The organism is Streptomyces shenzhenensis (assembly GCF_021462265.1).
GTDB lineage: Bacteria > Actinomycetota > Actinomycetes > Streptomycetales > Streptomycetaceae > Streptomyces > Streptomyces shenzhenensis.
This window is the reverse complement of the sequence record NZ_JAJONF010000023.1, coordinates 1-113779: the sequence shown is the minus strand read 5'-3', so window position 1 is coordinate 113779 and position 113779 is coordinate 1. Positions and strand designations below refer to the sequence as shown.

100 protein-coding genes and 2 pseudogenes (1 of these 102 cut by a window edge) are annotated in these 113779 nt (G+C 72.2%); 50 read left to right on the top strand and 52 right to left on the bottom strand.

All coding sequences use genetic code 11. From position 1 onward, the window contains the following. Both LQ326_RS27385 and LQ326_RS27380 read left to right on the top strand, forming a co-directional pair. Positions 1-914, top strand: partial view of an amino acid permease gene (locus LQ326_RS27385; protein WP_234540819.1) — the 3' portion only. Its footprint begins 583 nt before the window's first position; the window shows 914 of its 1497 coding nt (coding positions 584-1497); its start codon lies off the left edge, out of view; its stop codon occupies positions 912-914. A gap of 72 nt (positions 915-986) precedes the next feature. Then, positions 987-2438: a glycosyltransferase family 39 protein gene (locus LQ326_RS27380; protein WP_234540816.1), complete on the top strand. Its 1452-nt coding sequence runs from the start codon at positions 987-989 to the stop codon at positions 2436-2438. Positions 2439-2543: 105 nt separating this feature from the next. On the opposite strand, the gene LQ326_RS27375 is transcribed toward LQ326_RS27380, so the two are convergent. Next, positions 2544-2915: a PIN domain-containing protein gene (locus LQ326_RS27375; protein ID WP_234540813.1), complete on the bottom strand. Its 372-nt coding sequence runs from the start codon at positions 2913-2915 to the stop codon at positions 2544-2546. 64 nt (positions 2916-2979) lie between these two features. Here LQ326_RS27375 and LQ326_RS27370 point away from each other — a divergent pair, with 64 nt between their 5' ends. Beyond that, complete coding sequence (locus LQ326_RS27370; RefSeq protein WP_234540811.1) at positions 2980-3996, top strand: DUF8189 domain-containing protein; 1017 nt, start codon at positions 2980-2982, stop codon at positions 3994-3996. Positions 3997-4091: 95 nt separating this feature from the next. On the opposite strand, the gene LQ326_RS27365 is transcribed toward LQ326_RS27370, so the two are convergent. Both LQ326_RS27365 and LQ326_RS27360 read right to left on the bottom strand, forming a co-directional pair. Then, entirely contained in the window at positions 4092-6221 is a 2130-nt protein-coding gene (locus LQ326_RS27365; RefSeq protein ID WP_234540809.1) for a 3-hydroxyacyl-CoA dehydrogenase NAD-binding domain-containing protein, read from the bottom strand. Next, the gene (locus tag LQ326_RS27360) at positions 6218-7459 is read right to left on the bottom strand and encodes a thiolase family protein (protein WP_234540778.1); all 1242 of its coding nucleotides are present in this window, start codon (positions 7457-7459) and stop codon (positions 6218-6220) included. The genes LQ326_RS27365 and LQ326_RS27360 overlap by 4 nt, the downstream gene beginning before the upstream one ends. A 251-nt stretch (positions 7460-7710) precedes the next feature. On the opposite strand from LQ326_RS27360, the pseudogene LQ326_RS27355 reads away from it, so the two are divergent. Then, positions 7711-8073 (top strand): annotated as a pseudogene (locus tag LQ326_RS27355) (ABC transporter permease subunit); the annotation flags it as partial. Positions 8074-8282: 209 nt separating this feature from the next. On the opposite strand, the gene LQ326_RS27350 reads toward LQ326_RS27355, so the two are convergent. Further along, positions 8283-9311 (bottom strand): hypothetical protein, encoded by a 1029-nt coding sequence (locus LQ326_RS27350; RefSeq protein WP_234540776.1) that lies wholly within the window; start codon positions 9309-9311, stop codon positions 8283-8285. Positions 9312-9926: 615 nt separating this feature from the next. Here LQ326_RS27350 and LQ326_RS27345 point away from each other — a divergent pair. After that, positions 9927-10679 (top strand): TetR/AcrR family transcriptional regulator, encoded by a 753-nt coding sequence (locus tag LQ326_RS27345; protein ID WP_234540774.1) that lies wholly within the window; start codon positions 9927-9929, stop codon positions 10677-10679. A gap of 16 nt (positions 10680-10695) precedes the next feature. On the opposite strand, the gene LQ326_RS27340 is transcribed toward LQ326_RS27345, so the two are convergent. The 3 genes from LQ326_RS27340 to LQ326_RS27330 all read right to left on the bottom strand — a co-directional run bounded on the left by LQ326_RS27340 (position 10696) and on the right by LQ326_RS27330 (position 13810). Continuing rightward, complete coding sequence (locus LQ326_RS27340) at positions 10696-11976, bottom strand: ribonuclease D (RefSeq protein WP_234540772.1); 1281 nt, start codon at positions 11974-11976, stop codon at positions 10696-10698. Positions 11977-12169: 193 nt separating this feature from the next. Beyond that, positions 12170-12829: a helix-turn-helix transcriptional regulator gene (locus LQ326_RS27335; RefSeq protein ID WP_055540149.1), complete on the bottom strand. Its 660-nt coding sequence runs from the start codon at positions 12827-12829 to the stop codon at positions 12170-12172. A gap of 294 nt (positions 12830-13123) precedes the next feature. Next, positions 13124-13810, bottom strand: a complete 687-nt coding sequence (locus tag LQ326_RS27330) for a DUF3000 domain-containing protein (protein WP_234540770.1) — start codon at positions 13808-13810, stop codon at positions 13124-13126. A gap of 108 nt (positions 13811-13918) precedes the next feature. On the opposite strand from LQ326_RS27330, the gene hemE reads away from it, so the two are divergent. Next, a complete protein-coding gene (gene hemE / locus LQ326_RS27325; RefSeq protein WP_234540768.1) occupies positions 13919-14986 on the top strand; it encodes a uroporphyrinogen decarboxylase in 1068 nt (355 codons plus the stop codon). 7 nt (positions 14987-14993) lie between these two features. Here the strand turns inward: hemE and LQ326_RS27320 are convergent, their stop codons facing one another. Continuing rightward, on the bottom strand, positions 14994-15818 hold the full coding sequence (locus tag LQ326_RS27320) for a rhomboid family intramembrane serine protease (RefSeq protein WP_234540766.1): 825 nt from the start codon (positions 15816-15818) through the stop codon (positions 14994-14996). 121 nt (positions 15819-15939) lie between these two features. Between LQ326_RS27320 and LQ326_RS27315 the strand changes: the two genes are divergently transcribed. Continuing rightward, positions 15940-16242: a hypothetical protein gene (locus LQ326_RS27315; RefSeq protein ID WP_234540764.1), complete on the top strand. Its 303-nt coding sequence runs from the start codon at positions 15940-15942 to the stop codon at positions 16240-16242. Positions 16243-16370: 128 nt separating this feature from the next. Here the strand turns inward: LQ326_RS27315 and LQ326_RS27310 are convergent, their stop codons facing one another. Next, positions 16371-17759 (bottom strand): FAD-dependent oxidoreductase, encoded by a 1389-nt coding sequence (locus LQ326_RS27310; protein WP_234540754.1) that lies wholly within the window; start codon positions 17757-17759, stop codon positions 16371-16373. 37 nt (positions 17760-17796) lie between these two features. Next, positions 17797-18699, bottom strand: coding sequence for a DUF4349 domain-containing protein (locus LQ326_RS27305; protein WP_234540745.1), 903 nt, complete (start codon positions 18697-18699; stop codon positions 17797-17799). 341 nt (positions 18700-19040) lie between these two features. Here LQ326_RS27305 and hemG point away from each other — a divergent pair, with 341 nt between their 5' ends. Together hemG and hemQ are read left to right on the top strand one after the other, a co-directional pair. Beyond that, entirely contained in the window at positions 19041-20498 is a 1458-nt protein-coding gene (hemG, locus tag LQ326_RS27300; RefSeq protein ID WP_234540742.1) for a protoporphyrinogen oxidase, read from the top strand. 5 nt (positions 20499-20503) lie between these two features. Next, entirely contained in the window at positions 20504-21235 is a 732-nt protein-coding gene (gene hemQ / locus LQ326_RS27295) for a hydrogen peroxide-dependent heme synthase (protein ID WP_234540740.1), read from the top strand. Positions 21236-21329: 94 nt separating this feature from the next. Here hemQ and LQ326_RS27290 read toward each other — a convergent pair whose 3' ends face one another. The 6 genes from LQ326_RS27290 to LQ326_RS27265 form a co-directional block, all read right to left on the bottom strand. After that, entirely contained in the window at positions 21330-22976 is a 1647-nt protein-coding gene (locus LQ326_RS27290) for an alpha/beta hydrolase (RefSeq protein ID WP_234540738.1), read from the bottom strand. Between the two features lie 153 nt (positions 22977-23129). Further along, the gene (locus LQ326_RS27285) at positions 23130-23909 is read right to left on the bottom strand and encodes a TIGR04222 domain-containing membrane protein (protein ID WP_234540736.1); all 780 of its coding nucleotides are present in this window, start codon (positions 23907-23909) and stop codon (positions 23130-23132) included. Positions 23910-24005: 96 nt separating this feature from the next. Next, complete coding sequence (locus LQ326_RS27280; RefSeq protein ID WP_234540726.1) at positions 24006-24797, bottom strand: DUF4142 domain-containing protein; 792 nt, start codon at positions 24795-24797, stop codon at positions 24006-24008. Positions 24798-25056: 259 nt separating this feature from the next. Further along, positions 25057-26331, bottom strand: coding sequence for an MbnB/TglH/ChrH family RiPP precursor modification enzyme (locus tag LQ326_RS27275; RefSeq protein ID WP_372496967.1), 1275 nt, complete (start codon positions 26329-26331; stop codon positions 25057-25059). Between the two features lie 133 nt (positions 26332-26464). After that, on the bottom strand, positions 26465-27232 hold the full coding sequence (locus LQ326_RS27270; protein ID WP_234540714.1) for a DUF4142 domain-containing protein: 768 nt from the start codon (positions 27230-27232) through the stop codon (positions 26465-26467). Positions 27233-27362: 130 nt separating this feature from the next. Beyond that, positions 27363-28055, bottom strand: coding sequence for a peptidyl-tRNA hydrolase (locus LQ326_RS27265; RefSeq protein WP_234540711.1), 693 nt, complete (start codon positions 28053-28055; stop codon positions 27363-27365). A 106-nt stretch (positions 28056-28161) separates the two neighbouring features. On the opposite strand from LQ326_RS27265, the gene LQ326_RS27260 reads away from it, so the two are divergent. Next, positions 28162-29043, top strand: coding sequence for an ABC transporter ATP-binding protein (locus LQ326_RS27260; RefSeq protein WP_234540709.1), 882 nt, complete (start codon positions 28162-28164; stop codon positions 29041-29043). Continuing rightward, a complete protein-coding gene (locus LQ326_RS27255) occupies positions 29040-29711 on the top strand; it encodes an ABC transporter (RefSeq protein WP_234540707.1) in 672 nt (223 codons plus the stop codon). The genes LQ326_RS27260 and LQ326_RS27255 overlap by 4 nt, the downstream gene beginning before the upstream one ends. Positions 29712-29806: 95 nt before the next feature. Here the strand turns inward: LQ326_RS27255 and LQ326_RS27250 are convergent, their stop codons facing one another. The 6 genes from LQ326_RS27250 to zapE all read right to left on the bottom strand — a co-directional run bounded on the left by LQ326_RS27250 (position 29807) and on the right by zapE (position 35533). Continuing rightward, entirely contained in the window at positions 29807-30661 is an 855-nt protein-coding gene (locus LQ326_RS27250; protein ID WP_234540704.1) for a polysaccharide deacetylase family protein, read from the bottom strand. 64 nt (positions 30662-30725) lie between these two features. Further along, positions 30726-31559 carry a slipin family protein gene (locus LQ326_RS27245; RefSeq protein WP_234540982.1) on the bottom strand — a complete coding sequence of 278 codons (834 nt, stop codon included), beginning with the start codon at positions 31557-31559 and terminating at the stop codon, positions 30726-30728. 144 nt (positions 31560-31703) lie between these two features. Beyond that, positions 31704-33158 (bottom strand): SulP family inorganic anion transporter, encoded by a 1455-nt coding sequence (locus tag LQ326_RS27240; RefSeq protein WP_234540698.1) that lies wholly within the window; start codon positions 33156-33158, stop codon positions 31704-31706. Positions 33159-33166: 8 nt separating this feature from the next. Further along, the gene (locus LQ326_RS27235) at positions 33167-33745 is read right to left on the bottom strand and encodes a carbonic anhydrase (protein ID WP_234540692.1); all 579 of its coding nucleotides are present in this window, start codon (positions 33743-33745) and stop codon (positions 33167-33169) included. Between the two features lie 110 nt (positions 33746-33855). Continuing rightward, positions 33856-34254: a hypothetical protein gene (locus LQ326_RS27230; protein WP_234540690.1), complete on the bottom strand. Its 399-nt coding sequence runs from the start codon at positions 34252-34254 to the stop codon at positions 33856-33858. Positions 34255-34426: 172 nt separating this feature from the next. Next, positions 34427-35533 (bottom strand): cell division protein ZapE, encoded by a 1107-nt coding sequence (gene zapE, locus LQ326_RS27225; protein ID WP_234540684.1) that lies wholly within the window; start codon positions 35531-35533, stop codon positions 34427-34429. Positions 35534-35570: 37 nt separating this feature from the next. On the opposite strand from zapE, the gene LQ326_RS27220 reads away from it, so the two are divergent. The 9 genes from LQ326_RS27220 to LQ326_RS27180 all read left to right on the top strand — a co-directional run bounded on the left by LQ326_RS27220 (position 35571) and on the right by LQ326_RS27180 (position 43708). Continuing rightward, positions 35571-36419 (top strand): pyrimidine reductase family protein, encoded by an 849-nt coding sequence (locus tag LQ326_RS27220; protein WP_234540682.1) that lies wholly within the window; start codon positions 35571-35573, stop codon positions 36417-36419. 173 nt (positions 36420-36592) lie between these two features. Further along, positions 36593-37048, top strand: a complete 456-nt coding sequence (locus LQ326_RS27215) for an indole-3-glycerol phosphate synthase (RefSeq protein WP_234540972.1) — start codon at positions 36593-36595, stop codon at positions 37046-37048. A gap of 219 nt (positions 37049-37267) precedes the next feature. Next, complete coding sequence (gene murC, locus LQ326_RS27210; protein WP_234540677.1) at positions 37268-38656, top strand: UDP-N-acetylmuramate--L-alanine ligase; 1389 nt, start codon at positions 37268-37270, stop codon at positions 38654-38656. 13 nt (positions 38657-38669) lie between these two features. Then, complete coding sequence (msrB, locus tag LQ326_RS27205) at positions 38670-39077, top strand: peptide-methionine (R)-S-oxide reductase MsrB (protein ID WP_234540670.1); 408 nt, start codon at positions 38670-38672, stop codon at positions 39075-39077. 207 nt (positions 39078-39284) lie between these two features. Then, entirely contained in the window at positions 39285-40121 is an 837-nt protein-coding gene (locus tag LQ326_RS27200; RefSeq protein ID WP_234540669.1) for a substrate-binding domain-containing protein, read from the top strand. Between the two features lie 166 nt (positions 40122-40287). Further along, positions 40288-41028, top strand: coding sequence for an FAD:protein FMN transferase (locus tag LQ326_RS27195; RefSeq protein ID WP_234540667.1), 741 nt, complete (start codon positions 40288-40290; stop codon positions 41026-41028). 240 nt (positions 41029-41268) lie between these two features. Next, positions 41269-42399, top strand: coding sequence for an ABC transporter ATP-binding protein (locus tag LQ326_RS27190; protein ID WP_234540661.1), 1131 nt, complete (start codon positions 41269-41271; stop codon positions 42397-42399). Further along, positions 42396-43046 (top strand): ABC transporter permease, encoded by a 651-nt coding sequence (locus LQ326_RS27185; RefSeq protein WP_234540658.1) that lies wholly within the window; start codon positions 42396-42398, stop codon positions 43044-43046. Before LQ326_RS27190 ends, LQ326_RS27185 begins: the two co-directional genes overlap by 4 nt. Beyond that, complete coding sequence (locus LQ326_RS27180; RefSeq protein WP_234540652.1) at positions 43043-43708, top strand: ABC transporter permease; 666 nt, start codon at positions 43043-43045, stop codon at positions 43706-43708. Before LQ326_RS27185 ends, LQ326_RS27180 begins: the two co-directional genes overlap by 4 nt. 92 nt (positions 43709-43800) lie before the next feature. Here the strand turns inward: LQ326_RS27180 and LQ326_RS27175 are convergent, their stop codons facing one another. The 4 genes from LQ326_RS27175 to LQ326_RS27160 are packed head-to-tail and all read right to left on the bottom strand — an operon-like array spanning position 43801 to position 47841. Further along, positions 43801-44397, bottom strand: a complete 597-nt coding sequence (locus LQ326_RS27175; RefSeq protein WP_234540651.1) for a GTP-binding protein — start codon at positions 44395-44397, stop codon at positions 43801-43803. Then, entirely contained in the window at positions 44384-44800 is a 417-nt protein-coding gene (locus LQ326_RS27170; RefSeq protein ID WP_234540649.1) for a DUF742 domain-containing protein, read from the bottom strand. The genes LQ326_RS27175 and LQ326_RS27170 overlap by 14 nt, the downstream gene beginning before the upstream one ends. A 51-nt stretch (positions 44801-44851) precedes the next feature. Further along, positions 44852-45328 (bottom strand): roadblock/LC7 domain-containing protein, encoded by a 477-nt coding sequence (locus LQ326_RS27165; RefSeq protein WP_181808013.1) that lies wholly within the window; start codon positions 45326-45328, stop codon positions 44852-44854. Further along, positions 45325-47841, bottom strand: a complete 2517-nt coding sequence (locus tag LQ326_RS27160; RefSeq protein ID WP_234540648.1) for a sensor histidine kinase — start codon at positions 47839-47841, stop codon at positions 45325-45327. Before LQ326_RS27160 ends, LQ326_RS27165 begins: the two co-directional genes overlap by 4 nt. A gap of 318 nt (positions 47842-48159) precedes the next feature. On the opposite strand from LQ326_RS27160, the gene LQ326_RS27155 reads away from it, so the two are divergent. Next, positions 48160-49125: an ABC transporter substrate-binding protein gene (locus LQ326_RS27155; protein WP_234540646.1), complete on the top strand. Its 966-nt coding sequence runs from the start codon at positions 48160-48162 to the stop codon at positions 49123-49125. 57 nt (positions 49126-49182) lie between these two features. Continuing rightward, positions 49183-50628, top strand: a complete 1446-nt coding sequence (locus tag LQ326_RS27150; protein WP_234540645.1) for an aromatic amino acid ammonia-lyase — start codon at positions 49183-49185, stop codon at positions 50626-50628. 83 nt (positions 50629-50711) lie between these two features. Here the strand turns inward: LQ326_RS27150 and LQ326_RS27145 are convergent, their stop codons facing one another. Then, a complete protein-coding gene (locus LQ326_RS27145) occupies positions 50712-51167 on the bottom strand; it encodes a tellurite resistance TerB family protein (protein ID WP_234540643.1) in 456 nt (151 codons plus the stop codon). Between the two features lie 182 nt (positions 51168-51349). On the opposite strand from LQ326_RS27145, the gene LQ326_RS27140 reads away from it, so the two are divergent. The 3 genes from LQ326_RS27140 to tatA all read left to right on the top strand — a co-directional run bounded on the left by LQ326_RS27140 (position 51350) and on the right by tatA (position 54642). Further along, complete coding sequence (locus LQ326_RS27140) at positions 51350-51712, top strand: ArsR/SmtB family transcription factor (protein WP_234540641.1); 363 nt, start codon at positions 51350-51352, stop codon at positions 51710-51712. Next, positions 51702-54242, top strand: a complete 2541-nt coding sequence (mgtA, locus tag LQ326_RS27135; protein ID WP_234540640.1) for a magnesium-translocating P-type ATPase — start codon at positions 51702-51704, stop codon at positions 54240-54242. The genes LQ326_RS27140 and mgtA overlap by 11 nt, the downstream gene beginning before the upstream one ends. A gap of 127 nt (positions 54243-54369) precedes the next feature. Continuing rightward, positions 54370-54642 (top strand): Sec-independent protein translocase subunit TatA, encoded by a 273-nt coding sequence (tatA, locus tag LQ326_RS27130; RefSeq protein WP_234540638.1) that lies wholly within the window; start codon positions 54370-54372, stop codon positions 54640-54642. 454 nt (positions 54643-55096) lie between these two features. Here the strand turns inward: tatA and LQ326_RS27120 are convergent, their stop codons facing one another. Both LQ326_RS27120 and LQ326_RS27115 read right to left on the bottom strand, forming a co-directional pair. Beyond that, positions 55097-55660, bottom strand: a complete 564-nt coding sequence (locus LQ326_RS27120) for a type 1 periplasmic-binding domain-containing protein (RefSeq protein ID WP_234540637.1) — start codon at positions 55658-55660, stop codon at positions 55097-55099. 41 nt (positions 55661-55701) lie between these two features. Continuing rightward, positions 55702-56133 (bottom strand): S8 family serine peptidase, encoded by a 432-nt coding sequence (locus LQ326_RS27115; protein ID WP_268207607.1) that lies wholly within the window; start codon positions 56131-56133, stop codon positions 55702-55704. Between the two features lie 63 nt (positions 56134-56196). On the opposite strand from LQ326_RS27115, the gene LQ326_RS27110 reads away from it, so the two are divergent. After that, positions 56197-57168, top strand: coding sequence for a DUF6531 domain-containing protein (locus LQ326_RS27110; RefSeq protein ID WP_234540633.1), 972 nt, complete (start codon positions 56197-56199; stop codon positions 57166-57168). A gap of 18 nt (positions 57169-57186) precedes the next feature. Then, the gene (locus LQ326_RS27105) at positions 57187-57399 is read left to right on the top strand and encodes a hypothetical protein (protein ID WP_234540631.1); all 213 of its coding nucleotides are present in this window, start codon (positions 57187-57189) and stop codon (positions 57397-57399) included. 114 nt (positions 57400-57513) lie between these two features. Here the strand turns inward: LQ326_RS27105 and LQ326_RS27100 are convergent, their stop codons facing one another. The 4 genes from LQ326_RS27100 to LQ326_RS27085 all read right to left on the bottom strand — a co-directional run bounded on the left by LQ326_RS27100 (position 57514) and on the right by LQ326_RS27085 (position 63029). Then, positions 57514-57717 carry a hypothetical protein gene (locus LQ326_RS27100; RefSeq protein ID WP_234540629.1) on the bottom strand — a complete coding sequence of 68 codons (204 nt, stop codon included), beginning with the start codon at positions 57715-57717 and terminating at the stop codon, positions 57514-57516. Next, positions 57717-58538: a serine hydrolase domain-containing protein gene (locus tag LQ326_RS27095; RefSeq protein ID WP_234540970.1), complete on the bottom strand. Its 822-nt coding sequence runs from the start codon at positions 58536-58538 to the stop codon at positions 57717-57719. The genes LQ326_RS27100 and LQ326_RS27095 overlap by 1 nt, the downstream gene beginning before the upstream one ends. Positions 58539-59067: 529 nt before the next feature. Further along, entirely contained in the window at positions 59068-61635 is a 2568-nt protein-coding gene (locus LQ326_RS27090; protein WP_234540623.1) for an MMPL family transporter, read from the bottom strand. A gap of 92 nt (positions 61636-61727) precedes the next feature. Beyond that, positions 61728-63029, bottom strand: coding sequence for a serine hydrolase domain-containing protein (locus tag LQ326_RS27085; protein ID WP_234540622.1), 1302 nt, complete (start codon positions 63027-63029; stop codon positions 61728-61730). Between the two features lie 417 nt (positions 63030-63446). Between LQ326_RS27085 and LQ326_RS27080 the strand changes: the two genes are divergently transcribed. Both LQ326_RS27080 and LQ326_RS27075 read left to right on the top strand, forming a co-directional pair. After that, entirely contained in the window at positions 63447-64685 is a 1239-nt protein-coding gene (locus tag LQ326_RS27080; RefSeq protein WP_234540620.1) for a sensor histidine kinase, read from the top strand. Then, positions 64670-65314: a response regulator transcription factor gene (locus LQ326_RS27075; protein ID WP_234540618.1), complete on the top strand. Its 645-nt coding sequence runs from the start codon at positions 64670-64672 to the stop codon at positions 65312-65314. The genes LQ326_RS27080 and LQ326_RS27075 overlap by 16 nt, the downstream gene beginning before the upstream one ends. 727 nt (positions 65315-66041) lie before the next feature. On the opposite strand, the gene LQ326_RS27070 is transcribed toward LQ326_RS27075, so the two are convergent. Genes LQ326_RS27070 through LQ326_RS27060 form a run of 3 tightly spaced genes read right to left on the bottom strand, consistent with a single transcriptional unit; the run spans position 66042 to position 69345 of the window. Then, the gene (locus tag LQ326_RS27070) at positions 66042-66569 is read right to left on the bottom strand and encodes a hypothetical protein (RefSeq protein ID WP_234540616.1); all 528 of its coding nucleotides are present in this window, start codon (positions 66567-66569) and stop codon (positions 66042-66044) included. Further along, positions 66566-68749, bottom strand: a complete 2184-nt coding sequence (locus LQ326_RS27065; protein ID WP_234540614.1) for a hypothetical protein — start codon at positions 68747-68749, stop codon at positions 66566-66568. Before LQ326_RS27065 ends, LQ326_RS27070 begins: the two co-directional genes overlap by 4 nt. Continuing rightward, positions 68746-69345 (bottom strand): hypothetical protein, encoded by a 600-nt coding sequence (locus LQ326_RS27060; RefSeq protein WP_234540610.1) that lies wholly within the window; start codon positions 69343-69345, stop codon positions 68746-68748. Before LQ326_RS27060 ends, LQ326_RS27065 begins: the two co-directional genes overlap by 4 nt. Before the next feature lie 167 nt (positions 69346-69512). Here LQ326_RS27060 and LQ326_RS27055 point away from each other — a divergent pair, with 167 nt between their 5' ends. Together LQ326_RS27055 and LQ326_RS27050 are read left to right on the top strand one after the other, a co-directional pair. After that, a complete protein-coding gene (locus tag LQ326_RS27055; protein ID WP_234540609.1) occupies positions 69513-70829 on the top strand; it encodes a DNA/RNA non-specific endonuclease in 1317 nt (438 codons plus the stop codon). 232 nt (positions 70830-71061) lie between these two features. After that, positions 71062-71334 (top strand): hypothetical protein, encoded by a 273-nt coding sequence (locus LQ326_RS27050; protein WP_234540607.1) that lies wholly within the window; start codon positions 71062-71064, stop codon positions 71332-71334. A gap of 150 nt (positions 71335-71484) precedes the next feature. On the opposite strand, the gene LQ326_RS27045 is transcribed toward LQ326_RS27050, so the two are convergent. Both LQ326_RS27045 and LQ326_RS27040 read right to left on the bottom strand, forming a co-directional pair. Next, entirely contained in the window at positions 71485-71952 is a 468-nt protein-coding gene (locus LQ326_RS27045) for a DUF6114 domain-containing protein (RefSeq protein ID WP_234540606.1), read from the bottom strand. Continuing rightward, positions 71952-72650 carry a DUF6230 family protein gene (locus LQ326_RS27040; RefSeq protein WP_234540592.1) on the bottom strand — a complete coding sequence of 233 codons (699 nt, stop codon included), beginning with the start codon at positions 72648-72650 and terminating at the stop codon, positions 71952-71954. Before LQ326_RS27040 ends, LQ326_RS27045 begins: the two co-directional genes overlap by 1 nt. A gap of 607 nt (positions 72651-73257) precedes the next feature. Here LQ326_RS27040 and LQ326_RS27035 point away from each other — a divergent pair. Further along, a complete protein-coding gene (locus tag LQ326_RS27035) occupies positions 73258-73902 on the top strand; it encodes a Tat pathway signal sequence domain protein (RefSeq protein ID WP_234540590.1) in 645 nt (214 codons plus the stop codon). Positions 73903-73919: 17 nt separating this feature from the next. Here the strand turns inward: LQ326_RS27035 and LQ326_RS27030 are convergent, their stop codons facing one another. Then, the gene (locus tag LQ326_RS27030) at positions 73920-74870 is read right to left on the bottom strand and encodes a lytic polysaccharide monooxygenase auxiliary activity family 9 protein (RefSeq protein WP_234540587.1); all 951 of its coding nucleotides are present in this window, start codon (positions 74868-74870) and stop codon (positions 73920-73922) included. A gap of 476 nt (positions 74871-75346) precedes the next feature. Between LQ326_RS27030 and LQ326_RS27025 the strand changes: the two genes are divergently transcribed. Then, positions 75347-75994 (top strand): ScbR family autoregulator-binding transcription factor, encoded by a 648-nt coding sequence (locus LQ326_RS27025; RefSeq protein WP_234540585.1) that lies wholly within the window; start codon positions 75347-75349, stop codon positions 75992-75994. 66 nt (positions 75995-76060) lie between these two features. Next, entirely contained in the window at positions 76061-77215 is a 1155-nt protein-coding gene (locus LQ326_RS27020) for a damage-control phosphatase ARMT1 family protein (protein ID WP_234540584.1), read from the top strand. Here the strand turns inward: LQ326_RS27020 and LQ326_RS27015 are convergent. Next, a pseudogene (locus tag LQ326_RS27015) lies at positions 77187-78491 on the bottom strand (cytochrome P450). The gene LQ326_RS27020 and the pseudogene LQ326_RS27015 sit on opposite strands and share 29 nt — an antisense overlap. A gap of 176 nt (positions 78492-78667) precedes the next feature. Here LQ326_RS27015 and cyc2 point away from each other — a divergent pair. Beyond that, positions 78668-80863, top strand: a complete 2196-nt coding sequence (gene cyc2, locus LQ326_RS27010; protein ID WP_234540576.1) for a germacradienol/geosmin synthase Cyc2 — start codon at positions 78668-78670, stop codon at positions 80861-80863. A gap of 21 nt (positions 80864-80884) precedes the next feature. On the opposite strand, the gene LQ326_RS27005 is transcribed toward cyc2, so the two are convergent. After that, a complete protein-coding gene (locus tag LQ326_RS27005) occupies positions 80885-81718 on the bottom strand; it encodes a hypothetical protein (RefSeq protein WP_234540570.1) in 834 nt (277 codons plus the stop codon). A gap of 151 nt (positions 81719-81869) precedes the next feature. Between LQ326_RS27005 and LQ326_RS27000 the strand changes: the two genes are divergently transcribed. The 3 genes from LQ326_RS27000 (at position 81870) to LQ326_RS26990 (ending at position 84789) form a co-directional block, all read left to right on the top strand. Next, on the top strand, positions 81870-82424 hold the full coding sequence (locus tag LQ326_RS27000; protein ID WP_234540568.1) for a PDZ domain-containing protein: 555 nt from the start codon (positions 81870-81872) through the stop codon (positions 82422-82424). A 215-nt stretch (positions 82425-82639) separates the two neighbouring features. Further along, complete coding sequence (locus tag LQ326_RS26995; protein WP_234540563.1) at positions 82640-83770, top strand: aminopeptidase P family protein; 1131 nt, start codon at positions 82640-82642, stop codon at positions 83768-83770. Between the two features lie 62 nt (positions 83771-83832). Continuing rightward, a complete protein-coding gene (locus tag LQ326_RS26990) occupies positions 83833-84789 on the top strand; it encodes an aminoglycoside phosphotransferase family protein (protein ID WP_234540552.1) in 957 nt (318 codons plus the stop codon). A 49-nt stretch (positions 84790-84838) separates the two neighbouring features. Here LQ326_RS26990 and treZ read toward each other — a convergent pair whose 3' ends face one another. Then, a complete protein-coding gene (treZ, locus tag LQ326_RS26985; RefSeq protein ID WP_234540551.1) occupies positions 84839-86584 on the bottom strand; it encodes a malto-oligosyltrehalose trehalohydrolase in 1746 nt (581 codons plus the stop codon). A gap of 175 nt (positions 86585-86759) precedes the next feature. On the opposite strand from treZ, the gene LQ326_RS26980 reads away from it, so the two are divergent. The 3 genes from LQ326_RS26980 to LQ326_RS26970 all read left to right on the top strand — a co-directional run bounded on the left by LQ326_RS26980 (position 86760) and on the right by LQ326_RS26970 (position 89236). Beyond that, positions 86760-87311, top strand: a complete 552-nt coding sequence (locus LQ326_RS26980; protein WP_234540541.1) for an FHA domain-containing protein — start codon at positions 86760-86762, stop codon at positions 87309-87311. A gap of 144 nt (positions 87312-87455) precedes the next feature. After that, positions 87456-88823 (top strand): M14 family zinc carboxypeptidase, encoded by a 1368-nt coding sequence (locus LQ326_RS26975; protein WP_234540539.1) that lies wholly within the window; start codon positions 87456-87458, stop codon positions 88821-88823. Then, complete coding sequence (locus tag LQ326_RS26970; protein ID WP_234540537.1) at positions 88820-89236, top strand: SSI family serine proteinase inhibitor; 417 nt, start codon at positions 88820-88822, stop codon at positions 89234-89236. Before LQ326_RS26975 ends, LQ326_RS26970 begins: the two co-directional genes overlap by 4 nt. Before the next feature lie 287 nt (positions 89237-89523). On the opposite strand, the gene LQ326_RS26965 is transcribed toward LQ326_RS26970, so the two are convergent. The 3 genes from LQ326_RS26965 to glgX all read right to left on the bottom strand — a co-directional run bounded on the left by LQ326_RS26965 (position 89524) and on the right by glgX (position 95719). Then, complete coding sequence (locus LQ326_RS26965; RefSeq protein ID WP_234540535.1) at positions 89524-90774, bottom strand: M14 family zinc carboxypeptidase; 1251 nt, start codon at positions 90772-90774, stop codon at positions 89524-89526. A 341-nt stretch (positions 90775-91115) separates the two neighbouring features. Then, positions 91116-93467, bottom strand: a complete 2352-nt coding sequence (gene treY, locus LQ326_RS26960) for a malto-oligosyltrehalose synthase (protein WP_234540528.1) — start codon at positions 93465-93467, stop codon at positions 91116-91118. Positions 93468-93610: 143 nt separating this feature from the next. After that, complete coding sequence (gene glgX / locus LQ326_RS26955; protein WP_234540526.1) at positions 93611-95719, bottom strand: glycogen debranching protein GlgX; 2109 nt, start codon at positions 95717-95719, stop codon at positions 93611-93613. 196 nt (positions 95720-95915) lie between these two features. On the opposite strand from glgX, the gene LQ326_RS26950 reads away from it, so the two are divergent. From LQ326_RS26950 to LQ326_RS26935, 4 genes are all read left to right on the top strand, one after another. Then, positions 95916-96728, top strand: coding sequence for a Tat pathway signal sequence domain protein (locus LQ326_RS26950; protein WP_234540525.1), 813 nt, complete (start codon positions 95916-95918; stop codon positions 96726-96728). A 57-nt stretch (positions 96729-96785) separates the two neighbouring features. Continuing rightward, entirely contained in the window at positions 96786-98126 is a 1341-nt protein-coding gene (locus tag LQ326_RS26945; RefSeq protein WP_372496963.1) for a copper amine oxidase, read from the top strand. A 102-nt stretch (positions 98127-98228) separates the two neighbouring features. Then, positions 98229-99470: a DUF5919 domain-containing protein gene (locus LQ326_RS26940; protein WP_234540523.1), complete on the top strand. Its 1242-nt coding sequence runs from the start codon at positions 98229-98231 to the stop codon at positions 99468-99470. 114 nt (positions 99471-99584) lie between these two features. Further along, complete coding sequence (locus LQ326_RS26935) at positions 99585-100304, top strand: 3'-5' exonuclease (RefSeq protein WP_234540522.1); 720 nt, start codon at positions 99585-99587, stop codon at positions 100302-100304. 136 nt (positions 100305-100440) lie between these two features. On the opposite strand, the gene LQ326_RS26930 is transcribed toward LQ326_RS26935, so the two are convergent. Then, complete coding sequence (locus tag LQ326_RS26930; protein WP_234540520.1) at positions 100441-101304, bottom strand: phosphotransferase enzyme family protein; 864 nt, start codon at positions 101302-101304, stop codon at positions 100441-100443. Positions 101305-101500: 196 nt separating this feature from the next. On the opposite strand from LQ326_RS26930, the gene LQ326_RS26925 reads away from it, so the two are divergent. From LQ326_RS26925 to LQ326_RS26915, 3 genes are read left to right on the top strand one after another with little or no spacing between them, the layout of a single operon-like run. Further along, a complete protein-coding gene (locus LQ326_RS26925; protein WP_268207601.1) occupies positions 101501-102415 on the top strand; it encodes a carbohydrate ABC transporter permease in 915 nt (304 codons plus the stop codon). Beyond that, complete coding sequence (locus LQ326_RS26920) at positions 102412-103245, top strand: carbohydrate ABC transporter permease (protein ID WP_234540518.1); 834 nt, start codon at positions 102412-102414, stop codon at positions 103243-103245. The genes LQ326_RS26925 and LQ326_RS26920 overlap by 4 nt, the downstream gene beginning before the upstream one ends. Continuing rightward, entirely contained in the window at positions 103245-104522 is a 1278-nt protein-coding gene (locus tag LQ326_RS26915; RefSeq protein WP_234540511.1) for an ABC transporter substrate-binding protein, read from the top strand. Before LQ326_RS26920 ends, LQ326_RS26915 begins: the two co-directional genes overlap by 1 nt. An 82-nt stretch (positions 104523-104604) precedes the next feature. On the opposite strand, the gene LQ326_RS26910 is transcribed toward LQ326_RS26915, so the two are convergent. Continuing rightward, a complete protein-coding gene (locus LQ326_RS26910) occupies positions 104605-106851 on the bottom strand; it encodes an MMPL family transporter (protein WP_234540510.1) in 2247 nt (748 codons plus the stop codon). A gap of 394 nt (positions 106852-107245) precedes the next feature. Between LQ326_RS26910 and LQ326_RS26905 the strand changes: the two genes are divergently transcribed. Continuing rightward, on the top strand, positions 107246-107797 hold the full coding sequence (locus tag LQ326_RS26905; RefSeq protein ID WP_234540508.1) for a DUF1697 domain-containing protein: 552 nt from the start codon (positions 107246-107248) through the stop codon (positions 107795-107797). Between the two features lie 123 nt (positions 107798-107920). Then, the gene (locus LQ326_RS26900; RefSeq protein ID WP_234540493.1) at positions 107921-108949 is read left to right on the top strand and encodes a ketopantoate reductase family protein; all 1029 of its coding nucleotides are present in this window, start codon (positions 107921-107923) and stop codon (positions 108947-108949) included. Between the two features lie 189 nt (positions 108950-109138). Here the strand turns inward: LQ326_RS26900 and LQ326_RS26895 are convergent, their stop codons facing one another. The 5 genes from LQ326_RS26895 to LQ326_RS26870 all read right to left on the bottom strand — a co-directional run. After that, complete coding sequence (locus tag LQ326_RS26895; RefSeq protein WP_234540491.1) at positions 109139-109888, bottom strand: sirohydrochlorin chelatase; 750 nt, start codon at positions 109886-109888, stop codon at positions 109139-109141. 5 nt (positions 109889-109893) lie between these two features. Further along, positions 109894-110772, bottom strand: coding sequence for an ABC transporter permease (locus LQ326_RS26890; protein WP_234540489.1), 879 nt, complete (start codon positions 110770-110772; stop codon positions 109894-109896). Continuing rightward, entirely contained in the window at positions 110759-111544 is a 786-nt protein-coding gene (locus LQ326_RS26885; protein ID WP_234540487.1) for an ABC transporter ATP-binding protein, read from the bottom strand. The genes LQ326_RS26890 and LQ326_RS26885 overlap by 14 nt, the downstream gene beginning before the upstream one ends. Before the next feature lie 35 nt (positions 111545-111579). Next, positions 111580-112692 (bottom strand): aliphatic sulfonate ABC transporter substrate-binding protein, encoded by a 1113-nt coding sequence (locus LQ326_RS26880; RefSeq protein WP_234540486.1) that lies wholly within the window; start codon positions 112690-112692, stop codon positions 111580-111582. 232 nt (positions 112693-112924) lie between these two features. Next, on the bottom strand, positions 112925-113779 hold an 855-nt coding region (locus tag LQ326_RS26870; RefSeq protein ID WP_434056959.1), incomplete at its 5' end, for an elongation factor 1-alpha C-terminal domain-related protein.

Here is a 113779-nt window from a genome sequence, read left to right as displayed (position 1 = left end):
TCGTCCTGGTCGTCATCGTCGCGGGCGCCTTCTTCGTCCACAGCGGCAACTACAGCCCCTTCGTCCCGGCCAAGGAGCCGGTGCCGGCCGGTGGCAACCTCAAGGCCCCGCTGATCCAGCTGATGTTCGGCTGGGCGCCCTCCAACTTCGGCGTGATGGGCATCTTCACCGCCGCCTCCGTCGTCTTCTTCGCCTTCATCGGCTTCGACGTCGTCGCCACCGCCGCCGAGGAGACCCGCCACCCGCAGCGGGACGTGCCGCGCGGCATCATCGGCTCCCTCATCATCTGCACCGCGCTGTACGTGGCCGTGGCCATCGTGGTGACCGGCATGCAGAAGTACAGCGACCTGTCCGTGGACGCCCCGCTGGCCGACGCGTTCAAGGCCACCGGGCATCCCTGGTTCGCGGGCCTGATCAGTTTCGGCGCGGCCGTCGGCCTGACCACCGTCTGCATGATCCTGCTGCTCGGCCAGTCCCGGGTGTTCTTCGCGATGAGCCGGGACGGCCTGCTGCCCCGCTTCTTCTCGCACACCCACCCGAGGTTCCGCACCCCGTACCGGCCGACCATCCTGCTGGGTGTCGTCATCGCGATCGTCGCCGGCTTCACCAGTCTCAGCGAACTCGCCGAACTGGTGAACATCGGCACGCTCTTCGCGTTCGTCGTCGTCTCGATCAGTGTGATCATCCTGCGCAACACCCGGCCGGATCTGGAGCGGTCCTTCCGCACCCCCTGGGTGCCGGTGCTGCCGATCCTGTCCGTCCTGGCCTCGCTGTGGCTGATGCTCAACCTGCCCGCGGAGACCTGGCTGCGGTTCGCCATCTGGATGATCATCGGCTTCGTCGTCTACTTCCTCTACGGTCGCTCGCACAGCCGCCTCGCCCAGGCCGAACGGGTCCCCGCCGACGCTCCCTGACCGGCAGGCTCGCCGCCGCGGCCCCGTATGTCCCGCCGGGTTGGGACTGCGGGGCCGGATAGCGTGCTCCCCATGCTTCTCGCGCCCCTCGCCCCACCACGGTCCGTAGGCGCAGGGAGGGGGTACTGGGCGCGGCTGCTGCCGCTGCTCGCCGTCCTGGCCTGCGTCACCCGCATGCCGTCCTTCCTCAGGCCGCTGTGGAACCCGGACGAGGGCTACCTGGCCGTCCAGGCACGCCTCCTGGCGGGCGGCGGGCAGCTGTACGAGACGGTCGTGGACCGCAAGCCGCCGCTGCTGCCGTGGCTGTACGAGGGGACGTTCGCGGTCTTCGGGTCCGGGTCGCTCACCCCGGTCCGGGTCCTCGCCGTACTGGCCCAGCTGGCCACCGCCGCACTGCTCGCGTCGATCGCCCGGCGGCGCTGGGGGGACCGCGCGGGCCGTACCGCCGGGGCGCTGTATCTGCTGGTCTCGGTCGGCCTCAACCCCGAGGACGCGCAGGCGGCCACCTTCGAGGTGTTCATGCTGCCCTGCACGGCCGCCGCGGTGTGGTGCGCCGACCGCCGCCGCTGGGGCGCGGCCGGGGCCGCCGTCGCCTGCGCCTTCCTCACCAAGCAGACCGGCGGGGCGGTCCTGCTGCCGGTGCTCTGTCTCCTCGGCCGGCACGGCGGCCCGCGCGCGGGCCTGCTCAGGCTGGCGGCCGGCGCCGCCCTGCCCGTACTCGCCGCGGCCCTGGCCACCGACCCGGCCGGCTTCGCCTTCTGGACGGTCACCGGCTCCGGCGCCTACGCCTCCTTCACCGGCTCCGAACTCCATGTCCTGGCACGGGCGATGACCAACACCGCGATTCTCGGCGCGGCTTCGGCCGGCCTGCTGCCGGTCATCGTGCGGGCCCTGCGCATCGCCCGCACCGGCCCCGGGGACCTGTGGCTGTGGCTGGCCGCGTCGGCGGCCGCCGTCACCCTCGGCTTTCACTTCTTCGGCCACTACTTCCTGCAACTCACGCCGCCGCTCGCGCTGTTGGCCACGGCCGCGCTGCAGATCCTGCCGCGGGAACGGACCCCGGGGGCCGTGCTCGCCTCGGCCTGCGCCTGCGCCCTGTTCCTGACCTGGGGGGTCCTGGCCCCCCGGCCCGAACTGGCGCACGCCCAGCGGCTGGCGCTCACCCTGGACCGCCGTACCGAGCCCGGCGACCGGGTCCTGGTCTGGGGCATACACCCGGAGACGTACTGGCTCGCCGACCGCACCCCGGCCACCCGCTACCTCACCGCCGGCCTCCTCACCAACTTCAGTGGCGGCCGGGACGGCCCGCAGGTCGGCGAGAAGTACGCCGTCGCCGGCACCTGGCCGGTCTTCCGCGCGGAAATGGCCGACCGGGCGCCGGCCCTGGTGATCGACGACTCCCGGGGCAAGCCGTACGGCCCCGACCGCGTCCCCAGCCTGCGCAGGCTGCTCGCGGCAGGGTACGAGCAGGCCGGCCAGGTGGACGGCGCGGTGCTGTACGTCAGGGCACCGAGCGCTCCGTAAGGGGCGCTGGGGGTACCCCGGCCGAAGGCTGGGGGAGGAACTGCGCGACCAGCCACGACGGCGCCACAGCCGGCGTGTCGCGGTACTTCCGGCGGAGTGCCCCGCTCAGTGCAGCAGGGCGCTCGGCCCGATCACCTCGGCGCCCAACTCGGTGACCCTGCCCCGCAGTTCACGGTCGGCGGTGATGACGAGCCGGGGCCGGCCGGGGTCCTCGGCGGCCAGCTCCACGATCCGGTCGTCGCCGCTGCCGGGTGCCGACTCCACCCGTACCCCGGGCACCGACGCCACCCCGCGGGCCGCGCCCTCGACGACGAGCACCAGCTCGACCGGCGTCGGCCGGCCGGGCAGCCCCCGCTCGGCGAGCCGGTCCCGGAGCCGCTCGGCGGCCCCCTTGCGGTCCCGCCACCAGCCGTCCGGCCGTGCCCCGACGACGTTCGCGCCGTCGACGATCACCAGCAGGGGAGCTTCGTCTTCCATGCCCCAAGCCTCGCACGCCCGGGGCCGCTCCACTGCCGCGAACGGCCCCGCTTAGAGTGAAGCGGTGAACGGCGACTGGCTCCTTCGCGGCCGTGACGGCCGGCTCAGTGTCTATCTGCCGTCGGGCGACGCCGTGCTGTGCCGCGCCGAACGCGGACCCGGCGCGCCCTGGGGCGCGCCCCGGAAAGTGGGCGGCGACCAGCGGCTGCATGCCGGCTTCTCGGTGGGGCAGGGGGCCAACGGATACGCCCACCTGGTCGCCTGGCGGCCCACCGTGCGGGGTGAGTCGGGTCTCGTCCACTCCACGCACTACCGGCCGCATCTGGCCGCCCTGGACTGGCAGTCGATCGGCCATCCGAACAAGAAGGGCGACGTCACCGGCGGGCCGGCCGTGGCCGTGGACGCGGAGGGCCGCGCCCATGTCTTCGTCCGCGACCGGGGGCGCGGGGTGAGCATGGTCGCCCAGAAGGAGAAGGGCGGCTGGGAGCCGTGGCGGGACCTGAAGGGGCGGCAGGTCGAGGACGGGCTCGCGGCGGTGACCGGGGAGTCGGGGCGCGTCGAGGTGTACGCGGCCGTGCCCGGCGGCATCGTGCACTGGCGCCAGGAGGAGGCCGGCAAGCCGCCGGTGCTCCTGGAGACGCTTGAGACCCCGGTCCGGCCGGGCACCCTCACCGCCCTCGCCACCTCGGCCGAGAGCACCACCCTCTACTACACCGACGAGTCCGGGGACCTCTGCGCCTGGCGTCCGGGCGGCAAGCCGCACACCCTGCTGCCGTCCGCCGGGCCCGGCCCGGTCGCCGCGGTCCGCTGCGAACTCGACGGGTACGACTGCACCCTGCTCGCCCAGCGCTCGGCGAGCGGCCGGGTGGCCTTCGCCGCGTATCCGACCGAGGACGAGCGGGCGGGCGCCTGGTGGACCGAGTCGGGACCACAACTCCCCGCCGACGCCCGGGTCGCCCTGACCACGGACGCGGAGGGCCGGGTGGCCGCGGCGAGCCTGTCGCCGTCCACCGGCCAGTTCCTGCTCACCCGCCGCAAGGACGAGCCGGGGCTGGCGCTCGCGGCCTGGCGCGCGGTCTGACCTCCGCGCCCGGACCGGCTTCCGGAAACGCACGGGAGAACGGGAAAAGGGGCCCTCCGCGTGGTGCGGAGGGCCCCTTCAGCGTGCTGTGGCCGTTACGCGGGCACCGACGCCACGCCCGGGGCCAGGAACTTCTTGCCGTTCACGCGCTCCGAGACGCCCTCGCGGTCCAGGTACGGCGTGATGCCGCCCAGGTGGAAGGGCCAGCCGGCGCCCGTGATCAGGCAGAGGTCGATGTCCTGGGCCTCGGCGACGACACCCTCGTCGAGCATGAGCCCGATCTCCTGGGCGACGGCGTCCAGGACCCGGTCTCGGACCTGCTCCTCGCTGAGGACCGAGTCACCCTGCTTGAGCAGCGCGGCGACCTCCGGGTCCAGCTCCGGCTTCCCGCTGTCGTACACGTAGAAGCCGCGCTTGCCCGCCTTGACGACGGCCGCGAGGTTCGGGGAGACCGTGAAGCGGTCCGGGAAGGCCCGGTTGAGGGTCTCCGAGACGTGCAGACCGATGGCCGGACCGACCAGTTCGAGGAGGACGAGCGGCGACATCGGCAGACCCAGCGGCTCGACCGCCTTCTCCGCGACCTCGACCGGGGTGCCCTCGTCGATGACGTTCTGGATCTCGCCCATGAAGCGGGTGAGGATGCGGTTCACGACGAACGCCGGGGCGTCCTTGACCAGGACCGCGGTCTTCTTCAGCTTCTTGGCGACGGCGAACGCCGTGGCCAGTGAGGCGTCGTCGGTCTGCTCGCCGCGCACGATCTCCAGGAGCGGGAGGACGGCGACCGGGTTGAAGAAGTGGAAGCCCACGACCCGCTCGGGGTGCCGGAGCTTCGACGCCATCTCGGTCACCGAGAGGGAGGAGGTGTTGGTGGCGAGAATCGCGTGCGCCGGGGCGACCGCCTCGACCTCCGCGAACACCTGCTGCTTGACACCGATCTCCTCGAACACGGCCTCGATGACGAAGTCCGCGTCGGAGAAGCCCTCGGCCTTGTCCAGCACACCGGAGACCAGGGCCTTGAGGCGGTTGGCCTTGTCCTGGTTGACACGGCCCTTGCCGAGCAGCTTGTCGATCTCGGCGTGGACGTAGCCCACGCCCTTGTCGACGCGCTCCTGGTCGATGTCGGTCAGCACGACCGGCACCTCCAGGCGGCGCAGGAAGAGCAGGGCGAGCTGCGAGGCCATGAGCCCCGCGCCCACGACGCCCACCTTGGTGACCGGACGCGCCAGGTTCTTGTCGGGCGCGCCCGCCGGGCGCTTGCCGCGCTTCTGCACCAGGTTGAACGCGTAGATGCCGGCGCGCAGTTCACCGCCCATGATCAGGTCGGCGAGGGCCTGGTCCTCGGCGTCGTAGCCCTGCTGGAGGTCGCCGTTCTTGGCGGTGGCGATGATGTCCAGCGCGCGGTAGGCGGCCGGGGCCGCGCCGTGCACCTTGGAGTCCGCGATGAAGCGGCCGCGGGCGACGGCCTGGTCCCAGGCCTCGCCGCGGTCGATCACCGGACGCTCGACCTCGATGTCGCCCTTGAGCACGGCGGCCGTCCAGATCAGCGACTGCTCCAGGAAGTCGGCGCCCTCGAAGAGGGCGTCGGCGATGCCGAGGTCGAAGACCTGCTGCCCCTTGAGCTGCTTGTTCTGGTTGAGGCTGTTCTCGATGATGACGGAGACGGCTTTGTCGGCGCCGATCAGGTTCGGCAGCAGCGCGCAGCCGCCCCAGCCCGGCACCAGGCCCAGGAAGACCTCGGGCAGCGAGAACGCCGGGATGGCCTTGGACACGGTCCGGTACGTGCAGTGCAGACCGACCTCGACGCCACCGCCCATGGCGGCACCGTTGTAGTACGCGAAGGTCGGCACCGCGAGGCCCGCGAGGCGCTTGAAGACCTCGTGTCCGCCCTTGCCGATGGCCAGCGCGTGCTCGTGCTCCTTGAGGAGCTCGACGCCCTTGAGGTCCGCGCCGACGGCGAAGATGAACGGCTTGCCGGTGATGCCGACACCGACGACGGTGCCCTCGGCAGCCTCCTTCTCCACCTGGTCGATGGCGGTGTTGAGGTTCGCCAGCGAGGCCGGGCCGAAGGTGGTCGGCTTGGTGTGGTCCAGGCCGTTGTCCAGGGTGATCAGCGCGAAGCGGCCGGCCCCGGCCGGCAGGTCGAAGTGGCGTACGTGCGCCGACGTCACGACCTCGTCGGGGAACAGGTCCGAAGCCTGCTTCAGAAGCTCGGCGGTGGTGCTCACTTGTCCCCCTCGAAGTGCGGGTTCTCCCAGATGACCGTCGCGCCCATGCCGAAGCCGACGCACATGGTGGTCAGGCCGTAGCGGACGTTCGGCTGCTCCTCGAACTGGCGGGCCAGCTGCGTCATCAGACGCACGCCGGAGGAGGCCAGCGGGTGACCGAAGGCGATGGCGCCGCCGTACTGGTTGACGCGCTCGTCGTCGTCCGCGATGCCGTAGTGCTCGAGGAAGGCCAGTACCTGCACGGCGAAGGCCTCGTTGATCTCGAACAGACCGATGTCGGAGATGGACAGCCCCGCCTGGGCGAGCGCCTTCTCGGTGGCCGGGATCGGGCCGTAGCCCATGACCTCGGGCTCGACACCCACGAAGGCGTAGGAGACGAGCCGCATCTTCACCGGCAGGTTGTTCTCGCGGGCGAAGTCCTCGGAGGCGATGATCGCGGCGGTCGCACCGTCGTTCAGACCGGCCGCGTTGCCTGCGGTGACCCGCCCGTGCACACGGAACGGCGTCTTGAGCCCCGACAGGTTCTCCAGGGTGGTACCCGGCCGCATCGGCTCGTCGGCGGTGACCAGGCCCCAGCCGGTCTCGCCGCCCGACCCCGCGGCGGAGCCGCCGTCGACTGCAGCGGTCCGGCGCACCGAGATCGGTACCAGGTCCGCCTGGATCTTGCCGTTGGCGTACGCCTTGGCGGCCTTCTCCTGCGAGCGCACCGCGTACTCGTCGGCGCGCAGCTTGGTGATCTGCGGGTAGCGGTCGTGCAGGTTCTCGGCGGTCATGCCCATGAACAGCGCCGACTCGTCGACCAGCTTCTCGCTGACGAACCGCGGGTTCGGGTCCACGCCCTCACCCATCGGGTGCCGGCCCATGTGCTCGACACCGCCGGCGATGGCGACGTCGTACGCGCCGAAGGCGACGGAACCGGCGACCGTGGTGACGGCGGTCAGGGCGCCCGCGCACATGCGGTCGATGGAGTAGCCGGGCACGGAGGTCGGCAGGCCCGCGAGAATGCCCGCGGTACGGCCGATGGTCAGGCCCTGGTCACCGATCTGCGTGGTCGCGGCGACGGCGACCTCGTCGATCTTCTTGGTGTCCAGCCCGGGGTTGCGGCGCAGCAGCTCCCGGATCGCCTTCACGACGAGGTCGTCGGCGCGGGTCTCGTGGTAGATGCCCTTCGGGCCCGCCTTGCCGAACGGGGTACGGACGCCGTCGACGAAGACGACATCCCTGACGGTACGAGGCACGATTGGCTCTCCTCCAGGGTGCGGGATGGCACTGCTGCGATGCGCTGAGCGCGCGCTCAGACCCATGCTACTTATGAGTAACGTGACTGCCCAGTCCTGGCGGGGGGAGCGGCGAAGGTCACATACGAAGGTGCCTCCGCTGGAGCGCCCCTTCAGGGGCGCGGGACTGTATGGACTGTATCGGCATGCGGCTCCGCCGCGGGGGCTGGCCCTCTGCGCGGCGGCTCAGCAACCGACGTAGGAAGCCCGCGCTCTTCCTGCAGTTCGTCCGCTCGATCCCGGTCTCCCCGGACGAATCGGCCCGCCTCGACGGCGCGAACGCGTTCACCATCTGCCTGAGGATCATCCTGCCGCTGCTGAAACCGGCGATCGCGACCGTGGTGATCGTGAAGGGGATCGCCGTCTACAACGACTTCTACATCCCGTTCCTCTACATGCCGTCCCAGAACCTCGGCGTCATCTCGACGACCCTGTTCCGCTTCCGGGGCCGCTACGGAGCGCACTGGGAGATCATCTCGGCGGGCGCGATCCTGGTCATCCTGCCGACACTCGTCGTCTTCCGGTGCCTGCAGCGCTTCATCTGCCACGGCTTCATGCGCGGCGCGACCAGGTGACGTCGGGCACGGCGGTCAACGGCGGTCACGACGTGCTCGCCCGGCCGGCCCGGGCCGGCCGGGCCAGGACCGGTCCGCGGTACGCCCAGCTCCAGGATGCGGGCGTTCCCGGTCAGCAGGCGCCGGGGGCGGGCGGGGCCGGACCGGTGTGCGGGTGACGTGGGCACGGGGGCTCCTCTCGGGTGGTGGGGTGCGTGCGGTGGCCCGGGTCAGGAACGGCCGTGGAAGAAGGGGCCGCCGGGCGTGGTCCGGGGGACCGGCACGCCGTCCGGCCGGTGGCGGTCCGCCGCCGTCCGTGGTGCCTCGTCGGCCGGTGTCATGACCGGCGCCGCGAGCGCGCAGACCAGCCGCGGCCCGTCGCCCGCCGTGCCGTCGCCCGCCGTGCCGTCGTCGCCGTACGCGAGCCGGGTGGTGGCCGGGCCGCACACCACGCCGAGCGCGTCCAGCACCCGGGCCGTGTAGCGCGCGAGGGCCCGGGCCTGCGGGCCGCCCGGCGGGCGCGCGCCGACGGGGGCGTCCACCCGCAGGCCGGTGACGACATGTTCGGGCCGCCCGTCCGGGCCCGGACGGGTGACGGTGTCGACCGTGTACCGGCGGCGGCCGGGCACCTCGGTGAGCACCAGGTGCGGGCTGCCGGAGTGCCGGGCGGCCGCGTGCCACAGCGCCGGCCAGGCCGCGCCGATCCCGCGTTCGTCCGCGCACCCCACCGCGTCGACCGGGGTTCCGGCGGCCGCCGGGGCGAGCAGGTAACCGGCCGTGGGGTACGACCGGGCCCAGGCCACGGCGTCGGCCAGCCGCGCGGTGCGGATGCCCCGCAGTGCCGGGATCCCCACCCGGGCCAGCCGGGCCGCCTGGGCGCCGCGGTCGTACCTCAGCGCCGAGGACGCCGGATCGGCGCCCGGAAGACCGAGCTGCCAGGCGATCCGCTCGGCCAGCTCGATGCCCCCCGCGCCGCCCGCGACGACGGCAGACACCCCCAGCGCCCGCAGCGCCTTGACCGTCTGGCGCAGCCCCCGGTGCACCACCGTGTCGCCGTACCCGGAGGGAGGCGGCGCGTTCCGGTACGCCGGCGGGCGCAGCCGGTGCTCCGGGAGGACGGCCACGGTCCGCCAGCCGTACCGCGCGAAGGCCCGTGGATACGAGCCCTCGCCGTCGTACGGGGCGACCACCGCCACGGCACCGGCGGCGGGATCGGCCCGCAGCACGGCCGCGAGGGCGGAGGGCGGGACGCTGGTCATGGCGCGGAGCTCCTGGGCGGGGTCAGCGGGGTCACCGGGTGCGGACAGGGTGGGGCGGAACCTCGGTCCGGCTCGCCGTGCGGCCGGCGAAACTGTCTGAAACGGCACTGTGGCGCCGGGTCCGGCCGGGTGGGCTCCGGTGGGCATGGGAGCGGCCGGGCACTCGTGCCATCGGGTCTCGGCTGGACCAAGTGGTCTCTTCTGTTCGACTCCCTGCAACCGGTACGACCCGCCTCAAGAGCCGGAGTTCTTCGTGCTGACGGATGACGTCCGCGCCAGAAGGGACCGTTCGGTCTCTTCTGGTGACGACCAGTCTGGAACCCGGGCCGAGGGACGTCAAGCAACCATGGTTAAAGGCCGAAGTTGTCGTGAAGGGTTGCGAGACCGGTCAGTACCGCATGCGGTGACTGGCGCTTACGTCCTGTCGGAGGCCGCGGAGCGGACCTCCGTACTCCCTCGGGCCCCTCGGCCGGTCCGGTCCGCGCGGTAGTATCGGCGGGCTGATCAACGCGTACGCGGTCCGCCCGGAAAGGCGTTCTGACATGCGTACGCGGCTGTCCCGGACAATGCCCATTCGGTCAGGCATCCGTGAATGGGCCTCGAAGGCGAGATCGAATGAGCAACCCGCGCAGGCCGCGACGTCAGCAGCAGCGCGCCATCGACACCAGGCAGCGGATTCTCGACACCGCCGGCGCGCTTTTCGTGAGGGACGGCTACGAAGGGACGTCGGTCGGTGACCTCATCGCCGCCGCGCGGACCAGCAAGGGGGCCTTCTACCGGCATTTCCCGGGTGGAAAGATCGAAGTGGCGACGGCCATCATGCAGAACACGCTGACCATGGACGGCCTGCGAGAACAGCGGTTCATGCTCCAGGAGGCGATCGACATAGGGATGATCCTGGCGTACCGGATCTCCCACGAGAACGCCCTGCAGGCCGCCTTGAAACTCTCGTTCCACAGTAATGCGCCGGAAACCTATGGCACCCCCTGGCCGGACTGGATCGACTTCAACGCGGGACAACTCGCCGAGGCACGGCGACGCGGAGAGCTGAAACCGTTCGTCGATGTGGAGCAGCAGGCCCACCAGATCGCGGGGAACTGGGCCGGAGTGGTGCTCATCTCGAACACCGTCGACCGGCACATGGGAAATGTCGAAGCGCGGATCTCGCGCATGTACCGCAACCTGGTGACCGCGATCGCGGTCCCGGACCTCCTGCCCGAACTCGACCTCTCCGTGGACCGGGGCAGGCATCTCTACACCGCGTTCCTGGAAGGCGGCCCGGCCGACCGGGAAGCACCGGCCGAACCGGCTGAACCGCCTGAACCGGCTGAATCAGCCGATGCGGCCGAAGACGGCGGCCCGGAGTGAGTGAGCGAGCGTCCGACTAGGCGGACAGCGCCGCCACCAGCACCGGGGTCACCTGCTCCACCTGCCAGGGCCGCGCGCCGTACCCCGCCAGCGCCGCCCCCACGGTCTCCGCGTCGACGACATTGGGCGGCTCCCAGCAGATCCGGCGCACGGTGTCCGGCGCGATCAGGTTCTCCTGCGGCATGGTGAGCCGCTCGGCCAGCGCCGACACCGCGGCCCGGGCCCCCGACAGGCGAGCCGCCGCGGCGGGGTCCTTGTCGGCCCACGCCCGGGGTGGCGGCGGCCCCGTCACCGGCTGTCCCGGCTGCGGCAGCGTGGCGTCCGGCAGCGCCTTGGCACGGTCCACCGCCGCCTGCCACTGCTCCAGCTGCCGCCGCCCCATCCGGTGGCCGTAGCCGTTCAGCCCCGCGAGGGCGTGCACGTTGGCCGGGAGCGACAGCGCCGCCTCCACGATCGCCGCGTCACTGAGGACCTTGCCCGGCGAGACGTCCCGCTTCTGCGCGATCCGGTCCCGGGTCTCCCACAGCTCCCGCACCACCGCGAGCTGCCGGCGCCGGCGCACCTTGTGCATCCCCGACGTCCGGCGCCAGGGGTCCTTTCTCGGCTCGGCCGGCGGCGCGGCCGCGATCGCGTCGAACTCCTGCCGTGCCCACTCCAGCTTCCCCTGCCGGTCCAGCTCCTTCTCCAGGGCGTCCCGCAGGTCCACGAGCAGTTCGACGTCCAGCGCCGCGTACCGCAGCCAGGGCTCGGGCAGCGGCCGGGTCGACCAGTCGACCGCGGAGTGGCCCTTCTCCAGCACGAAGCCGAGGACGCCCTCGACCATCGCGCCCAGTCCGACCCGGGGGAACCCGGCGAGCCGTCCGGCCAGCTCGGTGTCGAAGAGGCTGCTGGGCGTCATGCCTATCTCGCGCAGGCAGGGCAGGTCCTGGGTGGCCGCGTGCAGCACCCACTCGACGCCGGCCAGTGCCTCGCCGAGGCCGGACAGGTCGGGGCAGGCGACGGGGTCGATCAGCGCGGTCCCGGCGCCCTCCCGGCGCAGCTGGAGGAGGTAGGCGCGCTGGCCGTAGCGGTAGCCGGAGGCACGCTCGGCGTCGACGGCGACGGGGCCGGAGCCGGCCGCGAAGGCGGCGATCACACGGGCCAGCACGGCCTCGTCCACGACTACCGGCGGAATGCCCTCACGGGGCTCGAGCAAGGGGATCGGCGCCTCCGTCACAGAAGATCCGGCGTCGTCCGGAGGAGTGCCCCCGGTGGTGCGCAGTGAACTGTCTGCTGCGGTGTCTTGGGCGTCGGTCACCTGTCAAGGGTATCTGTGTGGGGACGGCGTCCGTCGACGGAACGTTCCGCCGACGGACGCCGAAGGGTCGTAAACCAGTCAGGCCGGGGAAGGATCAGGTCCACGAACGGGGGACAAGGGGCTACGGCATGACGACGGACCAGCGGCCGGTCCGGTCACACCGGTGAACGCATGTGCAATAGGAGTCGTTCGGTCAGTGGATGATGCCGGTGCGCAGGGCCACGGCGACCATCCCGGCGCGGTCGCCCGTGCCGAGTTTGCGGGCGATGCGGGCGAGGTGGCTCTTGACGGTGAGGGCGGACAGTCCCATCGAGACGCCGATCGCCTTGTTCGACTGGCCCTCCGCGACCAGCCGGAGCACCTCGACCTCACGGCCGGAGAGCTCGCGGTAGCCGCCCGGGTGGCTCGGGGCACCCGGGGGGCGGCGGTGCATACGGGCGGCGGAGCCGAGGGGGGCGGCACCGGGTCGGGTGGGGAGCCCGATGTTGGTGCGGGTACCGGTGACGACGTAGCCCTTGACGCCGCCGGCCAGGGCGTTGCGCACGGCGCCGATGTCGTCGGCGGCGGACAGGGCCAGGCCGTTGGGCCAGCCCGCCGCGCGGGTCTCGGACAGGAGGGTCAGGCCGGAGCCGTCGGGGAGGTGGACGTCGGCGACGCAGATGTCGCGGGGGTTGCCGATGCGGGGACGAGCCTCCGCGATGGACGAGGCCTCGATGACATCGCGCACACCGAGCGCCCACAGATGGCGGGTGACGGTGGAGCGGACGCGCGGGTCGGCCACGACCACCATGGCGGTGGGCTTGTTCGGGCGGTAGGCGACCAGGCTTGCGGGCTGCTCTAGGAGAACGGACACCAGGCCTCCTGGGTGGGGGACGGGGCCGGCTTGTGGGGGAAGAAGCCGGGACGAACCGTACTTTCAAGGTCACAGTCGTCTTCGGCATCAAACCCGTCCGCCTTTAGAGAATGATCACGATCTGGTGAGTAACAATCCGTGCAATTCGGACGCGCGATCGATCATCCGAAGATCGAATCGGTTCGGGCTGTTGCGGTACGGGACAGAAAGTGGCCGTATCGACAAAGAGATGGTCAATGACGGGTGAGTCGACGGGGCCCGGGTGGACGGGTCCCGATCGGCGGCGGTGAGGGTTCAGCGCGCCTGCGGGTCGCGGCGCTGCGGCAGTGTGACCACCGAGGCGTCGCCCGGGGCGGCCGGGGGCAGGCCCGCCACCTGCGCCAGCAGGTCGCACCAGGAGGCGAGGTGGGCGGCGGTGTCCGGGGCGCCGGAGCGGCCCTCGCGGGGCGTCCAGGAGGCCCGGATCTCGATCTGCGAGGCGGCGGGTCGCGCCGACAGCCCGCCGAAGTAGTGCGAACTGGCGCGCGTCACGGTCCCGCTCGGCTCGCCGTACGACAGGCCGCGCGCCTGAAGGGCGCCGGTCAGCCACGCCCAGCAGACGTCCGGCAGCAGCGGATCGGCCGCCATCTCCGGCTCCAGCTCCGCGCGCACCAGCGTGACCAGCCGGAAGGTGCCATGCCAGGCCTCGTGCCCGGCCGGGTCGTGCAACAGCACCAGACGCCCGTCGGCCAGATCCTGGTCGCCGTCGACCACCGCCGCCTCCACGGCGTACGCGAACGGGGCGAGGCGCTGCGGGGCGGGCGTCGGCTCCACCTCGACCTGCGGCCGCAGCCGGGCACCGCGCAACGCGTCGACCGCGGCCCGGAAGGCCGGCGGTACCGGCGGCGCCGTACTCCCGGTATGCCCTTCGTCCTCCCCGGTGTCCTTCCCCTCGCCCATCCCGCCAGCGCCGTCCGACAGTCGTCCCTGAGCCGCAGCCATGCGGGGAAGAGTAAGGGGAACGACGCCTTCGCGCAGGGAGAGACACCACCTAAGGACCACGTAAGGGCGCCGCGCCGCCGGTCTGCGGGGCGTGCGAGACTTGCCGTCGTGAGTGCGAACGGAAGCCCCACGGGCCAGCAGCCGACAGCGACGTACGACAGTGCCTTCCTCAAGGCGTGCAGGCGTGAACCCGTGCCGCACACCCCCGTGTGGTTCATGCGGCAGGCCGGTCGCTCGCTGCCGGAGTACCACAAGGTACGCGAAGGCATCCCGATGCTGGAGTCGTGCGTGCGGCCCGAGCTGGTCACCGAGATCACACTCCAGCCGGTGCGCCGGCACAAGGTGGACGCGGCGGTCTACTTCAGCGACATCGTCGTCCCGCTCAGGGCCATCGGCATCGACCTCGACATCAAGCCGGGCGTCGGCCCGGTCGTCGCGGATCCGGTCCGCACCCGCGCCGACCTCGCCCGGCTCCGGGACCTCACCCCCGAGGACGTCCCGTACGTCACCGAGGCGGTCGGCCTGCTCACCCGCGAGCTCGGCCCGACCCCGCTGATCGGCTTCGCCGGCGCCCCCTTCACCCTCGCCAGCTACCTCGTCGAGGGCGGCCCCTCGCGCACGTACGAGAACGCCAAGGCGATGATGTACGGCGACCCGCAGCTGTGGGCCGACCTGCTCGACCGCCTCGCCGACATCACGGCCGCGTTCCTGAAGGTGCAGATCGAGGCCGGCGCCTCCGCCGTCCAGCTCTTCGACTCCTGGGCCGGGGCGCTGGCCCCCGCCGACTACCGGCACTCGGCGATGCCCGCCTCCGCGAAGGTCTTGGAGGCCGTCGCCGGGTACGGCGTCCCGCGCATCCACTTCGGAGTCGGCACCGGCGAACTGCTCAGGCTCATGGGCGAGGCCGGCGCGGACGTCGTCGGCGTCGACTGGCGGGTCCCGCTCGACGAGGCCGCCCGCCGGGTCGGCCCCGGCAAGGCGCTCCAGGGCAACCTCGACCCGACGGTCCTGTTCGCCGGCAAGGAGGTCGTGGAGGCCAAGACGCGCGAGGTGCTCGACGCGGCCGCCGGCCTCGAAGGCCATGTCTTCAACCTCGGCCACGGCGTGATGCCGTCCACCGACCCCGACGCGCTGACCCGGCTCGCCGAGTTCGTCCACACCGAGACCGTCCGCTGACGCGGCTTCACCACGTGTGCCGGGGCCGGGCCTGCCTGCCGAACAGCAGGCCGCGCGGCTCCGGCGGCGGCGGTGTGCCCGGCTTGAGCGGCCAGGCGAGCACCATGCCCACCAGGAAGCCGACGATATGCGCCGCGTACGCCACCGTCCCGGCGTCGGAGACGCCCTCGCCGGACGAGTACACGGCCTGGAGCACGAACCAGAAGCCCAGCACCAGCCAGGCCGGCAGCCGCAGCGGCAGGAAGACCAGGAACGGGACCAGCACCCAGACCCTGGCCTTCGGGTAGAGGACCAGGTACGCGCCCAGGACCCCGGCGATCGCGCCGGACGCGCCGATCAGCGGATCACCCGACGAGGCGTTGAGGAGCGCGAAGCCGTAACCGGCCGCGTAGCCGCAGACCACGTAGAAGAGGAAGTACCGGATGTGTCCCATCCGGTCCTCGACGTTGTTGCCGAAGATCAGCAGGAACAGCATGTTGCCCAGCAGGTGCAGCCAGCTGCCGTGCAGGAACATCGCGGTGAACACCGACAGCGGCGGCGACTTCTGGTAACCGGGCGCGCCGAGGACACAGCCGGGACCGTCGCGGCCGAGGCCCACCTGACCGGTCGGGACCGCCTGCGGCATCTGATGGTGGATCAGCTCCCGGGGCACCGCCGCGTAGTGGTCCATGAAAGCCTGCAGATGGCACAGCTGCGCCAGGTCGCTGCCGCCGGCCACGGAGTCGGCTATGCCGGGCGTGAACAGGAAGACGAGCACGTTCGCGGCGATCAACGCGTACGTCACGTAAGGCGTGCGACGCGCCGGGTTCACGTCATGAACGGGGATGACCACAGCTGACTAGTGCCCAGACGGGGGGTGCTCGAAGCGCGGGGAGTTCCGGTGAACGCCGGCACGCGCGCGTGCGTATCTCCTTGCGACCGACGTGAGCTTCAGGCGACGTGAGGAACAGGCGATGAACGACCGGGTTACTCCTCAGACATTCCCTCCCATGCAGGCGCTCCCCGACGGTGAGGCGGAGCTCTCCCTCGTCGTGCGGCTTCCCTGGGAGGACGTGGCACGGCTCGGTCAGGAAGCGGGGCGGCTCGCCGCACAGATGCAGCGGCCGGTGACGCTGGACGAGGCGGTGAGCAACCGGCTGCGGTCGACCCGGCCGGCGGCGGCGCATGCGCGGACGGGGGCCGAGCAGCCTGCCGCCGCGGCCGCGCCGGGAGGGGCGGGGGTCACTTCGCTGCCGCGGATCAGCGGGACGGCTTAGCCGCGTTGCGGGGTGCCGGTCCGGTGGGAGCTGGTCGCTCCCCCACTCTCGGCTTCGCTCGAGCGGGGGGACCCCCATCGCGGCGGTAGCCGCATATCGGCTACCGCCCCGCGCCCCTGACGGGTGCTTCAGCGAGCGTCGCGCACCTTGGTCGCCGCCTTCCGTGCCGCCACCAGTACCGGGTCCCACACCGGGGAGAACGGTGGCGCGTAGCCCAGGTCCAGGGCCGTCATCTGTTCCACCGTCATGTTCGCCGTGAGGGCGACCGCCGCGATGTCGACGCGTTTGCCCGCGCCCTCGCGGCCGACGATCTGGACGCCGAGCAGGCGGCCCGTGCGGCGTTCGGCGAGCATCTTGACCGTCATGGGGTTCGCGCCGGGGTAGTAGCCGGCGCGGCTCGTGGACTCGATGGTGACCGTCTCGAACTGGAGGCCCACCCGGAGGGCGTCCTTCTCGCGCAGGCCGGTGCGGGCGATCTCCAGGTCGCAGACCTTGCTCACCGCCGTGCCGACGACCCCCGGGAAGGTGGCGTAGCCGCCGCCCACGTTGGTGCCGATGACCTGGCCGTGCTTGTTGGCGTGGGTGCCCAGCGGTATGTACTGCTCCTGGCCCGAGACCAGGTTCAGGACCTCCACGCAGTCGCCGCCGGCCCAGATGTCCACGTGACCGCGTACCCGCATCGCGAGGTCGGTGAGCAGGCCGCCGTGCCGGCCGACGGGCAGGCCCGCCGCCCGGGCGAGACCGGTCTCCGGGCGCACGCCGATGCCCAGGATCACCACGTCCGCCGGGTACTCGGCGGCCTCCGTCGCCACCGCGCGCACCCGGCCGTCCTGGCCGGTGAGCACCTTGGTGACCTCGGTGTCGTTCACCATGGTGATGCCGAGGCCCTCCATGGCCTCGTGCACCAGGCGGCCCATGTCGGGGTCGAGCGTGGACATCGGCTCGCTGCCGCGGTTGACGACCGTCACCTGGTAGCCCCGGTTGATCAGCGCCTCGGCCATCTCCACGCCGATGTAGCCGGCGCCGACCACCACGGCCCGGCGGCCACCCGTGCGGGCCAGCGTGTCGAGGAGTGCCTGGCCGTCGTCCAGGGTCTGCACACCGTGCACCCCCGGCGCGTCCGCGCCCGGCATGTCGGGGCGGACCGGGCGGGCGCCGGTCCCGATGACGAGTCGGTCGTACGGCGTCCAGGACTCGGCGCCGGAATCGACGTCACGCGCGCGTACCCGCTTCCCGGCCACGTCGATCTCGGTGACCTCGGTACGCATCCGGAGGTCGATCGCGCGGGCGCGGTGCTCCTCGGGCGACCGGGCGACCAACTGGTCCCGTTCGTCGACGTCTCCGCCGACCCAGTACGGGATCCCGCACGCCGAATAGGAGGTGAAGTGGCCGCGCTCGAAGGCCACGATCTCCAGTTCGTCCGGTCCCCGCAGCCGGCGTGCCTGGGACGCTGCGGACATGCCCGCGGCGTCACCGCCGATCACGACCAGTCGTTCCCGCCCACTGTGCATGCTCATGCGAACACGCTACGGGGCGCGGTCCTTTCGGGCTCGCTCAGGTCTCGCCGCGGGGCCGGGCGGTGGCACGGCGCCGGCGGACGCCCTTCCACCACAACAGCGCCAGTACGGCCGCCAGGGCCGCGAACGGCAGGGCCGCGCCCAGGGCCAGGGCGATCCAGCGCAGCATGGTGACGAAGACGTGCCAGCCGCCGGACAAGGCGTCCACGAACCCCGGGCTGTCGTCCTTCTTCGCGGTCTTCGCCACCGGTGTCTGCGTGAGGGACAGCGTGATCGTGGCCATGCTGGTGCGGTCCTTCAGGGACGCCTGCTGGGCGAGCAGGGCCTCCAGGTCGGCCTCCCGGCTGCTCAGCTCACCTTCGAGGGCGACCACGTCACTGAGCTTGGCCGCCCGGTCCATCAGCTCGCGGACCCGGGCCACGCTGGCGCGCTGCGACCTGACCCGGCTGTCCACGTCGACCACCTGGTCGGTGACGTCCTGCGCCTTCGCGGTGCGGGCGATCAGCTTGCCCGCGCCCTGGAGGGCGGTGAGCACCTCGTCGTACTTCCCGGCGGGGACCCGCAGGACCACGCGGGTGTGTTCGTTGCCCGCCGAGTCCCGCGCGGTGGTCTCGTCGCCGACGTAGCCGCCCGCGTCCTCGGCCGTGACCCGGGCCGCGTCGAGGGCCTTGGGAACGTCCTTGACCCGCACGGTCAGGGACGCGGTGCGGATGATCCGGTTCGCGGTGAGGCCGGGCACCGTCCGGGCGGCCCCGCTGCCGCTGTCCTTGGCGCCCGCCGAGCCCACCGCCTCCCGGGCCGCGCTGCCGGCGCCGGCCCGTGCGTCGCTGGCGGAGCTGCCGTCGGAGCCGCCGTTCGCACCGCATCCGGCGAGGACGAGGGCGGCGGCGAGCAGGAGGCCGGTGAGGGCGGGGCGTACGGGTCGTACGGGTTGGCGCATGGTTCCCCCCGGGGGGTCGTGAAGACTGACGCTCCTTCGACGCCGGGACGGGCCGGGACGTTTGACGGCGCCGGTCCCGATGCGGTCACGGTCCGGACGCGTACGGGTCACCGGGCCGGCGTGGGAGTGCCGGCGGGGTTGTGAACAGTCGGCTGTCGATGGCTCTCGAGTGCGTTCTGGCCCGCGTGAGTGAGCCTCGGGACGGCGGGCGCGCTCTCCGGACGCGCAGCGAACGCGGCCGACCAGAAAGCCCAACACCGTCCGGGGCGTTCGGCTGAGCACGAGACCTGGCAACAGGACTCCCCGCTCAGTCTCCAGGAACGGTCTGAGAGAGTGAGGACATGAGCGCAACGGGCACGGGTACGGGTACGGATCGGGTCGTCGTCATCGGAGCCGGGATCGCGGGGCTGGCCGCGGCCCACCGGCTGCTGGAGCGCGGTGCGCACGTGACCGTGCTGGAGGCCTCCGAGAGAGTCGGCGGCAAGCTGCTGCCGGGCGAGATCGCGGGCGTGCGGGTCGACCTGGGCGCCGAGTCGATGCTGGCCCGCCGGCCCGAGGCGGTCGCCCTCGCCCGCGCGGCGGGCCTCTCCGGCCGGCTGCAGCCGCCGGCCACCGCCACCGCCTCGATCTGGACCCGGGGTGCCCTGCGCCCGATGCCCAAGGGCCACGTCATGGGTGTACCCGGCACCGCCGCCGCGCTGTCCGGGGTGCTGTCCCAGGAGGGTCTCGACCGCATCGAGCGCGACGCCGACCTGCCCCGCACCGAGATCGGCGACGACGTGGCGGTGGGGGAGTACGTGGCCGCCCGGCTCGGCCGGGAGGTCGTCGACCGGCTGGTCGAGCCCCTGCTCGGCGGGGTCTACGCGGGCGACGCCTACCGCATCTCGCTGCGCTCGGCGGTCCCGCAGCTCTACCAGGCGGCCAGAACCCACGCCTCGCTCACCGAGGCCGTCCGCGAGATCCAGGCCAAGGCGGCGGCCGACCAGCAGACCGGCCCGGTCTTCATGGGCATCGAGGGCGGCGTGGGCACCCTGCCGCTCGCGGTGGCCGAGTCCGTCCGGGCCCGCGGCGGGGAGATCCTGACCGGGACGCCCGTGACCGGACTGCGCAGGGAACCCCAGGGCTGGCGGATCAGCACGCCCGGCCGGGTGCTGTCCGCCGACGCCGTGGTCGTCGCCGTTCCCGCCCCCGCGGCCGCCGGCCTGCTGCGCGCCGAGGTGCCCGCCGCCGCGGCCGAGCTGGCCGCCGTCGAGTACGCCTCGATGGCCCTGATCACCCTCGCCTACCGCCGCGCCGACGTCGCTCTTCCCGCGGGCAGCGGCTTCCTCGTCCCGCCCGTCGACGGCCACACCATCAAGGCCTCCACCTTCGCCTCCCAGAAGTGGGGCTGGATCGCCGACGAGAACCCGGACACGGTCGTCCTGCGCACCTCGGTCGGCCGGTACGGCGAGACCGCGATCCTCGGCCGCGAGGACGCCGACCTCGTGGAGCTGTCCCGGCACGACCTGCGCGAGGCCACCGGCCTCGACGCGGTCCCCCTCGCCACCCGTGTCACCCGCTGGACCGAGGGCCTGCCCCAGTACCCGGTCGGCCACCACGCGCGCGTGGCCCGCGTCCGCGAGCACGTCGCGGGGCTGCCGGGCCTCGCGGTCTGCGGGGCGCAGTACGACGGTGTGGGCATCCCCGCCTGCATCGCGAGCGCGTACGCGGCGGTGGACCAGCTGGCAGGCGACCTCAGCGGCGTCGCGGAGCTGACGGCCAACCCGGTGCAGAGTCTGCACGGGGGAGCGGGAGAATAGGGACCATGAGTGACGACGCCCCCACCACCGAGTCCGGCAGGATCCCGAACAAGGGCAAGCTGGCCAAGGACCTCAACGAGGTCATCCGCTACACCCTGTGGTCGGTATTCAAGCTGAAGGACGTGCTGCCCGAGGACCGCGCGGGCTACGCCGACGAGGTCCAGGAGCTGTTCGACCAGCTCGCCGCCAAGGACGTGACGGTCCGCGGCACCTACGACGTCTCCGGTCTGCGCGCCGACGCCGACCTGATGATCTGGTGGCACGCCGAGACCAGCGACCAGCTCCAGGAGGCCTACAACCTCTTCCGCCGCACCAGGCTCGGCCGCGCCCTCGCACCGGTGTGGTCGAACATGGCGCTGCACCGCCCCGCCGAGTTCAACCGCTCGCACATCCCGGCGTTCCTCGCCGACGAGACGCCGCGCAACTACATCAGCGTCTACCCGTTCGTGCGGTCCTACGAGTGGTACCTGCTGCCCGACGAGGACCGCCGCCGGATGCTCGCCGACCACGGCAAGATGGCCCGCGGCTTCCCGGACGTGCGCGCCAACACGGTCGCCTCGTTCTCGCTCGGCGACTACGAGTGGGTGCTGGCCTTCGAGGCGGACGAGCTGTACCGCATCGTCGACCTCATGCGCCACCTGCGCGGTTCCGAGGCCCGCCGGCACGTCCGCGAGGAGATCCCGTTCTACACCGGGCGCCGTAAGTCGGTGGCGGAGCTGGTCGCGGGGCTCGCCTGACGGTTCTGCGGTGCCCGGGTGCGGCCGGGGGTCCGGGGGTCCCCCGGGAGACGCGGCACCGGGCGCCGTAAGGGCATCGCGGTCGTGACGGTCGTCAGCGTCGGCCGGCCTCCCCCGTCAGGGAGACCCGGGGGTTCTTCCGCCGGGTGTGGTCGGCCGGCACCGACGCCTTCGGCTCCGGGTGCCCCGCGCAGGAGGCGCGCCGCTCGGGGAGCCGGCCCTCCAGCAGGTAGGCCTCCAGGTAGCCGTTCACGCACTGGTTGGGGCCGCCGCCGATGCCGTGCGTGCCCGCGTCCCGCTCGGTCACCAGGACCGAGCCGGACAGGCGCCGGTTCATCTCCAGCGCGCCCGTGTACGGCGTGGCCGCGTCCCGCTCGGCCTGCAGGATGAGCGTCGGCGGCAGCTCACCGGGGCCCGTGCGCACGTCGAGTGCCTGCTGCCGGGGCACCGGCCAGTAGGCGCACGGCAGATTCATGAAGGCGTTGCCCCAGGTCTCGAAGGGTGCCACCCGCGCCAGCCGGGTGTTGTCCTGGTCCCAGGTCTTCCAGTCCGTGGGCCAGGGCGCGTCGTTGCACTCGACGGCGGTGTAGACCGCGTTGGAGTTCTCCGCCTCGGCGGCCGTCTCCGCCGTCGGCGCCGCCAGCCGGACCAGCGGCCCGGCGTCCCCCTTCAGGAACCTCGACAGCGCGTCGGCACGGCTCGGCCAGAAGTCGTCGTAGTACCCGGCCGACAGGAATGCGCCCTGCAACTGTCCCGGCCCGACCTTCCCGGCGGCCGCCTTCCTGGCCAGCCGCCTGCTCGCCCTGTCGTAACTCGCCTGCACCTTCGCGGCCGTGTCGCCGAGCCCGTACACGTCGTCGTGCCGGGCGATCCACTCCCGGAAGTCCGCCCACCGGCCCTCGAACGCGGCCGACTGCTCCAGGTTGTTCCGGTACCAGATCCGCTCGGGGTCCGGGTTCACCGCCGAGTCCAGCACCATCCGCCGTACGTGCGAGGGGAAGAGGGTCGCGTACAGCGCCCCGAAGTAGGTACCGTACGAGGCACCCATGAAGGTCAGCCGGTCCTCACCGAGCGCCGCGCGCAGCACGTCCAGGTCACGGGCGTTGTTGAGCGAGGTGTAGTGACGCAGCCCGCTGCCGGAGCGCTTGAGGCAGCCCTGCGCGTACGCCTTCGCCTCCGTGATCCGGGCCTCCTTGTACGACTCGGAAGGGTGCGTCGGTGCCTGCGACGGCGCCTTGAAGAAGTGCCCGGGGTCGACGCAGGACAGCGGGGCGGAGCGGCCGACGCCGCGCGGGGCGTAGCCGACCAGGTCGTAGGAGGCGGCGATGCGCTTCCACTCGGGCAGCGCGCCGATCATCGGGAAGAGCATCCCGGAGGCGCCGGGGCCGCCCGGGTTGTAGACCAGGACGCCCTGCCGGGGCACCCTGCGTTTGCTGTTGTGCGGGTCCGTGTGGGTCGCGGCCACCCGGCTGACGGTCAGTCTGATCTGTTTGCCGTCCGGGTGCGCGTAGTCCAGCGGGACGCTCACCGTGCCGCACCGGAAGGTGGCCGGCGCCTCCAGGTCGGCGGCGCACCGGCCGAAGCCGATGCCCGCCGCGCGCGCCCGCGCCGCGGCCACGGCGGTGCCGCGCAGTTCGGCCGCCGCCGTGTCCGGGACGCGGGGGACGCTCCCGGCCGGGGCGGCGGCCAGGGTGGTGAGGATCAGGGACCCGGCTGCCGAGTACAGGGCGGGGGCTCTCATGGCGTATCCCTTCGGTGCAACGGCTGCGGTGGCATGGCGGCAACGGCACCGCAGCGACTGCACGGCAGCATGAAAGGGATATTTCGACCGGTTGCGGGCGAAGGCAAGCACCACCGGGCCGGTGTCGGCGCAATGCCCCCGATGCGCCCCGGCTCACGGCCGCGGCAGCTGGTCCCGGTGTGCGAAGGCCGCACGCAGCTCCGGTTCGCCGATCGCGCGGATGCCGCGCACGGCGACGGAGGCCAGCAGCGACTGGTCGTCGGCCGCCCGGTTCGCCCGCCGGTGCAGCACGCCGAGGAGCCGCTGCCCGGCCGGGGAGGCCCAGCGCGAGTACGGGTGCACCTCGATCCGGGCGATGGCCAGACAGCTCAGCGTCAGGGTGAGGGGCAGCGCGAACCACACGGCGACCAGGTCGCGGGGCATCCCGGTCGGAGCGGGCAGCGTGAGCGCGGCGGCGCCGAGCCCGAGGACCGCCAGCGCGGCGGCCCGCACCTGCCGGACACCGGACGCGACCGTGGTCCGCGCCGCCGCGTCGGGCACCGCGAGCCCCGCCCGCACCAGTTCCTCGCCGAGACTGCGCACGGCGTCCGTGTCGGCCGCCGCCGAGCGCACCGGTGCTATCCGCGACTGTCCGTCGGGCCCGATGGCCCCTATCACCGACCGCTCCATCTCGTCCCGCCCGCGCGGGTCCACGACGGTCGCCCAGCCGGTGTGGGCGAGCAGCAGCCGCCGTTGCCGGGCCATGGACACCAGCGTCAGATCCGCGACCCGCGCGGGCCCGCCGGACAGGAACGCGGCCTCGTACAGCGTCAGATCGTGCCCTCGGCCCGCGTCCGCGTCGGCGGCCGCCGTCCGCACGGCGGCCAGGCACAGCCGGGTGCAGGCGGTGCCGGCGACGGCCCAGGCCAGGAGCAGGAGAAGGACCCAGAACATGACATGTTTCTATGCCAGGGGCTTGGCCGCCACCATGCCCTGTTCACATTCCGGACCGAGTGTTGTCGGTATGTGACGTTCCGTTTGCCGCGCGGGTCAGGGGGTCGGGGAGGTCTGCGGCGGGCTGGCGGTGGCGGGCGGCAGCGGGTACGTCGAGGACGGCGAGGGGGCCGATGCCGGCTCCGGTGCGACCGGGGTCGCGTCCGCCGGGGCGACGACGGGCGGTGAGGTCACGGGGGCGGGTGTGGTCGCCAACTGCTGTGCCAGCGTGGCGAAGTCGACGTAGCCCGTCGCCTCCAGGACCTTGATGTGGTCCAGGACGGTGGTGTCGGCGTCGTCGGCGAGGTCGCGGACCAGGGTGTTCTGGGTGGCGGCGCGGACCTGGGCGGCCAGGGAGAAGACCCGGCCGTGGGCCAGCCGCACGATGTTCGCGAACTCCCGGTCGAAGTCCTGCCCCTGTGCGGCGCTCAGTGTGGCGAGCCACTGCTGCTGCTGGGCGTTCGGCGCGTTCGGGATCGGCACGCCGAGCTGGGTGGCGACGGTGCGGAGGTGGGCGTCGAGGGAGATGTGCCCGTCGACGAGGTGCTGCCCGGCCGTCCGTACGGCCGGCGTGGTGCCCTTCTCCTCCGCCATCTCCCCGGCGGGCAGCTCCCAGAGCCCGGCGAGGCGGACCTTGACGATGAGGTCCCGGTCCTGCGCGGACAGCGGGCCGTAGTCCGTCGGCACGGTCCGGGCGCTGAGCACGTTCACCGACCCGGTGGGGTCGGAACGGTCGGCGTACGACCAGATCGGGAACACCAGGGCGGCGAGGGTCGCCGCGAGACAGACGATGATCAGCCCGGTACCGCTGAATATGCCTCGTCCCTGGACGGGGGGTCGGGGTCGCATAGTGCCTCCAGCACCGCACGCCGGTTGGGTGCGGGGTTGGCATATTACCGACGGGTGAGGAATACGGTCGGATTGTGTGACGGACGAAGCAGGGGTGGGGGCGGAAGCAGGGGCGGGGGCGTGGGGGCCGTGTGTCGGCTGCGGGCCGGTGGGGGCTGGTCGCGCAGTTCCCCGCGCCCCTGACGGGGCGCTGCCCAGCCGTGTCTTATAAGCCGCGCCCTCCGGCAAGCGCCGGTAAGCGTCCTCACCCCCCGGGCCCCTATCCCCGCAGCAGTACCCTCCGCGCAAGCGACCGGCGAGGTGCCGCCCCCGCCCGCTCCAGCCACCACCGCTCCAACCGCCGGTAAGAGACCCCGTCCCCCGGCCGCCCCGCCCGCAGCAGCTCCGCCGCGAACTCCAGCGCGTCCCGCCGGTAACCCCCCGCCATCGGCCGCTCCTGCGCATACGCCAGGAACGCCGCCCGATACCCCTCCCCGAGAATCTCCGGCAGCTCCGGCGCCACCTTCGCCACCACGTCCGCCCGCTTCGCGGCCAGCGCCCGTGCCTGCACCCCCATCCGCACCCCGTCGAATCCCTCCGGCACCGGCGTCCCGGCGACCAGCGACGACAGCACCGAGGCCTGCGCGAGCCCCAGCCGCTGCCGGACGGCCTCCGGGACCTCGGGCGCCGGAGCCGCCGACGGGGGCTCCCACCGGCCGCCGGCCCCCGCACCGCCCGCCGCGACCGCCGCCCGGATCGCCGCCACCTCCCGCTCCAGTTCGGCCGGTTCCGGGAAGTTCTCGTCACGCTCCAGCAGCACACCCGGCGGCGAGACCCGGGACGCCAGGCCGGTCAGGAGCTCCAGGACCGCCGGGGGCACCGGGTGGGCGTGGCTGTCGTGCCAGACGCCGTCCCGCTCGAAGCCGCCCGCGACATGGACGTACGCGATCGCCTCGACGGGCAGCTCGGCGAGCGCCTCGGCCGGGTCCTCACCCCGGTTGACGTGGTTGGTGTGCAGGTTCGCCACGTCGATCAGCAGCCGTACCCCGGTGCGGTCCACCAGGTCGTACAGGAACTGCCCCTCGGTCATCTCCTCGCCCGGCCACGAGATGAGCGCGGCGATGTTCTCGACCGCGAGCGGCACCGGCAGCGCGGCCTGGGCGATGCGGACGTTCTCGCAGAGCACGTCGAGGGTGTCCCGGGTGCGGGGGACCGGGAGCAGGTGACCGGCTTCCAGGGCGGGCGAAGCCGTGCGCGGGCCGCCCGCGCGGACGAACGCGATGTGCTCGGTGACCAGCGGCGAGCCCAGCGCCGCCACCCGCTCGGCGAGCGCCCCGAGCCGGTCCTCGTCCGGACGGTCCGCGCCGCCGAGACCCAGCGAGACGCCGTGCGGTACGACGGTGACCCCGCGCTCGCGCAGCCGTCGCAGTGACTCGGGGAGGTGGCCCGGACAGGTGTTCTCGGCCACGACCTCGACCCAGTCGATGCCCGGCATGCGCTCCACGATGTCCGCGATCTCCGGCCGCCAGCCGATGCCCGTCCCCAGCCGCTCCAAGGTCATGGCCGTCCCCCTCCTGCTTCGAATGACGGGGGTATGACCCCGGAGCGCGGCCGCGAACCGTGTCGTCCGCCGCTTCAGAGCAACATTTGAGGTTCGCGCCCGCGCTCCGGGAGCTGTCCGGTGCCGGCTATCCGCCGAGCACGCCGAGGGAGTCCACCGGGTCCGGGCGCGCGGTGTTCACCGTGCCCGGCGCGCCGGGGGAGGGCCGGGACGTGGTGCGCACGTCGCCGTCGGCCCGCGCGGCCGGCGCCGAGGGCACCGCCGCTCCGGGCGCCGGCACCGCGGGCCCGGTCGGGCTGGCCGTGGTCGAGCCCGCGACCTCGTTGGCGATGGCCTCGAAGTCGACCTTGCCGGTCTTCTCCAGGATCGTGATGTGGTCGAGGACGGTCTGGTTGGTGTCGGAGGCCAGCTGCCGCACCAGGCTGTTGCGGGTGGAGTTCCGCACCGCGCCGATCGCCGGGAAGATCTTGCCGTGCGCGGCCCGCAACAGGTTCACGAACTTGTACTCGTACTCCGCGCCGGTCGCCCCGGACATCTCCCGGAGCCAGCCCTGCTGCTGCTCGTTCGGCACGTTGGGCAGCTCCACGCCCAGCTGTGCCGCGACGATCCGGACCCGCCTGTCGAGGTCGGTGTGGCCGACGACGAGATGGTCGCCGGCTTCCTTGATCGCCGCGCTCGGCGCCCGTTCGACCGCCTGCTGCCCGGCCGGCAGCTCCCACAGCCCGGCCAGCCGGACCCGGACGATCAGATCACGGTCGGCGGCGGACAGCGGGCCCCACTGGGTGGCCACGGTCCCCGCCGCCAGGTTCGCCTGTCCGGTGCCGGAGCGGTCGGCGTACGACCACACGGGATAGGCGAGCGCGCACAGCGTGGTGGCGAGGACCGCCATGATCATGGCCGTACCGTTGAAACGCCGCAAAGGAAGCCTCCCCGTGTCACTGGTTCAGTACCAGGACGTACGGGTGGCACCGCAGCGGTGTTCAAACAAACGGCAAAGTTCGTCAGGATAGTCAAAAAACCCCAGCTCAGCGCAGTGCGGGATGGTCCGCGACCACCGTGCAGCTGCCCGGCGCGATCTCGGTGAACCCGGCGTCCCGGACCAACGGCAGCCCGCTGTCCGTCAGTTCACGCCACTCAGCCGGATCGGCGGTCCGCACGGCGAGCGGGAACCCGGCCTCGCGCCACGCCTGCCGCTCCTCCTCCGGCAGCGCCCACCACGCCAGTTGGGCCCCGTGCCCGGCCTGGGCCATCGCCTTGCCCGCCGACATCTCCAGCTCCGGGTTCAGCCACAGCACAGGCGCGGACCGGTCGGCGTCCACGGGCGGCTCCGGATCGTCCAACTCGGTGCCGGACACCTGCAACTTGGCCAGTTCCCTGGGCCACCCGTCCAGCGGAACCGGCGGAAACACCCGTACCTCGGCCGACTTCCCGGTGAGAGTGATCCCGGGCAACTCCCCGGCCCGCCGCCACTCGGCGCCCCGCGCCCGCCGCACGACCTTGCGGATCCGCGCGTCCTCCCAGTCCCGCACGGCCTGCGCCCACTCGCCGTCGCCGAGGGCCCGCGGGTCACTGAGCATGGTCAGGACGGCCCGAGCGGCCGTTTCGAGTGCGTCGGTGCGGGCGGGGGGAGCCGACTTCTCTATCCGCACGACAAGAGGCAGCACGAACTGGGGTGCTTCGTCCCGGCTGTTCGCCGAGACCTGGAAGGGAGCGCTCACCGCACCAACCTACAAGGGGCGCGAGGAACCGCGCGACCAGCCGCATACGACCCGCCCCCCGCGGTGACGCGCACCACCCACCACCGTTCCGCACGACAATGTCCCCATGCATCGTGATCTTGAACTGGCCCGCGTAGGCCGCCGCTACGGCATACGCGGCCCCTGGGTGTTAAGAGGCGTCGACCTCACCGTCACCCCCGGCTCCCTCATCCGGGTGGAAGGTGCCAACGGCACCGGCAAGTCCACCCTGCTCCGCCTCGTCGCCGGCATAGAGACCCCCACCGAGGGCCGTGTCACGGGCCGTCCCCGCACCGCGTACGTGCCCGAGCGCTTCCCCGCGGCCCTCCCCTTCACCCCCTCCGGCTACCTCACCCGGCTCGGCGCCGTCCACGGCCTCTCCCGCCGCTCGGCCGCCGCCCGCGCGGCGACCTGGCTGGAGCGGTTCGGCGCGGCGGCCTACGCGGACACCCCCATGGCCCAGCTCTCCAAGGGCACCAGCCAGAAGATCGCGGTGGCCCAGGCGCTGCTCGCCGACCCGGAACTCCTCGTCCTCGACGAGGCCTGGACCGGCCTGGACGCCGAGGCCCGCGCCGAACTGGAGCGGGCCGTCGCCGAGCGGACCGCCGCCGGGGGCGCCGTCGTGTTCGTCGATCACGATCCGCGGCGCCTGGCGGGCGTGCCCGACGCGGTCCACCAGCTCGTCGGCGGCACCCTCGAACGCCGTACGGCGCCGGCCCCCTCACCCGCCGGCGCGCTCACCGTCGTCACCGCCAGGGGCCCGGCCAGCGGCCGGCTGCCCGCGGACGCCGCCCGTACCGCGGTCTCGGCCGAGGAACCGGCCCCCGGTACCTACCGTCTTATGGTTCCCGCGTCCCACTCGGACGTGGTGCTGCGTGCCCTGCTCGCGGCCCAGCCGCCCTGGCACGTGGTCTCCGTCACCCCCTCGGAGCCCTCGGACGTCCCACCGGACCGGAAAGACCGCCCATGACCGCACTCCTGCGCTACCAGACCGCACTCCTCCTGCGCTCCCAGCGCTGGCTGCCCCCGGTGATCCTGTACGCCGCGTTCCTGGGCGTGGGCGTGCAGAGCGGGCAGCCGGTACTGGACTCGCTCGGCTACACGGCCGCCGCGCTGCTGCCGGTGGCCGCCTGGCTGGTACGGATCTGTGTCACGGGCGAACCGGCGGCCGCCCGCGCCTGTGTCACCGCGGCCCGCGGTCCGGCCAGGTCCCACCTGGCCGCCCTGCTCACCGCCCTCGCCGCCGCGGCCCTGCTCGGCACGGTGGCCACCCTGATCGTCACGGTGATCAGTCACCACGCCACCAACGACCACCGGCTCCCCGTGTCACCCGTCCGGGCCGGAACCGCCGGTCTCCTCGCCACCCTCGCCTGCGCGCTGCTCGGCAGCGCCGTCGGCGCGCTCACCAACCGGCCGCTGCTGCGCTCGCCGGGCCGGGCGGTGCCCACGATGCTGCTGGCCACGCTGCTCGCGGTGGTGGTCGGGGGCTCCCCGGCGCACGCGGCGGTCAGCGGCCTGGTCAGCGGCTCGGAGTCCGGCCGGATCCCGGTGTCGCCGCTGCCCCTGGCCGCGGCGGCGCTGCTCACCGCCGCGGCCTTCACCACGGCCTGTGCCCTCAACGGCCGCCGCTCGTCCTGAACAGGCGCTCCCGCCGCCCTCGTGCCCGGCTTCGCTCGCGCGGGGGGACCCCGTGCGCGGCGGACACATCGTGAGCCCTTGGTACGGCTCCGGGGTCACCGGTGACCGGGCGTCTGCCCGATCAGCTCGGACACCTTCACGAACCGGTAGCCCCGCTTGCGCAGCTCCGGTACGACGGTCCGGACCACCTGCTCGGTGGTCGGGGCGGCGCTGCGGGTGCAGTGCATGACGACCACCGAACCGGGCTTCACCCCGTCCAGCACCTGCTTGGTCACCGCGTCGGCGTCCGTCGCGAACGCGTCCCCGCTCACCACGTCCCACTGCACCGCGGTGACCCCGAGCGTGCCGACCGCGCGCAGCGCCTGCTTGTCGTAACAGCCGCCAGGGAAGCGGAAGTACGGCATCGGGTGCGGCACCCCGGCGCGGAGCAGGGCGGCGTAGGCGCGCTCCACGTCCGACTTCATGTTCGCGGCGGCGACGGTCGGCAGGCCGTAGCAGTCGCCGGTGAACGCGTAGTGGCTGTAGGAGTGGTTGGCGACCTCGAACTGGGGGTCGCGGCCCAGGGCGCGGGCCTGGTCCGGGTACTGGTCGGCCCAGCGGCCGGTCATGAAGATCGTGGCCGGCACCTTCAGCCTGCGCAGGGTCGCGATCAGCGCCGGGTTGTCGAAGTGCTCGCCCGCGGCCGCGCGCGGCCCCTGGTCGGCGGTCATGTCGGCGTCGAAGGTGAAGGCGACGGTCCTGCCCAGGGTGCGCGGTCCGTTCATGAACACAGGTGCCGCTCCGCCGGGGCCCCGGGGGAGCGTGGGCGGCGGGGTGGCGGAGGAGGAGGGCCTGGTGGGGGCCGGCGGGCCCGGGTGGGGGGCTTCGACGGTGCCACAGGCGGCGAGCGCGGCGCCGAGGGCGACGCATACGGTGGTCGTACCGGTCAGACGGCGTGCTAGTCGGATCACCGTATGAAAAATAGTGTGGTATGTCCGATTTTCTGGATGGCGCGACGGGTGGCGCGGTGCCGGGTCACCCGGGCGGCGGCCCTTCCCGCGCCGTGCTCTCGGTGATCCCGGCCGGCGCCTCGCCGTTCGGCGCCGGCGGCTGGCCCGCCCGCTCCAGGAACCGCAGCAGCTCCACCGGGAACGGCAGGACCAGCGTGGAGTTCTTCTCGGCGGCCACCGCGACGATCGTCTGCAGCAGCCGCAGTTGCAGGGCCGACGGGGTGTCCGCCATCTGCTGGGCCGCCTCGGCGAGCTTCCTGGAGGCCTGGAGCTCGGCGTCGGCGTTGATGATCCGGGCCCGGCGCTCCCGGTCGGCCTCGGCCTGGCGGGCCATCGAGCGCTTCATGGTGTCCGGCAGGGACACGTCCTTGATCTCGACCCGGTCCACCTGCACACCCCAGCCCACGGCCGGGCTGTCGATCATCAGCTCCAGGCCCTGGTTGAGCTTCTCCCGGTTGGAGAGCAGGTCGTCCAGGTCGCTCTTGCCGATGATGGAGCGCAGCGAGGTCTGGGCCATCTGGGAGACGGCGAACTTGTAGTCCTCGACCTTGACCAGCGCGCTCACCGCGTCGACCACCCGGAAGTAGACGACCGCGTCCACGCGCACGGTGACGTTGTCGCGGGTGATGCCCTCCTGGGCGGGGATCGGCATCGTGACGATCTGCAAGTTGACCTTGTACAGCCGGTCCACGAACGGGATCACCAGATTGAAGCCGGGTGTCCGTACGTCACCGGTGACCCGCCCGAGCCGGAACAGCACGCCGTGTTCGTACTGCTTGACGACCCGCGCGCCGGCGGCCAGGTACAGCGCGCCGAAGCACAGCGCCGCCACCACCGCGACCAGCAGCTCCTGAACCATCACGACCCCCAGGCGGAGAGGCCCGATATGTCTGTTCCTGTAACGATATGCCCGGCGGGAGGGTCGGGGCCACGGCTTCTAGGAAGCAGGTCCGGGCCGGGGTGCCGAGGGGCGTCGGCACCCCGGCCCGGGGCGGCCGCCGGTTCAGGCGGCCGTGACCTTCACCAGCTCGGTGCCCGCGGCGCTGTGCCGCTCGGCCCAGCTCTCCAGCGCGGTCCGGCAGGCGTGATCGAGGTGGTGCAGCCCGGAGAGGTCCACCCGGACCGGACGGTCCCGGGGCAGCGCCTCCAGGCTGTCGAGGATCTTCGGCAGCCGCAGGAAGGTCGCGTTGCCCGACAGGCGGGCGTCGATCGGTCCCGAGCCCTTGTCGACGACCTCCAGCTTCAGGTGCGAGGCGTCCCAGGCCGTCTTGACGATCGACAGGGCGAGCCCGATCAGCACGCCCTCGAACATGCTCACCGCGACGATCGACACCGCCGTGACGACGAGGACGAAGGCCTCGCCCCGGTACTCACGCCACAGCACGGCCAGCGCGCGCACCGGGATCAGCTTGGCGCCCGAGTAGACCAGGAGCCCGGCGAGCGCCGGGATCGGTATACAGCCCAGCGCTCCCGGCAGCAGCGCCGCGAACAGCAGCAGCCAGACGCCGTGCAGCACCCGGGACGCCTTGGTGCGGGCGCCCGCCTGGACGTTGGCCGCGCTGCGCACGATCACCGCGGTCATCGGCAGCGCGCCGAGCACCCCGCACAGCGCGTTGCCCGCGCCCTGGGCGACCAGTTCCCGGTCGTACTCGGTGCGCGGGCCGTCGTGCAGGCGGTCCACGGCCGCCGCGCTGAACAGTGACTCCGCGGACGCGATCAGCGTGAACGCGACGACCGTGCCGATCAGCCCGACGCTCGCCAGTTCACCGAAGGCGGCGAGCGGCGGCGGCTGGACGGACTCCAGCAGCCCGTGCACCTCGACGGTGGCCACCGGGAGGTCCAGGAAGAACGCGGCCAGGGTGGCGAGGACCACGGCGGCCAGCGGTCCGGGGACCGTCCGCACCTTCGCCGGGGCCGTCTTCCACAGCACCAGGACCGCGATCGTGCCCGCGCCCAGGTCGAGCGAGGCCAGCGCCTCGCCGTCCCCGAGGGCGTTCAGGAACGCCCCGGGCAGTCCGGCTATCCTGCCGGGGCCCGACTCGGGGGCCGTGGCGGCGAGCGCCGGATACAGCTGGCCGGCGATCAGCACCAGACCGATACCGGCCAGCATGCCCTCGACGACCGAGACCGAGATCGCCCGGAAGTAACGCCCCAGCCCCAGGACGCCCATGGTGATCTGCAGGACGCCGGTGGCCAGCACGATCACCCCGAGCACCGGCAGTCCGAACTCCCGTACCGCCTCGAAGACGAGCACGGTCAGGCCGGCGGCCGGCCCCGACACCTGAAGGCTGCTGCCCCGCAGCATCCCGGTGACGAGACCGCCCACGATGCCGGTGAGCAGGCCGAGTTCGGCCGGGACGCCGGAGGCCACGGCCACGCCCACGCAGAGCGGGAGCGCGACCAGGAACACCACGAGAGAGGCGGCGAAGTCCTGGCGTATGTAGGGGAACTTGGTCATCGCGGCGGTCACAGGGCCTCGAAGGTGTCGGTGTCCGTGCGGTGTTCGCGCACGGCACCGGTGTGGACCTCGTAGTACCAGCCGCGCAGGGTCAGTTCGCCCTGTGCCAGCCTCCTGTCGATGAAGGGGTACGAGCGCAGCCGCAGCAGCTGGGCGAGCACGTGGTTCTGCACGCCCTCGGCGACGGCCGGGTCCTCGGCCGCCCCGCTGGGGCGCGGCTCGGCGCCGGCCAGCCAGTCCCGTACGGCGGGTACGGCGGTCAGGTCGTCGCCACGCACGAGGGCGCCGACGGCACCGCAGTGCGAGTGTCCGCAGACGACGATGTCGCGGACGCCGAGCACCTCCACGGCGTACTCGATGGTGGCCGCCTCGCCGGTGGGGTGAGCAGAGGCGTACGGCGGGACGATGTTGCCCGCGGTGCGCAGCTCGAAGAGCTCGCCCGGGCGGGCGCCGGTGATCAGGGCGGGGACGACCCGGGAGTCGGAGCAGGTGATGAAGAGCACCTGCGGGGACTGGCCTTCGGCGAGTCCGGCGAACTCCTCAGGGCGCTGTCCGAACGTACGGGCGTTGTCGATGAGGGGCTGCATGGTGTGTGAACTCCTCCTGGCGCGCTACAGCGGCGCGTCGGGCTTGCACGACGGTGGTGGGGGGATGCGGGGGATGTGGGGGAGGCGGCACCGGGGCGGAGCCGGTCCGGTCAGCGGCGGAAGACCTGCAGCGTGGCCGGTGCGTGGGCTCTGGACGCTCTTGACGCGTGGTGGTGCCCGGCTGCGGGAGGCGCCGGGGTGCGTATGGCCTCGGTGTGCCGCGCGGCGGGCGGACGGTCGTCGGCCCAGCCGGCGGCGGCGCTGCGATGGCGGTCCACGCTCCGTGGCGTCGGAGGGCTGGGTGGCTCACCGCAGCGGCCGTGGTCGCCGAGGGCGTGCGCGACGTCGCGCACGGCCTTCGCCGGGGCCTTCGGGCCCAGGGCTTTGGCCTCTGCATGACTGAAGGTATGCGCGACTGCGAAGGTTGCGGCAGGTGCGAAGAACTGGACGGCGAGCAGGGCGGCAGCGAGGAGCGAGAGCACGGTCCGGGTCGTCGTACCTCGGAACATGAGCCCCCCTTGTGACGTTTCACGCCTCTCATGTGCGCCAAGCGCGGGTCAACGGCTGGTCAAGAAACACGTTAACCCTGCAAAGTAGTTTGCAGGGTCACATCGGTGCCGCAAGCCGAAGACAGCGTGAAAAGTGCCGGTGGGTGGCCTGATCGAGCTCTTGACCCGGCGCCTACCCGGCGGCCACGAGTTCCTTCGCGTCCCTGGCCAGGGCGGTGAGCCGGGATATCGCGCGGAAGTACTTCTTCCGGTAGCCGCCGTTCAGCATCTCCTCGCTGAACAGCCTGTCGAAGGGCAGTCCGGAGGCCAGCACCGGGACCTCGCGGTCGTAGAGCCGGTCCGCGAGGACCACGAGCCGCAGCGCGGTCGACTGATCGGGCACCGGCTGCACGCCGGTCAGGCAGACGGCCTTCAGGCCGTCGGTCAGCGCGCCGTACCGGCTGGGGTGCACCTTGGCCAGGTGGTCGAGCAGCTGCGGGAAGGCGTCGAGGGAGGCACCCGGGGTGGCGTACGCCGCCTTGGTCACCTGCTCCTCGGAGTACGGCGCCGGCGCCGCGGGCAGGCCCCGGTGGCGGTAGTCCTCGCCGTCGATGCGCAGGGCGCGGAAGTGGGCCGACAGGCCCTGGATCTCGCGCAGGAAGTCGGCGGCGGCGAACCGGCCCTCACCGAGCTTGCCGGGCAGGGTGTTCGAGGTGGCGGCGAGCGCGACACCGGCGTCCACCAGCCGGCCCAGCAGCGTCGACACCAGGACGGTGTCGCCCGGATCGTCCAGTTCGAACTCGTCGATGCACAGCAGACGGTGACCGGAGAGGGTCTGCACGGTCTGCTGGAAGCCGAGAGCGCCGACCAGGTTGGTCAGCTCCACGAAGGTGCCGAACGCCTTCAGCGCGGGCTCGGCCGGGGTGGCGTGCCAGAGCGAGGCCAGCAGGTGGGTCTTGCCGACGCCGTACCCGCCGTCGAGATAGACGCCGCGGGGACCGGCCGGCGCCTTGGGTGCCCGCGCCTTCCCGAAGCCGAGGAAGCCGCGCCTGCCGCCGGCCACCGCGTGTGCCCCGCCGAGACCGCCAGCGAAGCCCTCCAGCACCCGCACCGCCTCGGTCTGGCTCGGCTGGTTCGGATCCGGGATGTAGGTCGCGAAGCGGACCGAGTCGAACCGGGGTGGCGGCACCATCTCGGCGACCAGCCGCTCCGCGGGGACGTGCGGCGAACGGGCGCACAGTGACAGCGGGGCCACGTCGGTTACGGGGCTGACCTCGGATACGGCGGGAGAAGACGACACGGTCACCCATGCTAGTTGCCGTGCCACACTGCACGACATGCGACGCCTGTTCCCTGTGACCGAACGAACAACAGCCCGGGTCGCCGACGGTTCAACCGAGGCGGAGAACGGCACGGCCGCGGCGCCGGGCGCCTCCCCCGCCGCCCGGCGGGAGCCGGCGGACGGGGAGTGGAGCCTCGCCGACCTCGCCCTCGCCTATGCCTATCCCGAGTCCGCCGGGCAGGAGGCCTGGCTGCGGGCCAACATGGTGTCCACGCTCGACGGGGCCGGTCAGCACGACGGGCGGTCGCAGCCCATCTCCGGCGCGGCCGACATGCGGATCTTCGGCACCCTGCGAGGGCTCGCGGACGTCGTCGTGGTGGGCGCGGAAACGGTACGCCAGGAGGGGTACCGGCCGGCCCGCGAGCGTGCGGAGTTCGCCGGGGCCCGGACCGCGGCGGGCCAGGCCCTGGTCGCCGCGGTCGCCGTCGTCACCGCGAGCCTCGACCTGGACTTCTCGCTCCCGCTGTTCACCTCGCCGCTCGTCCCCACGCTGATCCTCACCGGCGCGGCCGCCGCCCCCGACCGGATGGCCGCCGCCGAGAAGGCCGGCGCCCGGCTGGTGATCGCCGGTGACGGCGTCGGCGTCGACCCCGCCCGCGCGGTCCGCGCCCTCGCCGGCCTCGGCCACACCCGGCTGCTCACCGAGGGCGGTCCCCGGCTGCTCGGGCAGTTCATCGCCGGCGGTGTCCTCGACGAGCTGTGCCTGACCGTCTCTCCGGTGCTCACGGCGGGGAGTGCGCAGCGGATCGCGGGGGGACCCGGTGTCGCCGTGCCCCGCCGCTTCGAACTAGTGTCCCTCCTGGAAGAGGACGGATTCCTGTTCGGCCGCTACCGCCGCTCCTGAAAGCGGCGGAACCTGATGTTCCGCTTGACTTTCGACGCGCGCACAAAATCCGGCAGTACCTGTGCGATCACGGGGCAGGATGGTTTCGGCAGGGGTGCTGGGCCCCCACGGAGGACAGAGGGTCGCAGTGACCCTCTAAGGAGAAGAGGCGCCTGGTGTTCACAAGCGTTCTGATGATCGAGAAGGCCCTGACGTCCGCCGACGTGGAGTTCGTCACCACCTTGCACGGGGACGAGCAGGTCGCCTTCCACGTCCTGCTCCAGCCGCGCGGCGACCAGGCGGACCGCCTGCTGCGGGCCATCGACGACATCGCACTCGGTGAACTCGACGAGGCCGCGCGCGAGCGGGAGACCCCGGAGGGGGATGCGGCGAAGGCCCCGGCCGAGCAGGCGCTGGACGTCTCCCTGACGGCCCTGCGGGCGGCGGGGAGCACGGCGCAGGGGCGGATGGTCGAGGACCACCCGCTGGACGCGCTGCGCAAGCTGGTGGAAGAGGTCGGCGCGGACGAGGTGATCGTGCTGACCGATCCGCACTACGTGGAGGAGTTCTTCCACCGGGACTGGGCGTCCCGGGCGCGGCACAAGGTGGGAGTGCCGGTGCTGAAGCTGTTCTCGCACAGCAAGGCGTAGACGCCGCGGAGGGGATGCGACGCGGGGGCGGGCGCGGGTGGGCCGCGGCCTGTCGCGCGGTTCCCCGCGCCTGCGGGGCCGGCCGCTCTTCCGTCGGCCCGGATGTACCGCCGGCCGCCCCTGCGCGGCGGCGGCCGCACACGCACCTTGCGGAGCCGCGCGGGTTCGAGCGCATAGGCTAGGGCTGCTTTCGCACGTCACCGTCTCTGGGAGAAACACATGGCACCCGGCCTTCCTTCCGCCATGGAGCGTCCGCACTTCATCGGGATCGGCGGCGCCGGGATGTCGGGAATCGCCAAGATCCTCGCTCAACGCGGGGCCGAGGTGGCCGGGAGCGACGCCAAGGAGTCGGAGACCGCCGAGGCGCTGCGGGCCCTCGGTGTCACCGTGCACATCGGGCACGCGGCCGGGCACCTCGCCGACGACGCCAGCTGTGTCGTCGTGTCGTCGGCGATCCGCGAGGACAACCCCGAGCTGGCCCGCGCGGCCGAGCTGGGCGTCCCGGTGGTGCACCGCTCGGACGCCCTCGCCGCCCTGATGGACGGCCTGCGTCCGATCGCGGTCGCCGGCACGCACGGCAAGACCACCACCACCTCCATGCTCGCGGTCTCCCTGACCGCGCTGGGGCTGAACCCCTCGTACGCCATCGGCGGCGATCTCGACGCCCCCGGCTCCAACGCCCTGCACGGCACGGGCGAGATCTTCGTCGCCGAGGCGGACGAATCGGACCGCAGCTTCCACAAGTACGCGCCCGAGGTCGCCATCGTCCTCAACGTGGAGCTGGACCACCACGCCAACTACGCCTCGATGGACGAGATCTACGAGTCCTTCGAGACCTTCGCCGGCCGGATCGTGCCCGGCGGCACGCTGGTGGTCAACGCGGACCACGAGGGCGCGCGCGAGCTCACCCGGCGGGTGGCGGGAAAGGTACGGACGGTGACGTACGGCGAGGCCGCGGACGCCGACGTCCGGGTGCTGTCCGTCGTACCGCAGGGCCTCAAGAGCGAGGTCACCGTCGCGCTGGACGGGGCCGAGCTGACGTTCACGGTGTCCGTGCCCGGCCGGCACTACGCGCACAACGCGGTCGCCGCGCTCGCCGCCGGCGTGGCCCTGGGCGTCCCGGCCGCCCGGCTCGCCCCCGCCCTGGCCGCGTACACCGGGGTCAAGCGGCGCCTCCAGCTCAAGGGCGAGGCGGCCGGCGTCCAGGTCGTCGACTCCTACGCCCACCACCCGACCGAGATGACCGCCGACCTGGAGGCCATGCGCGCCGCCGCCGGGGACGCCCGGATCCTGGTCGTCTTCCAGCCGCACCTCTTCTCCCGGACCCAGGAGCTGGGCAAGGAGATGGGCGACGCGCTGGCCCTCGCGGACGCGTCCGTGGTCCTCGACATCTACCCGGCCCGTGAGGACCCGATCCCCGGGGTCACCAGCGAGCTGATCATCCAGGCGGCGCGGGCCGCGGGCGCCGACGTCACGGCCGTGCACGACAAGGACGAGGTCCCCGCGGTGGTCGCGGGAATGACCAAGCCCGGTGATCTGGTTCTCACCATGGGCGCGGGCGATGTGACCGACCTGGGCCCGAGGATCCTGGAACGCCTGGTGAAGTAAGGGGCTGAGAGTCATGTCGTACGACGTCGAGAAGCCGGACGAGCAGTGGCGGGCGGAGCTGTCGCCGGCCGAGTACGCCGTGCTGCGTCAGGCGGCGACCGAGCCGGCCTTCAGGGGTGAGTACACCGACACCAAGACCAAGGGCGTCTACTCCTGTCGCGCCTGTGGTGCCGAACTGTTCACCTCCGGCACGAAGTTCGAGTCCCACTGCGGGTGGCCGAGCTTCTACGACCCCAAGGACACCGACGCGGTCGAACTGGTGGAGGACCGCACGCACGGAATGGTGCGTACCGAGGTGCGCTGCGCACGCTGCGGCTCGCACCTCGGGCACGTGTTCGAGGGCGAGGGGTATGCGACCCCGACCGACCAGCGGTACTGCATCAACTCGATCTCGCTCCGGCTGGAGCCGGACGCGAGCTGACCGCGGCCCGCTGACGACGGACCGGATGATGCCGCGACAGCGAGTCCCGCGCGGGCGTCATCACCAGTCACCGGGCCCGGGTACGGCAACGTGCCCGGAGCGGGCCGGGCGCCGCAGACCGTGAAAGTGGCGTCTGCCGCGCGACGCCCGGCACGCTCCCCCAGAGGGGGTACCGGATGGCGCGCGGCAGACGCCGTCCTTCGGCCGATGCCGCCGCTTTCGCGACAGGCCCTCCGGGCGCTCAGCTCACGACGGGCGCCGGGGCGGCGCCGACTGCTGGACCGCCACCGTTCGGGAGCCCGCACCAGCGATGCCGGCCGCGAGCTGCTGCCGCACATCGCCGCGGTTCTGGAGGCCGTGGACCGGCTGCGTCAGGCCGCCGACCACCAGCACCAGGTCAGCCGGACGGTCAGGCTGGGCACGGTGCATGCCGCGACCGTCCCGCTGCTCGTCCCCGCCGTCCAGGACTTCCGCGCCGCACACCCGCGGACCCAGGTCGAAATCGTCACCGCCCAGCAGACCGACATCCACCGGATGCTCGCCGAGGGCGGCCTCGACCTGGGGCCTGTCAACTACCTCACCGGCGACGACCTGCCGCCCGACCTGGACTGCACCGAGCTGCTGCGCGGCCGCCCCGTCGTCTGCCTGCGCCCCGACAGCCCACTGGCCGCGCACTCCGCCGTCAGCACCGACGCTCTGCTGCGCGAGCCCTTGATCGTCATGCGAGCCGGTTATGTGATGCACCGCTACATCCACCGGCTGCTGCGCGGCCGCACCCCGGCCTTCTCCTACTCCACCGACGGTGCCGAGATGGGCAAGCTCATGGTCGCCGAGGGGCTGGGTGCCACCGTGCTGCCCGACTTCAGCGTCATCGGCGACCCGCTGGAACGCAACGGCGTGATCACCTGGCGTCCGCTCGCCGACGCGGAGCAGGACACGGAGGTGGTGATGGTCACGGAGCGCCGCCGCTCCGGTTCGTACGCCGAGGCCGTCCGCGATCTGCACGACATCCTGCTGGAGCGGTCGCGGCTGTACCGGCACTGATTCCCTGCCCTCCCGGGCTTTCGGATCGGCGTTGCGCATTCCGCCTGCTCGGAGACACTGAAGGCACAGAGCGCCGGCACCGGCACGGTGTCCGGCGCGACGATCACCAGCGACGCCCGCCGGGAGTCCGGTCCCTGCGGGCCGCTGTCGACGCGAAGGGCCGAGCGTGCACCGAGTCGAACACGTCATGGGTTTCCCGGTCTCCCTCCGTGTCGACGACGCGGGGGACTTCGAGGGGGCCGCGGACGCCGTCTTCGCCTGGCTGCGCGAGGTGGACGAGCGGTTCAGCCCGTTCCGGCCGGACAGCGAGGTCTCCCGTATGGACCGGGGCGAACTCGCCGAGTCCGAGACGAGCCCCGACCTCGCCGAGGTGCTCGCGCTGTGCGAGGAGTACCGGCTGGCGACCGGGGGCGCGTTCGACGCACGGCTGCCGGGGCGGGGCCTCGACCCGTGCGCGGTGGTCAAGGGCTGGTCGGTGCAGCGGGCCGCGGGACTGCTGGCGGTGGCCGGGGCGAAGCGGTTCGTGCTGAACGCCGGCGGTGACGTGGTCGCCGCCGGCGGACCCTGGCGGGTGGGGGTACGCCATCCCGACCATGCCGACCAGCTGTGCACGGTCCTCGAACTCACCGACGGGGCGGTCGCCACCTCCGCCCGCTACGAGCGCGGCGACCACATCATCGACGGCCGCACCGGGCGCCCGGCGACCGGGCTGCTCAGCCTGACGGTCGTGGCCTCCTCGCTGACCGAGGCGGACTCGGTGGCCACGGCCGCCTTCGCGATGGGCGCCGAGGGCGTCGGGTGGGCGGCCGCGCGGCCGGGCTGCGAGGTGTTCGCCGTGGACGCGCGGCGGCAGGTGCTGCGGACGGCGGGCTTCCCGGTCGCGGACGAGCCGCCGGCGACCGCCTGACCGGACGCCTCTTGCCTTCGGCTCGTTCCTGACCCCGGCGATCGGAGCGCGCTGTCCGGCGCGGCCGGTTCCCCGGTGTCGCGCGGTGTGCTGTCGGCAGGTCACAAACTGAAGAGGATCAGTCAGCGGCCAAAGTGCTGAAACAGTTCCGGTTTAGACTCTGTCCACAACGGCCTGCGCCACGGCGACCGTGGTCGATTACTGGGCACTTTCTGCCAAACCCGAAGGGCATTCGGCGTTTTGATACGGATAGATTCAGTCACCAAGCGGTACCCGGACGGAACGGTCGCCGTCGATCGGCTCTCCCTGGAGATACCGGACCGCTCGATCACCGTCCTCGTCGGTCCCTCCGGCTGCGGCAAGACGACGACCCTGCGGATGATCAACCGGATGGTGGAACCCAGCGAGGGCCGGATCCTCCTCGACGGCGCCGACATCCAGGCGCAGCCCGTCAACACCCTGCGCCGGTCGATGGGTTACGTCATCCAGAACGCCGGCCTCTTCCAGCACCGCACCGTCATCGACAACATCGCCACGGTGCCCCGGCTGCTCGGCTGGAGCAAGCAGCGGGCGCGGGTCCGGGCGGCCGAGCTGATGGAGCGGGTGGGGCTGGACTCGGCGTTCGCCAAGCGCTACCCGTACCAGCTCTCCGGCGGCCAGCAGCAGCGTGTCGGCGTGGCCCGGGCGCTCGCCGCCGACCCGCCCGTGCTGCTCATGGACGAGCCGTTCTCCGCCGTCGACCCCGTGGTCCGCAAGGGACTGCAGGACGAACTCCTGCGCATTCAGGACGAGTTGGGCAAGACCATCGTCTTCGTCACCCATGACATCGACGAGGCGATCAAGCTCGGCACGATGGTCGCCGTGATGCGCACGGGCGGCCACCTCGCCCAGTTCGCCCCGCCGGCCGAACTGCTCACCGACCCGGCGGACGCCTTCGTCGAGGACTTCCTCGGTGCCGACCGGGGCATCAGGCGGCTGTCCTTCTTCCCGTCCGCGGGCCTCGAACTGCAGCAGGCCCCGATCGTCGCGATCGACGCCGATGCCGGCAGACTCACCGCGCGCACCTCTGCGGACACCCCCTATCTCCTCGTGACGGACCTGGACGGCAGGCCGCTCGGCTGGGGCGAGCCGCGGGCCCTGACCGCCGGCTCGATCCGGCCGGAGCAACTGATCCCCTACGGGCGGCCGTTCGTGCCCGGCAGGGACTCGCTGCGGGCCGCCCTCGACGGTTCCGTCCTCTCGCCGACCGGCTGGGCCGTGGCCGTGGACGGCGAGGGACGCGCCGTCGGCGTCGTCTCCCAGCAGGTCATCGGCGCCGCGATCCGCACCGCCCACGCCGAGGGCCGCGACGACGCGAAGGCCGGTGGATGAGCGGCTTCTTCGACATCCCGAGCGACCTCCAGAACACCTACTTCGGCCTGATCGGCCTGCATCTGCGCGAGGCCCTGATCCCGGTTCTGGCCGGTCTGCTGGTCTCCCTCCCCGTCGCCCAGCTCTGCGTGCGCCTGCGCTGGCTGTACCCGCCGGTGCTGGGCGTGACGACCATCCTGTACGCCATCCCCTCCCTGGCCTTCTTCGTCGTCCTCATCGACTACACGGGCCAGACCGAGACGACGGTGATGATCCCGCTCTCGGTGTACAGCCTGGTGGTCCTGGTCCCGGCCATCGTGGACGGCGTCCGCTCGGTCCCGGAGGAGACCCTGGCCGCCGCGACCGCGATGGGTCTGGGCCCGGTACGCCGCTACTTCCAGGTGCAGTTGCCGATCGCCGTCCCCGCGATCATCGCGGGCCTGCGCGTCGCCACCGTCTCCAGCATCTCCCTCGTCAGCGTCGGCATGCTGATCGGCAACCAGGGCGCCCTCGGCAACCTGCTCAACGACGCGAACATCTACCACCGCCCCGAACTGGCGGTGAACTCGGTCGTGACCACGGCCGTGCTGGCCATCCTGGCCGACGCCGCACTCGTCCTCGTACGCCGTGTGCTGACGCCCTGGATGCCGAAGGAGAGCACCCGGTGAACGTCCTCAACTTCGTCCACGCCTTCTTCAGCGACAGCTCGCACTGGCACGGCTACGACGGCATCCCCACCCGCGTCTGGGAGCACGTCCAGTACTCCCTGGAGGCCCTCGCCTACGCGGCGGTCATCGGCCTGCCCATCGGACTGCTCACCGGCCACTACGGCCGCGGCGGCAACGCCCTCGCCCTGATCGCCACGGCCGGCCGGGCGCTGCCCAGCTTCGGCCTGCTGGTCCTGATGTTCATCTGGCTCGGCTTCGGCATGCTGCCGGTGATGATCCCGCTGGTGATCCTCGCCGTACCGCCGATCCTGGTCACGACGTACGAGGCGATGCGCTCGGTCGACCCGTCCCCGGTGGACGCGGCCCGGGGCATGGGGATGCCGGAGACCCGCGTCCTCTTCCAGGTCGAACTCCCGGTCGCCCTCCCGCTGATCCTCAGCGGCCTGCGCTCGGCGGCCATCCAGATCGTCTCGACAGCGACCATCGCGGCGTACGTCAGTCTGGGCGGCCTAGGCCGCTACATCATCGACGGCCTCTACCAGAAGAACTACGAGAAGGTCGTGGGCGGCGCCACGCTGGTGGCGGCCATGGCCCTGGCCACACTGGGCATTTTCTGGGCGGTGCAGAGACTGACGGTCTCACCCGGCGTACGGCGGGGTTAGCGCCCCGCAGGGGCGCGGGACTGTATCAATATGCGGCTCCGCCGCGTGGGCGCGACCAGCCCCACGCGGCGGACAGTTCCCCACGCACCGCCCTACCCCCCACTCCGTGCCAGCGCCAGCTCCAGGACGACAAGCAGCGCATCCCGCACAGAACCCCGTTCACGCGCGTCGAAGACGACCAGCGGCGTACCGTCGGCGACATCCAGCGCCCACCGGACCTCGTCCAGCGTGTGCTCGACGCGCCCGTCGAACGCGTTGATCGCGACGGCGAACGGAATCCCCTTGTGCTCGAAGTAGTCGACCGCGGCATAGCAGTCGTCGAGGCGACGCGTGTCAACGATGACGAGCCCGCCGAGCGCGCCCTCCACGATGTCGTCCCACATGAAGCCGAAGCGTTCCTGCCCGGGCGTGCCGAACAGGTACAGCTTCAGCGTCGGGTCGATGGTGATGCAGCCGAAGTCCATCGCCACGGTCGTGGTCGTCTTGCGCGGGGTGAGCGTGAGGTCGTCCACACCCGCCGCGACCTCGGTGATCGACGCCTCGGTGGTCAGCGGCTCGATCTCCGAGATCGAGCCGACGGCGGTGGTCTTGCCCACGCCGAAACCGCCCGCGATGACCATTTTCACCGGCAGCGGCGGCCGTACGGCCGTACGCCCGGTGCCCCGGGTCAGCGAGTCAGTCGGTGTCACGGAGTACCCCTCGGGAGTCGGGGATGGCCCGCAGGCCATCGATAACCCTGCGCAGGACGGACGAGTCGTGGGTGGCCTCGAAGTCGGGCACGTGCACCGTCAGCTGCCCGGCCTCGCGCAGGTCTTCGGCCAGCACCCGGACCACGTTCAGGTGCAGCCGCAGCCGCGCCGCCAGTTCCGCGAGCGACTGCGGAATCCGGCACGCGGCGACGATGTCGTGCTGCTCGAAGGAGAGCCGGTCCAGCACGGCGAGCCCGGCGACGGTGGCCACCACCTGGGTCTCGACGGGCATCGCCGGTCCGGAGGCGCTGTCCGCCACCCGGCCGGCGGTGACCAGGAACGGCCGTACGGCGGGGGCGGGGCCGACCGGGTCCGGGCCCGGGGGCGAGGTGCCGTCCGCCATGGCTGTGTCTTCCTCTCTCGGCCTTCTCGGCGTGCCGACCGGCGGTGCCGGTCAGCGCGTCTGTGGGACGCCGACGCTGTTCTTGAGTTCCAGGACGAGCTGCGGACTGAGCGCCGCACCCGCGCGGTTCGCGAACAGGGTCATCTCGTAGGCGATGTTGCCGAGCTTGGCCTCCTTGTCGGCGACCACGCCGAGCACGGCGCCGTTGCCGATCGCGGAGACGATCACATGGCCGCCCTCCAGGTCGATGATGACCTTGTTGAGGCCGCCCAGGCCGTAGTTGCCGGAGGCACCGGCGGCCAGGCTGGTGATGCCGGAGACGATCGCGGCCAGCCGTTCGGAATGGGCGCGCTCACGCAGTTCCGAGACCGCGATCAGCAGTCCGTCGGAGGACACGGCGATCGCGTCGACCACGCCTGCGGTCTCGGTGGCGAAGCGGTTCAGCAGCCAGGTGAAGTCGGCTGCGGCCGCCTGCAGGTCGGTCGGCGTGGTGCCGCCCGTCGGGGTGTCACCTGTCGACGTGCTCACTGCTCGGCTCCTTCCGGAAGGTGGTTCTGGTGCTGCGGGGGGTACGTGGGGTCGGTGTGCGGCAGGGGCCGCTCGTGGCTGCCGGTGTCGCTGTCGCGTCGGGCGCGTTCCACCGCTGCCTCGAACTCGTCCAGCTCGTTCCTCTCGGCCTCGGCGTCGCGGGTGCGTGGCGCCTGGGCGAGGCTCTGGGCGGCGCCGACGGTGGTGCGCAGGGTCGCGCCGCGTACCCGGCGGCGCAGCGGGCGGGTCGCGTCGCCGGAGTAGGGCTCGGAGCCGGGGTCGGCCGGGGGCTCGCCGGAGCGGGCGGCCGGGATGAGCGGGGCCTGCGCGGCGGCGGGTTCGGCGGCCGGCTCGCGGCGCGGCAGCCGGCGGGGGAGCAGGCTCTCCGGCTCGGCGGCGGCCGGCGCCATGGCGGCCGGGGTCGGGCCGGTCGCCTCGGTGGCCGCCACCGGTGCCACCGGTGCTGCCGGTACCGGTGGCACCGCCGGTACCGCCGGTACCGGTCGTGCCGCCGCTTCCCCGGCGAACGGGGTGCCGGGGACGTCCCCCACCGCGCTCATCGTCAGCAACAGACGGGCGGGCAGCGTCACTTCGGCGGTGACACCGCCGCCCGGGGTCCGGGTCAGCTCGACGCCGATCTCCCAGCGCCGGGCCAGCGCACCCACCACGAAGAGGCCGAGCACCTTGGTCGGCACCAGGTCGAGACGCTCACGGCGGATCAGCCGCTGGTTCTCCTCGGCCAGCCGCTCGGCGCTCATGCCGAGGCCGTGGTCGGTGACGACGATGTGGGCGCCCGCGTCACTGGAGCGGACGGTCACCTCGACGGGGCTGCCGGCCGGCGAGAACGACACCGCGTTCTCCAGGAGTTCGGCCACCATCAGCGTGAGGTCGCCGATGATGTCCGGCTCGATCATGGCGTCCGTGCCCGCGTACAGCCGTACCCGCTGGTAGCCCTCGATCTGGCCGAGCGCGGCCCGGACGACGTTGGACACCGGGGTCGGGCCCGCGGCCAGCACGGTCTCACGGATGCCGGCCAGCAGCATCAGGCTGTCGGCGTTGCGGCGCAGGCGGACCGCGATGTGGTCGATGGAGTAGAGGCGTTCGAGGAGGGCCGGGTCGGTCTCGGCCCGCTCCACCGCGTCGATGAAGGCGAGCTGGCGGGTGGTCAGGTTGCTGACGCGGCGGCCGACGTTGCCGAACATCTCGGCGGTGTTGCGGCGGCTGAGCACCTGGCGTTCGAGCAGGGCCGCGGCCGTGGTCTGCACCTGGTTGAACGCCTCGGCCAGGTCACCGATCTCGTCGCGGGCGGTGACCGGCATGTCCCGCAGCCGGGGCGGGCCGGAGTCCTCGGCGTCGTCGTCGGCGACGCGGGCGAGTTCACGGCCCGCCACCTCGGCGACCTCGTGCGCGACCCCGGTCAGCGCCTGCACCGGGCGGATGATCGAGCGACGCACCAGCGCCGCGAGGGCGATCCACAGGACGAAGCCGAGCAGCGAGCCGTTCAGCAGCCAGATCGCGTGCCATCGCGCGGAGCTGGCGGTGGCGTCGGCCCGGTCGGCGATCTGGCCGATGAGCGAGGTGGCGATGGTCAGCCGGGCGGCGGCCTGGTCGTGGTAGGCCGGGTAGTCGGAGAGCGCGTCCTTGACGGCCCGCCGGATCTGCTCCTGGTTGCCGGACACCAGCTTGGTCGGGTCGATCTGCAGCTCGGCGAAGGACTCGGCGATGGTGCTCTGGGCCTTGGTGTGCTCGACGTCGGTCAGCTGCCGGGCCTGGCCCTCGGTGGCGAACCGGGCGAACCGGTCGGCCTGGTGCTGGTAGAGGTCGTAGGCGCCGACCGCGTTGGTGAACTCGATCAGGGCATTGGTGTCACCGGTGGTCGCCGCCAGCACGTTGGTCTCGAAGGCGCCGTGGGCGGCGTCCGCGCGCAGCAGGGAGTCCAGCAGGTTGCCGGTGAAGGTGGAGGCGAGGTCGGTGTCGCGGTCCAGACCGAGGCCGTCGATCAGGCCGTTGGACGCGTTGGCGTACGCCGGGTCGATGTTGTCGGCCGGCAGGTAAGCCTGCTCGACCGACTCCCGCAGACTGGACAGGCCCTCGACCTGCCGCAGGGCGTCCGCCTCGGTGTCCGGCAGCCGGTCGCCGAAGGTCTCACGGACCTTCGTGACCTGGGAGTTCACCGCGTCCTGGGCCGCGAGGTAGGCGGCGGCCGAGGGCTTGGCGTCGCCGGACTCGTACCGCGCGGAGAGCAGGATCGCCTGCTGGTGCTCCGCCTCGACCTTGTCCACGAGGCGTGCCACCTGCGCGCTGTCCAGGACCGTCCGCGCGGCGTCCTCCGCGCTGTTGGACTGCCGCACCAGGTCGGTGAAGACGTACGCCAGCAGTACGGCGATGACGGCGAGCGGCACACCGACCAGCAGGTTGAGCTTGCGCCGGAAGGGCCAGCGGTCGGCGAAACCCCGTGCCCCGCCCCGCGACTGGGCGGGCCGGACGGGCGCGTCCACCTGGTTCGTGGACACCGGGCCTCCTTCATGAGGGTGTCTGGTCTGGGGGCGTCTTCACCCCGAACTGCTGCGGAACGACACCGAGTAGCGGGCCCCGTGCACCGCTGTGACCGATATCAACTGCCGTGAGACTACAGCGTTCTGGAAGCCGGGTTCCGCTTGCTGTCTATCAAGAATCCGTTACAAAGAGACCGCGCCGCGTCCACAACTGGCCACGGATCGAAGCCAATCGGTGACCCGGAGATACTTGACTGACCGAGAACCGGCTGGATTGGATCGTGCGGAGAGGTTCGCAACACCCCCACCCTTCCCACAGCTCCCGGAACGGCAACCGTGACTTCCAACACCCTTCCCAGCAGGTCAATCCGGACATACCGAGGCGTGGCGACCGTCGCGCTCGCGGCGACGACGGCCCTGCTGGCGGGCTGCTCCTCTTCCTCCGACGACAGCAAGTCCGACCCGCTGTCGGACAGCAAGGCGAGCGGGGACACCGTCGTCGTCGGCTCCAACAACTTCTCCGAGAGCAACCTGATCGCCGACATCTACGGCGAGGCGCTCAAGGCCAAGGGCATCAAGGTCACCTACAAGCCGAACATCGGCAGCCGCGAGACCACCTACGGCCTGCTCAAGAACGGTTCGATCTCGGTCCTGCCCGAGTACAACGGCGCCCTGCTCGCCTACCTGGACCCGAAGGCGGCCCCGAAGACCGTCGACGAGACCACCAAGGCCGTCGAGGCCAAGCTCGACTCCAAGCTGACGCTGCTGAACCCGGCCGACGCGCAGGACAAGGACACGGTGACGCTCAACGCGGCGACCGCCGCCAAGTACAACCTCACCGAGAAGTCCTCGATAGCCGACCTCAAGAGCATCGCCAAGGACCTGGTCCTCGGCGCCTCGCCGGAGTTCCAGACCCGCCAGCAGGGCCTGGTCGGCCTGAAGTCCGTGTACGGCCTGGAGTTCAAGTCCTTCAAGGCGCTCGACGCGGGCGGCGCGCTGACCGAGGCCGCCCTGAAGAAGAACGCGGTGCAGGCCGGCGACATCTTCAGCACGGACCCGACCATCACCAAGGAGAAGTTCGTCGTCCTCCAGGACCCGGAGAACCTCTTCGGCTTCGAGAACGTCCAGCCCCTGGTCTACAAGAGCGCCCTGAACCAGACGGCCGTCGACGCCCTCAACGCCGTCTCCGCCAAGCTCGACACCGCGACCCTGCTGGACCTGGACACCCAGGTGCAGTCGGGCAACAAGGACCCGCTGGACGTCGCCCAGGCCTGGCTGAAGAAGGTCGGCCTCACCAGCTGACCCCCTGAGGCCCTCCTCGGCTCTCCCCGGCCCTCCTCGGCTCTCCCTGGACCTTCCTTGGACCGTGTCGTACTCGACGGCAACGGCCTCGGCCTGACCGGACTCGTCCGGCTCGCCGACGCCGTTGCCGGTCCCGTCGTGCCGCCCGAGGCGCTCGAGAGGGTCCGCCGTGCCCACGAGAGTGCCGACCGCCTCGCCGCACAGGGGCGTTGGTACGGCCGCGGCACCGGCGTGGGCGCCCACCGCTCCGTCACCGTCGACCCGTCCGACGCGGCCGGTCACACCCTGCGCCTGCTGCGCAGCCACGCCGGCGGCGCCGGACCGCTGCTGCCGGCCCGTCAGACCCGCGCGCTGATGGCCGTCCGCGCCAACCAGCTGCTCGCCGCCGGCTCCGGCATCCACCCTTCCTTCGTCACCGCGCTGACCGACGCCCTGCGTCTCGGCGTGCATCCCGCCGTCAACGAGTACGGCGGTGTCGGCACCGGCGACCTCACCGCCCTGGCCCAGACCGGCCTGACCCTGATCGGTGAACGCCCCTGGCTCACGGCGTCCCCCGACGCCGAACTGCCCGCCCCGGTCACCCTGCACCCGGGCGACTCGCTCGCCCTGCTCAGCAGCAACGCCCTCGCCCTGGGCCGGGCCGCCCTGGTCTGCCACGACCTGGACGTCCTGCTGCGGGCCACCCACGCGGTGGCCGCCCTCTCCCTGGCCGCCGTCTCCGGCTCCCCGGAGGCCTACGCCCCCGAGGTGCACGCCCTGCGTCCCTACCCCGGCCCGGCCAGGGCGGCGGCGGAGATACGACGCCTGCTGGCGATGCCCGACCGCCCGGTCACCACCGGCCGCCGCATCCAGGACCCCTACGGCTTCCGTGCCTTCCCGCAGGTGCACGGCGCGGCCCTGGAGGCCGCCGACGCCCTCCGCCGCATCATCGAGACGGAGATCAACTGCGCCACCGAGAACCCCGTCCTGGCCCCCGACGGCAACCTCTACCACCACGGCGGCTTCTTCGCGGCCCCGCTCGCCCTGGCCCTGGACGGCCTCGACCTCGCCCTCCTCCAGACCGCCCAGCTCTCCGCCGCGCGCCTCCAGGCCCTGACCCGCGCCGACCTCACGGGCCTGCCCGCCTTCCTGACCGCGGGCCCGGAGAGCAGCTCCGGCACGATGATCCTGGAGTACACCGCCAACTCGGCCCTCGCGGAACTCCGTTCCAGCGCCACCCCCGCGTCGGCCGGCCACACCGTGCTCTCCCACGGTCTGGAGGAGGCGGCGAGCTTCGCGGGCCAGGCGGCGAAACAGGCCGAACGGGCGGCGGAGGCCTACGCGGTGGTCCTGGCCTGCGAACTGGTGGTGGCGGTCCGGGCGTTGCGGCTGGGCCCGGTGGAGCCGGCGGTGCCCGCTTTCACAGTGGCCGCGGCAGCTCTGCCCAGGGACATGGAGGACCGCACGCTGACGGCAGACGTGACGGCGGCGACGGCGCTACTGCCCCTCCTGGCCGACGTCTGAGCAGTCCCGCTCGGCCGGGCCACGGGCCGGCGGGGGTGAGCCGTCTCAGCCCCCGCTCCCGCCGGCCCCGGCTCCCGCTCCGGTCAGAGGTCGAACTCGTGCGGCGGCAGGTCCAGGGTGTAGCACGCCTCGCGGACCACGGCCTGCTCGGTCTTGTCGAAGTCGCCGTCGGCGCCGCCGATCACGATGCCGATCTGGATGACGGCACGCGCCTCGGCCGGCTTCTTCTTCGCCTTGGCGACCTCCTGGAGCACGCTCACCTTGCCGAAGGCGAAGTCGGTGGTCAGCTTGTTCAGGTTCTCCTCGAAGCGGCGGCGCAGGTCGTCCGCCGGGAAGTTCTGCAGCACCTCGTTGGTCGAGATGAGCTGGGCGACCCGCTGGCGCTCGGCCGGGTCGATCGTGCCGTCGGCGGCGGCCACGAGCGCGCACATCGCCATGCTCGCGTCGCGGAACGCACCGCTCTTCAGGTCGTTCTTCTTCGAAACGAGCTGGGTCTGCATCTGCGTCGCGGACTCCTTGACGCGGTCCCACAGGGCCATGCGCACTCACTCCTCGGTCGGTACGAGACCTGCTTGCCAGGAAATTACTTCTACAACACCGTAGAAACCTGCGCGGCGGCCGATAAGTTCCCGCGTCCTAAACTGTCCCTCCGGCCCGCGACGGGCCGCTTCGACCCGATCCGCGACGGGCCCCCGCCGCGGTGGACAGGAGGACCACGACGGTGGCGACGGTGCCCGGCAGCGGCCGCGAGGACCCCACCGCGGACGTGCTCACGGAGGCGGCCGCGGCCTTCGGGCTGCTCGCCTCGCCCGCCCGGCTGCACATCGTCTGGGCGCTGGCCCAGGGCGAGAGCGATGTCACGGGCCTCGCCGAGCGGGTCGGCGGCGCGCTGCCCGCCGTCAGCCAGCACCTCACCAAGCTGAAGCTCGCCGGCCTCGTCCGCTCCCGCCGGGAGGGCCGCCGCCAGGTGTACCTGGTCGACGACCCCGACGTCGTCGACGTGGTACGCCTGCTCGTCGGCCGCCTCACCGCACGCACCACCGACGCCGGGCTCCCGGCCCCCCGACGGCTCCATGGGCTGTGACGGCGAGGCCGCCACCTCGCTGCAGGTGCTGCGCCGACTGGACACCGGACCGCGCGGGCTGACCGAGGCCGAGGCCGCGTCCCGCCTCACCGACCTCGGCGAGAACACCCCGCCCCGCCCGCACACCGTCTCCTGGCCGCTGCGCTGCGCCCGCGCCCTGCGCGACCCCTTCACCGCCGTCCTCCTCACCCTCGGCCTGGTCTCCGCCCTCGTCGCCTCCTGGGGCACGGCCGTCGTGATCCTCGCCCTGGTGGCGGTCAGCGCCGCGCTCCGCGCCCTCGGCGAACACCGGGCCGACCGGGCCCTGGCCGGTCTGCGCGCGCTCGTCGCCGGCACCGCGACCGTGCTGCGCCGCAGCGGCGAGGACGCACCGCCGCGAGCCCGGGAGGTGCCGGTCGCCGAACTGGTGCCCGGCGACGTCGTCCGGCTCGGACCCGGCGACCTGGTCCCGGCCGACGTACGACTGCTGCGCGCCCGTGGGCTGACCGTGCACCAGGCCGTGCTCACCGGCGAGTCGGAGCCCGTCGCCAAGACGGCGGTCGACGTCCCCGGGAGCGCCGCCGACGGTCCCTTCCAGGAGCCGTACCTCTGTTTCCAGGGCAGCGCGGTCGCCTCGGGCAGTGCCACGGCGGTGGTCGTGGAGACGGGGCGGCGGACCCGGTTCGCCGTCGCGCAGGGCGCGGCCGCGCCGCGGGAGGCGAGCGCCTTCGACCGGTCCGTGCACGGCATCTCCTGGGTGCTCATCCGGTTCATGCTGCTCACTCCGCCGCTGGTCCTCATGGCCAACGCCGCCCTGCGCGGCCGCGGACTGGAGACGCTGCCCTTCGCGGTCGCGGTGGCCGTCGGGCTCACCCCCGAGATGCTTCCGGTGATCGTCACCACCTGCCTGGCCCGGGGCGCCGCACTGCTGGCCCGCGCCCACCGGGTCGTCGTACGGCGGCTGCCCGCGCTGCACGACCTCGGCGCGGTCGACGTGCTCTGCATCGACAAGACCGGCACCCTCACCCAGGACCGGCCCGTCGTCGACCGCGCCCTCGGACCCGACGGCGCCGACGACCCCGAGGTGCTGCGCTGGGCGGCCGTCGGCGCCTGGTGGACCCTGCAACTCGCCGAGCTGCCCGCCCCCGACGCCCTCGACGAAGCCCTGCTCACGGCCGCCGGACCGGTGGGGGAGGAGTACGACGGCGTCGGCGCCGTCCCCTTCGACCCCGAGCGGCGCGCCGCCACCGCCGTCGTGGCCGGCACCCTCGGCACCCATGTCCTCGTCACCAAGGGCGCCGCCGAGGACGTACTGCGCCGCTGCGACCTCGGCCCCGCCGAACGCGGCCGTCTCCTCGCCCTCGCCGCCGGTGAGGCCGAGGCCGGGCTGCGCGTGCTGGCCGTGGCCACCGCCCGGCTCCCGGCCCGCACCCGCCCCTACACGGCCGCCGACGAACACGGCCTCGTCTTCCGCGGCCTGGTCACCTTCCGCGACGCCCTCGCCCCCGGCGCCGCCGAGGCGCTGCGCGGCCTGGCCGACCTCGGCGTCTCGATCCGGATCCTGACCGGCGACCACCCGGCCACCGCCGTGCGGGCCTGCCGGGACCTGGGACTGCCGACCGCCGAGGCGGGAACGGCGGCGGACGGGCCGCGTTCGGCGGACGGGCCGGCTCCGGAGGGCGCCGGTCCGGTTCGCGAGTCCGTCGTCGTCGCCCGCTGCACCCCCGAGGACAAGGCGCGGATCGTCGCCGGGCTGCGCGCCGCCGGTCACACCGTCGGGTTCCTCGGGGACGGGGTCAACGACATCCCGGCCCTGCGCGCGGCCGACGTCGGGATCGCGCCCCGCACCGCCGTGGACCTCGCCCGGGAGACCGCCGACGTGGTGCTGGCCGAGAAGGACCTCGGCGCGATCGGGCACGCCGTCACCGCCGGCCGGCACAGCAGCGCCAACATCGCCGCGTATCTACGGGTCACCCTCTCCTCCAACCTCGGCAACGTCATCGCGATGCTCTGCGCCGGTCTGCTCCTGCCCTTCCTGCCGATGCTCCCGGTCCAAGTGCTCGCCCAGAACCTCTGCTTCGACGCCGCCCAGCTCGCCTTCGCGTACGACCGCCCCGGCCCCGCGGCACTGCGCCGCCCGACCGTGCTGCGGCCACGTGCCTTCCTGCGGTTCATCACCGGCTTCGGGATGCTCAACGCGATCGCCGACCTCGCCACCTTCGGCGTTCTCGCGCTCGCCCTGCGCGGCCCCGACGCCCTCGACGACCAGGCGGTCTTCCACTCCGCCTGGTTCACCGAGAACCTGCTCACCCAGGCCCTGGTGATGTTCCTGCTGCGCGGCGGCACCCGCCCCGGGCCCGTCGGCCGGGCCGCCGCCGCCCTCGCCGCCGTCGGCCTGCTGCTCCCGTCCGGCCCGGTGGGCGCGGCCCTGGGCATGACCGGGCTGCCGCCCGCCTACCACGCGCTGCTGGCCGCCGTCCTCGGGCTGTACGCCCTGGCGCTGCGGGCGGTGCGGGCCCGCCATGACCGGTGGCGGCCGGGCCGGTCGTAGCGCCGGTCACGGCCACCTTTCCCCGTGGGTTGTACAGTTGCGCAACGTAGCAATCGTCACTGCCGGGCCGGGGCGCGTGAAGCACCCTCCGTCGGCACGGAAAAACGTGAGAGAGGGAGGGGCGGTCATGCTCCGCAACGGACTCGAACCCTGGCACCTGCTGGTCGTCGCGATCGTCTTCATCGTGCTCTTCGGTTCCCGGAAACTGCCCGACACCGCCCGTGCCCTGGGCAAGTCGATGCGCATCCTCAAGAGCGAGGCGAAGGCCATGAAGGCCGACGACACGGTGGCGGCGGCGCCGGTGGAGCCGACGTCGGTGCAGATGGCGGCGGAGCCGGCCGCGGCCACCGTGCAGCCGGAGCCCAAGCCGGCCGCCGAGCCGACCGTCGCGACGAGCTGACGCCAACCGGTCGGGTACCCCGCGGGGCCGTGGTGCGTACGGCGTGACCGGTCCGGGGGTGTCCCGGGCTGGTCGCGTGGGACGGCGGTGCGTCACGTGGCGTTTGGCAGGGCGCGTCGGCGGCTGCCCGGCTCCGCGACCGCCCGCTGATCAGCCTGCCGCGCGGCACCGGCCGACGCGGCGTACTCGAACGGGCCTGTGCCGAAGCCCGGGTTCCGGCCCCGGGCCGCCTTCGAGACGGCGGCCCGGACGTGCTGATCCGGTCCGCCGTCCGCCGTCCGCCGCCCGGGTGCGGCGTTGGCCGCGGTGCTGCCGCCGGGCACGGTTCCGGCCCTTCGGCCCGCGGGTCTGAAGACCACCGATCCCACGGACCGGCGGCCACATCACTCCGCCCCGGCGCACGGACGGCGCCGCCGGGCCGGCTCCGGCGCGTCGCCGGACCGGCTCCGGGCCGTCAGCTCCGGGCCGTGATGAACGCGCTGACCCTGTCGGCCAGTTCCTTCCCGGCCTGTTCCTTCGCGGGGTCGTCGGGCGCGGTGATGGCCGAGATGTGCGGGCGTGCCGAGCCGGCGCCGACGATCACGAACTCCTGGTGCGGGTTGGCGCGTGCCGCGGCCTCGGTCGCGGGTCTCATGCCGGTGCCGACGGTGACGATGAGCTCGCAGTGGTGCTGCACGGCGCCGTTGAAGTACGGCAGCGCGGCCTTGGCGTCGATGGTGGGGGTCGGGAAACGCTGGGCGTTGACCCCGCCGGAGCGCGCCGCGTCCTGCATGCCCTGCCAGGACGCCTGGCTGAGCCGGGTGTCCGTGGCGCCCGCGGGCGAGACGAGCAGGCAGGCCCGGAAGTTGCGGGAGACGTTGGCGGCCCGGGGCCGGGCGCTCCGGTCTCCGGCGAGCAGCACGGTGAGCGACAGGACCGCCACGAGGACGGCGGCCGTGGCCGCCGCGATGACCGGGTGGCCGCGCGCCAGAGTGGCGAAGCGGCGGAGAAGGCGTGCGGTGGGAGCCGGGAGCCGCATGCTGATCGGGTTCCTCCTGGGGATCGCGTGGGACCTGGGGATCACGTACGACGACGGAAGCGGCGGCGGACGAGGAGGCCGCCCGCCCCGGCGGCGGCCACGACCGCCACGGCGCTGATCACCGCGACGGTCACGCCGGAAGTGCCGCCCGTCGCGCCGGCCGCCTTCGGGGTGCCGTCCCCGGCGGCGGTGAGCAGCGGATTCGCGGTGGCCGCCGGAACCGGTGCGCCCAGGGCCTTGAGGGGATCGACGATGCCGTAGCCGAAGCGGTCGTCACGGCCGGAACCCCCGCCGGGGCGGTCGGCGGTGCCGATGAGCCGGGAGATGATCTGCCCGGCGCTTTCCGACGGGTGGGCGGCGCGCAGCAGGGCGGCAGCGGCGGACACATAGGGAGCGGAATAGCTGGTTCCGTCCTTGGTGAGGTAGCCGCCGCTGTTCCGCGTGGAGAAGATGTCCACTGCCGGGGCGGCCAGCGCGACATAGGAACCCGACTCACCGGAGGACCAGAACCCGCCGTCGCGGGTGCTGCCGGAGACGTGGGTTCGCTGACCACGCCGCTGTGGACCGTCCCGGCCGGCAAGCTCGCCTACGGCAGGACGTTCTACTGGACCGCCCAGGTCAGGGACGGCAACGCCGCCTCGCTGTGGTCCGCGCCCGACTACTTCACCATCCCGGCCGCGCGCCAGCCGCTGGTCACCGCGCACCTCGGCGCGGCCCCGTACGACGCGACCGTCAAGGGTGTCGACCCGCAACTCGGCGACTACTCGACGCAGACCACCGACGCGACCATCCCTGGCCCGTCCGACGGCCCGACGCTCAGCGTCCAGCGCACCTACAACAGCCTCGACCCCGGCGTCTTCAAGGCGTTCGGCGCGGGCTGGTCGTCATTGCTGGACATGCGCGCCACCGAGGACGCGGACGGTTCCGGCAACGTCGTGATCACCCTGGCCGACGGCCGACAGAAACGGTTCGGCGCGAACGGCGACGGCACCTACAGCCCACCGGCCGGCGACTACGCCGTCCTGTCCGCGCCGGCGTCCGGGTACGGCACCTCCGGCTTCATGCTGACGGAGAAGTCGGGCACGCGGTACTTCTTCCAGGACCAGAACACCGATCCGGTCACCGGCCAGACCTACTGGGGTCTGACCCAGTACGGCAACCGCAATGGTCACGGCCCGGACGTCCAATGGCTGTCCGTCACCCTCACCCTTCCGGACGGCAGCATCGTCAAACCCGAGGAGCCGACCAGGACAACGGCTACAACAACGGTGACTTCACCCCGGGCAACATGGGCGTCACGCTCCAGCTCACCTGGGGCGTCCAGCAGGTCACCGCCTCGGACGGCACCGTCAAGAACGTCCCGCACGTTGACAAGGTCACCTCCAAGCCTGGCCTGTTCGCCGCCACCCGCAACCCGTGGACGTACGGCTTCTTTGCCGACTTGGCCGAGACCCCTACCGCCTCCGCCTGGTGCAGCGATGGAACGGCCGACGGCATTTCTTCTGTGACGCCTTGAGGCGGGGTCGATGCCCGGGGGTACGCAGTCGAGATGCTGCCACCGCACCCGCGTCACCGAAAACTCCACCCACATCGCCTTCGTCCTGGAACCCCTGCACGCCGCTCGCGGCGGACACCTCGTGAAGGCCGCCGTCGGCGAACTGCAGGACCTGCTCACCGGGCACTGTGCCCACAGCACCGTCCACTACCGCAACCCCGCGCGTCCGCAGGTCACCAGCTGAGGGCCGCAGTCTTCGCGTCCGGCCTGGAGAGCAACCGCTGCGCAGTCTGTCCCGGCTGCGCGGCTTGCGACATTCTGGTTCCAGCCGCGCAGCCGGACGGTTTCGAGCCTGCTGCTACTTCCGGTTGGAGGCGCAGAGTTCTTGGGCGATCAGGGTGTTCCGTGCCTGTTCGGTGGAGAGGTCGGCCGCGTCATCACCGGTTGTGTGCACGACTACGACGCGTCGCCCGTCGGCGCTGCTTGCGTCGCGGGTGTGGTAGCCGGTGAGGTCGCCCGCGTGGCTGTAGTACGCGCCCCCGCAGGGCAGGGGTATCCGCATCAGACCCAGGCCGTAACTGGCGCCGGCCCCAAAATGTCCAGGTCCGGAGCCCGTACGGTCGTCTTCATTTCGGCCAGCTGCGCCGAACGCAGCAGCCTGCCGCCCAGAAAGCGGGCCGTTACCTCCTGCTGCCAGCTGCGTCCTGTGGCCTTCTTGATGATCATTCCGGTGAGGATGTAGTTGGTGTTGGAGTACTCCGATTTGGCGCCGGGGGAGAAGTTCGGCTTGTGCCGCATCGCGATCTTCACGAGCTGCTCCTGCTTCCAGGTGGTGTGCCGGTAGGCCTGGAAGCCGTCCACGCTGCTGATCTCGGGGAAGTCGGAGAGGTAGTCGAACAACCCGCTGGTGTGCTGCAGCAACTGCCGTACGGTGATCCTGCTGCCGTCGTTGCCGTTGCCGGACACCACCCCTGGCAGCCAGTGCTCGACACTGTCGTCCAGCGACAGGCGGCCCTCGCCGACGAGCTGCAGCACCACCGTGGCGACGAACGTCTTGGTGACGCTGCCGGCACGGAAGCGGTCGCCCGGGCGCACGGCGACCCCCGTCGTCCTGTCGGCCGTTCCGGCAGTGGCGTAACTGCTCCCTCGCGGACCGGTCGACTGAGCCAGGACGCCGACCGACCCGGTCTTGAGGATCGTCTGCACGTTCTCCCGTAGCGTGTCCTGTCCCGGCTTCGAGGTACTCGCTGCCTGGCTCGCGGCGCCGGATGCCGCCTGCTTCGTGGAGGCCGCCTCGGCGGGCATGGCAAGTCCTACGCCGGTCAGGGCGGCCACGACTGCCGCGGCAGTAACGCGAGAGATGGTCTTGGCGCTGAGTGTCACGAGGTACAAGTTCCCTTCCTCTGGGATGAGCGAAAATCTGACGCCGCTCCTGCGGTGTTGTTCGCGACGTCAGGTAGAAGCGGCCGCGTCCCACGGTGTGGCCGACAGTTCGGTTATCGGGGGTATCCCACCCGGGTGCACGTGTGGTTTGGCATTGCCGCCTGGTTACCGGCCTTCGCCAACGCGGCCGAGGCCACTGCGCGTAACCACCGGGAGGCCCTGGCCTGCTGGACTGAACTGCGAAACATGCTGCCGTTGCCCACCAGGGCATAGCCGGTCATTTCTTGGTCGCAATGCGTGCCGCGCTCTTCGAGATGGCGGCGGACGGATTGTCTGTCCGCGGCGCTGTCTTTCTGAATGCGATGGCCTCAGGTGTGCGGCGGGGGTCGGCCCATTTCATACGCGGACCGGATCAGTGGGCAGGTGGCCGTGTGCGGGTGTGATCCTCGGCGTCGAGGACGAGCAGGGTTTTCCGGTCATCCTGCGGCGGGCGACTCGCATCGGTAGTGCTTGTCCTCGAACATCGGGCTTACACTCGTTCGCTCGTGACGTTTGTACCGGTCAAGTCCCGTTCTGGGGACACCTGCGGTCCGTTACCGGCATTGGCGCGGTGGGTCTGGCGGGGCAGAGTGACCATGTCGGCGAGCCAGCCCAGGCCGCACAGGCCGAGGGTGAACAGGTAGAGCAGTCCGAGGGCGGTCCGGCCGAGGTAGAAGTGGTGGCCGCCGAACAAGCCGAGGAAGAACCACCACAGATATGCGACGCCGACCGACTTCGGGGCGCGTGGTTCGGTTGCCTTGCGTGATGCCCGTGTCACGTGGACTCGGTCCGGTGCCGATGGCTGCGCCGCGGTCTGCGTCGCCAAACGATGCAGTGCCGCCTCGGCAGCTGAAGGCGCGATCACCGGTACGGGCACGGGAGCCGTAGGGGCCGTGGCGCTCTCGATGGACAGTTTCGGCAGGATCCGGTCCAGCCAGCCGGGCAGCCACCAGTTCGCCGGGCCCAGCAGGTGCATCAGTGCGGGGACCAGGACGGTGCGCAGGACGAACGCATCAATGGCGACCGCTGCGGCCAGTCCCACCCCGTACTCGGCGATGACCCGCTCGCCGCCGAAGACGAAGGCGCTGAACACGCAGATCATGATCAGCGCGGCCGCGTTGATCAGCCGGCCGGTCTCGGCCTGGCCGATCCGGATCGCCCGGTGATTGTCGCGACTGTGCTCCCACTCCTCGTGCATGCGGCTGACCAGGAAGACCTGGTAGTCCATGGAGAGGCCGAAGAGGATCGCGAGCATGATCAGGGGCAGTTCGGCCTCGACCGGTCCGGCCTTGCCCAGGCCGAGGAACTCCGAGCCCCATCCCCACTGGAACACGGCCACGACGACTCCGAAGGACGCGGCCGAGGCGAGCAGGTTCATCACGGCGGCGGTCAGCGGCACCAGGATGCTGCGGAACGCGATCATGAGGAGCAGGAAGCCGAGTCCGACGATCACGGCGAGGAACAGCGGCAGTTTGCCGGTCACGATGGTGGCGAGGTCGGCGGAGGCGGCTGTCGGGCCGCCCACGTGGACGGTCAGGTCGGTGCCGTGTTCCGCGGCCGGAATGACGTTGTCGCGCAGGTGGGTGACCAGGGTGCTGGTCGCTTTGTCCTGGGGCGCGCTGGCCGGAATCACGTCGATGACGGACAGGCCGTCTTTCGCGCTGGTCTGCTCGACGTTCACTGACGCCACGCCGGGGGTGTGTCGTACGGATCGGACCAGGGCGTTCAGAGTGGAGGTGTCGCCGGGGGAGTTCTGCTGTGCCACCAAGACCAGTGGACCGTTGGAGCCGGGTCCGAAGCCGTCGGCGAGCAGGTCGTAGGCGGCCCTGGTGGTACTGGATTTCGGGTCGTTTCCGGCATCGGAGGCGCCCAGGCGCAGGGAGAAGGCAGGCACAGACAGGGTGGCGATGACCAGGAGCGCACCGAGGGTGTACAGCGTCTTGCGGCGTTCGACCCGCTCGGCCCACCGGCCCTGGTGCCGGCGCGTAGCGCGCGAGGGCTCCGCGTGCGGATGACCGTCGCTTGGGGTGTGGGAAGCGAGGGCGCGGCGCTGGCGCCGGTTGAGCAGTCTGGTGCCGAAGAGGGCGAGCAGGGCCGGCACCAGGGTCACTGCCGCGGCGACGGTGAACAGGACGGCGGTGGCGGCGCTGACCCCCATGCCGGTCAGGGGGCCGATGCCCAGCACGAGCAGGCCCAGCAGCGCGGCCACCACGGTCAGGCCAGCGAAGACCACCGCTCGCCCGGAGGTGTTGAGCGCGCGGGCGGCGGCCTCCTCGGGCGGCAGCCCCTCCTGCAGGCCGGTCCGGTGGCGGCTGACGATGAACAACGCGTAGTCGATGCCGACGCCGAGCCCGATGAGGGCCGCGACCGTGGGGGCGATGCTGCCCAACGTCATCAGGTGTGAGGTCAGCCCGATGGTGATCAGCCCGGCGCCGAGTGCGCCGATCGCGACGAGGAGAGGCACGAGCATGCTCAGGAGGGAGCCGAAGGCGACGAACAGGATGAGGGCGGCGGCGGCGACGCCGATGGCCTCGGTGCTCTGTGCCTGTCCCTCGGCCACGGCGCTGACGGCCTCGCCGCCGAGCTCCACCTGCAGGTCCGCGTCACCTGCGGCTTTCGCGGTGTCGACAACGCGGGTGATGTCGTCGACGGGTATGCGGTCGGCCGGCGCATCGAAGGTCACCGTCGCGTAGGCGGTGTGGCCGTCCTTGCTGATCTGCGCTGCTCCGGCGGAGCCGTACATGCTGGTCACCGAGGTGACCGAAGGCAGTTTCGCGACCTGGGCCAGCATCGGGGTGACCTTCTCGTGCACGGCGCCGTCCCGGACCGAGCCGTCCCGCACGTGTACGACGATCTGGTCGCTGTCCCCGGCCTGCTGGGGTGCGGACGACTCGAGCAGTACCTGTGCCTTGGCGGACTCGGCCCCGGGCAGAGTGAAGGCGTTGGAGTAGCTCGTGCCGAGCATCGCGTACGGCACGGCGAGCGCGACCAGCAGCGCGGCCCACAGGGCGATGACGACAAGGCGGTGGCGGAAGCACCATCTGGCCAGTGCGGACATGGCTGAACAACCCTTTTTCTCTTCGGGAAGCGGGAAGCGGGAAGCGGGAAAGGACGGCTCGGCCGACGGGCGAGCCGTGGGCGGAGCCGGGGTCAGTTGGCCGGGGACGCGGGCTTGGCGGGGATGGGCTTGTCGAGCGTGGTGCACACGGCGGCGTTCACCAGGGCCTGGTTGGCGGCGGCGGCCTTCGGCGAGGCGAGGCCAAAGATCGTGGAGGTGAGGACCGAGGCTGTGCGCCGGCCGGTGGCGTCGGTGTAGTTCTCGCTGGAGTAGCCCGGGACCTGGCCGTTGTGGCCCCAGACGGTGCCGCACGGGGTGACCACCTTCTCCAGGCCGAGCCCGTAGCGGCGGTTGGGGAATTCGGACTCCTCGGCGACGGTGGTCTTCATCTCCTTGAGCAGGGCAGCCGGCAGGAGCTTGCCGGACAGCAGCGCACGGTCGAAGCGGGCCCAGTCCCGTGCGGTGGAGACCATGGCTCCGGCAGCCCACTCCGTGCTGGCGTTGATCCAGGTGGTGTCGACGTAGTCAGCAGACCGGGCCGGGCCGGCGAACGCGGTGCCGGCCGGCGCGTACGGGGGGAGCAGCGGAGCCAGGCGTTCGGCGTCCGGTTCGTAACCGTGGGCGAGGGCAGCAGACTTGTCGGTGTCCGTGCCGGTGACCAGGTAGGTGTTCTTCAGGTGGAGCGGACGGGCGATGCGCTGCTGGATCAGATCGCCCAGGGTGTGCCCGGCCGCCTTCTCGGCGATCAGGCCGAGCGCGACGTAGTTGGTGTTGCTGTAGGAGTAGTCCGTACCCGGTGCGAACAGCGGGTCGTGGCGGACCGCGGTGGCGATCAGTTCCCGGGGCGTCCAGACCCTGGTGTCCTGGCCGGTGAACGCCGGGAACACATCGGCGTCGGTGGTGTAGTTGAACAGGCCGCTGGTGTGGTTCAGCAGCATCCGGATGGTGATCGCGTCCCCGTTCGGGACCAGGCCGGGCAGCCACTTGTCGACCGGGTCGCTCAGCTTGAGCCGGTCTTCAGCGACCAGTTGCAGGACGACGGTGGCGACCATCGTCTTAGTGTTCGAGCCCATCCGGAACCTGTCACTCGGGGTGAGGGTGTGGTCGGCCCTGCTCCAGGACGCCTGCCGGGCGATCTCGATCGGCCGTCCCTGCCCCTTGTCGACGCGGACGATCACCCCTGGAGCTCCGGCGGCCACGTCCTTGCGGGCCAGCTCGGTCAGCCGGGCCTGTTGCGCAGCGACCGCGCCGGTGTTCGCGGCCGCTGCCGAAACGGGCGGCCGCTGGGCCGCCTCCGCGCCGCACGCGCTGAGAGTGCCGGTCAACATCACGGCCGCGAGGAGCGTCAGGCCCGCCTGGCGACGGTGACGGGGGGACAGCGTTTCTCCGGTCATGAGAGGTCCTTCCAGGACGAGAGGGGGCCGGCCTCGGGCTCGTCCGGCACCGGCGTATGAATGCAGGCCATCGATGGGCGGCGGTGCTTCCCGGCGACGTCCTGTCTGCCCCTCCAGCCTTTCTCGGCAGACGCAGCTGATCACTGGGGCTGAGCCCCCCAGGGGGTAGAGATAACCCCACTGTGCAGGCCCCCGGCCGACGGTCATGATCGAGGTCCGGCCGTTGCTTACGGCACACGACCCGACGGTGACCAGTGCGCTGGTCACCCCGCCACTGGTGCACGATCATGGAGCGTGATGACCGATCCCAGCGCGACTCGCCTCCCCACCGGGGCCCCGCCCCCAGGGACCCGCCCGGATGCCCTCGGCCCCGGCCGACGCCACCGTCGCGCAACGCGCTCCGGACCGGCTTTGCGGGTGGGTCTGCTGGGCTGGTCGCTGGTGCTGCTGCTGGGCGCGGCCCTGGGCTTCGGCCTGGCCACACTCTGGATCACCTCGGTGGCGCTCGTCGCGCTCGGCGTCACCATCCCACTGACCCTGCTGGCGACCGTCCTGGTGCGCTGGTTCGCCGACCTGCACCGCCAGTGGGCCGCCGACCGCCTCGGCGAACCGGTGGCCCGGCCCTACGCGCCTGCTCCCGAAGGCCGCTGGCCCATGCGGTTCTGGGCCGTCCTGCGCGACCCGGCGACCTGGCGGGACTGGGCCTGGCTGGTGGTCAACTCGGTCACCGGGTGGTTCACCTACGGACTGTCGCTCCTCCTCTTCCTCTGTGGCATCTTCTACCTGATCTATCCCCTGCTCTATGAACTGACCCCGCCACAGGTCCTGCGAACCCCCTTGGGCAACGGCTTCCGCCTGCGCAGCGTCCAGCAGTCGTTCGCACTGGTCCCGCTCGGCCCGGTGCTCCTCGCGCTCTGGTACACCACCGCCGTGCGTCTGGCGAACCTCAACGCGCTGCTGATCCGCTCCCTGCTCGGCCCGACCGAGCAGGCACGGCTTCGGGCTCGTGTGCAGCAGTTGGCAACCTCGCGAGCCGAGACGGTCGACACCCAGGCAGGGGAACTGCGCCGGATCGAACGGGATCTGCACGACGGCGCGCAGGCGCGTCTGGTGTCCCTGGGGATGAGCCTGGGCCTGGCCGAGCAGATGCTGCACGACGATCCGCAAGCCGTCCAGCGGATGCTGGCCGAAGCCCGCGAGGCGACCACCGACGCCCTGGCGGAACTGCGCGACCTGGTGCGCGGTATCCATCCGCCGGTCCTGGCGGACCGCGGCCTGGACGGTGCGCTACGAGCCCTGGCTCTGGTCAACCCCACTCCGACCACCGTGGTGACCCGCCTGCCCGGACGGCTGCCCGCACCAGTGGAGGCCGCAGCCTACTTCGCCGTCACCGAGGCCCTGTCCAACGCCATCAAACACGCCGGGGCCCGCAGCATCCACATCGAGGTGGAGTTCACCCCCCACCCGGGCGGCAGCGCCGGAATACTGACGATGCGGGTGTCCGACGACGGCCACGGGGGCGCCGACGTCGACGCCGGCACCGGTCTGCGCGGCATCGCCCGCCGCCTCGCCGCCTTCGACGGCAACCTGACCGTCGACAGCCCGCCCGGCGGCCCCACCGAGATAAGGATGTCCTTGCCGTGCGCATCGTCGTAGCCGAGGATCTCGCCCTGCTCCGCGAGGGCCTGATCAAGATCCTCCAGGCCAACGCCTTCGACGTCGTGGCGGCCGTCGACAACGGCCCCTCACTCATCCAGGCGCTGACCACCCACCGGCCCGACGTCGCCATCGTCGACGTACGCCTGCCCCCGACCTTCACCGACGAGGGCCTGCGCGCCGCGATCCACGCACGAAAACAGCTCCCCGGCCTGCCCATCGTGGTGCTCTCCCAGTACGTCGAGCAGCTCTACGCCAGAGAGCTGATCTCCGACCGTGCCGGAGCGGTCGGCTACCTGCTGAAAGACCGGGTCATGGCCGTCGGCCAATTCGTCGACACCGTCCGGCAGGTCGCCGCAGGCAACACGATCATGGACCCCGACGTGGTCGCCGCCCTCCTGACCCACCGCTCGGCCGACCCTCAGCTACTGGCACTGACCCCGCGCGAGCACGAGGTCCTCTCACTGATGGCCCAGGGCCGCTCCAACGCCGCCATCGCCGCCCAGATGTTCGTCTCCGAAAAAGCCGTCAGTAAGCACAGCTATAAAATCTTCACCAAACTCGGGCTCGAACCCTCCGAGAACGACAACCGCCGGATCCTCGCCGTCCTCGCGTACCTCGAAGGCTGAGCCCAATACAACTGACCTGACTCACAGTCGGCCAGCCGCCAAGCTCTGGGCTGACCAGATCCGGAAGCCGACGGGTTGACTTCATCTTGTTGGCTGCCCGGTGTCTGTGAATGAGAAGCCCGGGACGGGAGTCAGGCCGCGTGCCACACGGCCGATCAAAGCCCAGGCGACGAATGAAGTCCTCGGCGGCTGCCCTGCCCCCAGCGCCGCCGGGGGCTCGTCTTCGGAGCGTTCGGCGGCCGCCGGCGCGACGGCAAGTTCGGTGTCGCCGCGCTTGATGGCGGCGGCCTCGACGGTCAGGGACAGCTTTCGGTAAGGCTGAAGCCGGCGCCACCCCGGTGACGTTCGGCGGCCCGGGTCGCGTTCGAGCAGCTGGGGGATCTGCACCCCTCCGTCGGCCACCGACCCGGCCCCGGCGGCGCGCCGTACTGATGGAGCGCCGGACGCCGCCGGACGGCCACCGCCGCGCGCTCGAGGCGCGCCGTCTGGCCGCACGTTCGGCGAGCGGCACGGAGGAACGGAGCGGTGGCACCGCCGCCGTCGCAGCCGACTCAACCGGCGTCCACGCCGATCTGTCGGGTCCGGCGCCCGCGGAAGCGTGCAGGCCGAACTGCAGCTGCACCACAACCATCGTGGCCGGAACGTTGGAGCGTTCGGCGAGCTGCGATCGGTCGTCACGCCGCCGACGGTAGACCGTCGACCCGGCTCGAAGGTCAAGGCCGGTCTCTCACGACCGGCGGCGCCGGGTGAGGTCCGGTACTCCCGCGCGGTCGGCCAGCTGCCTCTCCAGGTCCCTGGTGGTCTGCTTGAGCTGGTGCTTCTCGATCTCCAGAACTTGGACGATCCGGGCCAGGAGCTGTGCCTGTCCGCGCAGATCGTCGCGTTCGGCGCGGACGCGGGCCAGGTCCTGCTGCTGCTTGACCGCGCGGGCCCTCGCCGCGTCGGGCGGCGTCTCGGGGACGGGAGTGCGGGCCTTGACCAGGGCGTAGAACAGGTCTTTGAGGCCGGTGTGCTTGTGGGTGAGCTTGTTGCGGCGCAGGCCGGCTTCGGTGGCCAGGGAGACGATGGTCAGCTTGCCGTCGGAGTGCAGCAGGGCTCCGATCAGCAGGCGCACCATGGCGTCGGTGATGGCCCTCACCTCTGTGGCGTCGTCGGTGTCGGCGTGGCCTTGGGCGTGGGTGAAGGCCTCGCCGACGAGCTGGGCCAGCGCCGCGCCGTCGCGCGGGCCGGGGGCGGTCGCGGTGGGGGTGTTCATCGGCGCTTCTCGTCGTCGGTGTCGGCTGGTTGCTGGGCCTCGTGGCGCCGGATGAGGGCGGTGAGGTGGTCCTTGCGCTGCTGTTCGCGGGCGGCGATGGGGTAGGGGTCGAGGCCGGCAATGGCGTCCGCTTCGATCCGCGCGACCTCGGCCCGCAGAGCGGCGATCTGGCTGTCGGTGCGGCTGATGTTCGCGCATGCCGGGTGGCAGCGGGAGTGGTCGGGGGTGCTGCGGCCGCCGTGGCCCGCCCGGTCGCGTTCGGGGTTGCACAGCGCGGTGAACGCGTCATGGTTGCAGGTCAGGAACGCCTTGGGGTCCTCATGGACTTGGAGGCGGGGGTTGGCGACCAGCGCGCGCAGTTCACGTTTGCCGAGGTAGGTGCCGGCGTAGCGGGCGGAGAACTCGGCGGCGGCGCGGTAGCGGTGGGCGGCCGGGCCGCTGACCTTCTCGCCGGCGTCGATTCGTTCGCCGGCCTCGGTGAGGGTCTCGGCCAGGGCCAGGCCCTTCTCCTGGTCCAGAACCTCGAGCATGTCGGCTTTCGAGCGGCCGGCGTAGGACTCCGACATGGTGGTGGCCGCGTGGCCGTACTGCACCGCGAGCGCGATCCGGCCGCCGGGCTGGCGGTAGATGAACCAGGCGATGGTGCGGCGAAAGCGGCGCAGGGCGACGGCGCCGTCGGGATCGGGCGGGATCAGCTCGTGGGGCCGGTTGTGGGCGGTGGCGAGCTGGTTGGCCCAGGTGGTGAAGGCCCGGATCCGTTCCACGGCGGTGTCGGAGGACAGGCCGGTGCGGGGCATGCAGGTGCCCTTGGCGTACCGGTAGAGGGTGCGGGTGAACAGCTGCTCGCCGGCTTCGAGTTCCTCGACGACGGCGATGGCGCGTGCGACGGGCTCCAGCACGATCCACGGGTCCGCTCGCTCCTCTCCTTCTCCGATCGCGTTGCCGTCCTCGTCCAGCACCCCCTTGAAGTGTCGGCCGCGGACCTCGTACCGTACGGTGCCGTCCTCGCGCTGCACGCGGGTGCAGCAGCCGCGGCGCAGGGCCAGGACCTCCTCGGGCCGCATGCCGGAAAGGTAGGCGCAGCAGATCAGGGCAGCGGTGGACAGGTGCAGCATCAGGCTGTCCACGTCGTCGAATCCGATCGACTGCCGCCACGGGACGGCACCGATCCGGGCGGCGAGCGGAACGTCGAGGGCTGGGGCGGGGCCGAAGGTGGCCGGGGTGAGCTCGTCGGACAGGATGCCTCGGGCGCGGGCGGCTTGGGAGGTGGTGACGCCGAGGGTGCCAGCCAGAAAGGTGTTGGCCATCGGCGGCAATGCACCGCCGTAGCGGGCGCGCACGGCGGTGGCGCCGGACGCACCGCTGGAGGGCAGCTTCTCGCCGGCCGCGAGCAGGCCACGCAGATGTGCCACCACTGCCTCGGTGCCGCCGGGTGCGGCTCGGCCGGGGATGGCGGCGAGCAGCCGGCGGTGCTCCCTAGCAACCGCCAGGATGTCCGGGGACAGGTCCAGGACCGTGCGCAGCGCCCACACCAGCAGCGGGGCCATGACGGCCGGGTGCACGATCGTGACGTTGTTCTCACCATTGGGGGTGTCGTCGTTGGTGCCGAGGAAGTCGGACAAGACCGCGGCCGGGTCCTCCCACGGCGGCATGACTAGTCGGTCGCGCTCGGGCAGGTAGGGGGCGTAGGCCCACAGCCGCGAGATCACCCATAGGACCTTGGCGTCGGTGCGCCACCGGCGGCAGAGGGCGCGCAGGTACTCGGCGTAGGACTCCAGGTCACCGGTGGTGACCTGGGAGAGCTCGGTGATGCCGCGTCCATCGAGCCAGACGGCGAAGCGGATCCAGATCTGGAAGTAGTAACGCAGCGTGCCCGGTTGCGTGGTGGAGCGCGAGGCCCGCTGCTGGAGCAGCACCGCCGGGGTCGGGATGTTCAGCTCGGCGAAGGCCGCGCGCATCACGCCGGGCCGCAGCCCGGCGGGACAGCGGCTCCAGTCGATGACCAGCGAACGGTTCGACTCCTTGGGGCAGATCAGCGCCAGGCGCCAGGCCAGATCACGGAACCGCGGCAGCTGCTCCGAGTCGAAGCCAGGCCGCAGCCGGTTGAAGGGGAGGACGAAGGTGTCCGGGGTAGGGTCGATCACTTCCGGGCCGGCGGGGACGGGCGAGGACACACTCACGGGTCGAGCCTCCGTTCCAGCATCGCGTGGATCAGCTCCCGCTCGCTGTCGACCACGGCGGCGACCAGTTGGGGCCGCGCGTCGGTGGTGGTGTAGGTGATCAGGAAGTCGCCGATTCGCGCGTGGTGTCTCGCCCAGTCCGCGGCCCACACCGCCGGGGTCACGGCCGACCGCAGGGACTCCAGTGCCTGGTGCAGGTAGGCGATGCGGGGCAGGTCGCGGCCGGTGGCCACGGCGTTGCGGCAGGCGAAGCACAGCAGGAACGACACCGCGCACGGCATTCCGGCCGTGCTGTGGTCGGAGTTGAGGAAGTCCGCGCACGAGGCGACCGGGGTGCGCAGCCGGCCGGCCACGATGCGGCGCGCCACTTCCACGTCGATCCCAGCGTCCTTGGCCACCAGGTCGGCACTCACCTCGCCCTCGGCGTCGACCCCTTCGACCAGGCGCATGGCGACCGTCTGCCGGGCGGAGGCCAGAGCCTGGGCCAGCCCGAGTTCCACCGCGCCACGCGAAGCAGCCCGGACGCCCTCATCCCGCAGCTGGTAGTCCCGCTCGTGGGTGGCCTGGGTGTTGTTGCGCGCCCGGCCGTGGTGCACCTGCGCGCTGTGGCGCAGCGCCTGGGCGTGTACCCGGGCGGGCAGGTCCGCGCCGCCGGCGCGGACCTGCTGCTGCCAGCGCCTGATCGCCCCGTCCAGGGCGTTACGTCAACGCCGCCGCCCGCTGGTACAACCCGGCCAACGGCGACTTCACCAGCGCCGACACGGTGAGCAACCCGCCCACCCCCGCCGTCAACGCCAACCCGTACGCGTACGGCAACGACGATCCGCTCGACGCCACGGACACCTCCGGCCACGACGCCTGCACCAGCGACGACATCAAGGCCCAGGAGGAGGCGTACGAGGCGCAGCAGGCCTGGCTCAAGCAGTGGCAGGCGGGCGCCTGGGACCGGATGGAGAAGTACTCCCAGGACCAGCACAAGGCATGGGAGCGCGAGCACGCCCGGGAGGTGGCCCGCAACGAGGCCGACGAACGGGCCCTGCAGCAGCAGATCGCCGACCAGGAGCGGCAGTTCGAGAACGAGTTCAACGACGCCATGAACTGGCAGCCGTCAGGTCACTCGGGCGGCCGCGGTTCGGGCTCGGACAGCGTCTCCTACGGCAACTCGTACGGTTCCTACGGCTCGCACGGCTCGTCCGGGAGCAACTACTCGTCCCTGTACTACGGAGTCGCCGCCGGAGGGGCGCTGACCTACGGCTACGGCGCCGCGAGCTCCGCGAGTGGCGGGGCCGCCGCCGAGGGCCTGGAGGCGGTCGGCGACGTCATCTGGGAGGAACTCGCCTCCGCCAGCGCCGAGGAACTCCTCTTCGGCCTCGCCCTGGCCGCCTCGGCGGACGACGACTGCGGCGCCCACGGCATCCCGACCCGCCCCAAGAACCAGAACCTCGGCGGCGTCAACACCACCCCGGTCATCGGCACCACCCCGGACGAGGACCCGGCCGCGGCCGCGGCGCACGACGCGACCAGTTCGTCCGCCGCGGCGGACACCGGCGTCGCGACGGCCGACAGTGGTGGACTGGGCGGCGGAGCCGGGAGCGGCCGGCGCGACGACCGCTGCGACACGGGGGCGGGGTTCAACAGCAAGGGCAACATCGTCTACCTGCCGCGCCATCTGCAGGCGGGTGAGTGCGTGGCCACGGGGGCGTTCGCCAGCCTCGACAAGTCCGACTACACACCACCACCGAGGCCGAACCTGAGGTTCGGCCTGCCAGGGCTGACGACCCTGCCGTCCGACAACCGCGCGCGAGGGCACCTCATCGGGTACGCGTTCGGTGGTTCCAACAAGGACACCCGGAACTTCGTCCCCATGTACCAGGTCGCCAACCAGGACATGTTCGACTACGCGGAGGCGCCGGTCCTGAAGGCCATCCAGGGCGGCGGGCACGAGTTCATCGAGGTGACCCCCGTGTACGGTGATCCGTCCTCGCCGATTCCGACCGAGGTGCACTTCGTCGCCTTCGGCACCACCGACCTGGAGTGTGTCATCGAGAACACGCCCACGGGAGGTGCCCATTGCACGTAGACAGAGAAAGGCCGTTGCCGTGTCAGCCGCAAATGTCCTCACCCCCGTTCTCGGTCCGCCCCCGCAGCGGGCAGCGGGTACCTTCGAAGCTCTGGAGAGGGTATGGGGGGTTGCCCTTCCCGGGGAATACGCGGACTTCGGCCGTGCCTACGGGGACGCGACGATCTCGGACTTCATCTTCGTCTGCGGCCCCCGGACGCTTGAGTCGTACGCAGCGAGGATGGGGCCGAGGATGGAGCGCAGCCCCTTCGTGCCGGGGGAGGTGCTTCCCACCAAGGGCGGCATGCTGCTGTGGGGGAACACGGTCGAGGGCGACCAGCTGTTCCTGGTCGACCGGGGCGACGGTCGCTGGACCGTCGCGGCCTTCCGGCGCAACTGGGCGGACTGGTACGAGTCGGACCTGACGCTGCTGGACTGGCTGCGCCAGGCCCTCACCGGACAGATCGCCACGGACTGGCTGCCGGTCTGGCCGGGGCGTCACACCCTCGTGCCGGCACAGGAGTGATCGCGGCGCATGTGCCCGGGCGCCGGACCGGTCCCGGCTTCCCGGCCACCGGCGGCACATGACATCGCCCGTCCTCCGGTCAGCCGCGCCGGCCCCCGCACACACGGAAGAGGCGGACCGGAACTCATCGGTCCGCCTCCTCCGGTTGCTTCAGGCGGGTTCTCCCGCACCTCCCCCGAAGCCCTGCGCCTGCTGCGCGGCGGCAGCCCGCGCGGCCTTCCTGCGCTTGCGCCGGCTCACCCGCGGCTCCTGGTCCGGCAGCCAGCCGAAGATCAGGCAGCTGCCGACGACCCCGAGGATGAGGCCGACGAAGAAGCCGCCCAGGTTGGAGGTGACCCAGCTGGCCAGGGAGCACAGCAAGCCGAGGACCGAGTAGAAGAGGCGCTGCGAGGGGCTGAAGAGGGTCAGCAGGCCGCACAGCACCATGACCGCCGGCAGCAGATAGCCCGCCACCCCCTGCACGCCGACGTGGATGACGACCTTCAACGAGGCCTTGACGGTGAGCAGGATCCACCCGCCGCCCAGGGTCAGCAGCAGCCCGCCCAAAAACGGCCGACGGGCCCGCCAACCGCGGAAGGCGGGCCGCCACCCCTGATGTGGAGTGTCTGCGCCGGACATCAGCAACCCGTGTCGCTGAAGCTGAGTTTCAGGCCGGGAAGCGTGAACGTCCCAGCGGTGGTCTTGTAGTTGGTCTGCCGAAGGTTGTCGATGTGCACGGTGTCGGACTGCTGGCTGAAGACGCCCAGCGGTCCCTTCACCCCGGCCTTGGTGAGCTCGCTCGCGTCGTTGCCGATCTCGATGTTGTTGAAGGACGCGTCGCCCGACAGCAGGGTTGAGTCGGTGGTCAGATCGGTCGCCTGCACCTTCGACGAGCCGCTGCCCGCCTTGATGAGCAGGTTGGTGCCGCCGAGGTCGACGCTCTGGCACAGACTGTCCAGGGTCGCCTTCTTGATCGCGGAGGTGACGACCAGCACCTGGCCGCCGGTGTCACCGGCGTTCGGGCTGCCGTCGGCCATGTTGTCGAGCGCGCCGAACTGCTCGAAGCCGGTGCCGTCGAGTGACTTGGCGGTGACCGTGAAGGGCATGCCGGAGATGTAGAGCGTCACCCCCAGCGCCCCCTGCGCGGTCAGGACCGCGAGGCCGGCGACGGCCAGCGTGGCCGGGACGGCCATCACGGCGGCCCGGCGCCCCCGGACCCGTCCCCGTCTCTGTTGCCCCCCGGTGGTCTGGGTGGTCTCTGATGTGTCTGAAAGAGAACCGCTTCCCGGGTTCTCAGGCGTGTTGTCGGCGGACGGAACGTCCGGGGACGAGGCCATGTCTGCTCCCATGCATTAGTCACGCGGGTTGGGCTTCAGCGGCCCGTTGTCCTGGCGCGGACAGCGGCTGCCGCGCCCCCTCCTCGCAACTCCCGGCGGGAGCAAGGACGTTCTGGTTACGCGGCAGTAGCCAAGCTGAAAGTTACCGGCGGTTACTTTTCAGGGTCAAGACAGTTGTGAAAAAAGAGTGTTGAATTCACGTCAGTTCTGTCCCGACCATGCATTTCCTTGATCGAATGCCCAACTCGCATGATCGGCCTTGACGTTGACGGGCAATCAGGTCTAGAACTCTCCCTGTTTCCTTCGGGTCCGTGGCGCCGGATCCGCCGAGCGGCGTCGACCGCTTCCCGGCCTCTTCGATCACCGCTCCGATCAGTGGCGTTGGCACGGTCGCTTCCCCCCAGGGACCGTGCCCGCACGCCTGTGACCGGCCCGGCCGGAGGCCTAACCCCCCCAGGCTTTCGGCCGGTGTCCGGCCTGACCGCTGTTGCCGGCCCGTCACGTACGGAGAAGGCGTGACGAGCCGGCAACGGCCGGCGCCGCATTCGCGCCCCTTCGCGCAAGTCCCCCCAATCAACGCAAGTCCCCCAAGAAAGAGGCAACCCGCATGCGTACGCGATCCCTCCTCGCCCTCGCCGGTACCGTCGTCGCCCTCTCGGTCGCCGCCACCGTTCCGGCCTCCGCCGACGGCGCCGTGCTGACCACGGGCAGCGCCGGCGGCACCGCCGTCGCGGTCGGCGACACCCTCAGCGCCTCGCTGGCCAGCGGCACCACCGCCACCCTCTACTCCAGCGCCACCAGCACCAGCGGCATCACCTGTGCGGCCTCGACCTTCACCGCGACGGTCACCGACAACCCGGCCGCCCCCGGCACCGCCACCGAGTCGGCCACCGCGCAGACCTTCGGCAGCTGCACCAGCAACGTGACCGGTGTGACCGGCGTCTCCAGCATCACGGTCGACAACATGCCGTACACCACCACGGTCGCCTCCGACGGCTCGGTCACGGTCACCCCGCCGAGCGGCTCGGCCATCCAGACCACCGTCAAGCTGAAGACCCTGCTGGGCAGCGTCACCTGTGTCTACCAGGCCCCCAGCCTGACCGGCACCAGCTCCAACACCGACAACAGCCTCGCCTTCAGCAACCAGGCGTTCACGAAGACCTCCGGCTCGATCCTCTGCCCCTCCGCCGGCTCCTTCACCGCCAAGTACGCCCCGGTCACCGACAACGGCGCCGCCGTCTTCGTCAACTGACCTCGTAACAAAGGCCGTCAGCGTCGACGCAGACGCGAGGCCAGGGCGGCGCCGCCGGTGAGCACCAGCACCGCGGCGGCGCCGCCCGCCAGCAGTGGCGCCGACGGGCCCGCACCGGGGTCCGTGTCGGAGGCCACGGGAGTGCCGTCGGCGGCGGCGGTCCCGGTCTTTGGGGAGACCGGGGGTGCCGCCGCCGTCCGCTGTGCGCGGGCGGCGGCGCTCGCCGAGGTGCCGGGATCCGGCGTTCCGGCCGGCCGCGGCTTCGCGCTCGCCGTCGCCGTGCCGTCCTGCCGCCCGTCCTTCCCCTTCCCCGCGCTCTTCCCGGCGGCCTTCTTCGTGAACACCACGTCGGAGCACGAGTAGTAGGTGTCCGGCGTGCTGCTGGTCTGCCAGATCGTGTACAGCACCTGCCGGCCCGTCCGGTCGGCGGGCAGCGTCGCGCCGAAGTGGTACGCCCCGTTCGTCAGCGGCGGGTCCTTGAACTCCGCGAAGGGCTGCGCGGGCAGTGCGGACCACGTCAGCGGTTTCGCCGGGTCGTAGCCCTGCTTGGTCAGATACAGCTTGAACGTGCCGGAGTGCGCGATCGTCGCGGCGTACGTCATCGTGACCCGGCCGCCCGGAGCCAGTTGGGTCGCGGGCCAGTCCGCGCGCGCCAGGTCGAGCCCCTTGTACGCCGGCAGACCGCCGCCGCACAACCTGCCGTCCGGAATCACCTGCCGGTCCCGGCCGTCGACGCCCGCGACCCGCACGTCGTCCCACGCGACGAAGTCCTGCCCGCTCGCCGCGGTCGCCGCCTTGCAGGCCGCCGTCGAGGCGCTGCCGCCGCTGGGGGAGCAGGCATAGGCCCGGCTGGCGGGATAGGTGGGCGCGCCGTGCGCCTGGGCGGACCCCGCCGCCCACGACAGGAGCAGCACCGGGGCCGTCGCGGCGGCTGCCGTGATTCTCAGGCGGGCGGTCGTCCGAGTCATCGGGAGGTCTCCTCGGCGGGCGCGGGTAGGGGGACTGCCGGGGTGAGTACGGGAATCGGGGCCGCACTGTTCAGTGCGGTTGATCACAGGGCCGGTCGAAGTGTGCTGCACCGAGCGGCTCGTCCGTTTTGCTGGCCTTCCAGGCGTCGTTGAGAACCGACCGTCCGGCTCGTATCGTGGTGATCACCGATGGCCGTCCGGCCGCCCGCGTCGCTTCCGGAAGGCGGCGCGAGCACAAGGGAGGCGCGTGTTCTGATCTCGTCCGTTCGCGCGCCGCGGGCCTTGTTCGCGTGGTCGCACGCGTGAGTGGCACGAGTGCGTCATCAAGCTCCGCACAGTCGCCTCCCGCTGCCGCACCGTGAGTTATCGTGTGCACGGGGTAAAAAACAAACCGCATGCCCCGTCGGTTTGGGAACCGTGAAGCAGTGCAGCCGTGAAGTCATGAAGTCGTGGAGCCGTGAAGGAGCGTCGAGGCGATGGCGAGGCAGTTACGCGCGGAGCAGACCCGCGCCACGATCATCACCGCCGCCGCCGACCTCTTCGACCGGCACGGCTATGAATCCACCAGCCTGAGCGAGATCGTCGAGCACGCGAAGGTCACCAAGGGGGCGCTCTACTTCCACTTCGCCGCCAAGGAGGACCTGGCGCACGCCATCATGGAGCTCCAGTCCCGTACCTCCAGCCAGTTGGTGCGGGAGATGGACAGCCGCGGCTACTCCTCGTTGGAAGCCCTGATGCGCACCACGTTCGCGATCGCCCGGCTCGCCGTCGACGGCCCGATCCCGCGCGCCGGCCTGCGCCTCGCCACCGCGGACGTCACCGTACGGCCGCCGCTCAGGCACCCGTTCACCGAGTGGCTGGAGTTCGCCACCCGCAAACTCATGGGCGCCGTCAAGGAGTCCGACGTCCACCCGGACATCGACGTCGGCGCGGTCGCGCACTCCCTGATCTGCTTCTTCGTCGGGACCCGGGTCGCCGGCCGCCACCTGGAGCCGGCGGGGCGGCTCCCGCGCAGGGTCGCCGAGATGTGGTACCTGATGATCCGCGGCCTGGTCCCGGTGCACCGGCGCGCCCGCTATCTGACCCTCGCCACCCAGCTGGAGCGCGAGATCAGAACGGCGTGACGGACGGCGTGACAGGTGTTCCGCGGTCCGGCGGAGCCGGGCGGCCCGCGCGATAGCGTGGCGCCCATGCCCGACTCCGCCGAACCGCCCGTGATCCTCGGTACCACCGGCCCCTTCCCGCACAGCGTGCTGGCCGAACGGCACCCCGCGATCATCCGCCAGGTGCGGGACGCCTTCCCGTACGGCCCCGCACAGCACCGCGCCCTCGACGCGCTGCTGCACAACTGCACCGAGGGCGTGATCGAACCCCTGGCCGGTGACACCGGCGGCTGGCGCGACTGGGGTCTGGGCACCTACGTCGGCCGGTCCTGGTTCGACGTGCCGTGGCTGTGGTCCGAGAGCTACTTCTACCGCCGGCTCCTGGACGCCGTCGGTTACTTCGCCCCCGGCCCCTGGCACGGCATCGACCCGTTCCGCCCGTTCAAGCTCGCCGAACTCGACGCCAAGGAGACCGACGAGGAACTGGCCGCGCTCGACGACCTCGGCGACGACCCGGACCGCGCCCTGCTGCACGGCTCGCTCTGGGGCAACCGCGCCGACCTCGGCTTCCGGCTCTCCGCCGCCGAGTCGGGCGAGGCCGTCGACGCCCTGGTCGCCGACGACAGCGCCGCCCTGTGGCCACTGCTCCACGGCGGCACCCTGTGCCTGGTCGCCGACAACGCGGGCCGCGAACTCGTCCCCGACCTGCTGCTGATCGCCCACCTCCTGGACACCGGCCGCGTCGGACGCGCCGTCCTGCACGTCAAGCCCGGTCCGTACTACGTCTCCGACGCCACGACCGCCGACGTGCTCGACGCCCTGCGCAGGCTCACCGCCGCCCCTGGCGCCGTCGCCGGGTACGGCCGTACCCTCTGGTCGGCGATGGCCGACGGGCGCCTCACCGTGCGCGCCCACCCCTTCTCCTGTGCCCCGCTGCCGTACGCCGAGATGCCCGGCGACCTGCGCGCCGAGTTCGCCGCGGCCACGTTGACGATCTTCAAGGGCGACCTCAACTACCGTCGTCTGGTGGGCGACCGGCTCTGGCCGCCGACCACTCCCTTCGCCGACGTCACCGCCTGGTTCCCGGGCCCCGTGGCCGCGCTGCGCACCCTCAAGTCCGATGTGGTCACCGGGCTCTCCGCCGGCACCGAGGCGGCCCTGGACGCGGCCGAGGAGCACTGGCGCACGGCCGGCACCCATGCCCTGATCCAGGTCAACCCAGGTGGACCGGCAGCGTCTTGAGCCCGTTGATGAAGTTCGAGACGAGTCGCACGGCGGGACCGGCGGGCTTCAGGACGGGCGGCGCCTGCGCATAGAGCGCGCGCAGCTGGAGCCGGGCGAAGTGGGCGCCCAGGCAGACGTGCGGTCCGTCCCCGAAGGACACGTGCGGGTTCGGCGTCCGGGTGAGGTCGAGCCGGTCGGGCTCGGCGAAGGCCCGCTCGTCACGGTTGGCCGAGGCGTGCAGGACGACCACCTTGTCGCCCTTCGCGATGCGCCGCCCGCCCAGCTCGGTGTCCCGGGCGGCGGTGCGGCGGAAGGTCAGCACCGGGGGATGCCAGCGCAGCAACTCCTCCACGGCACTGTCCGCTCCGGCCTCGCCGGTGCGCAACAGGCGGTACGACTCAGGGTGTCCGGCCAGCGCCAGCAGTCCGCCGGGGGCGGCCGAGCGCACCGTGTCGTTGCCCGCGACCGTCAGCAGGAAGAAGAACATCTCCAGTTCACCGTCGGCGAGTTCGGCGGTGGGGGCACCTCCCGGTTCGAGCGAAGCCGAGAACTGGGGGAGGGCGAGGGCCGTCATGACGTCGTCGGCCGGGTTGCGGCGTTTGTGGGCGGCGAGTTGCCGGGCGTAGCCGAACATGTCCCGCAGCATCGCGGGCGACCGCGGATTCACCGGCCGGCCCTCGCCGTCGAGCATCCCGGGTCCGGCCTCGTCCGGGTCCTGGTAGCCGATCACCCGCCGGGTCCAGTGCAGCAGCAGTCCCCGGTCGCTCTCCGGGACCCCCAGCAGATCGGCGAGGTTCAGCAGCGCGTACTCGTCGGTGACGGCGGCGACCAGGTCCACCGTGCCGTCCCCCGCCCGGGCCGACTCCAGGGCCCGGGCGAACAGGGTGCGCGCCCGCTCCCGTACCACCGTCCCGAACCGCTCGACCCGCCCGGGTGTGAAGGCGCGGCTCACCGTCCGGCGCAACCGCCCGTGGTCCGGCGGATCCTGGTTGAGCATCATGCGCCGGATGAACGGCAGGTCCTCCGGATCAGGATCCCGGATCTGGGTCGCGCCGAGACACGACGAGTACGTTCCCGGGTCCTTGAGCACGCGCACCACGTCCACATGCCGTGCCACCGCCCAGAACCCCGGCCCCGCCGGCCATCCCAGCACCTCCGGCTCGCGCTGTCAGGCCACCGGATGGTGGTCGCGCAGGACGCGGTAGTCCGCGTACGGCACGGCGGCCGCGTAGCGGCGCGGATCGAAGACATCGGGGACGGGCGGGGCCGCACCGCCATCGGCAGAGGTGGTCATGCGACCACGGTGGCCCGTGCTGCGGGACCGGGCAAGACGGCCTGACGACGGCGCAGGCGAGGGCCGAACGCCACGCCGGCCGGGCGGAGTTCCCGGATCGGGCCGCTGTTCACGCGATGGTGTGATCATGTGTTGCGCGGTGGATGGCGTCCGCGACGTGCGGGTAGGGCCCGGCCATGACGCAGCCGTTCGAACTCCCGCACTTCTACATGCCGTATCCCGCGCGGCTCAACCCGCATCTGGAGGAGGCCCGGGCCCATTCCACCGAGTGGGCCCGCGCGATGGGCATGCTGGAGGGTTCCGGGATCTGGACCCGGGCAGACCTGGAGGCACACGACTACGGCCTGCTGTGCGGCTACACCCACCCCGACTGCGACGGCCCGGCCCTCTCGTTGATCACCGACTGGTACGTGTGGGTGTTCTTCTTCGACGACCACTTCCTCGACAGGTACAAGCGCACCCAGGACCGCGCCGCCGGCAAGGCCCATCTCGACCGCCTCCCGCTGTTCATGCCGCTCGATCCCGCGACGCCCGTGCCTCGGCCGCGGAACCCGGTCGAGGCGGGCCTCGCCGACCTGTGGGCGCGCACCGTGCCCTCGATGTCGGCCGACTGGCGGCGCCGCTTCGCGGTCGCCACCGAGAACCTGCTGAACGAGTCGATGTGGGAGCTGTCCAACATCAACGAGGGGCGGATCGCCAACCCCGTCGAGTACATCGAGATGCGCCGCAAGGTCGGCGGCGCCCCCTGGTCCGCGGGGCTGGTCGAGTACGCGACGGCCGAGGTGCCCGCGACCGTGGCCGGCTCGCGGCCGCTGAGGGTGCTGATGGAGACCTTCGCCGACGCCGTCCACCTGCGCAACGACCTGTTCTCCTACCAGCGCGAGGTCGAGGAGGAGGGCGAGAACAGCAACGGCGTGCTGGTCCTGGAGACGTTCTTCGACTGCACCACCCAGGAGGCCGCCGACACGGTCAACGACATCCTCACCTCCCGCCTCCACCAGTTCGAGCACACCGCCCTCACCGAAGTCCCGGCCCTCGCCGCCGAGAAGGGCCTCGCCCCCGGCCAGGCCGCCGCGATCGCCGCCTACACCAAGGGCCTGCAGGACTGGCAGTCCGGCGGCCACGAATGGCATCTGCGCTCCAGCCGCTACATGAACCAGGGCGCCGTCCCCTCCTCCCCCTGGCAGCACCTCACCGGCCCCGGCACCTCCGCCGCGGACGTCGGCGCCCTGCTGGCCACGCCCGCCGCGGTGGGGGCACCCCCCACGTCCTTCAGACGGCAGGGGAGGCTGAGCGCCTACTCCCATGTGCCTTTCCAGCAGGTCGGCCCCTCCCTCCTGCCCGACTTCCACATGCCGTACGAGGTCGAGGTCAGCCCGCACCTCGACGCCGCCCGGCCCCGGCTGACCGCCTGGATGCACGGCACCGGCATGCTGTCCGAGGGCGTCTGGGACGAGGACCGGCTGGCCGCGTGTGACCTGGTGCTCTGCTCCGCGGGACTCGACCCCGACGCCACCCCCGAGGAACTCGACCTCAGCGCCCGGTGGCTGGCCTGGGGCACCTATGCCGACGACTACTACCCCCTCTGCTTCGGTACCCGGCGTGACCTGGCCGGCGCCCGGCTCGCCACCGCCCGCCTCTCGGCCTGCATGCCCCTCGCCGGCGAGCCCGTGCCGGTGCCGGCCACCGGTATGGAACGCGGCCTGACCGACCTGTGGGCCCGCACCACCACCGGGATGAGCCCCGAGGACCGGCTCGCCCTCAAGCAGTCCGTCGACAGGATGACCGAGAGCTGGCTCTGGGAGATGTCCAACCAGCTCCAGCACCGCATCCCCGACCCGGTCGACTACCTGGAGATGCGCAGGGCCACCTTCGGCTCCGACCTCACCCTGAGCCTGGCCCGCCGCGGCCGCGGCCCCGCGATCCCGCCCGAGGTGTACCGCAGCGGCCCGGTGCGCTCCCTGGAGAACGCCGCCATCGACTACGGCATGCTCGTCAACGACGTCTTCTCCTACCAGAAGGAGATCCAGTACGAGGGCGAGCTGCACAACGCCGTCCTCGTCGTCCAGAACTTCTTCGGCGTCGACTACCCGACCGCACTCCACGTCGTCCACGACCTGATGACCCAGCGGATGCGGCAGTTCGAACACGTCGTGGCGAGTGAACTCCCGGTGGTGTACGACGACTTCGAGCTGACCGCCGAGGCGCGCAAGGCCATGGACGCCTACGTGCGCGACCTGCAGAACTGGATGGCCGGCATCCTGAACTGGCATCGGCGCGTCGACCGCTACCAGGCGGACCACCTCGCCCGCCGGGTCCACGGCTTCCTTCCCGACCGCCCGCCGCTCGCGCCGTCGCTGCCGGTCCGCTGACGGCGCTCATCGCGCGGGTTCCTACCGGAGGGAGGTGTGCAGAGCCCGGGCCCGCTCGGCCTGGGGCAGGTCGCCCAGCCGCTCGAACTCCGCGGCCAGCCAGAGCAGCGGCGACAGGTCGAGGTCCTTTCCGCCGCCGGGCCGGAGCAGCATGCCCTGGTCCATGTATATCTCGTCCAGCCGGCGGAGCAGCGCCACCCGGGCGAGCTCGGTCATCCCCTGCTCGGCCGCCAGCCGGGTCCAGGTCGACAGCGGCTCGTCGGCCGGGTCGCCGGGCACCTCGTGCCGCACCGACTCCCACAGGGGCGGCCGGGGGTGCGGATCGAGCAGGTCGTAGGCGCAGCCCTCGTCCGCGTTCAGCAGGAGGAAGTCGGGCTCGGTGCGCAGCAGGGCGGCGTGCAGCATGCCGAGCAGTTCGACGGGGGAGCGGTCGGGCAGGCCCAGGGCGGCGCGGAGTTCGGCGCGCTCGGCGTCGATGCCGTGGTACTCGCGGATCTCGTCCTCGATCCCGGCCACGCGCGCGAGGATCGCCGCCTCGCCGTCCGCCGGCGTCAGGTCCAGACAGTCGCGCCAGCCCGGCAGGCCGATCATGATCTCCAGCGCCTCGTCGACGGACGACCCAGTGATCCCGGCCGAGCCCTCCGAGTCCGCGTACAGCAACGAGCCGTCCCCGCACACGAAGTACGTGCCGCCGGTGTCGCAGCCCGCCACCGCCGCCAGAGAACCACCGGAGGCGAGGCGGACCGGCTCCACGTGGCCGTCGGCGGCCCGGTCCAGGTCGAAGCCGAAGGGAAACGCCGCCAGTTCGGCCAGACGGCGGTGCTGCCGGAGCAGCCGCAGGCAGTGATCGGTCATGTCACAGAACGTAACAGCCGCCACTGACAACGACCCCCGGCCGGGACGAGTGAGGGTGAAGGATTCCCGCCGCTGCCCCAGGGCCAGTCTCACTCGTTCGTGGCTCGTCGCGCCCGCGCGCGCCGGGTAGGGCTCGGGGTGGAGGCGAACCATGGAACAGACCGCATTGCGTCCCAAGCCCATCCCAGGTCAGGACCGCCGGAACGGCCCCCCAGCCGATCCCGCCCGGCGCCCGCGCGCCGCGCGTCGCCGCGCCGGCCGTATCAGCACCCTGCTGTTCGTGACGTTCGTCGGCACGGTCCTGGTGCTGTCCGGGGTGGGGCTGGGCACGGTGGGCGCGACCGTGATCGGCATGAGCAGACTGGCGGACCTGCGGCACCAGGCCCCGCCGACGGCACCGAGCCCCGCGCCCCCGGCCACCCCCGCCCCGTCGCCGACGGCAGCCGCGGCCCTGGGCGTGGAGGCGGTGGACGCCGAGAAGGCGGGCGCGCTGGTGGTGGGGGTCCACGTACCGGGCCCCGGCTACTCGGCGGGGCTGGTGCGCGGCGACATCCTGCTCCAGTTCGGAGCCCGCCGGATCGACGGCGCCGCCGACCTGGCCCGAGCGGTCGCCGACGCCCGGCCGGGGAACGCTGCGAAGCTGACGGTGCGGCACGCGAGCGGGGGGTACCAGCAGCTGACCGTGGTGCCGGGCGTCGTCACTTGAGAACATCCGCAGGGACGCGCCCCGGAGGGGCGCGGGGCGGTACCGACGTGCGGCTCCGCCGCGTGGGCGCGACCGGCCACGCCCCCGAACCGGCAACACCGCCGGGCCCCACGGCGGCGGCTCTGCCCAAACCGGCTCGCGCGGCCCCGCCGCACCCGGCAGGATGCATGCCGAGGCGCGGAACCAGCCCCGTCACCCGCGCAAGGAGGCCCTGGATGACCGGCACCACCCCCGCCGCCCCCTTCACCGCCGGCGACTACCGGTCCCGCATGACGCGCGCGGCGCGCACCGCCGCGGACGCCGGCCTCGCCGGTCTCCTCGTCGCCCCCGGCCCCGACATGGTGTGGCTCACCGGCTACACCCCCACCGCGGTCACCGAACGGCTCACCCTGCTCGTCCTGGCCCCCGGCAGGGACCCCGTGCTGGTCGTCCCCACCCTGGAAGCCCCCGACGCCGAGAAGGCCGCAGGCGCGGCCGTGCTGACCCTGCGGGACTGGACCGACGGCACGGACCCCTACGCCATGACCGCGGACCTCCTCGCCGAGGACGGCCGGTTCGGTATCAGCGACAACGCCTGGGCCATGCACCTGCTGGGCCTGCAGAAGACACTCCCCGGCACCTCCTACGCCTCCCTCACCGACGCGCTGCCCATGCTCCGCGCCGTGAAGGACCCGGCCGAACTCGAACTCCTCGCCGCCGCCGGCGCGGCCGCCGACGCGACGTTCGAGGAGATCCGCAAGGTTCCCTTCGCCGGCCGCCGCGAGTCCGACGTCGGCCACGACCTCGCCGACCTGCTGCGCCGCTTCGGCCACGAGCAGGTCGACTTCACCATCGTCGGCTCCGGGCCGAACGGCGCCAACCCGCACCACGAGGTCGGCGACCGGGTCCTCCAGGACGGCGACATGGTCGTGCTCGACTTCGGCGGCCTCAAGGACGGCTACGGCTCCGACACCACCCGCACCGTGCACGTGGGCCCGCCGACCGCCGAGGAGCGCGAGGTGCACGACATCGTGCGCGCCGCCCAGGAGGCCGGCTTCCGGGCGGTGCGCCCCGGCGCCGCCTGCCAGGAGGTCGACCGGGCCGCCCGCGCGGTCATCACCGACGCCGGGTACGGCGAGTTCTTCATCCACCGCACCGGGCACGGCATCGGCGTCACCACGCACGAGCCGCCGTACATGATCGAGGGTGAGGAACAGCCGCTCGTGCCCGGGATGTGCTTCTCCGTGGAGCCCGGCATCTACCTGCCCGGCCGCTTCGGAGTGCGGATCGAGGACATCGTCACGGTGACCGGGGACGGCGGCCGTCGTTTCAACAACACCACCCGCGAGATGGTCATCGTGAGCTGACCGACCCGGCCCGCCACCACCTGCCCGCCCCTATCCCACCCCGAACGGCAACGGCGCGATCCATGACCAAGCCACCGACTCCCACCGCGGACACCGTCCGCCGACTGGTCCGCTCGCTGCTCAAGGAGGGCGCGGGCGACACCTCGGGCCCCGAGGCGCGGCCCGTCACGGCGGGCGGTGAGCACTCCACCTGGTGGGTCGGCACCCGCCATGTGCTGCGCCTCGCCCCCGACCGGGACGCCGCCGTCCGCCAGCGCCGCGAACTGCGCCTGCGCGACCTGACGCGGCCGCACCTGCCGGTCGCCGTCCCGGCCAGCGTGGCGCACGGCGAGTGGGCACCGGGGCTGACGTACACGCTGGACACCGTGATCCCCGGCGGTACGGCCGAGGAGCACGACGTCTCCGCGGTCGGCGAGGCGGACCTGGCCGGGCTGCTCACCGGACTGCGCGAAGTGCCCGTACGGCAGGCCGAGACACTCGGCGTGCCGCGCACCCCGCCGCGTTCCCTGGAGGCGCTGCGCCGCATGGCGGTGCCCGCCGCCGAACGCCTCGCCGCCGCCGACGAGTTCGATCCCGCACGCCTGCTCCAGCTGACCCATCCGGTCGCCGCCCAGCTCGCCGCCCAGCCCGGTACCGCCGTGCTGACCCACCACGACCTCAAGGGCGAGCACCTGGTGGTCAGCGCCGACGGCAGGGTGCGCGGCGTTCTCGACTGGACCGACGCGGTGGTGGGCGACCCCGCGGAGGACATCGCCGGGCTCGCCCTCGCGGTCGGCTCCGGCGCGGCCGTCCGCGCGGCCACGCTGGCCGGCTACGGCCCCCGTCCCTGCCTGCGCGGCCTGTGGCTGGCCCGCTGCGACACCGTCATCCGCCTCACCGACCGCCTCGAAGGCCGTGACGACAGCCCCCTGCCGCTGCTGCGCACGCAGCTCCGGCGCGCCTGGGAGACGATCCTGCTGGAGCGGGTGACGGAGCTGCGCGAGGCCCCTGAGGACACCCAGGACACCGACGAGCAGTAGCCGGACGCCCGGTGCCCGACCCGGCCTGGGCGAGCCAGGTCAGGACTGGTCAGGCCTGGGTCAGCACCACGCACGACTCGCCGGGCACCCGCAGCACCCCGTCCGCGTCCGGTGCCCCCACGGTGTCCCACGCGGCCAGGACCTCCACCCGCCCGGTGCCGAGCGGGATCGCGGCCGGTGCCGCGCCCAGGTTCACCGCCACCCGCACATCGCCGCGCCGGAACGCCAGCCAGCGTGCCGTCTCGTCGTAGGCCACCTTGGTGTCGGCGAGATCGGGATCGGTGAGGTCCGGCTGCTCCCGGCGCAGCGCGAGCAGCCTGCGGTACCAGGCCAGCACGCGCGCGTGCGGCTCGCGTTCCGGCTCCGACCAGTCCAGGCAGGACCGCTCCCGGGTCGCCGGGTCCTGCGGATCGGGCACGTCCTCCTCGGCCCACCCGTGCGCCGCGAACTCCCGGCGCCTGCCCCGCCGTACGGCCTCCGCGAGGTCCGGGTCCGTGTGGTCGGTGAAGAACTGCCAGGGGGTGCCGGCCGCCCACTCCTCGCCCATGAACAGCATCGGCGTGAAGGGCGCGGTCAGGGCCAGGGTGGCGGCGCAGGCCAGCAGGCCGGGGGAGAGGGCCGCCGAGAGCCGGTCGCCCTGGGCGCGGTTGCCGACCTGGTCGTGGGTCTGGGTGTAGCCGAGCAGCCGGTGTCCGGCCACCCGCGCGCGGTCCAGCGGGCGGCCGTGCCGGCGGCCGCGGAAGCTGGAGTAGGTGCCGTCGTGGAAGTAGCCGCCGGAGAGCGTCTTGGCGACGGCGGCGAGCGGGGCGCGGGCGAAGTCGGCGTAGTAGCCCTGGGACTCGCCGGTCAGCGCGGCGTGCAGAGCGTGGTGGAAGTCGTCGTTCCACTGCGCGTCCAGGCCCAGCCCGTGCTCCGCGCGCGGGGTGACGACCCGCGGATCGTTCAGGTCGGACTCGCCGATCAGGAACAGCGGACGGCCCGACTCGGCCGCCAGCCCGGCCACGGCCGACGACAGCTCCTCCAGGAAGTGGCACGCGCGCGTGTCGCACAACGCGTGCACCGCGTCCAGGCGCAGCCCGTCGATCCGGTAGTCGCGCAGCCACGCCAGCGCGCTGCCCAGCAGATACGCGCGCACCTCGTCCGACCCGGGCGCGTCCAGGTTGACGGCGGAGCCCCAGGGCGTCTGGTGTGCGTCGGTGAAGTACGGCCCGAACGCGGGCAGGTGGTTGCCGGACGGGCCGAGGTGGTTGTGCACGACGTCCAGGACGACGCCGAGACCGAGTTCGTGCGCCTGGTCGACAAACCGTTTCAGCGCCTCGGGGCCGCCGTACGGCTCGTGCACCGCCCACAGCGAGACCCCCTCGTACCCCCACCCGTGCCGGCCGGGGAACGGGCACAGCGGCATCAGCTCCACGTGCGTGACGCCCAGTTCGCGCAGGTGGCCGAGGCGGGCGGCGGCCGCGTCCAGGGTGCCCTCGGGGGTGTACGTGCCCACGTGCAGCTCGTAGAGCACCGCCCCGGGCAGCGCGCGTCCGGGCCAGGCGGCACGCCACTCGTGGCGGGTGTGGTCGACGACCGCGCTGAGCCCGTCCGGGCCGTCCGGCTGGCGGCGCGAGCGAGGGTCGGGCAGCACAGGACCGTCGCCCAGGGCGAACCCGTACCGCGTGCCGTCCTCGGCGTCCGCCTCCCCGGTCCACCAGCCGGGCCGCTCCGGGTCGCGCCCCAACGCGCGCGTGGCGCCGTCGCAATGGAGCGTCACACGGTCTGCCTGCGGTGCCCACACCTCGAACTGCACGGACGGTCCCCTTCGTCTGGCTCATCGTGAGGTAGTGCGTCCATCGTGCCGCGAAAGCGATCAGTCCGCTTTTGAATCACGGCTTTCCCGGCGGGTGTCGCCGTACGTACGCGCGCGTGGCAGCCGTTTTCCCGTTTTCTGGACACCCGGGGTTCACTCGCTCAGAATCGGCAGCGTGACGTCGTCCTTCGAGTTCCACACCTACCCCGCGCGGCTGTCCGACGCGGAGCGTGACAAGGCGCTGAGTGTGCTGCGTGACGGCGTCGCCATGGGACGTCTGTCGCACGACACGTTCGTGCGCCGCATGGAGCTGGCGCTCGCCGCCCGCCGGGCCGAGGAACTCGCCGCCCTCACCGCCGACCTGCCCCAGGAGAGCCGCTTCGCGCGCGTGCTCTTCGGCACCGTCGAGGCCGTCTCCGGCTTCACCGTACGGCTGCGCCGGGCCTGGCAGGCCGAGCGGCTGCCCAAGCTGCTGCTGCCGCACCCGGGCAACGGCCACCCGCTGCGCATCGGCCGCGACCCCGCCAACGGGCTGCGGCTCAACCACGAGACGGTCTCCCGGGTGCACGCCGAACTCCGCCACCAGGGCGGCCTGTGGGTCCTCAGGGATCTCGGCTCCACCAACGGCACCACCGTGAACGGCCGCCGGGTGACCGGCGCCGCCGTCGTCCGCGAGGGAGACCAGGTCGCCTTCGGCCGGATGGCCTTCCGGCTCGCGGGCGCCTGACCCCCGGGCCGGTCCGTCCCGGCCTGCTGGACAGCTCCCGCGCGGTGGCCGAAAAGTGTTTGTCCGCCGTGGTGTTGACGTACCTCTCAAGTCGTGACTGACTGTGCGTACGCCATGCACACCATGTGAAGCGACGGCACCGCATTGTGGAGGTGTGATCTGCCGCCCCTCCTCCGCTATCCGTCCGTGGACGAGCTGGCCTCGTGGGCGGCCGCGCTGGTCGCCGACCGCCCCCGGGACGCCCGGCTGCGCAGGGCCGGGGTCTCCCGTGCGGGCACCCCGATGTGGCTGCTTTCCATCGGTCACGGCACCCGTCACGTCCTCGTCGTCGCGGGCCCGCACGCCAACGAACCCGTCGGCGGTGCCACCGTGCTGCGCCTCGCCGACCGGGTCCTCGCCGACCCGCGGCTCACCGAGGACGCCGACGTCACCTGGAACCTGCTGCTGTGCCTGGACCCCGACGGCTCCCGCCGCAACGAGGGCTGGCTGGCCGGCCCGTACACCCTGGGCCACTACTTCCGGAACTTCTTCCGGCCCGGCTTCCTGGAGCAGCCCGAGTGGCTTCCCGGCGGGGCGGAGGCCGTCGCGCTGCCCGAGACCCGGGCACTGCTCGGCCTCCAGGACGAGCTGCGGCCCTTCCTGCAGTGCTCGCTGCACGGCGTGGACGTCGGCGGCGGCTTCGTCGAGCTGACCCGCGACCTGCCGGGCCTCGACCGGCGCCTCGCGCACATCGCGACCGGGCTCGGCATCCCCCGCGAACTCGGCGCGTACGACACCCTGTACTGGCCCACCCTGGGCCCGGCCGTCTACCGCGTCCCGCCGCCCCGCCGCGGCGACCTGGCGGCCGCCCTCACCGAGGCCGCCGTCGAGTCCACCTGGTTCCACCCGTACCGGTACGGCACCGTCACCGCGATCGTCGAGGCGCCCATGTGGGGTGTGGCCGCCGTCCAGGACGGCACCCCGCCCGCCGACCGGGACGCGGCGCTGCGCGCGGTCAGCCGGACCCTGCGGCACGACACGGACCTCTTGGACGATGTCCTGACCCGGGTCCGGCCGCAGCTGGCGGCGGCGCCGGACGCGGCCCGGCTGTTCGCGCCGGTCGACGACTACCTGCTGGTCTGCCCCGGCCTGGCCGACGCCTGGGACCCCGACAAGGACGCCGGCAGCGCCCGCCCGCTGCCCCCGCTCAGCTCCGCCCGGCTGGCCGCCCTGCGCATCGCCGGGCGCCGGCTGGTCCTGCGCGCCGCCGGGCTGCTGCACCAGCTCCTGCGCAGCACCGGGCACGACCCGGCCGCCGCCCTGCCCGACCTGGACCGGCTGATCGACGCCTGGTGCGCGGACTACCGCGACGCCCTCGGCGCGCGATGGATCCCGGTCGCACGCCAGGCCGAGTACCAGACACGCGTGGTCCTGAGCGCGTTCGAACTCGCGCACCGCCAGGCGCGCGCACGTGCCCGATCGGGTGAGCCGGGCTGGGGAACCGAGCCCGTCGTGCCGATGCACGGGGAATGACGCATCTCAGCAAGGCCGCAGCGGCCGCCGGGGTCCTGCTGGCGGCCGCCGCCCTGCTCACGTCCGGCCCGGCCCAGGCCGCGCCGGACGTGACGCGCGACGGCGACTACCTGTACCTGACCGTCACCACGGGCGACGGCCACTTTGACGACACACGCGTCACGTTGCTGCTGTGCGACCCGCCCCAGGGGCACTCCCGCGCGGCCGAGGCCTGCGCCCGGCTCGACGCGGTGGGCGGTGACATCGCCCGCATCCCCCCGGCCAGGGGCGCGATGTGCCCGATGATCTACGCCCCGGTGACCGCTCAGGCACGCGGGCAGTGGAACGGCCGGCCGATCGAGTACCGCGAGACGTTCGCGAACTCCTGCCAACTGGCGGCCCGGACCGGCCCGGTCTTCGCCCTCGACGGCTGAGCCGGGGGCGGCGGGCGGGCACCGGGCAGCCCCAGGACCGCACGGCGCCTTCGCCTGCACGGCGCCTTCGCCTGCAGGGCGGCTTGGCCTGCACGGCGCCTTCGCCTGCACGGCGCCTTCGCCTGCACGGCGCCTTCGCCTGCACGGCGCCTTCGCCTGCAGGGCGGCTTGGCCTGCACGGCGCCCTCGCCCGCACGCCGCCATTGCCCTCACGCGGCTCGCTCACGCGGCTCGCTCACGCGGCTCGTTCACGCGGCTCGTTCACGCGGCTCGTTCACGCGGCTCGTTCACGCGGCTCGTTCACGCGCGTGCCGCGCCGCCGCCAGTACGGTCCGGGACTGATGCTCCACCTGGCGCTCCAGGGGCACCCAACGGGCCTGGAAGCGTCGGCCGTAGGCCTCGCACCAGGAGGCCACCAGCTCCTCCAGCCGCGGCGCCGCGCGGTCGTCCGCCTCCCGCAGCACCCGCAGCAGCATCGACGCGGCCCGCAACGGCAGCCGCCGCCCGAAGGCGTCCACGCTGCCGATGTACGCCATCGTCGTGTCGACCGGCGGCCGCTGGATCCAGTCCTCGGCCAGCCCCGGGATCAGTCCCAGCGCCCACCGGGCCGCCCGCAGCAGCGGCCCGTCCAGGCCGTCCAGCCGGGGCAGCGCCTCGGCCAGCACCCACTCCACCTCCCGCGAGTCCCGCAGCAGCCGATGCGCGAGCCGGCGCATCGCCGCCGCCGGCGCCGGGTGCGGGGCCGGGTCGTCGACCAGGTCGCTCGCCCACATCGGCACCTCGACCACCGCCGTCAGACCGCCGTAACGGTGCGCGTGGTACCAGGTGCTGTGCCGCGCGTCGTCCGGCATGCTCGGGTACGCCACCCCCGTCTCCGGACCGGGCATCACCCGCACCCCGGGCCCGGAGCGCGGCCAGCCGGCGGCGTCCGAGGCGCCCGTCTCCACCGGGATGTGCAGCTCCGCCGCCGACTTCGCGAACGGCTCGGCCAGCCCCGGCACGTCCTTCGTCAACTGCACCCAGCTGCCGCCCAGATCGGTGCCGTGCAGGGTCACCTGGAGGTAGGGGCGCAGCTCGTCGATCACCCCGAGCAGGGCCAGGGTCTCGGGCGGCAGCCGGTCCGGCGGCAGCACCGATGGCGACCACTCCGGCTGCTCCGGGCCCGCCGGCCGGTAGAAGCCGAGATGGTAGTCGAACAGGCTGCGCGGAGCCGGGGTGACGTGCAGGCTCGCCCCGTCCGGGTCCGCGCACAGCAGGAAGTGCCAGGAGGTCTCCGCCCGCAGGTCCCGCTCGTGCAGCACCCGTTCGGCCAGCGCCTGGAGGGTGCCGCCCCCGGCCGGCTCGTTGGCGTGGGCGCCCGCGACCACCAGCACCGCCCGCGGGGCGTGCCCGACGGACAGCAGGTGCAGCGGCCTGCCCCCGCGGGAGCGGCCGATCTGCCGCAGCGTGCACAGGCCGGGCCGGTGAGCGGCCAGCGCCCGGGCGGTCGAGACGAGTTCGGGAACACTGGGGTAACGCAGCTCCGGCAGGAGACTCACCCCCGATTTGTCCGCCCGGCTTCGCATTCCCCAGTCCCGCACGGCATAGGTGAACTGTCAAGAACCTGCCGGGGGAGGCTCCAGGGGGCGCCCCGAGGCATGTGCTGTCGTCCGGCGGGGCGGTTGGCGCGGCGGGGAGTGCGAAGCCACTACGGGGCGCGGAACCGCTCCGCGCGCCGATAACCGACGCGGCCCGCGCCCGGCGAGTTCCGGCAACTCCCAGAATCAGTCACGCATTCACTCGTACGAGTGAATTCTGCCGGCGGTTCCCGTCAGCCCCCCGTCAGTCTCGGCCGGGCCGCTCAGCTTCCGTCAGTCCCCGTCAGCCCGCTCAGCTCCCATCAGTCCCCCTCGTCCACCCGCTCCAGCAGCGCCACCGGCAGCCCTTCGAAAAGCTCGCCCACGCGCACCTGCCCCGTGAACTCCCGCCCCGGCGTCAGCACGTCGGCCCACCGACCCGGCGGCAGCGCCAGGACCGTCTCCCGCCAGCCGCCCGCCGCGGCCAGCCGCAGCGACAGCCGGGTCACCGCCGTGACCACCCGTCCGGAGCGCGCGAACGCCAGGCAGTGCGCCGCGGCCGGTCCCCCCGCGGTCAGCGGCGCGTACGTCGCCGCCTCGCCGAAGACGTCCGGGCGCCGCGCCCGCAGCCGCAGCGCCGCCGCCGTCACCGCGTCCTTCTCGCCCGGCTGCCGCGGCGGGAAGGAGACCGGCCGCCGGTTGTCCGGGTCCACCAGTGCCCGGTACTCGCCCTCCGTGCCCTGGTAGACGTCCGGCACCCCCGGCATCGTCAGATGGACCAGTGCCGTCCCCAGCACGTTCGCCCGGACGTGCGGCCCCAGCGAGTCCCGGAAGGCCGCCACGCGTTCTCCTGGCACCCCGCACGGCCCCGCCGCGACGAACGAGACCACCGCCTCCTCGTACGGCGGCTCCTGCTCCGTCCAGCTCGTGTACAGGCCCGCCTCCCGCACGTGCTTCACCAGCGCCTCCCGTACCCGCTCCGGGGCCGCCGGGCCGAGCCCGAACACCGTCTGCCAGGCCGCCCAGGCCAGTTGCGCGTCCGGCACTCCCTCCTCCTCCCGGGTCACCTCGGCCAGCACGTCGGCCCAGCGCTCCGGGCACTCGGTCAGCACCGCCAGCGCGGCCCGCACGTCGGCGCTGCGCTTGGTGTCGTGGGTCGTCACCACCGTCCCGGTGAGCGGCCAGTCGCGCTGCACGCGCGCGCAGTACGCGTGAAAGGCGTCCGGGGAGATCCCCGGGCTGCCCGGGTCCCCGCCCACCTCGGTCGCCGCCAGCAGCGGCACATAGCGGTAGAACGCCGTGTCCTCCACGGACTTGGCCCGCAGCGCCGAGGCGGTCTGGGCGAACCGCGTCCGGAACTCCTCGGCCCCCGGGCCGTCCCCCGCGAGGAGCAGCCCGCGCACCACGTCCACCGCCCCGCCCTCCTCGGGCACCACGAAGGCCCGCCGGGCCTCTTCGGCGGCCTCCTCGGTGACCACGGCGGCGACGTCACCGGAGGTGTACGGCCGGTACACCCGCATCCGCACCAGCAGTTCCTCCAGCGCGGTGCGCAGCGCCCAGGGCGCCCGGTCGCGCAGGACGGGATCGGGCGACGTCGCGCACGCGCGCGTGGCCGCCCGGGTCAGCCGGTCCGTCTCGGCCGCCAGCTCGTGCGTGATCACCTTGTACGCGGCCCGCCGCACCGTCGCCGCCCAGTCGCCGCCCCGGTCCGTCTGCGGGGCCGCGAACGCGCGGTACTGGCCGAGCAGTTCACCGGCGCCCGCGGGATCGGTGAACAGACCGTCCACGTACCGCAGGGCGTCGTAGCCCGTGGTCCCCGCGACCGGCCAGCCGGCCGGCAGGTGCTCGCCGTCGGCCAGGATCTTCTCCACGACCGTCCAGCGCCCGCCGGTCGCCTCGTGCAGCCGCGCGAGGTAGCCGTCGGGGTCGGCGAGGCCGTCGGGGTGGTCGACGCGCAGCCCGTCCACCACGCCCTCGTGCAGCAGCTGCAGGATCTTGGCGTGGGTGGCCTCGAACACCTCCGGATCCTCCACCCGCACCCCGATCAGCTCCGAGATGCTGAAGAACCGCCGGTAGTTCAGCTCGGTGCGGGCCAGCCGCCACCACACCGGGCGGTACCACTGCGCGTCCAGCAGCTCCGGCAGCGGCAGGCCCGCGGTGCCGTCCCGGAGCGGGAAGGTGTGCTCGTGATAGCGCAGCACGTCACCGTCGACCTTCAGCTGCCCGAGCACCTCGCCGACCGGGCCGCCCAGCACCGGCACCAGCAACTGCCCGCCCTGCGCCTCCCAGTCGACGTCGAACCAGCGCGCGTACGGCGACTTCGGGCCCTCCCGCAGCACCTCCCACAGGGCGTGGTTGTGCCGGGGGGACATCGCCATGTGGTTCGGCACGATGTCCATGACCAGACCGAGACCGTGCGCCCGCGCGGTGCGCGACAGCGCGCGCAGCCCGTCCTCGCCGCCGAGTTCCTCGCGTACGCGCGCGTGGTCGACGACGTCGTAGCCGTGCGTGGAGCCCGGGACGGCTTCCAGGACGGGGGAGAGGTGGAGGTGGGAGACGCCGAGCGCGGCGAGATACGGCACGGCGGCTTCGGCGGCCGGGAAGGGGAAGCCGGGCTGGAGCTGGAGTCGGTAGGTGGCCGTCGGGACGGTGGGGGCGGTTCGCTCGGCTGTCATGCGGACCTATGTACCCGTCCGGTCGGCTTCTGTGCCACCGCGTGCGGTACAGCGCCCCGAAGGGGCGCGAGGAACTGCGCGACCGGCCCCCACCGGCCCCCACCGGCCCGCACTTGCCCAACAGCCCGTCGGAACGCGCATCCCTACGCCGGCCTCTGCAATACGGCCAGGCTCCGGCCCACCAAGGTGAGCCGTGCCCCCGCGTCCACCTTCGGCCCCGGTGGCACCCCCTCGGCCTGTGCCGTGTCGACCACCACCTCCCACTGCCGGCCGTGGTTGACCGGCACCACGAAGTCCAGCGGCTCCGGTGACGCGTTGAACATCAGCAGGAACGAGTCGTCGGCGATCCGCTGCCCCCGGGTGTCCGGTTCCGAGATCGCGTTGCCGTTGAGGAACACCGTGAGGGCCGAGGCCTGGGCGGAGTCCCAGTCCCGCTGGGCCATCTCGTGGCCCTCCGGGGTGAACCAGGCGATGTCGGAGAGCTCGTCGTGGGTGCCCTCCACCGGGCGGCCGTGGAAGAAGCGGCGGCGCCTGAAGACCGGGTGCTCCTTGCGCAGCCGCGCCATCGCGCGCGTGAAGGCCGGCAGCCCGCCGTCGTCCCCGGGATCCGGCCAGTCCACCCAGGACACCTCGTTGTCCTGGCAGTAAGCGTTGTTGTTGCCCTGCTGGGTGCGCGCGAACTCGTCGCCGTGGCTGATCATCGGCACGCCCTGGGACAGCATCAGCGTGGCGACGAAGTTCCGCATCTGGCGCTCGCGCAGTTCCAGGACACCGGGGTCGTCGGTGTGCCCCTCCACCCCGCAGTTCCACGAGCGGTTGTGACTCTCGCCGTCCCGGTTGTCCTCGCCGTTGGCCTCGTTGTGCTTCTCGTTGTAGGCCACCAGGTCGTGCAGCGTGAAGCCGTCGTGACAGGTGACGAAGTTGATGGAGGCCAGCGGGCGGCGGCCGTCGTCCTGGTACAGGTCGGAGGAGCCGGTCAGCCGGGACGCGAACTCCGCCAGCGTGCGCGGCTCGCCGCGCCACAGGTCGCGCACGGTGTCGCGGTACTTGCCGTTCCACTCGGTCCACAGCGGCGGGAAGTTGCCCACCTGGTAGCCGCCCTCGCCGACGTCCCACGGCTCGGCGATCAGCTTCACCTGGGAGACGACCGGGTCCTGCTGCACCAGGTCGAAGAACGACGACAGCCGGTCCACCTCGTGGAACTGCCGGGCGAGAGTCGCCGCGAGGTCGAAACGGAAGCCGTCGACATGCATCTCGGTGACCCAGTACCGCAGCGAGTCCATGATCATCTGGAGGACGTGCGGAGACCGCATCAGCAGCGAGTTGCCGGTGCCGGTGGTGTCCATGTAGTAGCGCGGGTCGTCGGTCAGCCGGTAGTAGGACGGGTTGTCCAGGCCGCGGAAGGACAGCGTCGGGCCCAGGTGGTTGCCCTCGGCGGTGTGGTTGTAGACCACGTCGAGGATCACCTCGATACCGGCCTCGTGCAGTGCCCGTACCGCCGACTTGAACTCCAGGACCTGCTGGCCGCGGTCGCCCCAGGAGGCGTACGTGTTGTGCGGGGCGAAGAAGCCGATGGTGTTGTAGCCCCAGTAGTTGTTCAGGCCCATGTCGACCAGCCGGTGGTCGTTCACGAACTGGTGGACCGGCATCAGCTCCAGGGCCGTGACGCCCAGCGCCGTCAGGTGCTCGACGACGGCCGGGTGGGCCAGGCCCGCGTAGGTGCCGCGCAGCTCCTCCGGCAGGCCCGGGTGGCGCATGGTCAGACCCTTCACATGGGCCTCGTAGATCACCGTGTGGTGGTACTCCGTGCGCGGCCGCCGGTCGTCGCCCCAGTCGAAGTACGGGTTGATCACCACCGACGTCATGGTGTGCGGCGCCGAGTCCAGGTCGTTGCGCTCGTCGGGGTCGCCGAAGTGGTAGCCGTACACCTCCTCGCCCCAGCGCACCGACCCGCTGACCGCCTTCGCGTACGGGTCGAGCAGCAGCTTCGCCGAGTTGCAGCGCAGCCCGCGACCGGGGTCGTACGGGCCGTGCACCCTGAAGCCGTACCGCTGCCCCGGCATCACGCCCGGCAGGTACGCGTGCCGCACGAAGGCGTCGCTCTCGCGCAGTTCCACCGCCGTCTCGGAGCCGTCGTCGTGCAGCAGACACAGCTCCACTCGGTCCGCGGCCTCCGTGAAGACCGCGAAGTTGGTCCCGGCGCCGTCGTACGTGGCGCCGAGCGGATATGCCTCTCCAGGCCAGACCTGCATGAAGTCGACTCTTCCAGGTGGGTCCCGCGCCCGGGGGCGCCTTGGTCATGAGTCTGCCCGAAAGTAATGGAACCCCTCCTGACTTACGCCCCTCTTACCCGGCGACCAGTGCACACAGCGGCCCATGTGGCGAAGTGTGCCGAATCAGTGGGGCATATACGTACTCCCTGTGACCGAGGGGGAGTAGGGGGATGATGTGCGCAAGACAGTGCACCGGCATCTGGGCAAGATGGTGGCGGGTGCGGGACTGGCGGTGGCGGGAACCGCCGTGATGGTCGGGATCACCCTGCCCGGCACGGCGGGGGCGGACGAGCCGGGCGGCGGCGGAAACGGTGCGGTCGCCGCGCAGCAGGCCGGCCAGGGGCGGGACGCCGTCAGGCCGGGCGTCGTGGAACAGGCGCCGGCCGAGGGCAAGAAGGGCACCGGCAGCGACCCGCTGACCGACGACGAGACCCGGCGCGTCGAACAACTCGCCCTCACCAAGCAGATGTTCAGCGCCGGGGAGAACGTCGAGGGCCGGCGCGGCCCGGAGCGGCTCAGTGTCGACCTCGCCGAGCCGGACGCGGACGAACTGGACGCGGCGCACGCGCCGCGCCGCGCGGACGTGACGTTCTACGACTACCGGGACGACACCCTCGTCACCCGGACCGTCAACCTCGACACCGGCAAGGTCGAGCAGACCACCAGCCGCAAGGGCGTCCAGCCGCCGCTCAGCCACGACGAGAACGTCGAGGCCCTCAAGCTGCTCGCCGCCGATCCGCTCGGCGCCGGCCTGAAGGCGGACTTCAAGGACGCCACCGGCACCGAACTGACCGACCCGGAGCAGCAGTTGCTGCTCAACAGCGCGGTCTACCGCGCCACCGAGGGCGCCCAGCCCGCCGCGCTCGACGCGTGCGGGGAACACCGCTGTGCGCGGCTCTTCCCCAAGGTGAAGAACGGGCCGTGGATCGACGCCAGGTCGCTCGTCGTCGACCTGAGCGCGCGCAAGGTCGTGAAGCTCGGCGGCTGAGCCGGGCCCCTCCGCTCATCTTCCACCCGAATCTCCCGTACCAGGAGTCACTTCGTCATGCACGTGAACATGCGCGCGAGTACGCGCGTGCCCGGAATTCGCCATGCCCGCAGGACGGCAGCCGTGGGCCTCGCCGTGGCCGCGCTGGCCGCCGGCGCGACCACGGCGGCCGGACCCGCCGCCGCACAGCCGGGGCGGGCCGCCGCGGCCGCCGCCGACTGCTCCGCCGCGTACCGGATCGAGCAGAAGCTGTCCACCGGCACCACCTGGCGGATGTGCTGGCGCTACGACAGCAAGGCCGGACTGGTCCTGGAGCACATCTCCTACCAGCCAAAGGGCGAACCGGCCCCCATCAAGGTGCTCTCCAGCGCCCGCCTCGCCCAGATCGACGTCCCCTATGACGACGGCAGCGTCGAGTACGACGACCTGACCGGTTTCGGTTTCGCCCAGGGCCTGGTGCCGCTCGCCTCGGCCGAGTGCCCCGGCGGCACCATCAAGACCGTCAAGGTCCCCGACGCCTGGGACCCGGCGCACCCCAACGTCAACGGCCTGTGCACCACCACCCGTTCGCGCGGCCACGCGTACCGGATGCAGGCCGACACCGGCAACCGGGTGTACCAGCAGCAGGGCAAGGACCTGCTGGTCTACACCGTCAACAAGGTCGGCTGGTACGAGTACATGACCGAGTGGCGGTTCCAGGACGACGGCACGATCAACATGAACGTCGGCGCCACCGGCAGCCTCTCGCCGATCGACTACGACGCCGGGGACGGCCGCGGCTGGCCGATCGGCAAGGGCGCCCACGCCTACGCCACCAGCCACGCGCACAACGTCTTCTGGAAGCTCGACTTCGACCTCGACGGCTCCTCCAAGAGCCGCATCGAGCAGTACGACTCGAAGGTCAGCGCTCCCGTGCACGGCCAGGAGGCGCCCACCAACAGGACCACCCGCACCGGCGTCACCAAGGAACTCGCCGGCGACGCCAAGAACATGCGCTGGTGGCGCGTGGTCAGCACGGCCGGCAAGAACAAGGACGGGCACGCGCGGTCCTACGAGATCGTCCGGGGCGCCAGCAACACGTACCCGGGCCACGCCTTCACCTCGCACGACGTCTACTTCACCCAGTACGACAAGTGCGAGCAGTTCGCCAGCAACAACCCGGGCTGCGCGACCGGTCACCCCAGGAGCGTCGACAAGTTCGTCAACGGGCAGACCCTCACCAACCCCGTGGTCTGGGTGAACGTCGGCTTCCACCACATCGCCCGCGACGAGGACCAGCAGCCGATGCCGGTCCACTGGCAGGGCTTCTCCATCGCCCCCCGGGACGTCACGGCTATGAATCCGCTCACGCCGGCCGCCCTCGCTGATCAGAACGGACGGCCCGGAAACGGTAGTTGAGAAACGACCTGTCCATCCGGCTGCACCGCCGACCACTCCCGGAGTACCCTTCCTTGATCGTTGGCATGGGGAGAGCTCGGGGGAACGGAAGGCGGTGCACGGGTGGGCTCGGGAGGCCTGGAGCTGCCCCCTGGTGACGAGGGTCACGAGGGGAACTCCACAGACGTCCCGCCCGGCGCGGTGTCCCTGGCCCGGCCGATGGACGCCACGGGCTCCATCGGGCCGGAGCTGGAGTGGGACGCCGACGCCTGGCTCGAGGTGCGTACGCGCGCCCAGCGGGCCGGCCGGGCCTACATCTGGCTGAACCTCGTCGAACAGCGGATGCGCGCGGTCGTGGCCGCCGTGCTGCGGCCCATCTACGAACCCGTCCACGGCGACGAGTGGGTGGTCGCCGCGGCCGGTCCGGCCGGCCAGGAGTGGGTCCAGCGGGCGGTCGCGGTCCGCGAGGTCAGCCGCCGCAAGGGCTACCTGCTCGACCCCGCCGACGACAACGTGCTCAGCTTCCTCACCCTGCCCCAGCTGCGCGAGCTGATGGTGCAGCACTGGCCGTGCTTCGAGCCGTACCTCGACGAGCGCCGGGACGTCGAACTCGCCCTGGACGAGCTGGAGGTGACCCGCAACGTCGTCTCCCGCAACCGGGCGCTGTCCGGGGCCGTCCTCGACCAGGCCGAGCGCGCCTCCGCCCGGCTCCTGGAGATGCTCGGCGCGGGCGGCGACGTGCCCTCGGCGCGCCGGCTCCCGGTGGACGCCGTCGAGGACCTGGTCGGCGACCGGTACGCGGACGTCGTCGCCGTCCACCCCGACCGGGTCCGCCTCATGCGCCAGTTCCCGGCCGAGGACTTCTTCGGCGGCGCCCGCCGCCTGGACGCCATCGGCATCGGCCTCAACCTGCTCGTGCAGAACTTCTCCGGCCGCCGGCTGGTCCGCCTCGCCGAGACCGGCTGCCGGGTCCGGCTCCTCTTCCTCAACCCCGCCTCCAGCGCGGTCAAGCGCCGAGAACGCGAGCTCGGGATGAAACGGGGCGAACTGGCCCGCTCGGTCGAGATGAACATCCTCCACATGCGCCGGGTCCGCTCCCGGCTGCGCGACCCGGGCGCCTTCGAGATCCAGGTCTACGACGACACCCCCCGCTTCTCCGCCTACCTGGTGGACGGCGACGGCGCGGACGGTGTCGCCGTCGTCCAGTCCTATCTGCGCGGGGCGCGCGGGATGGAGTCGCCCGTGCTGGTGCTCCGCAACGGCGGCAAGGTCGTCAAGTCGGACGACGTCCTGGAAACCGGGCTTTTCCCGACGTATCGCGAGGAGTTCGAGACGGCCTGGGCGGATTCGCGCCCGGTGTCCTGAGGCGTGCGCGGCGCTCACGCGGCGCCAAGCGGAACGCGGTCCTCTGATTGTCAGTGGCGCATGCGAGGGTGGAGACCACTGGGGGAAAGCACCACCAATGAAGGGGGGCCGCCCATGGGCTGGCACCAGGAGCTCCTGATCGGCTTCGACCTGGAGACGACGGGTACGGATCCGCACGAGGCGCGGATCGTCACGGGGGCCGTGATCGAGGTCAGGGCCGGGCAGGAACTGGGCCGCCGCGAGTGGCTGGCGGATCCGGGCGTGGAGATCCCGGCCGACGCGGTGGCGGTGCACGGCATCAGCAACGAGCGGGCGGCGGCGGAGGGCGGACCGGCCGACCAGGTCGCCGACGCCCTCGCGGACGTCCTCACCGGCTACTGGAGGACCGGCGTCCCGGTCGTCGCCTACAACGCGGCCTTCGACCTCACCCTGCTCTCGGCGGAACTGCGCCGCCACCGCCTGCCGTCCCTCTCCGACCGCCTCGGCGGCCTCGACCCGGCGCCGGTCATCGACCCGTACACCATCGACCGCTGGGTCGACCGCTACCGCCGTGGCAAGCGCAACCTGGAAGCGGTCTGCGCCGAGTACGGCATCACCCTCGCCGCCGCCCACAACGCCTCGGCCGACGCCCTCGCCGCGGCCCGCCTGGCCCGCGCGATAGCCGACCGGCACCCGAAGATCGCGGCCCTGGGCCCGGCGGAACTGCACCGGCGCCAGGTGGAGTGGTACGCGCAATGGGCGGCGGACTTCCAGCAGTTCCTGCGCCGCAAGGGAGAGGCGGACGCGGTGGTGGACGGGACCTGGCCGCTGCGGGAGCCGGCCGAAGCGGCCTGAGCGTTCCGCTCGGACCCAAACGCCGTCATGCGCCGTCGTTCGTCCGCGGCGCCGTCGTGGCCGGTGGCGCCCACGCGGCGGCAGCCGCACCTCCCCTGCGGCCCCGCGCCTCCGGGCGCTCCTCGGCGGCCGCGGCTCAGAACGGATACCACCGCACCGACTCGTCGCCCTCCCGCAGCGACGCCACCCGCCGTTCGAACTCGGCCAGCGCCTCGGGGCTGCCCGGCGCGTGCTGCGCCACCCACGCACAGCTGGCCGTCTCCCGGGCGCCGCGCAGCACACCGCACCCCTCCCACTCGCGCACGTCCCACCCGTACGCCTCGGTGAACGAGTCGTAGGCCTCGGCCGGCAGGCCGTACCGGTCCCGGGACAGCGCCATCACCACCAGGTCGTGCTCGCGCAGGTCGGACGAGAAGGTCTCCAGGTCGACCAGCACCGGGCCGTCCGGTCCGACGTGCACATTGCGGGGCAGCGCGTCCCCGTGGATCGGCCCGGGCGTCAGCCGGGGCGTCAGCGCGGCCGCGGCCGCCGCGAAGCCGTCCCGGCGCTCCCGCAGATACGCCGCGTCGGCGGGGTCGATCGCGTCCCCGGCCAGCCGCAGCCAGCGCTCCACACCGCCCAGCAGCTCGCGGGGCGGCAACCCGAAGGAAGGAGAGGGCAGTGCGTGCACGATCCGCAGCAGTCCGGCCAGATCCCGCGGCTCGGCCGGCCGGACCGGATCCGGCAGCCGGTGCCACACGGTCACCGGGTGCCCCTCGACGAGCAGTGCCTTCGGCTCGGCGGCCCGTACGGCCGGCACACCGGCCTCCGCCAGCCACCCGGCGATCTCCAGCTCGCGCCGGGCCCGGTCGAGGAGCTCGCGGTCCCGGCCCACCTTCACCACCAGCTCCCCGGCGGCGAACACCGCGTTCTCGCCCAGCGCGAGCAGCGAGGCGCCCTCCGCCGCACCGGGCAGCACACCCGCCGCGGCCAGTACGTCCCGCGCCCTTGCCTCGTCCATCGCCCGCCTCCGTGTCGTCCCCGGCGTCCGCACGCCCTCGACTGCGCGGGCGCACACGGCGTCGTCCTCTCGCCGTCCGGCGGTCAGTCTCGCATCCACCGAGGCCGGACCGGGTGCGCGGTGCCTTGACGGGACAACCCGCCTTCACGAACATGGCCAGGCCCGACCGGGCCGCGCAGAGGGGGATGACGTGGCATTGGTTACCGACGTGGCGAGCACGGGGCGGCCGGCCGCCGTACGGGTCACCGACCGCGGCGCCTGGCTCCTGGTCCTGCCCGCGCTGATCCCGATCCTCGTGCTGAGCGTCGGCCCGCTCCTCTACGGGATCCTGCTGGCGTTCACCGACGCCCAGTCGGGCCGGACCGCCGCCACCCGGTGGATCGGCGGCCTCAACTTCCGGGACCTGCTGCACGACACCCTCTTCTGGGAGTCGTTCCGGATCGGCCTGGTCTGGGCGGCCGGGGTGACCGTGCCCCAGTTCCTGCTCGCCCTCGGCCTCGCCCTGCTGCTCAACCAGGACTTACGACTGCGCTGGCTGGCCCGCGCCCTCGCGATCGTCCCCTGGGCGATGCCCGAGGTCGTGGTCGGCATCATGTGGCGGCTGGTCTACAACCCCGACGCCGGCATCCTCAACGAGACCCTGCACGGCCTCGGCCTCGGCGACGGCAGGGACTGGCTGAGCGGCCTCGCCACCGCCCTGCCCGCGGTGATCGTCGTCGGCGTCTGGGCCGGGATGCCGCAGACCACGGTCGCCCTGCTCGCCGGACTCCAGAACACCCCGCGCGAACTGCACGAGGCGGCGGCGGTGGACGGCGCGGGCGCCTGGCGCCGCTTCCGGACGGTCACCTGGCCCGCGCTCAGACCCATCGCCCTGGCCGTCACCGCGCTCAACCTGATCTGGAACTTCAACTCCTTCGCCCTGGTCTACGTCCTGACCAACGGCGGCCCCGGCGGCAAGACCCGGCTGCCGATGCTCTTCGCCTACGAAGAGGCGTTCCGTTACGGCCAGTTCGGGTACGCGGCGGCGATGGGGTGCGTGATGGTCGCGGTGATCGCGGTACTGCTGGCCGTGTTCCTGGCGGGCCGGCTGCGGGGAGGCGAGGACGCGTGAAGACCCGTACCGCGGCCCGCGCCGGCCAGTACGCGGCCCTGCTGGCCTACCTCGTCTTCCTGGCCTTCCCGCTCCTGTGGCTGCTCTCCGTCGCCTTCAAGTCCCCGCAGGAGCTGGGCAGTCTGCATCCCACCTGGATCCCACGGCACCCCACCCTGGCCAACTTCCGCCAGGCCTTCGACGAACAGCCCCTGCTGCGCGCCGGCCTCAACTCCCTGCTCGCCGCGCTCGGCGCGGCGCTGATCGCGGTACTCCTCGCGACCCCGATGGCATACGTCGCGGGACGGCGCCGCACCGCGCTCTCCCGAGCGGTCACCGGGTGGGTGGTGGTGAGCCAGGCGTTCCCGTTCGTCCTGCTGATCATCCCGCTGTTCCTGGTGCTGAAGAACCTGCGGTTGATCGACTCCCTGCCGGGGCTGGTGATGGTGTACGCGGTGTGGGCGCTGCCCTTCGCGCTCTGGATGCTCGTCGGATACGTCCGCGCGGTGCCCGTCGAACTGGAGGAGGCGGCGGCCGTCGACGGGGCCGGACGGCTGCGGACGCTGATGTCGGTGACGGCGCCGCTGCTGGCGCCCGGCATCGTGGCGACCGGGCTGTTCGCCTTCGTCACCGCGTGGAACGAGTTCTTCTTCGCGCTGGTGCTCCTGAAGACACCGCAGAAGCAGACCCTGCCCGTCGTCCTCACCCATTTCATCGGAGCCGAGGGCGTGGCCGACCTGGGCCCGCTGGCCGCGGCCGCGTTCCTCGCCACGCTGCCCTCGCTGGCCGTCTTCGCGCTCGTGCAGCGGCGGATCACCGGCGGGATGCTCACCGGGGCGGTGAAGAGCTGATGCGCACCAGGCTCACCACGGCGGTCGTCGTTCTCCTGGTGCTGCTCGCGGGCTGCACCTCCGCGTCCCGCGCCGGCGGCCCGATCACCCTCCGGTTCCAGTCCCTGGCCTGGCAGGACGAGTCGGTCGCCGCCAACAAGGAACTGGTGAAGGAGTGGAACGCCACGCACGCGGACGTCAAGGTCGAGTACGTCCAGGGCAGCTGGGACAGTGTCCACGACCAACTGCTCACCTCCTTCGAGGGCGGTGAAGCCCCCGACATCGTCCACGACGCCTCCGACGACCTCGCGGACTTCGCCTACGGCGGCTACCTCGCCGACCTGACCGACCTGGTGTCCACCCGCCTCAAATCGGACATACCGCAGCGCAGTTGGGAGACGGCGACCTTCGGGAACGGCGTCTACGGCGTGCCCTTCCTCCAGGAACCGCGGGTACTGATCGCCGACAGGGCCTGGCTCGCCAAGGCGGGCGTGCGCACCCCCACCCCCGAACACCCGTGGACATGGGCCGAGTTCCGGCGGATCACCAAAGAGCTCAGCGGCGACGGCCGGTACGGCGTCGCCTGGCCGCTGAGGGAACCGGTGTCCGCCACGCTCAACCTGTCGCTGTCGGCGGGCGGCCGGCTCTTCCACCGCGGCGCCGACGGCAAGGTGACCGTGCGTTTCCAGGCCGCCGACCAGGTCGTGCCGCGCACCGTCCACGACCAGGTCGACGTCGACCACAGCGCACCCGGCTCCACCCTCGGCAGCGGTGGTTCGGACACCCTGCCGGGCTTCTTCGGCGGCAAGTACGCGATGGTCCCGCTCGGCTTCTCCTACCGTCAGCAGATCGTCCAGCAGGCGCCCAAGGGCTTCGACTGGGAGGTGCTGCCCGCCCCGGCCGGCGCCGACGGCCTCGCCCAGGGCGTCAGCCCGCAGACGCTGTCCATCGCTGCGGACAGTCCGCACAAGAAGGAGGCGGCCGAGTTCATCGACTTCCTGCTCCGTCCGCGGAACATGGTCCGGCTCGCCCTCGGCGACTGGATGCTGCCCACCGGCACCCAGGCGCTGAAGGACCCCGCCCTGCACACCGCGAAGTACGGCTGGGCCACCGGCACCGCCCTGGCCGCCCACCTCAGCCCGGCCCCCGCCCAGACCGTGCGCGGCTACCCCGAGTGGAAGGACAAGGTGGCCACCCCCGCCCTCCAGGAGTACTACAGCGGCGCCATCGGCCTCACCGACCTCCGCCACCGGCTGGAGCAGGACGGAAATCTGGTGCTGGCCCGCTACCAGCGCTGACGCGGGTCGAACGGGGGCCGGGGCCCGTCGGCCCCCGGAGGGAGACCGACGGACCCTGCGCCGAGCGGCGTTGCGGGCGGGCTCAGACCTTGAGCCGCTCCGGCTCGCTGCGCACCGCCGGTGCCCCCGCCTCCGGCGACTCGTCGTGCGTCAGGTCCGGCAGCCACCGCAGCCGGCTGGGCAGGTACCAGTTCCGCTCGCCCAGCAGTGCCATGACCGCCGGGAGCAGGACGCCCCGGATGACGGTCGCGTCGATGAGGACGGCGGCCGCCAGGCCCACGCCCATCTGCTTCATGGACTGCATGGACAGCGTGCCGAAGATCGCGAACACCGCGACCATGATGACGGCGGCGCTGGTGACGACCCCGGCCGTGGTGACCACACCGTGCTGGATGGCGTCCCGGGTGGACCGGCCGCGCAGGTGGGCCTCACGGATCCGGGAGACGACGAACACGTGGTAGTCCATGGACAGGCCGAACAGGATCACGAAGAGGAACAGCGGCAGCCAGGTGACGATCGCGCCGACCCCCTCCGCGCCCACCAGCGAGGCGCCCCAGCCGTGCTGGAAGACGGCGACGAGGATGCCGTAGGCGGCGCCGACCGAGAGCAGATTGAGCAGGATCGAGGTGATCGCGACCGTCAGCGAGCGGAAGGACAGCAGCATCAGGAGGAAGGCGAAGACGACGACGAAGGCGAAGACCGGGACGACCGAGCCGAGGAGCTGGTCGTTGAAGTCCTCGTTGCCCGCGACGTTGCCGGTCACCGGCGCCTGTACGCCGTCGACCCTGCCGAGCGTGGCCGGCCGTACCTCGTCGCGGAGCTTTCGCAGGCTCTTGCCGGCCTTGTCCAGGTCGGAGCCGCCGACCAGCGGCACGGAGATCAGGGCGACGTTCTGGGCGTCGTGCAGTTTGATCTCGACCGGGCCGCGCGAGGCACCCGAGCTGATCGCCCGCTCCTTGAAGTCGGTCAGGGCCTGCCTGACCTCGGGCGCGTTGATGTCCTTCGCCCTGACGACCACCTCGGCCGGCTCGGAGCCGCCCGGGAAGGCCTGGTTGAGGCGGTCGTAGGTCTGCACGATCGGCAGCGAGTTCCCGAACTCCTGGTCCAGGGTGAGCTGTGAGGTCTTCATGCCGAGGGCGGGCGCGGCCACCGCGAGCAGGGCGCCCACCGCGACCACCACGGAGAACAGCGGCTTGGCGAGCACGCCCCGCAGCACGGCCGTCCACAGGCGGCTCTCGGACGGTCCGTGGCCCCGCTCGCGGCGGCGCAGGAAGGGGATACGGCCCTTCTCGACCCGCCGGCCCAGCAGCGAGAGCAGCGCGGGCAGGACGGTCACGGAGCCGACCATGGCGACCGCGACGACCATCAGGGAGGCCAGGCCCATCGCCTCGAACTCGGCGAGACCGGTGAAGAGCATGCCCGCCATCGCCACGCACACCGTGACCCCGGAGACGATGATCGCCCGGCCGCTGGTGGCGGCGGCGATCCGGAGCGCGGCGCCCGCGTCCCGGCCGGCCTCCCGCTCCTCGCGCTCCCGGCGCAGGTAGAACAGGCAGTAGTCGACGCCGACCGCCATGCCGACCAGCAGCATCACCGAGTTGGCGGTGTCGCTCATCGGCTGCAGATGGCTGACCAGGCCCATCAGACCCATCGTCGCCATGATCGCGGTGATCGCGAGGCCCACCGGCAGCAGCGCGGCCACCAGCGCGCCGAACGCGATCAGCAGGATGCCGAAGGCCACCGGCACGGCGGAGTACTCGGCCCGCTGGAAGTCCTTGCCGAAGGCGTCGTCGTACTGCTTGTTTATGCTGGCGCCGCCGATCTCCTCGATCCGCAGCGTGCCGTGCGCCTTCTGCACCCCGGCCACCGCGTCCAGCACCGGCCCGACCCGGTCGCCGGCGGTGTCGGAGTCGCCGCGCATGTCGAACCGGACGAGCGCGCTGCGGCCGTCCTTCGAGATGGTCCCGGTGACGTACGGCGAGGTGACGTCCGTGACCTTGCCGGTGCCGTCGACGGCCTTCATGACGTCCGCGACGGCGGCCCTGAAGGCGGGGTCCGTGGCCTTGACCGACCCGTTTGCGGACTGGATCAGGACCGTCTCGCCCGCCGGTTCCCTGATGCCCGCGTCGTCGATGATCTTCGCCGCGGTGTGGGTCTCACCCTTGAGCTGGTCGCTCTCTGCGACGTCGACCCGGCCGGCCGCCGAGCCGAGGCCCATCGCCAGGACGACGAACAGCACCCATATGCCGACGGCGGCCCAGCGGTGCCGGGCGCTCCAGCCGCCGGCCCGGGCGGCCAGCCCCCGCACCCGCGTCTCTCCGTTCCCCATGACGGGATCCATGACGGGAATTCCCCCTCGTGTGCGGTGACGGCCCCGGCCGCCACGGTCTGTTCACGACTTCCTTCGTTCGATTCGAAGGTATGGGCCGGATAAGACCGACTCCTCGTGCTGTCCGGTGAAGTCCGGCGGTCGCCTCTCGTCGCCCAGGAGGATGTCGGGCCCCTACATCTATCCACCCATCTCGGGGGTGATGATCAGGGGTGTCCCTTCCGACGACGCGGATCCTCTTTGTGATTGCGAAACCTTGTTGAACAAGTCACAGGTGCGTGTAGGAGTTGATCCGGACCCGTCCGATCGGCCAAAGTTTCCGGCAGTCCGGCTCGCCCGGCGCGGCCGTCGTGCCGGCCCCCACGAGGCACGACGGCCGTTCTAAGGTGTTCGAATGACGACGTTTGCGGCGCTGCTGCGCGGGATCAACGTGGGCGGCAACAAGAGACTCCCGATGGCCGAACTGCGTACGCTGATGACCGGCCTGGGGTACGGCTCCGTGGCGACCTACCTGCAGAGCGGCCAGGCCGTCTTCACCGCCGCCCAGGGGGACGCGGAGTCCCTGGCGGCGGAGCTGACCGAGGCGATCGAGGAGCGGTTCGGCTTCGTGGCCGGCGTGCTCGTCCGCGACCACGCCTACCTGAAGGCGATCGTGGACGCCTGCCCGTTCCCGGCCGCCGACCTGGCGGCCAGGCAGTTGCACGTCACCTATCTCTCCGAGCCGGTGGCCCCGGAGCGCTACACCGACATCGACCCCGCCGCCCACCTTCCCGAGGAGTTCCGCCTGGGCGACCGCGCGCTGTACCTCTACGCCCCGGACGGTCTCGGCCGCTCCAGGCTCGCGGAGGCGCTGTCCCGGCCCCGGATCCACAAGGGGCTGATCGCCACGACCCGGAACTGGAACACGGTCCTCAAGCTGGTGGAGCTGACGGCCCCGGGAACCTGACCCTCCGCGGACCGGGGAAGGCAGGAGGAAGGCGGACCGAGGAAGGGGCGCGGACAGTCGGCCATGCCGTGCTCCCTGCCCCTGCCCCGGGGGCAGGGACAACGCCTGTGCGAGGCTCGTCGCATGCGCTACATCATCATCGGAGCAGGGGCCGTCGGCGGTGCGATCGGCGGGCGGCTGGCCGGCGCGGGACACGAGGTCGTCCTGGTGGCACGGGGCGCGCACCACGCGGCGCTGCGGGACGGCGGACTGCGGCTGAAGGTGCCGGACGGCGAGTACACGTACCGGCTGCGGACCGTCACCGGACCCGGGGAGCTGGGCGAGCTGGGCGCGGACGACGTACTCGTCCTCGCCGTCAAGACCCAGGACACCGTGACCGCCCTGCAGACCTGGGGACCGGCCCCGGTCGCGGGCGGCGGCACCGCGGCGCGGCGGCTGCCCCTGTTCTGCGCCCAGAACGGCGTGGAGGGCCAGCGTCTCGCCCTGCGCGTCTTCCGGCACGTCTACGGCGTCTGCGTCTGGCTGCCGTCGACCTTCGTCGAACCGGGCGTCGTCTCCGCCGGCGGTGCCCCGCTCACCGGCATGCTGCACCTGGGCCGCCATCCGCACGGCACCGACGGGACCGCACACCTGGTCGCCGCCGACCTGGAGAAGTCGCACTTCGAGGCGCCGGTCGTACCCGACGTGGCGCGCTGGCAGTACGCCAAGCTGCTGTCCAACCTCGGCAACGCGCTGGAGGCCGTCGCCGGGCCCATCGCCGGCGGCGAGGCCATGGCTCTCTTCCAGAGGGTGCGCGCCGAGGGCGAGGCCGTGCTCGACGCCGCCGGGATCGCGTACGCGAGCGTCGAGGAGCAGCGGGCGCTGCGCGGCCACAAGGTGGACCTGGTCCCGCTGGCGGGCGCCCCGCGCGGCGGCGGCTCGTCCTGGCAGTCCCTCAGCCGGGGCACCGGCACCATCGAGGCCGACTACCTCAACGGTGAGATCGCCCTACTGGGCCGCCTGCACGGCGTGCCGACCCCGCTCAACGACCTCCTGCAGCAGCTCGCCAACGCCTTCGCACGCGAGCGCCGGGCGCCCGGCTCGCTGCCGGCCGGTGAACTCGCCGGCCTCGCCCGCCTCGCCGAGGAGGCCGCCGCGACCGGGGCTCCCTGATCAACTACCCAATAAGGACAAGTGGGTTGAGAACTGAAGCGGTAATGCCGCTGGTGTGACACGTTCGCCGGACGGGACGCTGAAGGAAGTACCGGCCACGGCGTGGCGCTCACGAGAGCCCGCCGCGGGCCGGTTGTTCGCGGTCCGACGGACAGGGGAGCGCCGGACCGCGAACACCCAGCCCGCCGCTCAGGCCCCCAGGGCCGCCAGGGCCGGGGTGCGCGCCGCGTCGTACCGCTCCAGCAGCACCCGTGCCACCTCCGGTGCCGGTCCGAGCACCTCGGCCAGCACGTCCGCCTGAGCCGCGCCCCGGGCGATCCGGTCGGGCAGGTGGCCGGGGGCGAGGACGTAGGGGGCCACGGCCACCCGGGCACAGCCCAGCTCCCGCAGTTCCCGTACCGCGTCCTCGGTGCGGGGCAGGGACGCGGAGGCGAACGCGGGCCGCACGGCGCACCAGCCGGTGCCCCGCCACTCCCGCGCGAGACGCGTGATCACCGCGATCGCCTCCGGGTCGGAGGACCCCGCCGAGGCCAGTACGACCCCGGTCGACGACTTGTCGGCGGGCGCCACCCCTGCCTCGTACAGCCGGCGTTCCAGGGCCGCCAGGAGCAGCGGGGACGGCCCCAGCACCTCCGCCTGCCGGACGCGCAGCACCCCGGGCGCCTCCCGCAGTACGGCGGGGATGTCCGCCTTCGCGTGGAAGGCGCGGGTGAGCAGCAGGGGGAGGGCGACGACATCGCGCACGCCCTCCGCCGCGAGCGACTCCAGCACCCCGTGCACGGACGGGACGTTGAAGTCCAGGAAGCCGGTCTCCACGCGCAGCCCCGGCCGCAGCGACCGTACCCGCCGTACCAGGGCGTGCACGGTCGCGGCATGCCGCGGATCACGGCTGCCGTGGGCGATCACCACGAGGACGGGGCGGACCGGCTTGCGGTACATGGGCCTCAGCTCTTCACCAGCAGACCGCGGCTGCGCAGCACCCACCGCTCCAGCGGACTGAAGATCAGCAGGTCGATCGCGATGCCGACGAACAGGATCAGGATGATGGCCTCGAACACCATCGCCATGTCGCTGGCTGTGCGGGCGTTCTCCAGGAGCTGGCCGAGGCCCACCCCCAGATCCGGGAAGCTCGCGATGATCTCCGCCGCCATCAGCGAGCGCCACGAGAACGCCCAGCCCTGCTTCAGGCCCGCCACATAGCCGGGCAGGGCCGCCGGCAGCACCACGTGCCAGATGCCCTTGACGCCGGTCGCGCCCATGGTGCGTCCGGCCCGCAGGAACAGCGGCGGCACCTGGTCGACGCCGGACACCAGGCCGTTGGCTATGGAGGGGACCGCGCCGAGCAGGATCACGGCGTACATCATCGAGTTGTTCAGCCCGAGCCAGATCACGGCCGGCGGCACCCATGCCACCGACGGCAGCGACTGCAGGCCGGACAGGACCGGTCCGATCGCGGCGCGCACGAACCTGACCCGCGCCACCAGCAGACCCAGCGGGGTGCCGATGACGAGCGCGAAGAGGAAGCCCAGCAGACCGCGTGAGACGCTGGTCCAGATGTAGCCGAGCAGCTCGCCCTTGAGCCAGGCGTCCTTGAACGCGTCGCCCACCGCGGCCGGCGAGGGCAGCTTGGACGGGTCGTCGACAGTCGGGACCAGGAGCGTCCAGACCACGAGGACCACGGCGAGCGCGATGACCGGCGGCAGGATCTTGCCGGTGAAGGTCTGGCGGAGGGTCGGGCGGCTGGTGGCCGTCGTCTCCAGGGCGTCGAGGCCGGCCTCGACACCTGCGGCGTCCTTGGCCGGCGTCGTCTCAGTGCTGGCCATGGCGGCGGATCTCCCCACGCAGTACATCGGTGATCTCGAGGGACAGTTCGGCGACGGGCGCGTCCTCGATGCGGCGCGGCTGCGGGATGCCGACCTCCCACTCGCGGGCGATCCGGCCCGGCCGGGACGACAGCAGGATCACCCGCTGGGCGAGCCGTACCGCCTCGCGCACGTTGTGCGTGACGAAGAGGACGGAGAGCCCGGTCTCCTCCCAGATCCGGGTCAGCTCGTCGTGCAGCACGTCCCGGGTGATGGCGTCCAGGGCCGAGAACGGCTCGTCCATCAGCAGCAGTCTGCTCTCCTGGGCGAGCGAGCGGGCCAGGGCGGCCCGCTGGCGCATACCGCCGGACAGTTCGTGGACGCGCTTGCCGTACGCGCCCTTCAGCCGGACCAGTTCGAGCAGTTCCTCGGCCCTGTCCCGGCGGTCGCTCTTGGCGACTCCCCTGAGCTTGAGGGCGAGTTCGATGTTCTTGCCCGCGGTCAGCCACGGGAAGAGGGCGTGTTCCTGGAACATCAGGGCGGGCCGCCCGTCCGTCGCGATGGAGCCCGAGGTGGGCCGGTCCAGCCCGGCCACCAGGTTCAGCAGCGTGGACTTGCCGCAGCCCGAGGCCCCCAGGAGGGTGACGAACTCGCCCGGCGCGACATCGAGGGTGATGTCGTCCAGGACGAGCTGCCGCCCGCCCGGAGTCGCGAAGGACTTCGAGACGTGCTCAATACGTGCCGCGTACCCGACCGACTGGTCGGCCTCGGCGAGTGTCGTGGTCGTGGCCATGGTCGTCACCTCCTGGGATCTCGTCGGGACCTGGGTCAGCTGCTGCCGAGACTCGCGGCGCCGACCGTGCTCTCGCCCTCGGCCTTCAGCACCTTGTTGAGGATCGTCAGGTCGTAGATGTTCTTGAGCAGCGGGTCGGTGAGCAGGCCGGCCTTGACGGCGTGCCGGGCCTCGGTGTCGAGGGTGGCGGCCAGCGGGTCGTCGGTGAACGCGATGGACGGCCAGGCCGAGTTCAGGACGTCCTCGGACAGCGCCTTGCCGGAGTCGACCGCCAGCTGCTTGTTGGCCGAGGCCTTCGCCGCGTCCGGGTTGGCGTTGATCCACCTGTTGGTCTCGACCGAGCCCTTGAGGACGGCCTCGACGACCTTCGGGTGCTCCTTGAGGAACTTCTGCGACACGACGATGTTCGTGATCACGAACTTCTTCCCGGGCCACAGCGAGGACTCGTCGAGCAGTACCTTCGCACCCTCGGCGACCAGCTTGGACGCGGTCGGCTCCGGCACCCAGGCGCCGTCCACGGAGCCCGCCTTGTAGGCGTCCGGGGTGATCTTGTTGTCGGTGCGGACGACCGTGACGTCACCCTTGCCGCTCTGCGCGTCGACCTTCCAGCCCCGGCCGGCGATCCAGTTGAGGAACGCCACGTCCTGCGTGTTGCCCAGCTGCGGGGTCGCGATCTTCTTGCCCCTGACGTCCGCCGGCGTCTTGATCTTCTTCGGGTCGACGACCAGCTTCACGCCGCCGGACGCCGAACCGCCGATGATCCTCAGGTCCGTGCCGTTGGACTTGGTGTAGCCGTTGATGGCCGGCGAGGGGCCGATCCAGCCGATGTCGATGGAGCCCGAGTTGAGCGCCTCGATCTCCGAGGGGCCGGCGTTGAAGACGGCGTACTCGGCCTTGGTGGCACCGAGCTCCTTCTGGAAGAAGCCCTTCTGGTTGCCGACCAGGGCGGTCGCGTGGGTCAGGTTGCCGAAGTAGCCGATCTTGACGGTGCCGAGGCCGTCGATCTTCTCGGCCCCGGCGGCGACCTCGGCGGTGTCGCTCTTGGCGGAGTCCGACCCGTACCCGCAGGCGGCGAGCGTGAGCAGCGGGAGCGCGGCGAGCACGGCCGTACCGCGGCGAAGTCGGGCAGGGGACAGACTGGCAGGCACGGGAGGCGTTCCTCTCGTTGGCCCGGCGGTCACGGCCCTCTCAGGTCGTGGCCGGGAGATCGGCGGGTCTTCGTCGCATCCGGGACGTCGGGTGGGGGGACAGGGCGCGCGGGCAGTGCGCGTACGTCATCGCGCACATCGCGCCACCCCGCCCTGCCCGCTCCCGAGAGCGCCGCTGCCGACGCGGCCGCCCTCCTTCGCGAACGTCGAGTAGACGTCGGTCGTCGTCATCTCAGAAGTCCCAGCCGTCGTCTTCGGTCTCGTCCTTGACCGGGTCGGGGGACGCGAACGACTCGCCGACCATGCCCGCGGTGAGCGTGGTGCCGTCGGCGGGGTCGATCAGGATGAACGAGCCGGTGCGCCGTGAGTCGGCGTAGGAGTCGACCGGCAGCGGCTCGGCGGTACGGATCTTCACCCGGCCGATGTCGTTGGCGACGAGCTGTCCCGGGTGCGGGTGCAGGGACAGGTCGTCGAGGGTGAGCCGGGACGGGATGTCCTTGACGACCGCCTTGACCGTGCGGGTGCCGTGCTTGAGGAGCACCCGGTGGCCGACGGTCAGCGGCTGGTCGGCCACGTGGCAGACGGTCGCCTCGACGTCCTGGGTGGTCGCCGGGGCGTCCTTCGTCGGGACGATCAGGTCGCCGCGCGAGACGTCGATGTCGTCCGTGAGCAGGATGGTCACCGACTGGGTGGTCCAGGCCGCGTCGACCGGCTCACCGAGCAGGTCGATGCCGGAGATCGTCGTGGTCCGGCCGGACGGCAGGACCGTGACCGCCTCGCCGACGTGGAACGTGCCGGCCGCGATCTGGCCGGCGTAGCCCCGGTAGTCCGGGTGCTCGGCGGTCTGCGGGCGGATCACGTACTGCACGGGCAGCCGGGCGTGGCAGTGCGCCAGGTCGTGGCTGACCGGGACGGTCTCCAGGTGCTCCAGGACGGTCGGGCCGCCGTACCAGTCCATGTGCGCGGACGGCTCCACGACGTTGTCGCCGACGAGCGCCGAGATCGGGATCGCGGTGACCTCGGGGACGCCCAGCTCGGTCGCGTACGCCGTGAACTCCTCGGCGATCCCCGCGAAGATCGGCTCCTG

What these genes read in the sequence shown, in the direction of transcription:
- LQ326_RS27315 (WP_234540764.1), top strand. Translation starts at nt 15,940, where the DNA reads ATGAACGACCGGGTTACTCCTCAGACATTCCCTCCCATGCAGGCGCTC.
- glgX (WP_234540526.1), bottom strand. Translation starts at nt 95,719, where the DNA reads ATGCAGGTCTGGCCTGGAGAGGCATATCCGCTCGGCGCCACGTACGAC.
- LQ326_RS27085 (WP_234540622.1), bottom strand. Translation starts at nt 63,029, where the DNA reads ATGACCGGAGAAACGCTGTCCCCCCGTCACCGTCGCCAGGCGGGCCTG.
- tatA (WP_234540638.1), top strand. Translation starts at nt 54,370, where the DNA reads ATGCTCCGCAACGGACTCGAACCCTGGCACCTGCTGGTCGTCGCGATC.
- hemG (WP_234540742.1), top strand. Translation starts at nt 19,041, where the DNA reads ATGAGCGCAACGGGCACGGGTACGGGTACGGATCGGGTCGTCGTCATC.
- LQ326_RS27260 (WP_234540709.1), top strand. Translation starts at nt 28,162, where the DNA reads ATGCATCGTGATCTTGAACTGGCCCGCGTAGGCCGCCGCTACGGCATA.
- LQ326_RS27000 (WP_234540568.1), top strand. Translation starts at nt 81,870, where the DNA reads ATGGAACAGACCGCATTGCGTCCCAAGCCCATCCCAGGTCAGGACCGC.
- LQ326_RS27090 (WP_234540623.1), bottom strand. Translation starts at nt 61,635, where the DNA reads ATGTCCGCACTGGCCAGATGGTGCTTCCGCCACCGCCTTGTCGTCATC.
- LQ326_RS27350 (WP_234540776.1), bottom strand. Translation starts at nt 9,311, where the DNA reads ATGACCAGCGTCCCGCCCTCCGCCCTCGCGGCCGTGCTGCGGGCCGAT.
- mgtA (WP_234540640.1), top strand. Translation starts at nt 51,702, where the DNA reads ATGGGCTGTGACGGCGAGGCCGCCACCTCGCTGCAGGTGCTGCGCCGA.
- LQ326_RS27070 (WP_234540616.1), bottom strand. Translation starts at nt 66,569, where the DNA reads ATGAACACCCCCACCGCGACCGCCCCCGGCCCGCGCGACGGCGCGGCG.
- LQ326_RS27330 (WP_234540770.1), bottom strand. Translation starts at nt 13,810, where the DNA reads ATGGCTGCGGCTCAGGGACGACTGTCGGACGGCGCTGGCGGGATGGGC.
- LQ326_RS26890 (WP_234540489.1), bottom strand. Translation starts at nt 110,772, where the DNA reads ATGGCCAGCACTGAGACGACGCCGGCCAAGGACGCCGCAGGTGTCGAG.
- LQ326_RS27230 (WP_234540690.1), bottom strand. Translation starts at nt 34,254, where the DNA reads ATGTTCCGAGGTACGACGACCCGGACCGTGCTCTCGCTCCTCGCTGCC.
- LQ326_RS26895 (WP_234540491.1), bottom strand. Translation starts at nt 109,888, where the DNA reads ATGTACCGCAAGCCGGTCCGCCCCGTCCTCGTGGTGATCGCCCACGGC.
- LQ326_RS27040 (WP_234540592.1), bottom strand. Translation starts at nt 72,650, where the DNA reads ATGGCCTCGTCCCCGGACGTTCCGTCCGCCGACAACACGCCTGAGAAC.
- LQ326_RS26945 (WP_372496963.1), top strand. Translation starts at nt 96,786, where the DNA reads ATGCACGTGAACATGCGCGCGAGTACGCGCGTGCCCGGAATTCGCCAT.
- LQ326_RS27375 (WP_234540813.1), bottom strand. Translation starts at nt 2,915, where the DNA reads ATGGAAGACGAAGCTCCCCTGCTGGTGATCGTCGACGGCGCGAACGTC.
- LQ326_RS26910 (WP_234540510.1), bottom strand. Translation starts at nt 106,851, where the DNA reads ATGGGGAACGGAGAGACGCGGGTGCGGGGGCTGGCCGCCCGGGCCGGC.
- LQ326_RS27305 (WP_234540745.1), bottom strand. Translation starts at nt 18,699, where the DNA reads ATGCGCCAACCCGTACGACCCGTACGCCCCGCCCTCACCGGCCTCCTG.
- LQ326_RS27380 (WP_234540816.1), top strand. Translation starts at nt 987, where the DNA reads ATGCTTCTCGCGCCCCTCGCCCCACCACGGTCCGTAGGCGCAGGGAGG.
- LQ326_RS27030 (WP_234540587.1), bottom strand. Translation starts at nt 74,870, where the DNA reads ATGACTCGGACGACCGCCCGCCTGAGAATCACGGCAGCCGCCGCGACG.
- LQ326_RS27220 (WP_234540682.1), top strand. Translation starts at nt 35,571, where the DNA reads ATGCGACGCCTGTTCCCTGTGACCGAACGAACAACAGCCCGGGTCGCC.
- LQ326_RS27245 (WP_234540982.1), bottom strand. Translation starts at nt 31,559, where the DNA reads ATGGTTCAGGAGCTGCTGGTCGCGGTGGTGGCGGCGCTGTGCTTCGGC.
- hemQ (WP_234540740.1), top strand. Translation starts at nt 20,504, where the DNA reads ATGAGTGACGACGCCCCCACCACCGAGTCCGGCAGGATCCCGAACAAG.
- LQ326_RS26905 (WP_234540508.1), top strand. Translation starts at nt 107,246, where the DNA reads ATGACGACGTTTGCGGCGCTGCTGCGCGGGATCAACGTGGGCGGCAAC.
- LQ326_RS26915 (WP_234540511.1), top strand. Translation starts at nt 103,245, where the DNA reads ATGCGCACCAGGCTCACCACGGCGGTCGTCGTTCTCCTGGTGCTGCTC.
- LQ326_RS26900 (WP_234540493.1), top strand. Translation starts at nt 107,921, where the DNA reads ATGCGCTACATCATCATCGGAGCAGGGGCCGTCGGCGGTGCGATCGGC.
- LQ326_RS27035 (WP_234540590.1), top strand. Translation starts at nt 73,258, where the DNA reads ATGCGTACGCGATCCCTCCTCGCCCTCGCCGGTACCGTCGTCGCCCTC.
- LQ326_RS27005 (WP_234540570.1), bottom strand. Translation starts at nt 81,718, where the DNA reads ATGACCGATCACTGCCTGCGGCTGCTCCGGCAGCACCGCCGTCTGGCC.
- cyc2 (WP_234540576.1), top strand. Translation starts at nt 78,668, where the DNA reads ATGACGCAGCCGTTCGAACTCCCGCACTTCTACATGCCGTATCCCGCG.
- LQ326_RS27280 (WP_234540726.1), bottom strand. Translation starts at nt 24,797, where the DNA reads ATGCGACCCCGACCCCCCGTCCAGGGACGAGGCATATTCAGCGGTACC.
- LQ326_RS27290 (WP_234540738.1), bottom strand. Translation starts at nt 22,976, where the DNA reads ATGAGAGCCCCCGCCCTGTACTCGGCAGCCGGGTCCCTGATCCTCACC.
- LQ326_RS26970 (WP_234540537.1), top strand. Translation starts at nt 88,820, where the DNA reads ATGACGCATCTCAGCAAGGCCGCAGCGGCCGCCGGGGTCCTGCTGGCG.
- msrB (WP_234540670.1), top strand. Translation starts at nt 38,670, where the DNA reads ATGTCGTACGACGTCGAGAAGCCGGACGAGCAGTGGCGGGCGGAGCTG.
- LQ326_RS27215 (WP_234540972.1), top strand. Translation starts at nt 36,593, where the DNA reads ATGATCGAGAAGGCCCTGACGTCCGCCGACGTGGAGTTCGTCACCACC.
- LQ326_RS27200 (WP_234540669.1), top strand. Translation starts at nt 39,285, where the DNA reads ATGCCGCCGCTTTCGCGACAGGCCCTCCGGGCGCTCAGCTCACGACGG.
- LQ326_RS26935 (WP_234540522.1), top strand. Translation starts at nt 99,585, where the DNA reads ATGGGCTGGCACCAGGAGCTCCTGATCGGCTTCGACCTGGAGACGACG.
- LQ326_RS27145 (WP_234540643.1), bottom strand. Translation starts at nt 51,167, where the DNA reads ATGGCCCTGTGGGACCGCGTCAAGGAGTCCGCGACGCAGATGCAGACC.
- LQ326_RS27270 (WP_234540714.1), bottom strand. Translation starts at nt 27,232, where the DNA reads ATGATCATGGCGGTCCTCGCCACCACGCTGTGCGCGCTCGCCTATCCC.
- LQ326_RS27100 (WP_234540629.1), bottom strand. Translation starts at nt 57,717, where the DNA reads ATGCGGATACCCCTGCCCTGCGGGGGCGCGTACTACAGCCACGCGGGC.
- LQ326_RS27045 (WP_234540606.1), bottom strand. Translation starts at nt 71,952, where the DNA reads ATGTCCGGCGCAGACACTCCACATCAGGGGTGGCGGCCCGCCTTCCGC.
- LQ326_RS27185 (WP_234540658.1), top strand. Translation starts at nt 42,396, where the DNA reads ATGAGCGGCTTCTTCGACATCCCGAGCGACCTCCAGAACACCTACTTC.
- LQ326_RS26990 (WP_234540552.1), top strand. Translation starts at nt 83,833, where the DNA reads ATGACCAAGCCACCGACTCCCACCGCGGACACCGTCCGCCGACTGGTC.
- LQ326_RS26930 (WP_234540520.1), bottom strand. Translation starts at nt 101,304, where the DNA reads ATGGACGAGGCAAGGGCGCGGGACGTACTGGCCGCGGCGGGTGTGCTG.
- treY (WP_234540528.1), bottom strand. Translation starts at nt 93,467, where the DNA reads ATGACAGCCGAGCGAACCGCCCCCACCGTCCCGACGGCCACCTACCGA.
- LQ326_RS26995 (WP_234540563.1), top strand. Translation starts at nt 82,640, where the DNA reads ATGACCGGCACCACCCCCGCCGCCCCCTTCACCGCCGGCGACTACCGG.
- LQ326_RS27025 (WP_234540585.1), top strand. Translation starts at nt 75,347, where the DNA reads ATGGCGAGGCAGTTACGCGCGGAGCAGACCCGCGCCACGATCATCACC.
- LQ326_RS27170 (WP_234540649.1), bottom strand. Translation starts at nt 44,800, where the DNA reads ATGGCGGACGGCACCTCGCCCCCGGGCCCGGACCCGGTCGGCCCCGCC.
- LQ326_RS27255 (WP_234540707.1), top strand. Translation starts at nt 29,040, where the DNA reads ATGACCGCACTCCTGCGCTACCAGACCGCACTCCTCCTGCGCTCCCAG.
- LQ326_RS26885 (WP_234540487.1), bottom strand. Translation starts at nt 111,544, where the DNA reads ATGGCCACGACCACGACACTCGCCGAGGCCGACCAGTCGGTCGGGTAC.
- LQ326_RS27020 (WP_234540584.1), top strand. Translation starts at nt 76,061, where the DNA reads ATGCCCGACTCCGCCGAACCGCCCGTGATCCTCGGTACCACCGGCCCC.
- murC (WP_234540677.1), top strand. Translation starts at nt 37,268, where the DNA reads ATGGCACCCGGCCTTCCTTCCGCCATGGAGCGTCCGCACTTCATCGGG.
- LQ326_RS27240 (WP_234540698.1), bottom strand. Translation starts at nt 33,158, where the DNA reads ATGACCAAGTTCCCCTACATACGCCAGGACTTCGCCGCCTCTCTCGTG.
- LQ326_RS27120 (WP_234540637.1), bottom strand. Translation starts at nt 55,660, where the DNA reads ATGCGGCTCCCGGCTCCCACCGCACGCCTTCTCCGCCGCTTCGCCACT.
- LQ326_RS27285 (WP_234540736.1), bottom strand. Translation starts at nt 23,909, where the DNA reads ATGTTCTGGGTCCTTCTCCTGCTCCTGGCCTGGGCCGTCGCCGGCACC.
- LQ326_RS27105 (WP_234540631.1), top strand. Translation starts at nt 57,187, where the DNA reads ATGCCCGGGGGTACGCAGTCGAGATGCTGCCACCGCACCCGCGTCACC.
- LQ326_RS27050 (WP_234540607.1), top strand. Translation starts at nt 71,062, where the DNA reads ATGGAGCGCAGCCCCTTCGTGCCGGGGGAGGTGCTTCCCACCAAGGGC.
- LQ326_RS27310 (WP_234540754.1), bottom strand. Translation starts at nt 17,759, where the DNA reads ATGAGCATGCACAGTGGGCGGGAACGACTGGTCGTGATCGGCGGTGAC.
- LQ326_RS27235 (WP_234540692.1), bottom strand. Translation starts at nt 33,745, where the DNA reads ATGCAGCCCCTCATCGACAACGCCCGTACGTTCGGACAGCGCCCTGAG.
- LQ326_RS27345 (WP_234540774.1), top strand. Translation starts at nt 9,927, where the DNA reads ATGAGCAACCCGCGCAGGCCGCGACGTCAGCAGCAGCGCGCCATCGAC.